This is a genomic window from Streptomyces sp. NPDC059695 (assembly GCF_042733785.1).
In the GTDB taxonomy this organism is placed as follows: Bacteria; Actinomycetota; Actinomycetes; order Streptomycetales; family Streptomycetaceae; genus Streptomyces.
This window is the reverse complement of record NZ_JBHWFF010000001.1, coordinates 276,331-386,859: the sequence shown is the minus strand read 5'-3', so window position 1 is coordinate 386,859 and position 110,529 is coordinate 276,331. Positions and strand designations below refer to the sequence as shown.

At 73.8% G+C, this 110,529-nt stretch carries 89 protein-coding genes; 42 read left to right on the top strand and 47 right to left on the bottom strand.

Annotated elements, in window-relative coordinates; genetic code table 11:
• Positions 1-145: 145 nt before the first annotated feature.
• Positions 146-727: a dienelactone hydrolase family protein gene (locus ACFV2S_RS01665; protein ID WP_385553214.1), complete on the bottom strand. Its 582-nt coding sequence runs from the start codon at positions 725-727 to the stop codon at positions 146-148.
• A 123-nt stretch (positions 728-850) separates the two neighbouring features.
• The gene (locus tag ACFV2S_RS01660; RefSeq protein ID WP_385553212.1) at positions 851-1,123 is read right to left on the bottom strand and encodes a hypothetical protein; all 273 of its coding nucleotides are present in this window, start codon (positions 1,121-1,123) and stop codon (positions 851-853) included.
• A 191-nt stretch (positions 1,124-1,314) separates the two neighbouring features.
• Between ACFV2S_RS01660 and ACFV2S_RS01655 the strand changes: the two genes are divergently transcribed.
• The 6 genes from ACFV2S_RS01655 to ACFV2S_RS01630 all read left to right on the top strand — a co-directional run bounded on the left by ACFV2S_RS01655 (position 1,315) and on the right by ACFV2S_RS01630 (position 7,483).
• Positions 1,315-2,523, top strand: coding sequence for an RNA ligase (locus ACFV2S_RS01655; RefSeq protein ID WP_385553210.1), 1,209 nt, complete (start codon positions 1,315-1,317; stop codon positions 2,521-2,523).
• A 2-nt stretch (positions 2,524-2,525) separates the two neighbouring features.
• Positions 2,526-3,443, top strand: a complete 918-nt coding sequence (locus tag ACFV2S_RS01650) for an AAA family ATPase (protein ID WP_385553208.1) — start codon at positions 2,526-2,528, stop codon at positions 3,441-3,443.
• A gap of 67 nt (positions 3,444-3,510) precedes the next feature.
• Positions 3,511-4,212, top strand: a complete 702-nt coding sequence (locus ACFV2S_RS01645; protein WP_383794289.1) for a ribonuclease H — start codon at positions 3,511-3,513, stop codon at positions 4,210-4,212.
• Positions 4,213-4,499: 287 nt separating this feature from the next.
• The gene (locus ACFV2S_RS01640; RefSeq protein ID WP_385553205.1) at positions 4,500-5,183 is read left to right on the top strand and encodes a GNAT family N-acetyltransferase; all 684 of its coding nucleotides are present in this window, start codon (positions 4,500-4,502) and stop codon (positions 5,181-5,183) included.
• Between the two features lie 276 nt (positions 5,184-5,459).
• Positions 5,460-6,563, top strand: coding sequence for an enoyl-CoA hydratase/isomerase family protein (locus ACFV2S_RS01635; RefSeq protein ID WP_385553203.1), 1,104 nt, complete (start codon positions 5,460-5,462; stop codon positions 6,561-6,563).
• A complete protein-coding gene (locus ACFV2S_RS01630; protein WP_385553201.1) occupies positions 6,560-7,483 on the top strand; it encodes a glutaminase in 924 nt (307 codons plus the stop codon). Before ACFV2S_RS01635 ends, ACFV2S_RS01630 begins: the two co-directional genes overlap by 4 nt.
• 49 nt (positions 7,484-7,532) lie before the next feature.
• Here ACFV2S_RS01630 and ACFV2S_RS01625 read toward each other — a convergent pair whose 3' ends face one another.
• On the bottom strand, positions 7,533-8,141 hold the full coding sequence (locus ACFV2S_RS01625; protein ID WP_385553199.1) for a TetR/AcrR family transcriptional regulator: 609 nt from the start codon (positions 8,139-8,141) through the stop codon (positions 7,533-7,535).
• Positions 8,142-8,234: 93 nt separating this feature from the next.
• On the opposite strand from ACFV2S_RS01625, the gene ACFV2S_RS01620 reads away from it, so the two are divergent.
• Positions 8,235-8,660, top strand: coding sequence for a DUF4345 domain-containing protein (locus tag ACFV2S_RS01620; RefSeq protein WP_385553197.1), 426 nt, complete (start codon positions 8,235-8,237; stop codon positions 8,658-8,660).
• Between the two features lie 20 nt (positions 8,661-8,680).
• Here the strand turns inward: ACFV2S_RS01620 and ACFV2S_RS01615 are convergent, their stop codons facing one another.
• Complete coding sequence (locus ACFV2S_RS01615; RefSeq protein WP_385553195.1) at positions 8,681-9,373, bottom strand: lysophospholipid acyltransferase family protein; 693 nt, start codon at positions 9,371-9,373, stop codon at positions 8,681-8,683.
• A gap of 173 nt (positions 9,374-9,546) precedes the next feature.
• Between ACFV2S_RS01615 and ACFV2S_RS01610 the strand changes: the two genes are divergently transcribed.
• Together ACFV2S_RS01610 and secD are read left to right on the top strand one after the other, a co-directional pair.
• Positions 9,547-10,068, top strand: a complete 522-nt coding sequence (locus ACFV2S_RS01610; protein WP_385553193.1) for a hypothetical protein — start codon at positions 9,547-9,549, stop codon at positions 10,066-10,068.
• A gap of 145 nt (positions 10,069-10,213) precedes the next feature.
• Positions 10,214-12,502, top strand: a complete 2,289-nt coding sequence (secD, locus tag ACFV2S_RS01605; protein WP_385553191.1) for a protein translocase subunit SecD — start codon at positions 10,214-10,216, stop codon at positions 12,500-12,502.
• A 56-nt stretch (positions 12,503-12,558) separates the two neighbouring features.
• Here the strand turns inward: secD and ACFV2S_RS01600 are convergent, their stop codons facing one another.
• Together ACFV2S_RS01600 and mgt are read right to left on the bottom strand one after the other, a co-directional pair.
• A complete protein-coding gene (locus ACFV2S_RS01600; RefSeq protein WP_385553189.1) occupies positions 12,559-12,957 on the bottom strand; it encodes a DUF4440 domain-containing protein in 399 nt (132 codons plus the stop codon).
• A gap of 33 nt (positions 12,958-12,990) precedes the next feature.
• Positions 12,991-14,190 carry a macrolide-inactivating glycosyltransferase gene (gene mgt, locus ACFV2S_RS01595; protein WP_385553187.1) on the bottom strand — a complete coding sequence of 400 codons (1,200 nt, stop codon included), beginning with the start codon at positions 14,188-14,190 and terminating at the stop codon, positions 12,991-12,993.
• 123 nt (positions 14,191-14,313) lie between these two features.
• Here mgt and ACFV2S_RS01590 point away from each other — a divergent pair, with 123 nt between their 5' ends.
• The 3 genes from ACFV2S_RS01590 to ACFV2S_RS01580 all read left to right on the top strand — a co-directional run bounded on the left by ACFV2S_RS01590 (position 14,314) and on the right by ACFV2S_RS01580 (position 17,725).
• Positions 14,314-15,081, top strand: coding sequence for an NPP1 family protein (locus tag ACFV2S_RS01590; protein WP_385553185.1), 768 nt, complete (start codon positions 14,314-14,316; stop codon positions 15,079-15,081).
• Positions 15,082-15,146: 65 nt separating this feature from the next.
• A complete protein-coding gene (locus ACFV2S_RS01585) occupies positions 15,147-17,192 on the top strand; it encodes an NAD-binding lipoprotein (protein WP_385553183.1) in 2,046 nt (681 codons plus the stop codon).
• A complete protein-coding gene (locus tag ACFV2S_RS01580) occupies positions 17,189-17,725 on the top strand; it encodes a GNAT family N-acetyltransferase (RefSeq protein WP_385553181.1) in 537 nt (178 codons plus the stop codon). Before ACFV2S_RS01585 ends, ACFV2S_RS01580 begins: the two co-directional genes overlap by 4 nt.
• Positions 17,726-17,740: 15 nt before the next feature.
• On the opposite strand, the gene ACFV2S_RS01575 is transcribed toward ACFV2S_RS01580, so the two are convergent.
• Positions 17,741-18,499, bottom strand: coding sequence for a methyltransferase domain-containing protein (locus tag ACFV2S_RS01575; protein WP_385553179.1), 759 nt, complete (start codon positions 18,497-18,499; stop codon positions 17,741-17,743).
• Between the two features lie 119 nt (positions 18,500-18,618).
• Between ACFV2S_RS01575 and ACFV2S_RS01570 the strand changes: the two genes are divergently transcribed.
• A complete protein-coding gene (locus ACFV2S_RS01570) occupies positions 18,619-19,308 on the top strand; it encodes a phosphatase PAP2 family protein (RefSeq protein ID WP_385553576.1) in 690 nt (229 codons plus the stop codon).
• 29 nt (positions 19,309-19,337) lie between these two features.
• Here ACFV2S_RS01570 and ACFV2S_RS01565 read toward each other — a convergent pair whose 3' ends face one another.
• From ACFV2S_RS01565 to ACFV2S_RS01465, 21 genes are all read right to left on the bottom strand, one after another.
• Positions 19,338-20,663: a glutamate-1-semialdehyde 2,1-aminomutase gene (locus ACFV2S_RS01565; RefSeq protein ID WP_385553177.1), complete on the bottom strand. Its 1,326-nt coding sequence runs from the start codon at positions 20,661-20,663 to the stop codon at positions 19,338-19,340.
• Between the two features lie 7 nt (positions 20,664-20,670).
• The gene (gene rfbC, locus ACFV2S_RS01560; RefSeq protein WP_383791842.1) at positions 20,671-21,222 is read right to left on the bottom strand and encodes a dTDP-4-dehydrorhamnose 3,5-epimerase; all 552 of its coding nucleotides are present in this window, start codon (positions 21,220-21,222) and stop codon (positions 20,671-20,673) included.
• On the bottom strand, positions 21,219-22,442 hold the full coding sequence (locus ACFV2S_RS01555) for a polysaccharide pyruvyl transferase family protein (protein ID WP_385553175.1): 1,224 nt from the start codon (positions 22,440-22,442) through the stop codon (positions 21,219-21,221). Before ACFV2S_RS01555 ends, rfbC begins: the two co-directional genes overlap by 4 nt.
• Entirely contained in the window at positions 22,439-23,386 is a 948-nt protein-coding gene (locus ACFV2S_RS01550; RefSeq protein ID WP_383791847.1) for a glycosyltransferase family 2 protein, read from the bottom strand. The genes ACFV2S_RS01555 and ACFV2S_RS01550 overlap by 4 nt, the downstream gene beginning before the upstream one ends.
• Positions 23,383-24,684 carry a hypothetical protein gene (locus tag ACFV2S_RS01545; RefSeq protein ID WP_385553173.1) on the bottom strand — a complete coding sequence of 434 codons (1,302 nt, stop codon included), beginning with the start codon at positions 24,682-24,684 and terminating at the stop codon, positions 23,383-23,385. The genes ACFV2S_RS01550 and ACFV2S_RS01545 overlap by 4 nt, the downstream gene beginning before the upstream one ends.
• Positions 24,681-25,964 (bottom strand): DUF4910 domain-containing protein, encoded by a 1,284-nt coding sequence (locus tag ACFV2S_RS01540; protein WP_385553171.1) that lies wholly within the window; start codon positions 25,962-25,964, stop codon positions 24,681-24,683. Before ACFV2S_RS01540 ends, ACFV2S_RS01545 begins: the two co-directional genes overlap by 4 nt.
• Positions 25,952-26,977 (bottom strand): NAD-dependent epimerase/dehydratase family protein, encoded by a 1,026-nt coding sequence (locus tag ACFV2S_RS01535; protein WP_385553168.1) that lies wholly within the window; start codon positions 26,975-26,977, stop codon positions 25,952-25,954. The genes ACFV2S_RS01540 and ACFV2S_RS01535 overlap by 13 nt, the downstream gene beginning before the upstream one ends.
• 3 nt (positions 26,978-26,980) lie before the next feature.
• On the bottom strand, positions 26,981-27,628 hold the full coding sequence (locus tag ACFV2S_RS01530; RefSeq protein ID WP_383800980.1) for a PIG-L deacetylase family protein: 648 nt from the start codon (positions 27,626-27,628) through the stop codon (positions 26,981-26,983).
• A complete protein-coding gene (locus tag ACFV2S_RS01525; RefSeq protein ID WP_385553165.1) occupies positions 27,625-28,431 on the bottom strand; it encodes a glucose-1-phosphate cytidylyltransferase in 807 nt (268 codons plus the stop codon). Before ACFV2S_RS01525 ends, ACFV2S_RS01530 begins: the two co-directional genes overlap by 4 nt.
• Positions 28,428-29,663 carry a class I SAM-dependent methyltransferase gene (locus ACFV2S_RS01520; RefSeq protein WP_385553163.1) on the bottom strand — a complete coding sequence of 412 codons (1,236 nt, stop codon included), beginning with the start codon at positions 29,661-29,663 and terminating at the stop codon, positions 28,428-28,430. The genes ACFV2S_RS01525 and ACFV2S_RS01520 overlap by 4 nt, the downstream gene beginning before the upstream one ends.
• Entirely contained in the window at positions 29,660-30,940 is a 1,281-nt protein-coding gene (locus tag ACFV2S_RS01515) for a glycosyltransferase (RefSeq protein ID WP_385553161.1), read from the bottom strand. Before ACFV2S_RS01515 ends, ACFV2S_RS01520 begins: the two co-directional genes overlap by 4 nt.
• A 7-nt stretch (positions 30,941-30,947) precedes the next feature.
• Positions 30,948-32,213, bottom strand: a complete 1,266-nt coding sequence (locus ACFV2S_RS01510) for an O-antigen ligase domain-containing protein (protein WP_385553159.1) — start codon at positions 32,211-32,213, stop codon at positions 30,948-30,950.
• 1 nt (position 32,214) lies between these two features.
• Positions 32,215-33,780, bottom strand: coding sequence for a right-handed parallel beta-helix repeat-containing protein (locus ACFV2S_RS01505; RefSeq protein WP_385553157.1), 1,566 nt, complete (start codon positions 33,778-33,780; stop codon positions 32,215-32,217).
• A gap of 9 nt (positions 33,781-33,789) precedes the next feature.
• Positions 33,790-35,751: an alginate lyase family protein gene (locus tag ACFV2S_RS01500; protein WP_385553155.1), complete on the bottom strand. Its 1,962-nt coding sequence runs from the start codon at positions 35,749-35,751 to the stop codon at positions 33,790-33,792.
• Complete coding sequence (locus ACFV2S_RS01495) at positions 35,748-37,931, bottom strand: bi-domain-containing oxidoreductase (protein ID WP_385553153.1); 2,184 nt, start codon at positions 37,929-37,931, stop codon at positions 35,748-35,750. The genes ACFV2S_RS01500 and ACFV2S_RS01495 overlap by 4 nt, the downstream gene beginning before the upstream one ends.
• 28 nt (positions 37,932-37,959) lie before the next feature.
• Positions 37,960-39,894: an asparagine synthase (glutamine-hydrolyzing) gene (asnB, locus tag ACFV2S_RS01490; protein WP_383786704.1), complete on the bottom strand. Its 1,935-nt coding sequence runs from the start codon at positions 39,892-39,894 to the stop codon at positions 37,960-37,962.
• A gap of 3 nt (positions 39,895-39,897) precedes the next feature.
• Positions 39,898-41,418, bottom strand: a complete 1,521-nt coding sequence (locus ACFV2S_RS01485; RefSeq protein WP_385553151.1) for a Wzz/FepE/Etk N-terminal domain-containing protein — start codon at positions 41,416-41,418, stop codon at positions 39,898-39,900.
• Complete coding sequence (locus tag ACFV2S_RS01480) at positions 41,415-42,812, bottom strand: Wzz/FepE/Etk N-terminal domain-containing protein (RefSeq protein WP_385553149.1); 1,398 nt, start codon at positions 42,810-42,812, stop codon at positions 41,415-41,417. Before ACFV2S_RS01480 ends, ACFV2S_RS01485 begins: the two co-directional genes overlap by 4 nt.
• On the bottom strand, positions 42,809-44,086 hold the full coding sequence (locus ACFV2S_RS01475) for a glycosyltransferase family 4 protein (RefSeq protein ID WP_385553147.1): 1,278 nt from the start codon (positions 44,084-44,086) through the stop codon (positions 42,809-42,811). Before ACFV2S_RS01475 ends, ACFV2S_RS01480 begins: the two co-directional genes overlap by 4 nt.
• On the bottom strand, positions 44,076-45,392 hold the full coding sequence (locus tag ACFV2S_RS01470) for a nucleotide sugar dehydrogenase (protein ID WP_385553145.1): 1,317 nt from the start codon (positions 45,390-45,392) through the stop codon (positions 44,076-44,078). Before ACFV2S_RS01470 ends, ACFV2S_RS01475 begins: the two co-directional genes overlap by 11 nt.
• Positions 45,393-45,465: 73 nt before the next feature.
• A complete protein-coding gene (locus ACFV2S_RS01465; protein ID WP_385553143.1) occupies positions 45,466-46,944 on the bottom strand; it encodes a sugar transferase in 1,479 nt (492 codons plus the stop codon).
• 561 nt (positions 46,945-47,505) lie between these two features.
• Here ACFV2S_RS01465 and ACFV2S_RS01460 point away from each other — a divergent pair.
• Positions 47,506-48,639 (top strand): FAD-dependent monooxygenase, encoded by a 1,134-nt coding sequence (locus tag ACFV2S_RS01460; protein ID WP_385553141.1) that lies wholly within the window; start codon positions 47,506-47,508, stop codon positions 48,637-48,639.
• Positions 48,640-48,667: 28 nt separating this feature from the next.
• Here ACFV2S_RS01460 and ACFV2S_RS01455 read toward each other — a convergent pair whose 3' ends face one another.
• Positions 48,668-49,225 (bottom strand): DinB family protein, encoded by a 558-nt coding sequence (locus ACFV2S_RS01455; protein ID WP_385553139.1) that lies wholly within the window; start codon positions 49,223-49,225, stop codon positions 48,668-48,670.
• Between the two features lie 182 nt (positions 49,226-49,407).
• On the opposite strand from ACFV2S_RS01455, the gene ACFV2S_RS01450 reads away from it, so the two are divergent.
• A complete protein-coding gene (locus ACFV2S_RS01450) occupies positions 49,408-49,917 on the top strand; it encodes a hypothetical protein (RefSeq protein WP_385553137.1) in 510 nt (169 codons plus the stop codon).
• Positions 49,918-50,060: 143 nt separating this feature from the next.
• Complete coding sequence (locus tag ACFV2S_RS01445; RefSeq protein ID WP_385553134.1) at positions 50,061-50,981, top strand: GNAT family N-acetyltransferase; 921 nt, start codon at positions 50,061-50,063, stop codon at positions 50,979-50,981.
• Here the strand turns inward: ACFV2S_RS01445 and thpR are convergent.
• The 5 genes from thpR to ACFV2S_RS01420 form a co-directional block, all read right to left on the bottom strand.
• The gene (gene thpR, locus ACFV2S_RS01440; protein WP_385553131.1) at positions 50,942-51,559 is read right to left on the bottom strand and encodes an RNA 2',3'-cyclic phosphodiesterase; all 618 of its coding nucleotides are present in this window, start codon (positions 51,557-51,559) and stop codon (positions 50,942-50,944) included. The two genes, ACFV2S_RS01445 and thpR, sit on opposite strands and share 40 nt — an antisense overlap.
• A gap of 97 nt (positions 51,560-51,656) precedes the next feature.
• A complete protein-coding gene (locus ACFV2S_RS01435) occupies positions 51,657-52,304 on the bottom strand; it encodes a response regulator (RefSeq protein WP_385553128.1) in 648 nt (215 codons plus the stop codon).
• A 1-nt stretch (position 52,305) separates the two neighbouring features.
• Entirely contained in the window at positions 52,306-53,430 is a 1,125-nt protein-coding gene (locus ACFV2S_RS01430; protein ID WP_385553125.1) for a sensor histidine kinase, read from the bottom strand.
• Positions 53,431-53,434: 4 nt separating this feature from the next.
• Positions 53,435-55,633 carry an MMPL family transporter gene (locus tag ACFV2S_RS01425; protein WP_385553122.1) on the bottom strand — a complete coding sequence of 733 codons (2,199 nt, stop codon included), beginning with the start codon at positions 55,631-55,633 and terminating at the stop codon, positions 53,435-53,437.
• A gap of 120 nt (positions 55,634-55,753) precedes the next feature.
• Positions 55,754-56,434: a TetR/AcrR family transcriptional regulator gene (locus ACFV2S_RS01420; RefSeq protein WP_383786665.1), complete on the bottom strand. Its 681-nt coding sequence runs from the start codon at positions 56,432-56,434 to the stop codon at positions 55,754-55,756.
• Between the two features lie 162 nt (positions 56,435-56,596).
• On the opposite strand from ACFV2S_RS01420, the gene ACFV2S_RS01415 reads away from it, so the two are divergent.
• The 3 genes from ACFV2S_RS01415 to ACFV2S_RS01405 are packed head-to-tail and all read left to right on the top strand — an operon-like array spanning position 56,597 to position 60,791.
• Positions 56,597-58,108 (top strand): flavin-containing monooxygenase, encoded by a 1,512-nt coding sequence (locus ACFV2S_RS01415; protein ID WP_385553118.1) that lies wholly within the window; start codon positions 56,597-56,599, stop codon positions 58,106-58,108.
• Positions 58,109-58,168: 60 nt separating this feature from the next.
• On the top strand, positions 58,169-59,119 hold the full coding sequence (locus tag ACFV2S_RS01410; RefSeq protein ID WP_385553113.1) for a diiron oxygenase: 951 nt from the start codon (positions 58,169-58,171) through the stop codon (positions 59,117-59,119).
• A gap of 40 nt (positions 59,120-59,159) precedes the next feature.
• A complete protein-coding gene (locus ACFV2S_RS01405) occupies positions 59,160-60,791 on the top strand; it encodes an FAD-dependent oxidoreductase (protein WP_385553110.1) in 1,632 nt (543 codons plus the stop codon).
• Here ACFV2S_RS01405 and ACFV2S_RS01400 read toward each other — a convergent pair.
• Positions 60,788-61,825, bottom strand: a complete 1,038-nt coding sequence (locus tag ACFV2S_RS01400) for a LacI family DNA-binding transcriptional regulator (protein WP_385553107.1) — start codon at positions 61,823-61,825, stop codon at positions 60,788-60,790. The two genes, ACFV2S_RS01405 and ACFV2S_RS01400, sit on opposite strands and share 4 nt — an antisense overlap.
• A gap of 106 nt (positions 61,826-61,931) precedes the next feature.
• Between ACFV2S_RS01400 and ACFV2S_RS01395 the strand changes: the two genes are divergently transcribed.
• Entirely contained in the window at positions 61,932-62,993 is a 1,062-nt protein-coding gene (locus ACFV2S_RS01395) for a C45 family autoproteolytic acyltransferase/hydolase (RefSeq protein WP_385553104.1), read from the top strand.
• Between the two features lie 48 nt (positions 62,994-63,041).
• Positions 63,042-64,367, top strand: coding sequence for an MFS transporter (locus tag ACFV2S_RS01390; protein WP_385553101.1), 1,326 nt, complete (start codon positions 63,042-63,044; stop codon positions 64,365-64,367).
• On the opposite strand, the gene ACFV2S_RS01385 is transcribed toward ACFV2S_RS01390, so the two are convergent.
• On the bottom strand, positions 64,364-65,062 hold the full coding sequence (locus tag ACFV2S_RS01385) for an esterase/lipase family protein (RefSeq protein WP_385553098.1): 699 nt from the start codon (positions 65,060-65,062) through the stop codon (positions 64,364-64,366). The genes ACFV2S_RS01390 and ACFV2S_RS01385 overlap by 4 nt on opposite strands.
• Before the next feature lie 130 nt (positions 65,063-65,192).
• On the opposite strand from ACFV2S_RS01385, the gene ACFV2S_RS01380 reads away from it, so the two are divergent.
• From ACFV2S_RS01380 to ACFV2S_RS01365, 4 genes are all read left to right on the top strand, one after another.
• Positions 65,193-66,050, top strand: coding sequence for a tetratricopeptide repeat protein (locus ACFV2S_RS01380; RefSeq protein WP_385553095.1), 858 nt, complete (start codon positions 65,193-65,195; stop codon positions 66,048-66,050).
• Between the two features lie 203 nt (positions 66,051-66,253).
• On the top strand, positions 66,254-68,614 hold the full coding sequence (locus ACFV2S_RS01375) for a collagenase (RefSeq protein ID WP_385553092.1): 2,361 nt from the start codon (positions 66,254-66,256) through the stop codon (positions 68,612-68,614).
• Positions 68,615-68,699: 85 nt separating this feature from the next.
• Entirely contained in the window at positions 68,700-69,659 is a 960-nt protein-coding gene (locus ACFV2S_RS01370) for a proline racemase family protein (RefSeq protein ID WP_385553089.1), read from the top strand.
• Positions 69,660-69,697: 38 nt separating this feature from the next.
• Positions 69,698-70,594 carry an ornithine cyclodeaminase family protein gene (locus tag ACFV2S_RS01365; RefSeq protein ID WP_385553574.1) on the top strand — a complete coding sequence of 299 codons (897 nt, stop codon included), beginning with the start codon at positions 69,698-69,700 and terminating at the stop codon, positions 70,592-70,594.
• 121 nt (positions 70,595-70,715) lie between these two features.
• Here ACFV2S_RS01365 and ACFV2S_RS01360 read toward each other — a convergent pair whose 3' ends face one another.
• Genes ACFV2S_RS01360 through ACFV2S_RS01340 form a run of 5 tightly spaced genes read right to left on the bottom strand, consistent with a single transcriptional unit; the run spans position 70,716 to position 76,396 of the window.
• A complete protein-coding gene (locus tag ACFV2S_RS01360) occupies positions 70,716-71,720 on the bottom strand; it encodes an ABC transporter ATP-binding protein (protein WP_385553086.1) in 1,005 nt (334 codons plus the stop codon).
• The gene (locus ACFV2S_RS01355) at positions 71,717-72,721 is read right to left on the bottom strand and encodes an ABC transporter ATP-binding protein (RefSeq protein WP_385553083.1); all 1,005 of its coding nucleotides are present in this window, start codon (positions 72,719-72,721) and stop codon (positions 71,717-71,719) included. Before ACFV2S_RS01355 ends, ACFV2S_RS01360 begins: the two co-directional genes overlap by 4 nt.
• Entirely contained in the window at positions 72,721-73,707 is a 987-nt protein-coding gene (locus ACFV2S_RS01350) for an ABC transporter permease (protein ID WP_383790247.1), read from the bottom strand. The genes ACFV2S_RS01355 and ACFV2S_RS01350 overlap by 1 nt, the downstream gene beginning before the upstream one ends.
• Positions 73,704-74,636, bottom strand: coding sequence for an ABC transporter permease (locus ACFV2S_RS01345; protein WP_385553079.1), 933 nt, complete (start codon positions 74,634-74,636; stop codon positions 73,704-73,706). Before ACFV2S_RS01345 ends, ACFV2S_RS01350 begins: the two co-directional genes overlap by 4 nt.
• 14 nt (positions 74,637-74,650) lie before the next feature.
• Positions 74,651-76,396 (bottom strand): ABC transporter substrate-binding protein, encoded by a 1,746-nt coding sequence (locus tag ACFV2S_RS01340; protein WP_385553076.1) that lies wholly within the window; start codon positions 76,394-76,396, stop codon positions 74,651-74,653.
• Between the two features lie 217 nt (positions 76,397-76,613).
• Between ACFV2S_RS01340 and ACFV2S_RS01335 the strand changes: the two genes are divergently transcribed.
• From ACFV2S_RS01335 to ACFV2S_RS01305, 7 genes are all read left to right on the top strand, one after another.
• On the top strand, positions 76,614-77,771 hold the full coding sequence (locus ACFV2S_RS01335; RefSeq protein WP_385553073.1) for an NAD(P)/FAD-dependent oxidoreductase: 1,158 nt from the start codon (positions 76,614-76,616) through the stop codon (positions 77,769-77,771).
• A 34-nt stretch (positions 77,772-77,805) separates the two neighbouring features.
• The gene (locus ACFV2S_RS01330) at positions 77,806-78,120 is read left to right on the top strand and encodes a (2Fe-2S)-binding protein (RefSeq protein WP_184930662.1); all 315 of its coding nucleotides are present in this window, start codon (positions 77,806-77,808) and stop codon (positions 78,118-78,120) included.
• Complete coding sequence (locus tag ACFV2S_RS01325; protein WP_385553069.1) at positions 78,101-79,579, top strand: FAD-dependent oxidoreductase; 1,479 nt, start codon at positions 78,101-78,103, stop codon at positions 79,577-79,579. The genes ACFV2S_RS01330 and ACFV2S_RS01325 overlap by 20 nt, the downstream gene beginning before the upstream one ends.
• A 78-nt stretch (positions 79,580-79,657) precedes the next feature.
• The gene (locus ACFV2S_RS01320) at positions 79,658-80,566 is read left to right on the top strand and encodes a dihydrodipicolinate synthase family protein (protein ID WP_385553065.1); all 909 of its coding nucleotides are present in this window, start codon (positions 79,658-79,660) and stop codon (positions 80,564-80,566) included.
• Positions 80,567-80,879: 313 nt separating this feature from the next.
• Positions 80,880-82,265: an aldehyde dehydrogenase family protein gene (locus ACFV2S_RS01315; protein ID WP_385553062.1), complete on the top strand. Its 1,386-nt coding sequence runs from the start codon at positions 80,880-80,882 to the stop codon at positions 82,263-82,265.
• A gap of 103 nt (positions 82,266-82,368) precedes the next feature.
• Positions 82,369-83,634 carry an alpha/beta fold hydrolase gene (locus ACFV2S_RS01310; RefSeq protein WP_385553059.1) on the top strand — a complete coding sequence of 422 codons (1,266 nt, stop codon included), beginning with the start codon at positions 82,369-82,371 and terminating at the stop codon, positions 83,632-83,634.
• Between the two features lie 235 nt (positions 83,635-83,869).
• Positions 83,870-85,075: a serine hydrolase domain-containing protein gene (locus ACFV2S_RS01305; RefSeq protein ID WP_385553056.1), complete on the top strand. Its 1,206-nt coding sequence runs from the start codon at positions 83,870-83,872 to the stop codon at positions 85,073-85,075.
• A 39-nt stretch (positions 85,076-85,114) separates the two neighbouring features.
• Here the strand turns inward: ACFV2S_RS01305 and ACFV2S_RS01300 are convergent, their stop codons facing one another.
• From ACFV2S_RS01300 to ACFV2S_RS01285, 4 genes are all read right to left on the bottom strand, one after another.
• Positions 85,115-86,206: an NUDIX domain-containing protein gene (locus ACFV2S_RS01300; RefSeq protein WP_385553053.1), complete on the bottom strand. Its 1,092-nt coding sequence runs from the start codon at positions 86,204-86,206 to the stop codon at positions 85,115-85,117.
• Positions 86,207-86,432: 226 nt separating this feature from the next.
• A complete protein-coding gene (locus ACFV2S_RS01295) occupies positions 86,433-86,894 on the bottom strand; it encodes a MarR family winged helix-turn-helix transcriptional regulator (protein WP_385553050.1) in 462 nt (153 codons plus the stop codon).
• Positions 86,891-87,373 (bottom strand): MarR family winged helix-turn-helix transcriptional regulator, encoded by a 483-nt coding sequence (locus ACFV2S_RS01290; RefSeq protein WP_385553047.1) that lies wholly within the window; start codon positions 87,371-87,373, stop codon positions 86,891-86,893. Before ACFV2S_RS01290 ends, ACFV2S_RS01295 begins: the two co-directional genes overlap by 4 nt.
• Positions 87,374-88,020: 647 nt before the next feature.
• The gene (locus ACFV2S_RS01285) at positions 88,021-88,677 is read right to left on the bottom strand and encodes a hypothetical protein (protein ID WP_385553044.1); all 657 of its coding nucleotides are present in this window, start codon (positions 88,675-88,677) and stop codon (positions 88,021-88,023) included.
• A 514-nt stretch (positions 88,678-89,191) separates the two neighbouring features.
• Between ACFV2S_RS01285 and ACFV2S_RS01280 the strand changes: the two genes are divergently transcribed.
• The 3 genes from ACFV2S_RS01280 (at position 89,192) to ACFV2S_RS01270 (ending at position 92,897) form a co-directional block, all read left to right on the top strand.
• Positions 89,192-90,589, top strand: a complete 1,398-nt coding sequence (locus ACFV2S_RS01280) for an APC family permease (protein ID WP_383790286.1) — start codon at positions 89,192-89,194, stop codon at positions 90,587-90,589.
• Positions 90,590-90,813: 224 nt separating this feature from the next.
• Positions 90,814-91,197, top strand: a complete 384-nt coding sequence (locus ACFV2S_RS01275) for a hypothetical protein (protein WP_385553041.1) — start codon at positions 90,814-90,816, stop codon at positions 91,195-91,197.
• A 224-nt stretch (positions 91,198-91,421) separates the two neighbouring features.
• A complete protein-coding gene (locus tag ACFV2S_RS01270) occupies positions 91,422-92,897 on the top strand; it encodes a right-handed parallel beta-helix repeat-containing protein (RefSeq protein WP_385553572.1) in 1,476 nt (491 codons plus the stop codon).
• A gap of 53 nt (positions 92,898-92,950) precedes the next feature.
• On the opposite strand, the gene ACFV2S_RS01265 is transcribed toward ACFV2S_RS01270, so the two are convergent.
• Positions 92,951-93,349: a nuclear transport factor 2 family protein gene (locus ACFV2S_RS01265; RefSeq protein ID WP_385553038.1), complete on the bottom strand. Its 399-nt coding sequence runs from the start codon at positions 93,347-93,349 to the stop codon at positions 92,951-92,953.
• Positions 93,350-93,564: 215 nt separating this feature from the next.
• Here ACFV2S_RS01265 and ACFV2S_RS01260 point away from each other — a divergent pair, with 215 nt between their 5' ends.
• Positions 93,565-96,588: a BTAD domain-containing putative transcriptional regulator gene (locus ACFV2S_RS01260; protein WP_385553570.1), complete on the top strand. Its 3,024-nt coding sequence runs from the start codon at positions 93,565-93,567 to the stop codon at positions 96,586-96,588.
• Positions 96,589-96,610: 22 nt separating this feature from the next.
• Here the strand turns inward: ACFV2S_RS01260 and ACFV2S_RS01255 are convergent, their stop codons facing one another.
• Positions 96,611-96,859 (bottom strand): hypothetical protein, encoded by a 249-nt coding sequence (locus ACFV2S_RS01255; protein WP_383790298.1) that lies wholly within the window; start codon positions 96,857-96,859, stop codon positions 96,611-96,613.
• Between the two features lie 326 nt (positions 96,860-97,185).
• Between ACFV2S_RS01255 and ACFV2S_RS01250 the strand changes: the two genes are divergently transcribed.
• From ACFV2S_RS01250 to ACFV2S_RS01225, 6 genes are all read left to right on the top strand, one after another.
• Positions 97,186-98,529 carry a helix-turn-helix domain-containing protein gene (locus tag ACFV2S_RS01250; protein WP_385553034.1) on the top strand — a complete coding sequence of 448 codons (1,344 nt, stop codon included), beginning with the start codon at positions 97,186-97,188 and terminating at the stop codon, positions 98,527-98,529.
• A 305-nt stretch (positions 98,530-98,834) separates the two neighbouring features.
• On the top strand, positions 98,835-105,248 hold the full coding sequence (locus ACFV2S_RS01245; RefSeq protein WP_385553031.1) for an amino acid adenylation domain-containing protein: 6,414 nt from the start codon (positions 98,835-98,837) through the stop codon (positions 105,246-105,248).
• Entirely contained in the window at positions 105,245-106,030 is a 786-nt protein-coding gene (locus tag ACFV2S_RS01240) for a thioesterase II family protein (protein WP_385553028.1), read from the top strand. Before ACFV2S_RS01245 ends, ACFV2S_RS01240 begins: the two co-directional genes overlap by 4 nt.
• Positions 106,031-106,077: 47 nt before the next feature.
• Entirely contained in the window at positions 106,078-107,112 is a 1,035-nt protein-coding gene (locus ACFV2S_RS01235) for a TauD/TfdA family dioxygenase (protein ID WP_385553025.1), read from the top strand.
• Positions 107,113-107,120: 8 nt separating this feature from the next.
• Positions 107,121-109,040 (top strand): amino acid adenylation domain-containing protein, encoded by a 1,920-nt coding sequence (locus ACFV2S_RS01230; RefSeq protein WP_385553022.1) that lies wholly within the window; start codon positions 107,121-107,123, stop codon positions 109,038-109,040.
• A gap of 59 nt (positions 109,041-109,099) precedes the next feature.
• The coding region (locus ACFV2S_RS01225; protein ID WP_385553019.1) for a condensation domain-containing protein at positions 109,100-110,529 on the top strand (1,430 nt) is incomplete at its 3' end.

Below are 110,529 nucleotides of genomic sequence, written 5' to 3'. Positions count from 1 at the left end.
GGGGGCCCGCGCCGCCCCCCGCCCCCCCGCCCCCCCCCCGCCCCCCCCGCCCCGCCGCCCCCCCCCGGGGCGGGGGCGGACCGCCCGACCCCGGGGTCCACCGATCGGCCGACCCGGCCGCACCGCGCGGACCGGCCGGCGAGGCTCAGCGGTCGAGGGCGTCCAGGAAGCACAGGACCCGCTCGGCGCACAGCGCGGTCGCCTCCGGCACGTGATCGGCCGTACCGGCCTCGGCGAACAGGTGGGCCGTCCCCGGGTACAGGAACAGCTCCCGGTCCCGGGCGCCCGCCACCAGCGCGCGCGCCGCCTCCAGGTCCCCGTCGCCGACGAAGAACGGATCGGCGTCCATGCCGTGCACCTGCGCGGGAACCCCCTCAGGCCAGGCCGCGCCGAACTCGGCCACCGGTACGCAGGCGCTGAACAGCAGCGCGCCGAGGGCCCCGGGCCGGGTCTGCGCCAGCTTCTGGGCGGGCAGCACGCCGAGCGAGAACCCGGCGTACACGACCGCCCCGGGCAGGCCCTCGGCCGCCTTCTCGCCGCGCGCGAGGATCGTGTCGAAACCGACCTCCCCCGCGTACCCGACGCCGGCCTCGACGTCCTGGAAGGTACGGCCCTCGTACAGATCGGGCAGGTGCACCGTGTGCCCGGCCCGCCGCAGCCCCTCGGCGAACGCGGTGACGCCCTCCGTCAGCCCCAGCGCGTGGTGGAAGAGCAGTACCTCGGCCATGTCGTCATCCCCTGTGTCACCGTACGAGACCGGGCCACCGCGCGGCCCGGGCCACTTCGGGAGGCAGCATGCCGCACGCCACCGACAACGGCCCGGAAGCGGGTCCGGAATCCCGGGTCGGGGTCAGAGCATCGGCCGGTGCGGGACGACGGCGCCCGCCTGGCCCACCATGCCGGCCGGACCGCCGACGCCCATCGGACCGCCGACACCGGGGTGCGGCGCGCCGGCGTGCGCGACGGCGCCCTGAGGCCCGGGGATCCCCTGCGGAGGCATCTGGATCACACGGCTCAGATCCCGCAGGACCTCCTCGGCGACCTGACGGACGTCACCGGGAACGTCCCCCCGCTCCCGTATGAGCTCGGCGTAGATCGGTGCCGTGCCGTCCGCGTGGTTCATGGGGCTCGCTTCCTCTGTCTGCGCCGGATCCGTCACCGACGGGCAGACGGCGAGTCTACGGGGCACCACCGACACACCCCGGTCCGGGAGCCGCATCGGCGCCCCGCCCCCGTCCCCTCCCGCGATATTCGCTGTCCACCGGATCCCCTCCCGTCCGAGAATGGATCAACGAACCACACGGGAGGGACCCCATGAGCCAGGAGACCCTGACTCTGCACGACCTGATGCCGCCCGACGAGCTCGCCGCGGCACTCGCCGACGGGCACGTCACGCGCAAGCACCACCCCGAGCTGCCGCTGTCGATCTACACCTACACGCGCGCGTGCCAGTACGCCCAGATCTGGAACCGGGCCACCACACGCTGCCGCGGGCTCGTCGCCGACGACACCACCGGGCGGATCGTGGCGCTCCCCCTCCCCAAGTTCTTCAACCTCTCCGAACACGCCGGCGGCCGCCCCTACGCGCCGCCGCTCCCCGACGAGCCCTTCGAGGTCTACGACAAGGTCGACGGCAGCCTCGCCGTGGTCTTCCACTACGCCGACCGCTGGCACGTCGCCTCCAAGGGCTCCTTCACCAGCGGCCAGGCCGCCTGGGCCCAGCGCAGGCTCGACGCCGCCGACACCACGGGCCTGACCCCCGGCGTCACCTACCTCGCCGAGATGCTCTACCCGGGCAACCGCATCGTCGTGAACTACGGCGAGCGCCGCGACCTCGTGCTGCTCGCCGCCTTCCGCGCGGACGGCACCGAACTGTCCCTCGCCGAGGCGGCCGAGGGCTGGCACCCCCTCGGCTCCGTCGTCCGCACCTGGCCCGCCATGGGCGTCGACGAGCTCGTCGCCCTGACCGAGTCCAACACGCTCCCCGGCGGCGAGCGGGCCACCGGCACCGACGCCGAGGGCTTCGTCCTGCGCTTCGCCTCCGGCGTGCGTGCCAAGGCCAAGCTCAGCGAGTACGTGCGCCTGCACAAGGTCCTCACCGGCGTCACCGAGCGGGACATCTGGCGCGGCCACGGCATCCAGCGCTTCGCCGGCCTCCCCGCCGGCGAGCTGGCCAAGGGCCTCGGCTGCGCCGTCACCGACGTCGAGGCCTCCGGAGGCAAGCCCCTGGACGCCCTCCTCGAACAGGTCCCGGACGAGTTCGACGCCTGGGTGCGCGAGGTGATCGCGCGGCTGGAGTCGGCCGCGGCCGGCCGCGAGCGCGCCGTCGACGAGGCGTACGACCGCCTCGCCCACCTCGCCGGCGACCGGGCGGCCTTCGCCCGCGCCGCCGCGGACCTCGGCGACCGGGCCCTGCGCGCCCTCCTCTTCCTGCGCCTCGACGGCCGCCCGACCGACCTCCTCGTGTGGCGGCAGCTGCGCCCCGAGGCCACCGACCCCTTCGCCCACGACCAGGAGAACTGACCGTGCCTGTCGTCCACCTCATGACCGGCCTCCCGGCCTCCGGCAAGACGACGGCCGCCCGCGCCCTCCAGGCAGCCGCCGAGGGCCGGATGCGCCGCGTCAACCTCGACGACCTCCGGACCATGCTCGACGTCCCCTCGCCGGAGCGCGGCCGCTCCCACCGGCACGAGCAGACCGTGCTCGGCATCCAGGACGCGGCCGTGCGCGCCGCCGTCGACGACGGCTTCGACGTCGTCGTCGACAACACCCACCTGACCCCGCACATCCCCAAGCGGCTGAAGGCCGCCGTGGGCGGTCTCGCCACCTTCGCCGTCCACGACTTCACCGACGTCCCCGCCGACGAGTGCGTCCGCCGCGACGCCGCCCGCGACCGGCCCGTCGGCGAGGAGATCATCCGCATCCTCGCCGAGAAGCACGCCAAGGCCACCCGGGGCGGCTGGCGGCTCACCGAGGACTGGCTCAACGACCGCCCCACCGTCGGCGCGCCCTACGTCCCCGACCCGGCGCTCCCCACCGCCGTCATGTGCGACATTGACGGCACCCTCGCGCTGCGCGTCGACCGCGGCCCGTACGACTTCAGGCACTGCGACCGCGATCTGCTCAACGCCTCCGTACGCGACGCCCTGCGGGCCTTCCGGCACACCGAGCGGGACCGGATCGTCCTCCTCTCCGGGCGCAGCGAGGACCACCGGGCCCTCACCGAGAGCTGGCTCGCCCACCACGAGGTGCCCTACGACGAGCTGTGGATGCGCGCCTCCGGCGACGGCCGCGGCGACGACCTCGTGAAGGCGGAGCTCTTCGACGCCCATGTGCGCCACCGGTACGCGGTGCGGGTCTCCCTGGACGACCGCGACCGCGTCGTCGCCCTGTGGCGCCGGATGGGCCTGCCCACCTGGCAGGTCAACTACGGCGCCTTCTGACCCGGCCCCGGCCGGGAGCCGACGGGGGGGGGGCCGCCCACCCCCGCCGGCGTGTCAGGATCGTGGGATGGTGGAGAAGATCATCGCGGCGTGCGACGGCGCGTCGAAGGGAAACCCCGGCCCCGCGGCCTGGGCATGGGTCATCGGCCGGGCCGACGGAGCGATCGACCGCTGGGAGGCGGGCCCCCTCGGCCGGGCGACCAACAACGTGGCCGAACTCACGGCCCTGGAGCGCCTCCTGGAGGCCCTCGACCCCGGCGTGCCCGCCGAGGTCCGCATGGACTCGCAGTACGCCATGAAGGCGGTCACGACCTGGCTCCCCGGCTGGCGCCGCAAGGGCTGGAAGACCGCCGCGGGCACCCCGGTCGCCAACAAGGACCTGGTCGTGCGGATCGACGCCCTGCTCACCGGCCGGGACGTCGACTTCGTGTACGTCCCCGCGCACCAGGTCGACGGCGACCCCCTCAACGACGCCGCCGACCGCGCCGCCAGCCACTCCGCCCGGACCCAGGAGCCCCTGGCCTCCGCGGGTGGTTCCGAACTGCCCCCGGCGGAGCCCGCCGCACGCCCCTCCACGCCCCGGGCGCGCTCCTCTGCGCCCCGATCGGGCTCCGCGGGCGCCGGTGGGGGGCAGGCCCGCAGGAATCGCCCGTCCGGCGGCACCCTGAACGCGAAATTCCCGGGCCGCTGCCGCTGTGGTCGTGCCTACGACAAGGGCGAGACCATCGCCAAGAACTCCGACGGCTGGGGCCATCCCACCTGCGTCTGAGCCCTCGGGCCGTCCGACTGGCGGGCGGCCCCGTCCGGCCCGTGAGACCGTCCGGGCCGGGCGTACGGCAGGCTTCACCCGCGCGTGGACGCGGGTTCTCCCGGGGTTCTGTTCTCGGAGCGGTTGTGGCTGCATACTGATCCTCCTCGCACCCGGTGGCGAACCGTTTTACCTGCTCATTTGTCGTTCTCACGACACTGTCGGCACCGGACGAGAACCCCCTCCTGCCGCCGCCGCGGCCTCTCCGCGGTGGTGGTCGTCCCTGCCCGTGAAAGACCCGAGGACCCGTGCCAGTACCTGTTCTCCTGACCGGGCGCTCCGTGCGCCTGGAGCCGCTGGCGATGCGGCACGCCGAAGCCCTCGCCCGGGCCGGCGGGGCGGACCGATCGGCCTACGCCTTCACCCCCGTACCCGACGGCTTCGAATCAGCCCTCGACTACATCGCCCGTGCCCTCACGGATCAGGCGGCAGGCCGGTGCCTGCCCTTCGCCCTGGTCAGTACGGCCGACGAGCGAGTCATCGGCTCGACCCGCTTCCTCGAACTCGACTACTGGCGGGGCCCGCTGGTCTGGCCGCCGGTCCCCGGCATGCCGCACGGCGATCCGCTGACCGCCGTCCCGGACGCGGCCGAGATCGGCAACACCTGGATCGCCGGCGACGCCCGGGGCACCGGGATCAACACCGAGGCCAAGTACCTCATGCTCCGGCACGCCTTCGAGGCCTGGGGCGTCCGGCGCATCACCATGCGCGCCGACGCCCGGAACACACGGTCCAGAATCGCCATCGAACGCCTCGGAGCGACCTGCGAGGGCATCCGCAGGGCCCACTCCCGCGGCCTCGACGGCGCCGTCCGCGACACGGCCTTCTACTCGATCCTCGACGAGGAATGGCCCACCGTCCGGGACATCATCGAGCTGCGCCTCTCCACCCCCCGGCAGGTCCGGATCCCGCAGGACCTGCTGCCCGCCTGAACCCGGGCGACGGGACGTGGCCACGCGGGGCCACATCCCGCGCACACCGGTGGGACAGCGGCGTTCGCGCCCCTGTCCCACCGGTGGTTCCATGGAGGTGACGGGAAGGACTCGGCGTGAGGACGCGGAGTAGCGGCCCTCACCGGACCGCGCACCGCGCAATCAGGATCCGCGAGAAGCGGATGGGTCCTTCCCGCCCCGCACCCCGCCCCGGGGGACGCGGCACGCCCCGGTACGGTGGCCGGGACACAGAGCCGTGCCACCCGAAGGGAACGAGTGATCGTGCCGACCGGAACTCCCGACGTGCTCCTCCGGACGGAGGGCCGCGCCGGGTTCATCACCCTGAACCGGCCCCGCGCCATCAACGCGCTCACCCACGCCATGGTCCGCGCCGTCGACGGCGCGCTCACGGACTGGGAGCACGATCCGGCCGTCACCACCGTCGTCATCGAGGGCGCCGGGGAGCGCGGCCTCTGCGCCGGCGGCGACATCCGTGCCATCCACGACGACGCCCGCGCCGGAGGCTCCGCCTCCGCGGCCTTCTGGCGGGACGAGTACCGCCTCAACGCCCGTATCTCCCGCTACCCCAAGCCCTACGTCGCCCTCATGGACGGCATCGTGATGGGCGGCGGGGTCGGCGTCTCCGCGCACGGCTCCGTCCGCGTCGTCACCGAGCGCTCCCGGGTCGCCATGCCCGAGACCGGCATCGGCTTCGTCCCCGACGTCGGCGGCACCCACCTCCTCGGGCGCGCCCCCGGTGAGCTCGGCACGCACCTGGCCCTCACCGGCGCCCCCGTCGGCGCCGCCGACGCGATCCTCACCGGTCTCGCCGACGCCTTCGTGCCCTCCGCCGAACTGCCCGCCCTCGTCCGCGACCTGGCGGACCTGCCCGCCGCGGAGGCCCTCGCCCGCCGTGCCGTCGCCCCGCCGGCCGGTGTCCTCGCCGAGCAGCGGGAGTGGATCGACGCCTGCTGTGCCGCCGCGACCGTCGAGGAGATCGTCGAGCGCCTCTTCGAGACCGGAGTGCCCGCCGCGAAGGAGACGGCCGAGACCCTTCTCGGACGGTCCCCGGCCGCCCTCAAGGCGACCCTGGCCACCCTCCGCCGCTCGCGCGCCCTCCCCTCCCTGGAAGCGGTCCTCGACCTGGAGTACCGGGTCTCGTGCGCGGCCCTCACCACCCCCGACCTCGTCGAGGGCATCCGGGCCCAGGTCGTCGACAAGGACCGCGACCCCCACTGGACCCCGGCGACCCTCGCCGAGGTGACCGAGGCCGACGTCGCCCGCTACTTCGCCGCACCGGCCGGCGGGGACCTCGGCCTGGCCGCGGCGCTCTCCGCACCCGCCGGGTCCGCCGGCCGGGGAGCCCGGGGCGGCGCGTGACCGCGAACACCTCCTTCCAGCCCGTCCTCGACCGCATCGCCGAGGAGCTCACGGAGCTCACCGACCAGGGCACGCCGGCCGACTACATCCCCGCGCTCGCGGCGGGCGACCCGCGCGACTTCGGCATGGCCGTGGCGGAGCTCGACGGCACGGTCTACGGCGTGGGGGACTGGCGCCGACCCTTCTCCACGCAGTCCGTCACCAAGGTCTTCACCCTGGCGCTCGCCCTCGCCGGGGAGGGCGACGCGCTGTGGGCGCACGTCGGCAGGGAGCCGTCCGGCGACCCGTTCAACTCCCTCGTCCAGCTGGAGTACGAACACGGCATCCCCCGCAACCCGTTCATCAACGCCGGTGCCCTCGTCGTCACCGACCGGCTGCACCGCCTGACCGGCGACGCCTCCGGAACCCTGCTCTCCTTCCTGCGCGCCGAGAGCGGCAATCCGGAGCTCGCCTTCGATCTCGGGGTCGCCGCCTCAGAGGAGGCCCACGGTGACCGCAACGCGGCCCTCGCCCACTTCATGGCCTCCTACGGCAACATCACGGGCCCCGTGCCCGCCCTCCTGACCGAGTACTTCCGCCAGTGCTCCCTGGAGGCCTCCTGCGCCGACCTCGCCCTGGCCACCGGCTTCCTGGCCCGGCACGGGCTGCGCGCCGACGGCAGCCGTCTGCTGACCCGCAGTCAGGCCAAGCAGGTCAACGCCGTGATGCTCACCTGCGGGACGTACGACGCGGCCGGTGACTTCGCCTACCGGGTCGGGCTCCCCGGCAAGAGCGGCGTCGGCGGAGCGGTCGTCGCCGTCGTGCCGGGCCGCTGCACGCTCTGCGTGTGGAGCCCGGGCCTGGACAGCCGGGGCAACTCGGTGGCGGGCGTGACCGCCCTCGACCGCTTCACGACCATCACGGGGCTCTCGGTCTTCTGAGCGGCGCGGCGGGCCCCTCGGCCGGTCAGCCGGCCGGTCCGCGGGCCGGTCAGCGGGGCCAGTCGGGCGCCGGGTCCTCGGGGAGGAGGGGCCGGAGGGCGCCCACGACCGCGCCGACGCACACGTCGCGCAGTTCGGTGCGGGTGCAGGTCTCGTGGGTGAGCCAGTCCACGCACAGCACCTGCACGAAGACGAGCCAGCTCTTCAGCGTGCCCGACACGGCGTCCCGTGTCCGGTCGTCGACGGGCGGCAGGACGCCCAGCAACCGCTCGCGCAGGGCGTCGAGTTCACCGGTGATGATCGTCTGGACGAGACGGTCGCCCGCCAGCACGCGGTTCGCGGCGAGAACCGTGTGGCGGTTCTCGGCGAAGTACGCGATGTGCGTGTCCAGGCCCTGCGTCAGCTGTTCGACCAGGGTGGCGGCGGGGTCGAGGCGGGTCCGCGCCAGGAGCTGGTCGGCGGCCTCCTGGTAGAGCGCGGCGAACAGCTCGCGCTTGCCGGGGAAGTGCTGGTACAGGAGGGCGCGGGAGACCCCGGCCCGCTCCGCGACCTCCTCCATCAGCACCTCGTCGTACGGCAGGGCCGCGAAGAGCCGGGCGGCGACCTCCAGGAGCTGGGCGCGGCGTCGGTCGGGGCTGAGGCGTCGTCGGGCAGACACGCCGCCATGCTACTTGACATGTGTCCAGTAAGCGGCCGTACGCTGCTCGGACGCCAGGACGGCACGGGTGTCTCCTCGATGGGGGTCGCGAGCATGACCAGAGCCAAGGCACTCCGGGGGCTCGCCCTCGCCATGGGGTACGCGTGCGTGGCGATCGGACTCCTCCACGTCCTGCTCGGCAACGCCGCGATCCCGGGCGCCGAGTCGGCCGGTCCGACGGTCGACAGCCTCGGCCGGTTCCTCGGCGCGACCTTCGCCGGGTACGGGCTCGCCTGGCTCTGGGCGGCGCGCCAGTCGCCCGTACCCGCCGGGGTGGTGCGCGCCCTCACCGCCGTCTTCCTGCTGGGAGCACTCGGGAGGCTCCTCTCCCTCGCCGTGGAGGGACGGCCGCACGGGTTCCAGCTGGCCCTGGCCGCCCTCGAACTCGTGCTCTCCCCGCTGCTGTTCCTCCTGGCCGACGCGGACACGCGGGAAGGGACCGGAGTCCCGCCGGCGCGCGCCCAGGACGGCCCCGCCTGACGGAGGCCCGCCCCGCGGGCTCAGCCCCGCGGACCGGCCGCGCGGCCCCCGCCGCCGCGGGCCGCCGGCTCGCCCAGGGCCCCGGCCGCCGTCCGCCACGCCGCGGTCACGGCGCCGTGCGCCAGCTCCGTGGCGGCGGTCACGTCGTCGGGGAGGCGCAGCGGCGTCCCGATGTGCACGTGCAGGCCCGGCCTGCGGACCGGGGCGGTGAGGACGCCCGCGAGCTGCTTCGCCCGCCCGCCCGAGGTGATCCGCCGGGCACCGGCCTGGCCGATCGGCACCACCGGCGCCCCCGTCGCCCGGGCCAGCCGCGCGAGGCCGGTACGGAACATCTCCGGCGGGTTCTCCGCGGCGTCCCGGCGCGGCGGGATGCGCCCCTCCGCGTACAGCATCACGTGCCGTCCGGAGGCGAGCGCGACCGCCGCGTGGTCCAGCGCCGCCGCGGCGCGCAACGAGTTGCGGTGCACGGGCACATGGCCCTCGCGGGTCAGCGCCCGGCCGAGCACCGGGATCCGCCACAGCCCGGACGTGGCCAGCAGGACGGGCTCGACGGCCAGTCGCCCGCGGAGCGCGGCCAGGACGAGCGCCGGGTCGGCGAGCGACGTGTGGTTCACGACGAGGATGCTGCCCGGCTCGACCCGGGCACCGGGATCCGAAGTGACGGTCAGCCGCCCGAAGAACGGGACGACGTGGGCGGCGATGCGGCTGAGCACGGGGGACCCCCAGGAGCCGAGGCGGAACGGTGACGGGACCATCGTCCGGCCGTCCCGCGGCCCGGGCATGAGCATCCGTACTCAACCGTCGTGTGTACCCGGTGCCGGGCCCGTCCTGGCCCGGCATAGGCTGGGGCCGCACGGAAGATCACGAGGCGACGGGGAGGGGCGCGGTGGGGAGTTCGGCCCGGCGTCTCGCGACCCTCGTTCCCGCGCTCCTGTGCGCCCTCTGGTCCCTGCTGGCCGTCCCGCCTGCGGCGGCACCGCCGCAGGACGTCCGTGCGGCGGCCACCGTGGGGCAGACCGACGTCCGGGACGCCGTCCGGGGGGCGGACCCCGTACCCCGCGCTCCCACCCCGGCGGGGGTCGGGCACCCGGCCCTCCCGTCCGCGAGCGACTCGCGCCAGGGCTCCGGGCCCGGGGGCGTTCCCCCGCAGGCCGGGCCGCACGCCGTCCCGCGTGCGACCTCGCAGGAGCCGCACCTCGCGGCCGCCGCCGTCGTGAGTCTCCCGGCCGCCGTCGAGAACCCCGTGCGGTTCCCGGCCGCGCCCGCCGCCCCGGCCGCCGCGCCCGCCGACCTCTCCGTACCCGCGCGCGGCCTCCTCGCGGGCGACCCGCGCCGCGAGCGCGCGCCGCCCGGCGTCGCCCACGGCCCCCGCGTCCCGCGCGGCCCACCCTCCACCCGGCACAGCTGACGTCCCACGCGTCGCCGTCCGGGTCCTCGGCATGTCCACGGACCGGTCCCCGACGCGCATCCGACCGCACCTCCCGCACGGACAGCGGGCGCACGCCTCCCGGAGGCCGCGCCCGCCGGGCCGTGCGCCCGCCCGTGGAGAACCCATGTCCTCTCGTGCCTCGCTCACGCGCGCGCTCCTCGCGCTCGCCGTCGTCGCGCTCTCCCTCTGGATCACCCTGACCACCCCGCCCCGCCTCGGACTCGACCTGCGCGGCGGCACCCGCATCGTCCTGCAGACCGAGGACGGACCCACCACCCGTGCCGACGCCGCGGCCACCGACCGCGCCCTGGAGGTCCTCCGCAAGCGCGTCGACGGCCTCGGCGTCGCGGAACCGTCCCTCGCCCGCTCCGGCGAGCGCCGCATCGTCGTCGAACTGCCCGGCCTGCGCGACCCCCGCCAGGCCGCCGAGACGATCGGCCGCACCGCCCAGCTCACCTTCCACGCCGTCACCGGCGCCTCCCCGGGACCCGCCGGACCGGCCGCCGCCGACGGGACCCGCGTCCTGGCGGACCCCGACGCCCCCGGCGGCTTCCTCGCCCTCGCCGCACCCGCCCTCACCGGAGACGGCGTCAAGGGGGCCGAGGCCACCCTCGACACCGCCACCGTCCGCGGCTGGACCGTCGACCTCGCCTTCCGCGACCGCGCCGCGGACGGCTGGGCGAAGCTCACCGGCGACGCCGCCTGCGCGGCACCGGGGGACCCGGCGCGCCGCGTCGCGATCGTCCTCGACGACCGGATCGTCTCCGCACCCGGCATGGAGGCCGGTGTCCCCTGCGGGGCCGGCATCGGCGGCGGCTCCGCTCAGATCACCGGCGGGTTCTCCGGGCAGGAGGCACGCGACCTCGCGGCGCTCGTCGAGGGCGGCGCGCTGCCCGTGCCGGTGACGACGGTCGAGCAGAGCACCGTGGGACCGACGCTCGGTGCCGAGGCGATCCGGGCCAGCGCCCTGGCCGCCGTCATCGGCCTGGCGTGCACGGGCCTGTTCGTGATGGTGGTCTACCGGCTCCTCGGCGTCCTCGCGACCGTCGCGCTCCTGCTGTACGGACTGATCTCGTACGCCGCCGTCGTCGCCCTCGGCGCCACCCTCACCCTGCCCGGCCTGGCCGGTTTCGTCCTCGCCGTCGGCATCGCCGTCGACGCCAACGTCCTCGTCTTCGAACGGGCCAGGGAGGAGCACGCCCTGCTGGGCCGGGCCGCCGGGCGGGATCTGCGCAGGCCGCTCACGACGGCGTTCGGCAAGGTGTGGAGCGCGGTCGCGGACTCCCACGTCACCACCCTGCTCGCGGCCGGCCTGCTGTTCGTGTTCGGCACGGGGCCCGTCAAGGGCTTCGGCGTGACGCTCGCGATCGGCGTCCTCACCTCACTGATCACCGCCATGGTGATCACCCGGCTCCTCGCCGACCTGACCCTCCGTCTGCCCGCCGTCCGCAGGCGCCCGGCGATCACCGGCATGGCCGGGCTCGGCCGGCTGCGGACCCGGCTCAACCGGCGGGTGCCCCGCCTCATGGCCCACCGGCGCCGCTGGCTGACGGGCTGCGCCGGACTCCTCCTCGTGGCCCTCGCCGGAATCGGTGTGCGGGGCGTGGAGTTCGGCGTCGAGTTCACCGGCGGCCGGGTCGTCCAGTACACGGCCGAGCGCCCGGTGGACGCCGACGCGGCCCGGACGGCCGTCGCGGCGGCCGGCTTCCCCGACGCCGTCGTGCAGACGACCGGCGACGGCGACGTCTCGGTGCGCGTCCGGGAGACCGGCGACGGCGAACAGCGGGAGATCCGCGAGGCGCTCACCCGGATCGCGGGCCCCGTGACGGTCGAGCGCGACGACCTGATCGGCCCGAGCCTCGGCGGGGAGCTGCGCACCCACGCCCTCCTCGCGCTCGGCCTGGCCGTGGCGGCGCAGCTCCTGTACCTGACCGTGCGGTTCCGCTGGACGTACGCGACGGCCGCCGTGGCCGCGATGGCGCAGGACGTGCTGCTGGTGGTCGGCCTCTTCGCGTGGCTGGGCAAGCCGGTGGACAGCGTCTTCCTCGCCGCGCTGCTCACCGTCGTCGGCTACTCGGTGAACGACTCCGTGGTCGTCCTCGACCGGCTGCGCGAGCTGCGGCGCCGGGGCGGGGGCGTGCCGCTCGCCGACCTCGCCGACCGGGCCGTCGCCCAGACCCTGCCCCGCACGGTCAACACCGGCATGGGCGCGCTCTTCGTCCTGGTGGCGCTCGCCGTCCTGGGCGGGGACTCGCTCACGGACTTCTCGGTGGCGCTCCTCGCCGGCGTCGTGCTCGGCATGGCGTCGACGGTGTTCACGGCGATGCCGCTGGCCGTCGCCCTGGAGACCCGCCACCCGGCCCCGGCCGTCACCGCGCCGCGCCGGCGCGCGGGGGCCGGAGCGGTGGTCTGACCGGGGCCGGTCCGTCGCCCGCCCCGAGCGGGGAGGGCGACGGACCGGCGTCCGGGTCAGGTGTGGTCGAACCAGGAGAACGCTGCGATGCGCCAGCCGTCCGGCGTCCGGACGAACTGGATCGTCTTGGTGCCCTCGCCCTCGTACGGCTTCCCGTCGAAGACCCCCGACTTGCGGTAGGTGCCGAACCGCGAGGCGACGTCCCTCTCGACCCGGGTCTCCTCGGAGGTCTCCCACTCGGAGAACCCGACGAGCCGCCCGCTGGAGAGCAGTTGCGCGCGCGGCTCCACGAACTCCTCCACGGAGTACGCGGTGAAGGTGGGCGCGGTGCAGACGATGACGCCCTGGGGCAGGACGAGCCGTCGGAGCCGGTCCACGTCGGCGGCCTTGCCGCCCCTGTTGTCGAACGCGCCGTAGAACTCGGCGGTCACCCGGTCGATCTCGTTCTTGGACATGACACGACCCTACGCCTCGCTCCGGCCCCGCACTCAGGGCTTCCCGAGCTCCGCCTCGATCAGGTCGGCGGCGCGGAGGGTGCCGCCCTCGCGGGCCATCGACTCCTGGATCTCCCGTGCGCGGCGCGCCACTTCGGGGTCGCCCAGGAGTCCGAGCGCGGCCTCCCGCAGGCGTTCGGGGGTGGCCTCGTCCATGGGCAGGTGGCGCGCCACGCCCAGCGACCGGAGCATGTCGGCGTTGCCGAACTGGTCGACGGCCTGCGGCACGGCGACCATCGGGGTGGCGGTGGCGAGCCCCTCCTGGCTGCCTCCCGCGCCCGCGTGGGTCACGAAGACGTCGGCCTGCCGCAGCATCGCCAACTGGGGCACCCAGGTGTGCGCTTCGACGTTCGGCGGCAGTTCGCCGAGCTCGGCCGGATCGACGAACCGGCCGATCTGCAGGACGACGTGCCAGCCCGGCAGCCCGGCGAAGGCCGCCACGCAGTCCCGGTAGAAGCCGGGCTGCTTGGTGAAGGAGGAGCCGAGCGAGACCAGGACCACCTTCTCCGCATCCTCCGGCCGCCGCCACTCGCCCTGTTCGGCGCGGGCTCCCTGGCAGGCGCCGACGAAGGTGTACACGGACGCGTCGACCCGGTCGGCGTGCGGCTGGAGGGCCCGGGGGATGAGGACGACCGCGCGGCGCGGCCGGGCGACGAACCGGTCGGGGTCGGTGTCGATCCCGTGCGCGGCGAGCCACGCTCCGAAGCGCGCGTAGTACGCCCGGCCGCGCGGCGAGGCCTTGAGCTCGGCGTACATCGGTTCGGCGACCTCCTCCTCGTACCCCTCCCACGGCACCAGGTTCGGCCAGAGCGAGACGGCGGGCACGCCCCACGTGTGGGCGAGGACGGGGGCGGGGTACGAGGTGATGTCGTGGAGGACGAGGTCCGGCCGGTCCTCCTCGAAGGCCTTCGCGAGCTGCGGCAGCGCCTGCGTCGCGTCGGCGAGGAACGGTTCGACGTTGTCGATCAGCTCGGTTCCCCAGGCGTCGGGGTCGTCGTCGGTCGGCAGCGTGGAGGTGTAGACGACGGGCCTCGCCCCCGTCTCCGCGACCTTCTCGGCGAAGGACGCGGGGACGGCGTAACTGACCCGGTGGCCCCGGGCGACGAGCTCGCGGATCACCTCGAGGCTCGGGTTCACGTGGCCGTGGGCGGCGATGGAGAACATGGCGATGTGCGCGGGGGATGCGGTGGTCATGACGGCCACAGTAGACGAGACGATACGTATCGTCTATTCGATTAGGGTTCGCGCTCTCTCGCGTGCGTGGGGTGTACATGCCAAGATGCGGGTCGGTCCACGCCCATCGACCCAGGGGACGCAGTGAAGACACCCGCGTACGCCACCAGGGGCGCCCTCGCCCTCGCCGGCGCCCTCGCGCTGATCATCGCCCTGCCGAGCAGCGCGCTCGCCGCACCGCCCACCGCCCTGCCCGCCCACGCCGACGGCCTGGAACAGACCTTCCAGCCGGCGTTCGACTACGACACGGACGGCTGCTACCCCACGCCCGCCATCGGCCCCGACGGCACGCTCAACGGCGGCCTCAAGCCCTCCGGCGCCCTCAACGGCCAGTGCCGTGACGCCCCGGACCTCACGAACACCAACGGGTACGCGCGCGCGAAGTGCAACAACGGCTGGTGCGCCGTCATCTACGGCCTCTACTTCGAGAAGGACCAGGCGGTGGCCGGCAGCGGCCTCGGCGGACACCGGCACGACTGGGAACACGTCGTGGTCTGGGTGCAGAACGACCAGGCCCAGTACGTCTCCACCTCCGCCCACGGGAACTTCGACACCTACGGCCGCGACCGGATCCGCTGGGACGGCACCCACCCCAAGGTCGTCTACCACAAGGACGGCATCGGCACCCACTGCTTCCGCCCGGCGAACGCGAACGACGAACCGCCCGAGAACCACCAGCACGCCTGGCAGTTCCCCAGCCTGGTCGGCTGGGAGGGCTACCCCGCCGGCATCCGCGAGAAGCTCACGCAGGCCGACTTCGGCAGTGCGGTCTTCGGTCTCAAGGACGGCAACTTCGCGGCGCACCTGGCCAAGGCGAAGCCGGCCGGCATCCCCTTCGATCCGTACGCGTGATCACGAAGGGATGAACATGCCCGGATGCCGCCCCGCCGGTCACGGCGGGGCGGCACCCTGCTGACGTGCGAAAAGAAGACAAAAAGGTCGTTCCCGGGCAGCGTGCGGGCGTACCGGGCCCCGTCCCCGGCCGGACCGGGCACACCCGGGCTCACCGGACCGCACCGCGGGACCGGACTCCCCACCGGCGTCACCGGAGCCACTCCACCGAGGAACGCCTCCGCTACTGGTTCGACACCACCCTCACCCGCGGCACCGCCGCACTCTGCGGCTGGCTGGCCCTCGTCTGTCTGGCGCTCGTCGTCCCCGTCAGCACGCTCCTCGCCTGGACCGACCAGCGCACCCCCGCCTCCCTCGGCTCCAGGATCGCGGCGGTGTGGCGGAACACCGGACAGACCATGCGCCTGGGCGGCGAGGTCGGCCCCCCGCTGCGCGTCGCCCTGTCCGTACTCCTCGCCCTCATCGCGCTCTTCTACGTCTCCACCCTGGTCAGTCTCATCACCACCGGCCTCACCGACCACCTCATCGCCCTCAACCGGGGCCGCGCCCGGATCCTGGAACACGGGCACACCGTCGTGCTCGGCTGGTCCGAGCAGATCCCCACCGTCGTCTCCGAACTCGTCGCCGCCCGCACCGACCGGCGCCGCCGGGTCGTCGCACTCCTCGCCGACCGCGACAAACCCGCCATGGAGGAGGACCTCCGCGCCACCGTCGGCGCCACGGGCCGCACCAGGATCGTCTGCCGCACCGGCCGGCCCACCGACCCCGACGCGCTCGGCCGCGTCAGCCCGGCGACGGCCGACTCCGTCCTCGTCCTGCCCCGCGACGACCCCCGCGCCGACGTCGAGGTCGTCAAGACCCTGCTGTCCCTCTCGGCGGCGGTGGGGGAGAAGGGCCCCGTCCGGGTCGTCGCCGCCGTGCGCGACGACCGCCACCTCACCGCGGCCCGGCTCGCCGGCGGACCCCGGGCCACCGTCCTCGACATGGACGACATCGCCGCGCGGCTCCTCGTCGACTGCGCGCGGCAGCCCGGACTCTCCCACGTCCACCAGGAACTCCTCGACTTCGCCGGGCACGAGTTCCACACCGTCGGGGACGCCGCGTTACCCGGCCGTACCTTCGCCGAGGCCGCCCGCGCCTGTCCGGTGTCGACCGCCGTCGGCATCGTCCACGGCGACGGCACGGTCACGCTCAACCCGCCCCGCGCCGTACCGCTCGGCGCCGGCGACGCCCTCCTCGTGATCGCCGAGGACGAACGGTCGACCCGGCTCTCGACCGTCCCCGCCCCCCACGACCCGACGGCGTTCCCCCACGAACCACCCGAACTCCCGGTACGGCCCGAACGCTTCCTCCTCCTGGGTTGGAACCGCCGCGCCCCCCGCATCGCCGCCCACCTGGCACGCCGTACACCGCCCGGGTCGGCCCTCGACGTCGTGGCCGAGCCGGGCACCGCCACCCTCGCCGGCATCCTGGCCGTCGCCGCGGCCGCCGCCCCGGACCTCACGGTGCTCCACCGGCCCGGCGACCCCACGCTGGCCGAGACCACGGACGCGCTGGAACCGGCCGACTACGACGCCGTGATCGTGCTCGGCCCCGACCACCGGCCGGACCACGCCGACCCGGACGACCGGACCCTCGTCACGCTCCTCCACCTCAGGGCCCGGGAGCGGGCGAGCGGCCGCCGGACCCCCGTCGTCACCGAGATGACCGACGACCGCAGCAGACTGATCGCACCGCGTGCCCCCGGCGACGACTTCGTCGTCAGCGGCCGCCTCATCGGCCTGCTGATGACGCAGATCTCCCAGAACCCGCACCTGGCCGCCGTGTTCGAGGAACTCCTCGCCCCCGGCGGCAACTCCCTCCACCTCCGTCCGGCGGCCCACTACGTCAGGACCGGGCGCGCCGCCTCCTTCGCCTCCGTCGCCGCGTCGGCCGCCCGCCGGGGCGCCTGCGCCATCGGCTACCGCGCCCACGCCCCGGCCGCCCCCGACCACGGCGTACGTCTCAACCCGCCGAAGGCGCACGTCCGTCACTGGCATCCGGAGGACCGGATCGTGGTGATCGACCGGACCGACCGACCGCTCGGTCCTGCGGTAGGTTCGCCGCCATGACCGAACCCGTGACCGAGACCTGGCCGCCCGCCCCGATACGGACCGAACGCCTCGTGCTCCGCGAGTCCGCGGCCGAGGACCGCGCCGCGTTCCTCGACCTCTTCTCCTCGCCGGAGGTCGGCACCCACATCGGTGGCGCCCGGCCGCGCGAGGAACTCGAACGAGGAATGCCCCAGGTGCCCGGGCGGCGCCCCGGACTCTTCGTGATCGAGCGCGACGGGGCGATGATCGGCGTGATCACCCTGGACCGCCGCGGCGCGGAACGGCGCGGCCACGTCCGCCCGGAGGGCGTCGAGACCGAGCTCGGCTACCTGCTCCTGCCGCAGGCGTGGGGACAGGGGTACGCCGCGGAGGCGAGCGCGGCGGCCCTCGACTGGTGCGCCGGGGCGCGCCCCGGCGAGCCCGTGGTCCTCACCACGCGGACGGCCAACGACCGCGCCGTGCGCCTGGCGCTGAAGCTCGGCTTCACCGAGGTGGAACGGTTCGAGGAGTACGGCGCCGAGCAGTGGTTCGGCGCCCGCCACCCGGCCTGACCGGCACGGCACCCGCTAGGCGGGCTTCCGCGCCTCGATCAGGGTCCGGGCGGAGTGGGCCACGAACGGCCCCTCCGCCCGGATCCGCGCGTCCAGGTCGCGCAGCCGGGGCAGTTGCCCCTCGACCGTGAACCCCGGCACGATCCAGATCACCTTGCGCAGGAACCACACGACGGCGCCGACGTCGTGGAACTCCATGCGGAGCCGCTCGGCGCGCACGTCCACGACGTCGAGGCCCGCCGCCCGGGCCGCCGAGGTCTCGTCGTCGGGATGGCGGTGCAGGGCCGCCTCCGGCTGCGGCCCGAGGAACCACTCGACCAGCTCCCAGACGCTGGCGGGCCCGACGTGTTGGGCGAGGTAGGTGCCGCCCGGCCGCAGGACGCGGGCGATCTCCGTCCACCAGACGGTCGCCGGGTGCCGACTGCTCACGAGGTCGAAGGCGGCGTCGCCGAAGGGCAGCGGCGGCTCGTCGGGATCGGCGACGACGACCACCCCCCGGGGATGGAGCCTCGCCGTGGCCCGTGCGACGTTCGGCGGCCACGACTCGGTGGCCGCCATGGTCGCCGGGAGCACCGGGACCCCGCCCAGGACCTCCCCGCCGCCCGTCTGGATGTCGAGTCCGGCCGAGACGGCCGCCAGCCGCTCACCGAGGAGCCGCTGATAGCCCCAGGAGGGCCGCTCCTCGCTCGCCCGGCCGTCGAGCCAGGAGAAGTCCCAGCCGTCGACCGAGGCCCCGGCGGCTTCGGCGACGAGCTCTTCGAAGGTGCGTGTCATCCCCTCATGATCGCGGAGAACGGGCGCGCGACGCGACTTCGGCGTGCCGCGACCCGAGGTTGGCTAGGGTGACGGGACGAGGGGGAGTCGTACACGACGGGGGGCTCGCGTTGGATCGCCTGGCCGAAGCGGACGTGGAACCGGGCCCGGCCCGGCAAGTGACCGGCGAACCGGGGCGTCCGGTGCTGCCGGCGGTGCTGCGCGCCTGGTGGGGGGCGCTCGCGGCGCTCGCCGCACTCGCGCTCGGCCTGCTCGGGATCCGGTACGCCGGCCATGGCGAGCCCGGCGCGGTGGACACGCGGCTCCAGGCCGCGGCGGACGGGGCGGGGCCCTGGCGCTACGACCTCGCCCACGCCGTGGACTTCCTCGGCGAACCGGCCGGAGCGGCGCTGCTGGTCGCGGCCACCGTCCTGGTCTGCCTGCTGCTGCGACACCCCCGCGCGGCGGTGTTCGCCGTCGCCGCCGTCGGCCTGAGCGTGGTGACGGCGACCCTGCTGAAGCGCGTGGTGGGGCGCACCATCCACGGCGGGTACCTGTCCTTCCCGAGCGGACACACCGCCTTCCTCACCGCCTTCGCCGTCGCGGTGGCGCTGCTCGCGGCCGGGAGGCTCGGCCTCGGCAGGGCGGCCGGCACGTCGCTCGTGCTCGCCGCGGCGCTCGCCGGGGGCGCCGTGATGGGCTGGGCGCAGGTCGTCCTGGGCGCCCACTACCCGACGGACACCGTGGGCGGCTGGTGCACGGCCCTCGCGGTGGTACCGGCGACCGCGTGGCTCGTCGACCGCACCGCCGCCCGGGCGGCCCGCCCCTGACGTCACGTCGGGGACGGGCCCGCCTCACCTCAGGCCAGGCGGCGGAACACGGGCTTCACCGGCCGCCCGCCCAGCCAGGGGGCCGGGTCCCCGGCGTCCAGCGCCTTCCGGTACACCGCGCACGCCTCGGCCACCACCTCGACGGTCCGGTCGATGTCGGCGTCGTCGAGCGCGCTGCTCACCACGAACGACGGGGCGAGGATCCCGCCCGCCAGGAGCTGCCGGAGGAAGAGGGTGCGGTACTCCTGCGAAGGCCGCCCGTGCTCGTCGAGGGTCGCGAAGACCAGGTTGCTGGCCCGGCCCCGTACGAGGACGTGGTCGCCGACGCCCGTACCGGCCGCGACCTCGCGGACACCGGCGGCCAACCGCTCGCCCAGGGCGTGCAGTCGGGCGGTGACGCCCTCCTCGGCATAGGTGGTCTGCACGGCCGTCGCGGCGGCCAGCGCATGGGTCTCCGCACCGTGCGTGGTGGACAGCAGGAACACCCGGTCGCCGGTGTGGCGCAGCCCGCCCCGTTCCATCAGCTCGCGGCGCCCGGCCAGCGCGGAGACGGCGAACCCGTTCCCCAGCGCCTTGCCGAAGGTCGAGAGGTCGGGGACGACCCCGTACAGGCCCTGGGCGCCCGCCTCCGACCAGCGGAAGCCGGAGATCATCTCGTCGAAGACCAGGACGCAGCCGTGCCGGTCGGCCAGCTCCCGCAGCCCGGCGAGGTACCCGGGCGGCGGGTCGGTGTGTCCGGCCGGTTCGAGGATCAGGCAGGCGACCTCGCCCTCGTACCGGTCGAGCAGCCGCTCCGTGGCGGCCAGGTCCCCGTAGGGGAAGGACACGGTGAGCTCGGTGGTCGAGGCCGGGATGCCGGCGGACATCGGCGTGGTGCCGATGAACCAGTCGTCGACCGAGAAGAACGGGTGGTCACCGCAGACCGCCACGCGCGACCGCCCGGTGACCGCCCGGGCGAGGCGCACCGCGGCGGTGGTGGCGTCGGAGCCGTTCTTCGTGAACTTCACCATCTCGGCCGTCGGCACCGTGGCCAGGAAGCGCTCCGCGGCCTCGACCTCCACGACGGACGGCCGGACGAAGTTGCCGCCCCGGTCGATCTCGCGCCGCACCGCCTCGACCACCCGCGGGTGGGCGTGCCCGAGGCTGACCGACCGCAGGCCGGAGCCGTACTCGATGTACTCGTTGCCGTCGACGTCCCACACGTGGGCGCCCCGGCCGTGGCTGATGACCGGGGCCAGGTGCTCGGGGTACTGGTCGTCGCCCTTGGCGTAGGTGTGCGCGCCCCCGGGGATCAGGGCGTGCAGCCGCTCGTTCGCCTCGCGCGACCGGGGCAGGTGGAGGTCTTGGGTGTTCACGCTGATCTCACTTCTCCGCTTGCTTCAGGGCCTCGGCGAGGCGCGGCGCCTCCCGGTCCCGCTGGGACATCGAGGTGGCCGGCAGCGGCCAGGGAATGGCGAGTTCCGGGTCGTCGAACGCGATCGTCACGTCCTCGGCCGGATCGTGCTCGCGGTCGATCCGGTACGAGGTGTCGGCGGTCTCGGTCAGCGCCTGGAAGCCGTGAGCGCACCCCGCAGGGATGTACAGGGTCACCTGCGTCTCGCCGGACAGCTCGAACGTGGCCGTGTTGCGGTAGGTCGGCGAGTCGGGCCGGAGGTCGACGACGACGTCGAAGATCCTCCCGTACGAGCAGCGCACGAGCTTGGCCTCTCCCGCGCCCGAGCGCAGGTGCATGCCGCGCAGCACGCCCCTGACCGAGCGGGACACGCTGTCCTGGACGAAGGAGTCCGGGTCGAGGCCCACCGAGCGGACGACGTCGGCGTCGAAGGTGCGGCAGAAGAAGCCGCGCTCGTCGGCGTACGGCGTCGGTTCGAAGAGGTACGCGCCGGAGATCTCCGGGACTTCGGTCGCTTTCATGGAGTCTCCCGCAGGGTGGGGGCGTGGACGGGGTCGGTCTTCGGGAACAGCGCCGCGGTCAGGGCGCCGAGGTGGTGTTCCAGGAGCCGGGCGGTGGCCGCGTTCCGCTCGGCGAGGGTCTGCCGCAGTTCCGCCGCGTTCTTCTCCAGCTCCCGGAACTGCTCCATCAGGCGGCCGGGGTCGACCTCCCGGGCCGGGTGGCAGTACGCGGCGAGACCCATCCCGGCCATGAGAGCGTCGCTCTTCGCCGCGTAGCTGAGCGCGAGCGTCGGGGTGCCGGACTTCAGGGCGCAGACCAGGTTGTGGTAGCGGGTCGCCACCACCGTCCCGGCGGCCGCCGTCTCCTCCATGAGGTCGGCGAGGGAGGTGGCCTCGGCGGCGGTGACCAGCGGCGAGTCCACCGCGTCGAGGATCGCGGCGACCACCGGCGCGTCGCACGCGTCACCGGTGAGCAGCCGGACCGGCCTGCCCTCCTCGACGAGCGCGCGGACGAACCGGGTCGTCCCGTCGAGGTACCGCCGGTGGATCTCCTCGGCCCGGGCACGGTCGTCGTTGCCCCCGTGGAAGTCCATCACGCCGACGCACACGAGACCCGCCGGGGCCGGGGTCCCGCCGGAGGCCGGAGCGGGCAGGGCGAAGGCGAGGTCCGGGTGGACCTCGTCGCGCGCCGTGTCCACCCCCATGGCCCGCATCGCGTCACGGGACTGGGCGTCCCGGTACGACCGGTACGCGGCCAGCCGCGCCGACCAGCGCACCAGGGCCCGGGTCGCCCGGTCCCCGACGGGTCCCGCGCCGACGCCCGCCAGCGCGACCCGGGTGCCGAACAGCCGGCCGGACGCGCACAGCAGGAACAGCGCGTACGGGAAGCCCCACGGCCGCAGCGGCAGCGTGGCCTCCAGGACGCCCATGCCCGGCACGATGACGACCTCGTGCCGGCGCACCCAGGCGGCGGTGCGGAAGGCGTCGACGACCTTGCCGAGGCCCTTCCCGGCGATCGCGCCCGCCCGGGACGCGGTCCGGTACTCCCCGCGGAACCAGTGCAGGCGGGTCGCGGGGATCCCGTACCGCGCCGTCACGACCTCGGGTCCGCCGCACAGCGCGTCGACCACCGCCTCGGGGTGCGCGGCGCGCAGGTGACCGAGGACGGCCTCCAGGGACCCGTCGTTGCCGAGGTTCCCGGAGCCGAGCAGCCCGAACACCCCGACCCGTACCGGAGTCACGCCTTCCTCCCCTCGCGCCCCGCCACCAGGTCGTCGACGGACACGCCGCGCCGGGCCGGGTCGACCGGCGTGCGGTCCTCGACCCGCTCGCCCGCGCCGGGCCGGGCCCGGCTGGTCGCCCACGCGGCGAGGTGGCCGTAGCAGGCGCGCCGGTCGGCGGCGGAGAGCGGGGCCCGCCGGATCGCCGAGACGAAGCCCCAGACGTACTCGGCGAGCAGCCGGGGCGTCGGGTGCAGCGCGCCCGCCCGGCGCGGGTCCAGGTTGACGCACCGGGACCGCTTGGACGGGTTGGCCCGCTCGGCGCGGGTCGGGTGGTCGCGGCGGAAGTACAGCAGCTCCGGCACCTGGTGGAACGGCCCGTGCAGACCGATCTCCGAGACGAACGTGCGGTCCGCGTGGTGGTAGCTGTCGTGCGGCTTCACCCGGCGCAGCACCTCCGCCCGCATCACCCCGTAGAAGTCGTCGCCGCCGGGCTCGAACAGCATGCTGCGGAACCGCTCGGGCGCCGACGGGGAGGCCGTCGCCAGCGTGTACTCGTACGGCACCTTCACCTGGCCGTCCTCGTCGATGACCGCCTGGTCGGCGTGGGCGAGGATCACCTCCGGCCGCTCGTCCAGCGCCTCCACGCAGCGCCGCAGCAGGTCCCGCGCGTACAGGTCGTCGTGCGAGGCCCACTTGAACAGCTCGCCGCGGCACTCGGTGAACACGTAGTTGTGGTTGGGGGCGGCGCCGATGTTCCGGGGCAGCCGGATGTACCGGATGCGGGAGTCCTTCTCCGCGTACCGGTGGCAGATGTCCCGCGTCCCGTCGGTCGAGGCGTTGTCCGAGATGACCAGCTCGAAGTCCTCGTACGTCTGGCCCAGCAGGGCGTCGAGGGATTCGGCGAGGTACTCCTCGCCGTTGTAGACGGGCAGGCCGATGCTCAGCCGGGGTCGGGCGGTCATGAGGTCCTCACTTCGGGAATGGAGTTCTGGTGGTGCTCCCGCAGGGCGGAGCGCAGCTGCAGCCACCACACGGCCGAGCTGCAGAGGGTCGCGGCGGCGACGCCCCAGGCCGAGCCGGCCGTGCCGGCCGCGACCGCACCGCCGAGTCCGCCCGTGACGTAGCAGGCGGAGGCGATCAGCTGGCTGCGCAGACTGCGGCGGGCCGCGCCGAGCGCGCGCAGCCCGGCCGCCGCGCCGGTGCCCAGACCGGCGCCCGCGACACCGAGCGTCACCGGCACGATCAGCGCCGAGGCGGCGCTCCAGACGTCGCCGAGCACGAGCGCGCCGGCCCGGTCCGGGACGAGCAGCAGCGCCCCGCCCCAGAGCAGCGCGGCGACGGCCTGCCCGCCGCCCAGGAGCAGGCAGAAGGCGCCGAGGCGGTGCGGGGCCCGCCGCAGCACCCGCGCCGCCTCCGCGACGGTGACCAGGGACAGGCCCATCAGCACGGCGAGGAACGGGCCGAGCAGCAGCTCGGCGCCCCGGACCACGCCCACCGCGCCGACCCCGACGATCGCGCCGAGCCCGTACGCCCGCAGCTGGCTCGCGCCGCTGTTGGTGACGTTCTCGACGAGGTACCGGGAGCCGAGGTCGCGGTGCGCGCGCAGCCACGCGCCCGCTCCGGCCGGCCGGGGCCGGATGCCGGACTGGAACCAGCCGTACGCCGCGGCCGCCGCGGCGGAGACGCCCCAGGCGAGCACGAAGGCGGCCACGCTGCCCACCCGGGCCGCCACGACCATGGCGGGGACGAGCGCGACGGCCCACACCATGTCGTTGACGAACGCCTTCCGCCCCGCGCCGGCGGCGAAGAAGGCGAACCGCCACGCGTCCTGGAGCAGCAGCCCCGGCAGGACGACGCCGAGACAGGCGAACGCCGTCCCCACGGGACCGCCGAGGGCGAGGCCGAACAGCAGGGACGCCGCGCCGAGGGCGGTGCCGACGCCGAGCGCCGTACCCGACGACCGGGCCACCGCCCCGCGCCAGTCCGCGGCCGGCACCCCGCTGAAGCGCACCACGAGCGGATCGGTGGCCAGGCCCCGGGAGACGTTCAGCACCACGCCGTACGTCACCCAGGCCAGGCTGAAGACACCGAACGCGGTCAGTCCGAGCGAGCGCGCCACGTAGATCCCCACCGCGAAGTTGGAGATGCTGGAGGCCGCCTGGTCGGCCAGGCCCCAGGACAGCCTCCCCGCGACGGCCCGCTTGGCGGACCGCGGGCCCGCAGGTGTCGTCGTCTCCTCCTCGGTGGTCACCCGCGTCATGCCTTGATCAGCCCGGCGGCACCCAGGGCGTCCGCCGCGGCGGCGACCGTGTCGAACGGCAGCCCGGACCGCTCGGCGACGTCCAGCAGACCGTGCTCGCCGTCGGAGAGGCTGAGCACCCAGAGCATGGCCATCTGGGCCTCCTTGGTGTCGCTGCGGCCGCCGAGCGCCTCGTACAGCCCCCGCCTGCCCAGCTGGGGTTCGCCGTACGGACTGAGGTTGACGTACCTCCGGTTGCGGTCGAGCACGGCGAAGGCCTCACGGACGACGGAGAGCGTGTCCTCCAGCGCCTCCGGGGAGACGAAGTCCGGGTTGTCCGCCGAGGTGTGGTACTCCGGGTACCCCGCGTACGGGGTCCGGCTCAGCGAGCCCACGCCGAGGTCGAACCCCGGCGAGCAGTACTGCCGCTCGTCGTAGCCGTACGGTGTGAACTCGTTGATCGTGTGCGGGCGTTCGGACGCGCGCAGGACGTGCCCCATCACCCGGTCGATCTCCGCGTCGCCGCGCCTGCTCCGCTTGTACGTCAGCTGCCCGCGGTCGCCCGCGCAGGCCAGCACCAGGCCGTGCTTCACCCGGTCCACGCGCTCCGCGTTGCGCGCCAGCCAGGTGATCGCCCCGATGGTGCCGGGCGCGTAGATGAACCGGTAGGTGTAGTAGGGCGTCCGCTCCGCCAGCTCCCGCGCCAGGAACGTCGCCACCGCGACGCCCGCCATGTTGTCGTTGGCCAGCGACGGGTGGCAGACGTGGCAGGAGACGATCACCTCGTCGGCGACCTGCCCCGGGACGACGTGCTCGGCGTAGGTGAGGTGGCCGTCGGCGAGCGTCGAGTCGATCCGCACCTCGTACTCGCCGTCCGGCATCCGGTCCAGGGTCTCCTGGGCCAGACAGAACCCCCACTCCGGCTTGTAGTAGCTGGTGCGGTACGGCACCCAACTCGGCTGCTCAGGAAGGGTGTACAGGTGGTCGCGCAGCTCGGACAGCGGCAGGGTCGCCGCCACCGGCACGCTGTAGCCGAGCACGTGCAGGCTGGACTCCTTGAAGTCGACGACCCGCCGACCCGAGGCGTCCGCGACGTACGCGTCCCGGATGTTCCACTCCTGCGGCACCGTCCAGTCGAGCACCTGCGTCCCGGTCGGCACCTCGTGCACCCGCAGCGGGACGTACTCGCCGACGATGTCCAGGGTGGCGCGCACCCCGTCCCCGGTGATGCTCCGGCAGAGCGGGTACAACCGCTCCACCAGCGCGTGCATCTCCTCGCCGAGCTCGGTCACCGGCGCCACCGCAGCGTGTCGTCGACGGAGCCGGCCTCGGACGCCGCGCGCAGCACGGCGAGGCGGGTGAAGCGCCGCTCGAAGTCCTCCCGGGTCAGCACGTGCTCCCGGTAGGCGTCGGCGAGTTCGAGCGCGCCCCGCTTCACCGTCCACTCGATGTCGAAGCCGGGTATCGCGGCACGGAACCGGGAGAAGTCCACCCGGTACGACCGGGGGTCGGCGCCCGTCTCGCCGGTGATGACCACCTTCGCGCCGGACACCGCCTCGGCGACCTGCCCGGCGATCTCGGCGACCGTGACGTTGTTGACCTCGCTGCCGATGTTGAACGCCCGGTCGTGCACGGCCTCCCGCGGCGCGGCCAGCGCGGCCGTGAAGGCCCGCGCGATGTCCGCCGCGTGCACCAGGGGGCGCCACGGGGTGCCGTCGGAGAGCACCAGGACCTCGCCGGACAGCAGGGCGTGGCCCACCAGGTTGTTCAGCACGATGTCGGCGCGCAGCCGCGGCGAGTAGCCGAAGGCGGTGGCGTTGCGCATGTACACCGGGGTGAAGTCGTCGTCGGCGAGGGCGTGCAGATCGTCCTCCACCCGCACCTTGGACTCCGCGTACGGCGTGACCGGCCGCAGCGGGGCGTCCTCGCCCACCAGGTCGTCGCCGCCGGCGGCGCCGTACACCGAGCAGGTCGAGGCGTACAGGAAGCGCTTCACCCCGGCCTCGCGGGCCAGCCGGGCGAGGCGCACGGACGCGTGGTGGTTGATGTCGTACGTGAGCTCCGGCGCCAGCGAGCCCAGCGGGTCGTTGGAGAGCGCCGCCAGGTGGATCACGGCGTCCACCCCGGCCACGTGCTCGGCCGTGATGTCGCGCAGGTCCACCCGGTGCCCCGGAGGGTCGGCGGGCTGCGGGCCGAGGACGCAGTCGGCGAACAGGCCGGCGTCGAGACCGACGACCTCGTGCCCGGCGGCCGCGAGGACGGGAGCCATGACGGTGCCCAGGTAGCCCTGGTGTCCGGTCAGCAGTACGCGCAAGGTTCATTCCCCCAGATCGAGAGTGAGTTTGGTGACGGTGAACGCCTCGGCGTAGCGCGCGTGGCATTCGATACCGCGGATCCGCGCGAGGCCGAGGAAGGCCTCGCGGTCGTACCAGGGCCGGTGCCGCTGCGAGGGGTAGTGCTCCTGCAGCAGCCGTACCTTGTCCTCGGCGGTCTCGGGCGACAGCGGCTGGTACGCCGTGGGACGGCCCAGGTCGCCGTCCCATTTGACGATCTCGTACCGGAGCACGAGGTGGTCGCGGAAGGCCGTGGTCACGAGCTTCGCCAGGCCGCGGTGGTCCTGGTGCGCGTCGTCCGTGCGCGGGGCCAGGATCAGCTCCGGCTCGGTCCGCGCGCGAAGCTCCTCCACCGCGGCCTTGGCCTCGTCCCAGTGCACGGGCAGCCGGCCGTCCGGCAGCTTGAGGACGGTCACCCGCAGGTCGGCGTCCGGGCAGAAGGCCGCGAGCGCGGCCCGCTCCTCCTCCTCGCGCTCGGTCCCGCCGCCGGAGAGCACCAGCGCGTCGACCCGCACCCCCGGCCGCGCCCGGCACAGCGTCAGGAGCGTGCCGCCCGCGCCGATCGCGATGTCGTCGCAGTGCGCGCCGACCGCGACGACCCGGTCCGGACGCCCCGCGCCGAGCCGGATCACGCGCGCGCTCCGGCCGTCGCCCCGGCGCCGTCCCGCTCCCACACGGCCCACGGGCGGTCGCCCGCGGCGTAGGAGGCGTCGAGCGCGGCCCGCTCCTTCACGGTGTCCGTCGGCTTCCAGAAGCCGCGGTGCTGGTGCGCCACGAGCCGGCCCTGCTTGGCCAGTCCGGCACAGCCGTCGGCCACCAGGTCACCGTTCTCCGGTATGTGGTCGAAGACCTCCTGGCGGAGCACGAAGTAGCCGCCGTTCTCCCAGAGCGGCATGTCGCTCACCGCGGTGATGCCCCCGACCAGGCCGTCCTCGCCCAGGTCCACGCAGTGGAACGACTGCTGGGGCGGCACCACCATCATCGACGCGCCCGCGTCACGACCGGCGAAGCGGTCGATCATCTCGTCCAGCGGGGCGTCGGTGAGCACGTCGGCGTAGTTGGCGAGGAACATCTCGTCGCCGTCCAGGTGGTGGCGCACCCGGCGCAGCCGCTCCCCGATCGGCGACTCGATGCCGGTCTGCGCGAAGGTGATCGTCCAGTCCGATATGTCCGTGGACAGCAGCTCGGTCCGCCCGCCCCGCAGCACGAAGTCGTTGGACGTCGTCTCCTCGTAGTTGAGGAAGAAGTTCTTGATGTGGTGCGCCCCGTACCCCAGGCACAGGATGAACTCCCTGTGCCCGAAGTGCGCGTAGTAGCGCATGACGTGCCAGATCAGCGGCCGGGGACCGACCATCGCCATCGGCTTCGGCACGTCGTCGGAGGCCCCGCTGCGCATCCGCATCCCGTAGCCGCCGCAGAACAGTACGACCTTCATGCCTTCACCTCGACGATGCTCAGTTCCGGGATGGGGAAGACGAGCCGGCCGCCCCACTCGTGCACGAAGGACAGCTGCTCGACGAGCTCGGCCCGCAGGTTCCACGGCAGCACGAGGACGTAGTCCGGCCTGTCGGCCGCGATCTGCTCCGGCGGCAGGATCGGGATGCGGGTGCCCGGGGTGAACCGGCCGTGCTTGTACGGGTTGCGGTCCACCGTGTACGCGAGCAGGTCGGGCCGGATGCCGCAGTGGTTGAGCAGCGTGTTGCCCTTGCCCGGGGCGCCGTACCCGACCACGGTCTCGCCGCGCTCGGCCGCGTCGATGAGGAACCGCAGCAGGTCCCGGCGCACCTTCGCCACCCGGGCGGAGAACTCCGCGTACCCGGACAGCTCCTGGAGCCCGGCGGCCTTCTCCCGGTCCAGCACCTCGGCCACCCGCTCGCCCGGCTCACCGGCGACCTCGGCCGGCCGCGCCCACAGCCGGATGGAACCGCCGTGCGTGGGCAGCAGCTCGACGTCCACCAGCGTCAGCCCGCCGCTCGCGAGCGCCCGGGCCGCGGACGCGACCGTGTAGTACTGGAAGTGCTCGTGGTAGATCGTGTCGTACTGGTTCTCCTCGATCAGGGTCAGCAGGTGCTGCACCTCGATGGAGACCCAGCCGTCGTCGGCGACCAGGGCCCGCAGCCCCTGGGTGAAGCCGACCACGTCGGGGATGTGCGCGTACACGTTGTTCGCCACGACCAGGTCCGCCGGGCCGTGCTCGGCGCGGACGGCCGCGCCCGTCTCCGGCGACAGGAACGCCGTGAGCGTGGGCACGCCCGCGTCCCGCGCCGCGGCGCCGACGTTCACCGACGGCTCCACGCCCAGGCAGCGGATCCCCCGGTCCACCATGTGCTTGAGCAGGTAGCCGTCGTTGCTGGCGACCTCGACCACGAACGCGTCCGCTCCGAGCTCCAGACGCTCCACCGCACCGGCGACGAAGGTGCGCGCGTGCTCCACCCAGGACGTCGAGAACGAGGAGAAGTACGCGTACTCCTCGAAGGTCTCCTCCGGCGTGATCAGCGGCGGGATCTGCGCCAGCCAGCAGTCGGTGCAGACCCGCAGGTGCAGCGGGTACGCCGGTTCCGGCAGGTCCAGTCGGTCCGCGGCGAGAAAGCTCTCGCACGGCGGAGTCGCCCCCAGGTCGACGACGCTGGCCAGCGCCGCCGAGCCGCACAGTCGGCATCGTGTCATTTCTCGTGCCCCCCATCTCCGCTCGCGCGGGTGTCCCGCGACGAGCCGGCTTCTTCGTTCCGTACCGGCGGCGCACCGTTCGCGCCGCCCGACCGGACCGCGATCGCGGTCCGGTACTCCTCCAGCAGGCGTTCCAGCCCGACGGCCGGGCCGAACCGCTGCTCGTACCGGCGCCGGGCCGCCTCGCCCATCTCCCGGTTGCGGACCGGATCGGCCGCGACCAGCCGGATCCGGGACGCGAGCGAGGCGGGATCGCCCGGCGCGTGCAGCAGCCCGGTCACCCCCTCCTCGACGAGTTCGACGAAGGCGCCGTGCCCGGCGGCGACGGCCGGGACCCCGGCCGCCATCGCCTCCGCGACCACCAGGCCGAACGTCTCCAGGGACATCGAGGGCGCCACCACGGTGACCGACCGGGCGACGGCCTTCCGGCACTCCGCCGGATCCAGCAGGCCGACGTACCGCACGTCGTCGCGGCCCGCCGCCCAGTCGGTCACCTCGCGCTCCAGCGGCCCGGCACCGGCGATCACCAGCGGCACGCCCACACCGCCGCCCGCGGCGATCTCGTCCCACGCGGCCATCAGCGGCCGCACCCCCTTGGCCTCCGCCAGGCGGCCCAGGAAGAGCACGTGCTCACCGTCGCCCTCGCGGCGATCTCCCGGCTCGGGCACGAAGTTGTACTTCACCACGAGCCGTTCGGCCGGCATGCCGGACCGCACCAGGATGTCGCGCTGCGCCCCGGAGATGCAGAAGAACCGGTCCACGCCCGACCACCACCGCCGCCGGTTGACCGACATGCTCACCGCGAGCGGGACCGTCGCGAGCCGCGAGCTCCGGTAGCAGCCGTGCCGGACCGCGGGCAGCGCCGTCGACGAGCCGACGCACTCGGTGCACTGCCGGCCGTCCCGGTGCAGCGTGCCCGGCGGGCAGATCTGGGTGTAGTTGTGCAGGGTGGCGACGACGGGCACGCCGGCGTCGGCGCAGGCGGCCAGCACCGCGGGCGACAGCAGCGGGAAGACGTTGTGCACGTGCACCACGTCCGGCCGATCGGCCCGGAGCCGGGCGGCCAGCTCCGTACGGACCCCCGGGTTCCACGGCACCAGCAGCGGCACCGCGGCCTTGCCGAGCAGCGAGCGGCCGGCGATGTCGTCGCTGCGCCGTTCGAACAGCTCGACCCGGTGGCCGGCCGCGCGCAGCAGCCCCACCTCTTCGTCGACGACGCGGTTCTCCCCGCTCGGCTGCGCCGAGGAATAGCGGTTGTGCACGACGAGGACATGCATGCTCAGGTCACCTCCGGGCCCAGCGCGGAATACGGCGTCGAGGGGCCTCGACGGTCGGCGGCGGCGTCGCCTCGGCGGGTGCCACGAGCAGCGAGGCCGCCAGGGTCAGATGCAGCAGATAGGCCGAGGCGTCACCGAGACCGACCTCGGTGTACGAGGAGAGCCCGCAGTAGCTGATCAGGAAGATCGCGCAGGCCCTCGGCAGCGAGGGCGGCCGCAGCAGCGCGACGCCCCCGAGGACGACGACCATCGCCGCCACGATGGTGACGCCGATCAGCCCCTGCTCGTCGTAGACGGCCAGCCAGCTGTTGTCGATCGGCAGCCCGTCGAACGACTTGTCGCCCAGACCCGTGCCGAACACCGTCTCCCCGACCGTCCGGGGCGCCGACAGGAGCGCGTCCCAGACCTTGGCCCGGCCGGTGAGGTTGGAGAGGTCCCCCTGGCTCTGTCCCCGCAGGAACCACGTCCGCAGCGCGGAGCTGAACACCACCGCCGCCACCGTGGCGCACAGCACCGCCCAGGCGAAGAACCGGCGGGCGGCGGCACTGGTCAGGATGAGCGAGCCGATCGCCAGGACGAGCCCGATGAGCAGGCCGAGCGTCGCCGTCCTGGTGTGGGTCATGGCGAGCAGGACCAGCGACGGGACGATGATCAGCGCCGCGCCGGCCCCGGTGGTCCGGCGCCCGAGGAGCAGCAGCACCGTGAGCCCGATGATCACCGCGGCGTACTGCCCGATCTGCGGCGGGGTGAGCGGCCACAGCGCGCCGACCAGCCGCTGGCCGTAGTACTCGGGCATGGCCGTGCCCGGCGCGACCACCAGACCGGCGGCCACCAGCACGAGCACCGCGAAGTACATCCGGATGTGGTAGCGGACGAACGTCAGGCTGCCGTCCCACCAGCGGCTCAGCAGCCACAGCGTGCCGACGAAGAGCGCCAGCCGGGTACAGCGGAACAGCGCGCCGTACCCCAGCTGCACGCTGGAGACCAGGCTCGGCACCAGCACCAGGGTGAGCAGGAACAGGAAGGCGCTGGGCCGGAAGCGCAGCCGGGGGTTGAGCGCGAGCGCCAGCACGAACGCCGCGACCAGCGCGCCCATGGTGACCATCTGGATGAGGGAACGCGGCAGCGGGATCACGGTCTTGGCCCCGGCGGAGCCGAGCGTGTTCAGGGCGAGGCACGCCCAGACCACCCCGACGGCCTTCGGCGTGCCCGTGGCCGGGAGCGCGGCGGGCCGGGTGACCGGCATCCCGCCGGACCTCGGCTTCCCGTCCATCTCAACCACCGGCCCGTGGCGCGAAGGTGCTGCCCGCGTCCTGCCGGAACGGCGCGCCCCGCCACTGCCCGGAGTCCAGCCTCCGGCTCCCGTCCTGGGCGGTGAAGGTCCACGGTCCCCGGTAGGCGTTGTCGTGCCAGCGGTTGCGCTGCTCCAGGGTGATCGCCCGGGCCACCCGGTCGCCCCGGTAGGGCGACCAGTCGGGGGAGCCGCCCGGGTGGGAGAGCACCGCCATGCGGCCGCACTCCCGCGCGCACCCGACGACGGACGGGTCCAGGACGAAGCGGTTGTCGTGGATGTCCACCCGCTGGGTCTTCCAGCGGCAGTCGGCGTACAGCGGTGCGCGCGCGATCGCCGGCGGCGCGCAGCGCCCGGTCTCCTTCACCAGCAACGTGCAGTAGTCGGAGGAGGTGTTGGCCGGGCTGTTGCAGAACCGGTCGGCGTTCTCCCACAGGGTGATGCCGTTCCAGTTGTCCTCCAGCAGGTTCCGGTAGATCTCGATGCCGTCCGTGCGGGCGGGGACCCGGGGTTCACCGCCCGACTCGGACACGTAGACGGTCGCGTACGGGAAGTCGTCGCCGTCCTCGGCGGAGGCACGGCCCTCGACCCAGTTGTTCCGCCGGATCGTGTTGTTCCGGACGACCGCGTTGTAGCTGGTCTCGTACATCAGCGCGGCACCGTCGTTGCCCTCCAGGACGTTGTCCTCGAAGAGGAAGTCGTTGTTGTTCGTGTCCGCCCACAGCCCGGCCCCGCGGTTGTCGTGCACCCAGTTGCCGCGGATGTCGGCGCCGTCGACGGCCCAGAACTTGATGCCCGCGGTGCAGCCGCAGCCCGGCTGCCGCCGCTCCCAGTCGTCGGTGTTGTTGCCCGTGATCTCGTTGCCCTCGACGACGAGGCCGCGGATCGAGTCACCGGTCTTGTAGGCGTTCATGCCGTACTGCCCGTTGGCCCGCAGGCAGCTGGCGGCGAGCCGCTGGCGGGCACCGGCCATCAGCCCCGCGCCCGCGTTGTGCTGGATCGTGGTGTGCTCGACGACCCACCCGTCGGCCATGTCGTGGTTCACCACGCCCTCGTCCCGCGGTGCGACGAAACCCTGCACGGTCAGGTAGCGGATGCTGACGCCGGTGGCGGTCCCGCCGAACGCGTACTGGTTGGTCCTCCGGCCGTCGAGCACCGCGCCCGGCGCGCCGAGGTAGCGGTTGCCCTCCTTGGCCTCCACCTGGGCGTACGGGTCCGACGCGAACCGGTGCGTGCCCGGCCGCAGCCAGAACGTGGTGTGCGGGGGGCTGTTCTCGGTCTTCGTCACCAGGTCGCCGACCACCGCCGGGTCGACCGTCACCGCGCCCGCCGGCGCCTTCGACGGCCCGGCCGCGGGCTTGTCGCACACCCGGGCCGGGGCCCCGGCGGGCGCCCCGGCGGAGACCCCGGGCGCGCCGGACGCCCCGGACGCCGAGGGCGTACGGCCCGCCTTCGCCGGGGCGTCCGGCGCACTCGTACAGCCGGCCGCCACCAGGGCCAGCGCGAGCGCCGCCACCGGCAACGCCCAGCGCCGCCTCTCGAACACCACGCCTCCTCCCTAGTCGCCGAACCTGAGCACGGTGGTGAACCCCCGCGAGCCGTCGGCGGATCCGCTGCCGACCAGCGTGGTGCTGGGCTCCTTGCGTCCGAAGCCCGCCGAGTACCAGCCCAGCGGCGGCTCGCTCTCGCCGCGGTGCGCCCGCCAGGCCAGCTCCCCGGGCAGGTCGAGGACCGCGGAACGGTCCTCGCCGTCCCGGTTCCAGGTGAGCACCGCCCGGTTCCCCGACAGTTCGGCGGTGACCGTCGGCCCGAGGTGGAACGCCAGCTCCACGGACCGGCCGCGCGGGTCGCTGACCTCGTCGACGACCGTCACCTCCCGGCTCGCGGCCGTCAGTTCCACCCGGCGGCGGTGCACCGCGTCCTCGTACCCGTCGTGCTCGGCGGACCAGCGGGCGACCTTCCCGTCGGACGTGTCCGCGACCAGGACACGGCTGCGGGCGTGCCGGGTCCACAGGAAGGGGCCGCCGGAGACGGACTGGTCGGCCCCGTCGAGCCGCAGGGTGTTGTGGCCGAGGGTCGACCGGAAGTACTGCCGCCACTCGGGCTGCCCGTGGTAGCAGTACGTCCCCGGATCGGCGAGCACGTCGACCCCGTCGTGCCGGACCTCCACGGACAGCGCGTCCGCGTGCGCGTGCGCGGCGATGGACAGGAACCCGTGCGGACCGCCGTCGCAGCGGACCCAGATCTCCTCCGGACCGCGCAGGACGGTCATCCCCGCGTCGGCGAAGTGGGCCGGCCGGGTCGCCGGACGGGACGGCACCCGCCCCGTCCCGCCCTTGCCGTACGGCCGGACCAGCGAGGCCAGGAGCGGGGTGCGCACATCGGTTCCGGTCACCTCCGGCCACCAGTCCAGCCGGCCGAACACGGCGTCCCCGGTGGCGAGCAGCGAGCCCCAGCGGTCCGTCCCCGCGCCGTCCAGGACCAGCCCGTGGCCGTCGTCGGAGTCCCCCTGGCGCGGCGGCCGCAGCCGCCCGTCCACGACGGCCGCGAGCGCGTCCGTCATCCGCAGCAGCACCGGCCGGATCGCCCCCGGGACCGGCACGCCGGCGGCGTCCGCCTCGGCCACCGCGGCCAGCCCGAGCTCCAGCACGAGACCGTGGTACTCGGAGGCCAGCTCGCGGTTGAGGCCGGAGAGGAAGGTGTTGCTCCGCAGCTGCCGCTCCAGCGACCGCAGAGCGTCGTCGCGCCAGCGCGCCGAGGAGGGGAACCAGCCGAACGCGCAGGCCGCGGCGAACTGGCCGGCGGTCTCGGCGATGACGTGGTTGTTCGCCGACGACCCCCGGCTGGGGAACGCGGCCAGCCACCGCTGGTGGTGCCAGATCTGCCGCAGCGCCACCGGGTTGTCCTCGAACAGACCGGCCGCGCCCGGCCAGCCGTCGAGCAGCCGCCGGACCCACACCCAGGAGAGGAGACGGATCCCCAGCTCGATGCCGCTCGTCCAGTGCACCCCGCGCAGCGGAGCGTTCGCCGCCCACCACGACCGCAGGTGCTCGGCCACGCGCTCGGCGTACCGCTCGTCCCCGGTGACCGCGTACGCGGCGGCCAGCACGGTGAGGTACTGGTGCCGGGACAGCTCCCAGATCTGCTTGATGTCCCCGACCGCCTCCTCGCTCCGGTACGGCACGTCGAAGGCGTAGCCCCACGGCGCCCGGCGCCCGGTCTTCGGGTCGTGGCACCAGTCCGGGGCGACCAGGTCGTCGCGCTCCACCCCGAAGAACTCGGCGTGCCCGGCCATCAGCCGGTCCGCCTCGGCGACCAGGCGCTTCGCGGCGTCCGGCGGCACCGAGGCGAGTGCTCCGGCGGGCAGGACGGCGGTGAACCGGGCCCCCGTCACGCTCGGGCAGACCGGCCGTGCCGACCGCCACCGCCGCCTGCGCACCGCGTCGCCCACCCGGCCGCCGACCTCCGTCGGACCCATCCGGGACAGGCGCCGCAGGTACCAGCCCGCGCTCATGGTCATCGCGCGCCCGCCAGCGTCACCGGCACGCCGGAGGCCAGGCCGGCCCCCACGGCGAGGGTGGCCGCGGTGGTGGCGACGAGCGACTCCAGCGGCACCGGCATCGGCCCGCCGGTCCGCACGGCCCGCACGAACGCGGCCAGCTCGGCGTTCTGGCCCTTGTCCCGGGCCTTGGGCAGCCGGGAACTGACCCACTTCTCCGGGCCGTACACCTGGGCGCGGACGAAGTCGTCGAGGCGCAGCACCTTGCCGTCCGCGACGAGGTCCAGCGTCTCCTTCGGGAAGGCGGCCGGGCCGGTCGTCACGTAGCTGATGGTGGCGGTGGACCCGTCCGGGTAGCGCAGCACGACCTGGAGGTCCTCGTTGCCGGCCGGGGCGACCGCGTACACCGAGACCGGATCGGCCCCGAGCAGCCAGCTCGCCGTGTCGACGAAGTGCCCGCCCTCGCCGGCGAACCGCGAACCCTCGCTGCCCTGCTGGAGGTACCAGCTGCCGTGCTGGAGCCGGCCCGCGTTGACCAGGTAGCGCAGGCTCGCCGGACCGGTGCGGACGCCGAACCGCTTCTTCGCCTCCTGGAGCAGCGGCGCGAACCGGCGGTTGAAGCCGACCTGGAGCCGGTCGTTGCCGGACTTCTCGACGGCCGCGAGCACCCCGGCGAGCTCGTCCTCCGTGAGCGCCAGCGGCTTCTCCACGAACACGGCCTTGCCGGCCAGGAGCGCCTTCTGGGTCAGGTCGGCGTGCGAGCTGTGGCGGGTGACCACGAACACCGCGTCGATCGACGGGTCGCCGAGCACGGCGTCGAGATCGGTGGTCGCCCCGGTGAAGCCGAACTTGCGCTGCGCGTTGGCCGCGGACAGCGCGGTCGTGGTGACGACCGTGGACAGCTCGACGCCGTCGCGTCCCGCCAGGTGCGGCAGCAGCATCGACGTCGCGTAGTTCCCCGCGCCGACGAACGCCACCCGCACCGGCCCCTTCACGGGACGGGCCGGGGCGGCCGAGGCGGCCCGGCGCACCGCGGGCACGGCCACCTCCGGGGCCTCCGTCACGGCCTCCGCCTCCTGCTCCGCGTACCGGAACAGCACGGCCACGGCCTTCAGTTCGCCCTCCTTCAGACTCCGGTACGTCTCCACGGCGTCGTCGAAGTCGGCGATGTGGGAGACGAGGGGGTCCACGTCCACGCGGTCGCGGGCGAGGAGGTCGAGGAAGCACGCCAGGTTGCGGCGCTCGGTCCAGCGCACGTACCCGATCGGGTAGTCCCGGCCCTCCAGCTCGTACTCCGGGTCGTAGCGCCCCGGGCCGTAGCTGCGGGAGAACCGGACGTCGAGCTCCTTCTCGTAGTACGCGTTCCAGGGCAGGTCCAGCCGGCACTTGCCGATGTCGACGACCCGGCCCCGGTCCCGGCTCAGCCGGGCGGCCAGCTCGACGGGCTGGTTGCTCGCGCCGCCGGCCGCCAGATACACCTGGTCGACACCGTGACCGCCGGTCAGCTCGGCGACCGCCGCCTCGACGGCCGGGGACGCGGGGTCGCCGGAGGCCGCGGCGCCCAGACGCTCGGCGAGCTCGCAGCGCGCCGGGTCGGGGTCGACCCCGACGACGACGGCACCCGACGCGGAGAGCAGCTGCACCACCAGCTGCCCGATCAGACCGAGGCCGATGACCAGCGCCACGTCGCCGAGCTGCGGTTCGCCCTGGCGGACCCCCTGCAGCGCGATCGACCCGACCGTGCCGAAGGCCGCGTGACGCGGCGCGACGCCGTCCGGCACCGGGGTGTAGAGGTTCTTCGGCACCCAGTTCAGCTCTGCGTGCAGCGCGTGCTCGTTGCCGGCGCAGGCCACCAGGTCGCCGACCTTCACGTCGTCGACCCCCGCGCCGACCTGCTCGGCGACCCCGCACAGCGAGTAGCCGAGCGGCGTGTACGAGTCCAGCTTGCCCATCACCTTGCGGTAGGTGGCGGGCACCCCGTTGGTGGCCACGCTCTGCATGACCTTCGCCACCTGGTCCGGCCTGGAGCGGGCCTTGCCCAGCATCGACATGCCGGCCTCGGACACCTTCATGAGCTCCGTGCCGGTGGATATCAGCGAGTACGCGGTGCGGACCAGCACACCGCCCGGCTTGCACCCCGGCACCGGCACGTCGAGCACCGCCAGTTCGCCGCTCTTGTAGTTCTGCACAACCTGTTTCACCGATGTCCCCTTGTTTCTGAGCCGTCTTCTACGCCGCCGGGCGCGCGCTCCGGCCGGCCCCGGAGGTCGCGTCGCGATACCAGTACTCGAGGGTCAGCACGTGCCAGAGGTGCTTGGAGAAGTCCCGCTGTCCGGCCGCGTCCTCGGCGACCATCCGCGCCAGCGCGTCCCGCCGCAGGAGCCCCGAGTTGACGAGCACGCCGTCGTTCACCACCTCGCGCACCAGCGGTGCCAGGTCCCTGCTCATCCAGGCCCGCAGCGGGGCGCTGAACAGGCCCTTGGGCCGGTACACGATCTCCCGGGGCAGGACCGAGGTGGCCGCCTCCTTGAGGACGGCCTTCCCCTGCCGGCCGACGATCTTGCGGTCCCCGGGCACGGTGAACGCCGCCTTGACCACCTCGACGTCCACGTACGGCACCCGCACCTCGGTCGACGCGGCCATGCTCGACCGGTCCGTGTAGGCGAGGTTCAGGCCCGGCAGGAACATGCGGGCGTCGCCCAGGCACATGCGGTTGACGAAGTCGTCGAGGTCGTTGTCCCCGTAGACGTCGGCGTGCTCGGTCAGCACGTCGTCGACCGTCCCCGCCAGGTCCGGATCGACCAGGGCGAGCAGCTCCTCCTGGTCGTACATGGTGTAGCTGCGCCGGAACGCGGTCTCCTCCGGCAGGTCGGCGAAGGAGAGGAACCGCTTCGCGAACCGCACCGACCGGTACCCCCGGCGGGCCGTGGCGACCGGAAGCCGGTCGACGGCCGCGGACAGACCGCTCCGCAGCGGCCGGGGGACACGCTGGTAGCGCAGCGCGATCAGGTTGGCCAGGTGCTTGCGGTAGCCGGCGAACAGCTCGTCGGCCCCCATCCCCGACAGCATCACCTTGACCCCGGCCTCCCGGGCGGCCGAGCAGATCAGGTACGTGTTGATCGCGGCCGGGTCGCCGATCGGCTCGTCCAGGTGGTACGTCATCTCCGGCAGCAGGTCGAGCACGTTCGGAGCGATCTCGATCTCGTGCAGGTCCACCCCGAACCGCTCGGCGACCTGCCGGGCGTACCGCAGGTCGTCGGGCATCGCCTCGAACCGGGCGTCCTCCGCCCGGAATCCGATCGTGTACGCGGAGATCCCCGGCCGGTCGCGGGCCGCCAGCGCGGTCAGGTAGCTGGAGTCGAGGCCGCCGGAGAGGAAGGTCGCCACGGGCACGTCGGAGAGCAGGTGGCGCCGGGTCGACTCCTCGACGATGGCGGCGATGTCCGGGCGCTCGCCCGCCAGGGCCCTCTCCCGGCCCTCGGCCGCGACGTCCCGCAGGTGCCAGAACCGGCCGCGCTCCGTCCGGCCGTCGGGCCGGCACCGCAGCCAGCTGCCCGGCGGCAGCTTCTCCGCCTCGCGGAAGGCGCACCGGGAGTCCGGCACCCAGTAGTAGAGGAGCGAGGCCACCAGCGCCGCGTGGTCCACCTCCAGCCTGCCGCCGGTGGCGGCGGCGAGCGCCTTCAGCTCGGAGGCGAACACCAGCCCCTCGCCGCGCCGGAGCAGGAACAGCGGCTTGATGCCGAGCTGGTCGCGGGCGAGCACCAGCTCACCGGTCCGCTCGTCGAAGATCCCGAAGGCGAACATGCCGCGCAGCCGGGGCAGGCAGTCCGTGCCCCAGCGCCGCCACGCCTCCAGGAGCACCTCGGTGTCGGAGGTGCCCCGGAAGCGCACCCCGGCGGCCTTCAGCTCGGCCCGCAGCTCGGGCGCGTTGTACAGCTCCCCGTTGTACGTCAGGACGAGACCGTCCGAGACCATCGGCTGGGCGCCCGTCTCCGACAGGTCGACGATCGCCAGCCGCCGGTGTCCGAGGTGCACCTCCCCGTCGGCGACGGGGTGGCTGTAGCGGCCGGCCCCGTCGGGACCGCGGTGGGCGAGGGTATCGGTGAGCCGGTCGGTCACGACCTTCCCGTCCGGCCATCGGTACGTACCTGCGATGCCACACATGCCTTACCGAGCCTCCTGGTCGCTGTCCGGAACGCTCGCCGCCCACTGCGGCACCCGCTCCGTCCGATGCCGGCCCGGCCCGTTCTGCCGGGGCGGCCGTTCGTTCCGTCCGCGCGGCGCGGTCTCCGTCCCGTCCCACAGCGTGCCGTCGGTCCGGTCACGCGGGTCCGGGTCGACCAGCACCACACCGATCACCGGGATGTGCTGGTCCGCGAGCTGCCGCGCCACCGTGTGCAGCCACGCGGCACTGCCGTGCCCGGCCCGCACCACGAGCACCGCGCGCGTGCCGAGGTACTGGAGGTCGGTCCACGCGGTACCGGGCGCCACCGAGCCGACGCCGATCCTGCGTTCCTGGTACCGCCCGGCCGTGGCACGGTCACCGCTGACCACGGTGGGGTCGCCCGGCTTCGACCTCCGCTCGGCGAGCGGCAGGCCGGGCAGTCCGTCGACGACGACCACCGGCCCGTCCTCCCCCAGCGCCGCCGCCAGGTCCAGGGCGATGGCGCCCGTGGCGCGCACGGCGCCCAGTTCGAGCAGCGACACCGGCTCCGCGGAGGCGCGCGCCGTGCGGGCCAGGGACGCGGTCAGCCGGGTCCGCTCCGCCCGGGCCCCGCGGCGCCGCCACGGCGCGGCCGAGCGAGGAGGCAGCTCCGCGATCACGGAGGCGCCCAGGTTCGCCGCGATGTCCCGGCGCAGCACCGGGCGGTCCGCCACCACCGCGCCGACCGCGGCCACCGCGAGGCCCAGGGCGAGGCCGAGGGCGAGCCCGATCGCGGCGTCCGTTCCCGCCGTCTTCGCCAGGGAGTTCCGCACCGGGCGGGGGGCGTCCACGATCTGCGTGCCGGCGACGAGATGGGGCGTGCCGATCTTCGCCTGCGCGGCACGCTGGCCGTAGTCGGCGATCTGCGAGGTCAGTTCGGCCCGCCGGGAGAACAGCGACTCCATGTCCGCCGACGCCTTCGACCCGTTCACCGACGAGGCGTCCCCGATGGCCTTGTTGACCTGGGCGAGGTCCTCCCGCAGCCGGTCGCGCTGGTCGAGGAGGGCCTTGGACTCCGCGTTCGCCGCCTCCTGTATGCGCCGCACGTGGTCCGCGACGAACGCGTCGGCCAGCGCCTGGGCACGGGCCACCGCCTCGGCGTCGCTGTCGGCCGACACGGTGATCTCCAGCACGTTGTTGGTCAGCCCGGCGCCCGTGTAGTCCTCCATGAAGTCCTCGGGCTTCTCCGGGGACTTCATGGACTCCAGGGCCTTGGCGGCGATCCGGGTGGTCTGCAGCAGCGCGACGTCGGTGCGGATCAGCGTCCCGGGGTCGTTCGGCTGGTCCTCCTGGTGCGCGACCAGGAGCTTGGTCACCGCGGTGGGCGGGGGTGGCAGCAGGAACGCCAGCGCCACACCGGCGAGCATCCCGAGCAGCGCCAGGGAGGCCCAGAGGCGCCGCCGCCTCCGTACCGCGGCCACCAGCGGCTGGAGGTCGAGCAGCGGAGCCGCGGCCGAGGGTTCCGGGGACGTACGCGTCGTCACTCCGCACCTCCCGTCGCGTGTCCGCCGACGGCGGCCGCGGGCGCGGCCGCCTTCCGGGACCGGCCGGAGGACCGGGCCGGACGGGCCGAGACCGTTCCGGCGAGGACGACGCCGACGACGTCGTGCCGGGCGTCGGCACACGCCTCGGCGATCCCGGCGAGCTCGTTCGCCGTCCAGCTTCCGGCGCTCAGCACGACGACGGCACCCGACTCGTCCTGACGGTCCGGCACCATCGGCTGCGACGCCGACACCGCCACCGTCCGCAGCACCGGCTCCCCGCCGCCCGCGGCGTTCGGGGACGGCTCGGCCCCGGCCTCGGCGGCGAGCTGCCCGGCGGCCCGCAGGGCGATCTCGTCACCGTCCGGGACGACGACCAGCACCCGTCGTGGCGCCGGTACCTGGTCCTGGAGACGGGCGTACACCCGCCGGTAGCGGATCTGCCGGCTCTCCTCGTCGCCCGAGGTCCGCGGGAGCGGTACGTCCCACCGGATGTCGAGGCCGAGGAGCCGGCGCACCAGGGCGCGCGGCCCACGGCTCCCCGGCTGCCGCCCGGACTTCTCGGCGGGCACGTCGACGGTGCCGAGCAGCGCCGAGCCGAGCGCCGCGGCGATCTCCGGCTCGGTGCGCAGCCGGCGGCTCACCCGCGCGGCGGAGAGATGGCCGACGACCGCGATCAGGAAGGCCAGCAGCGCCCCCGCGACGACGAGCTGCGTCCTCGTCGGAGGCGCCTCGCCGGTGGGCCGTGCCGCCGGGCCCATGACGACCAGCTTGGCCTTCTCGGTCGACGGGTCGGCCTTGTCGAGCTTGTCCATGGACTCCTGCAGCGTGGTCCGCAGCTTCGCGAGCTCGGTGCGCGTCTGCACGCTCTCCACCGAGCTCCCCGAACCGGCCGAGTCGGCCAGGTCGTTGATGCGGCGACTGGTCTGCTCGACCAGCTTCCGCAGCGCCTCGGGGCTGCCCACCGCACCCGGGTCGGTCTTGTCGCCCAGGATCTCGGCGGCGAACGTGACGAACTGCCGCGCCACCTCGTCCGAGAGCCGCTGCGCGCGCTCCGGGGTGTCGGCCGTGCCCGAGATCTTGATGATGTTCCCGTCGGCGATCTCGGCGGTCACCTGCTCGCGCAGCTGGACGCCGCCCACCCCGGACCAGCCGAGCGAGGCGGCCGTGCGGTCGACCACCACCGAACTGGTCGCGATCTGGGCCTGGGTCAGCAGCTCGCGCTCCGCCCACGCCCCCGGCAGCAGCACCGAGGCCGAGGTCGTGTAGCGGGGCGGAAGCAGCAAGGAGGTGCCGTAGCCGACGAGCGCGCCCACCACCACGAGGAGGGTGAGCAGCCGTCGGCGCCGACGGACGATCCGCCCGATCGTGACCAGGCGTATGGTGTCATCGCTCAACGACGCGGCCTTCTCCCCGTTCGTCCTCGGCCGCCCACCGACAGGGGAGCGTGGTCACGGGTGGCGGCTGCGTACGCCGCCAGCAGCGAGCGCTGCGAGTGCCGCCAGGAGAGCTCCCCGCCGATCCGCTCCTGGCCGATCTTGCCCATCCGGGCCCGCTCCTCCGGATCGTCGAGGAGCTGCGCGATGAGCCCGGCGAACGCGGCCTCGTCGTTCGCGGGCGCGTAGACGGCGGCGTCACCGGCGGAGACGCGCGCCTCCCTCAGCTCGAAGGACACGATCGGCCGGCCCATCACCATGTACTCGAGGACCTTGTTCATGGTCGACACGTCGTTGAGCGGGTTGCGCGGGTCGGGGGAGAGGCACACGTCGGCGGTGGACAGGTAGCGCGCCAGATCGGCGTCCGGGATGCGCCCGGTGAACTGCACCTGGTCCGCGAGTCCGAGCTGCCGGGACAGCTCGACCATCGCGTCGAAGGCGTCGCCGGAGCCGACGAACACCGCGTGCCAGTCGGTCCGGCCCAGCTCGTCGCGGAGCTTCGCGAGGGACCGCAGGGCGTAGTCGACGCCGTCCTGCGGGCCCATGACGCCGAGGTAGCACAGCAGATGGGGCTTGCCGCGCTTCAGCTCCGGCTCGGCCGGCACCGGGTGGAAGCGGTCGACGTCGGGGGCGCTGCGCACGACGAAGACGTCCTCGGGCCGCCGGCCGCCGCGGCGCACCGCGACGTCGCGGTAGCTCTCGTTGGTGGCGAGCACGACGTCGGAGGCCCGGTAGGTCATCCGCTCCAGCGCGCACACGGCGCGGTACAGCGCGTCCTGGCCGCGGTCGAACCGGGAGAGGTACAGCTCGGGCACCAGGTCGTGCTGGTCGAAGACGAACCGCGCCCCCTGCCGCTTCATCCAGAGCGCGGGCAGGAAGAGCAGGTCCGGCGGGTTGCAGGCGTGGACCACGTCGACCGGACCGACCTTGCGGGCCAGCCGGACCGTGTGCCACAGCGCCGATCCGTACTCCCGCAGATAGCCGGCCGGGCCTCCGGTGGCCGCGCGCAGCGGGTAGCGGTGGATCCGCACCCCGTCGATCACCGCCTCTGCCTCGGTGTCCCGCTTCTGGCCCCGGGGGCAGATGACGTGCACCTCGTAGCCCGCGTCGCGCAGCGTCGTGCACTCCTGCCACACGCGCCGGTCGAAGGGGACCGAGAGGTTCTCGACCAGGATCAGCGCACGCCGGCCGGCCCCTTGGCCGTCCGTTCCGGCGCCGGTCTCATTACCAAGCAAGGCCCACGTACCCCGGTTCGGCCCGCCGCTCGTCGGCGTCGGGAAGGTGGATGAGATCGACGATCACCGGGCTCTCGCCGTGGGGGAGCGCCGCGAGGACGTCCGGGTCCCTGGTGCCGACCAGGCAGACCTCGGCGTGGTCGAGGACCTCGTCGACGGACTCCGCGAGCAGCTGCGCGAGGTGCGGGAGGCGGGTCTCGATGTACTCGCGGTTCGCCCCGAGCAGCCGGGACAGGTTCACGTTGGGGTCGTAGATCCGCAGGTCGTACCCCTTGCCGAAGAGCCGCTCCGCCAGCTCGACGAGCGGGCTCTCGCGCAGGTCGTCGGTGCCGGGCTTGAACGAGAGGCCGAACAGACCCACCCGCCGCCTGCCGGTCCGCTCGACCAGCTCCACGGCCCGCTGAAGATGGTCCGCGTTGGAGGGCAGCACGTGCGACAGGATCGGCACGGAGACGTCGGCGCGCTGCGCCGCGTGGACCAGGCTGCGCAGGTCCTTGGGCAGGCAGGAGCCGCCGAAGGCGAAGCCGGGCCGCAGATACGCGGGGCTGATGTTCAGCTTGCGGTCGGCCAGGAACACGTCGATGACCTGGTGCGAGTCCACCCCGAGCGCCTGGCACACCGCGCCCAGCTCGTTCGCGAAGCCGATCTTGAGGCCGTGGAAGGCGTTGTCCGCGTACTTGATCGCCTCGGCGACCGGCACCGGCACCCGGAACACCTCGCCGGGCAGCCCCTCGTAGAGCGCCGCGACCACGTCGCCGCTCGCCGCGTCGAGCTCGCCGATGACGGTCTTCGGCGGGTCGAAGAAGTCCCGCACGCTCGTGCCCTCGCGCAGGAACTCCGGGTTGACCGCCACCCCGATGTCCACGCCGGCCGTTCCGCCCGCGTACTTCTCCAGGACGGGCACCAGCAGGTTCAGGCAGGTGCCCGGGAGCATGGTGCTGCGGAAGACGACGGTGTGCCGCCCGCCGCGCTCGGCCACCGCGGCACCGATCTCCTCGGTGACGCGCTCCAGGTACGTCGTGCACAGACTGCCGTTGGGCTCCGACGGCGTGCCCACGCAGACCAGCGACACGTCGCTGCCCATGATCGCCTCGCGGACGTCACGGGTGGCGCGCAGCGCTCCCTTCTCCACCACGTCGGCGATGAGTTCGCCGATCCGCTCCTCCACCACCGGCGCCTTGCCGTCGTTGACCAGGTCCACCTTCACCTGGTTGACGTCCACCCCGATGACCTCGTGGCCCATGCCGGCCAGGCACGCGGCCGACACGCAGCCCACGTAGCCGAGTCCGAAAACGCTGATCCTCATGACTCGTTCCTCCCCCCAGTCGGGCCCTCCCGGCCGGCGCTCCCCGCGCCGCCCGGACGATGAACTTCCTGCATCAGTAGGCCCCCTGCCCGTACAGCACCGCGCGCAGCGTCTTCCACAGGATCACGGTGTCCAGGGCGAGGGACCAGTCCTCCACGTACCGCAGGTCGAGGCGGACCGCCTCCTCCCAGGACAGGTCGCTGCGTCCGCTGATCTGCCACAGACCGGTGAGTCCCGGCTTGACCAGCAGACGGCGGCGGACGTCCGGGGCGTACGCCGCGGACTCCTCCGGCAGCGGAGGCCGCGGGCCCACGAGCGACATCGAGCCGGTGAGCACGTTGAACAGCTGCGGGAGTTCGTCGAGCGAGTACCGGCGCAGCACCGCGCCCACCCGGGTCACCCGGGGATCCCGGCGGACCTTGAAGAGCAGGCCCGCGCCCTCGTCGCGATCGGCCAGCTCGGCCCGCGCGCTGTGCGCCCCGGTGACCATGGTGCGGAACTTGAGGATGGTGAACTCGCGTCCGTCCTTGCCGACCCTGCGCTGGCTGTAGAGCGCCCCGCCCCGGCTATCCGCGAGGACGAGCAGCCCGACGACCAGCATCAGGGGAGCGAACAGCAGCAGCAGGAACGCGGCGCCCACCCGGTCGACGACTCCCTTGACCGCGCGGCGGCCGCCGGTGAACGTCGGCATGCTGACCCGGAGCAGCGGGATCCCCAGCACCGCGTCGACGTGCAGCCGGGGGCCGGCCACCTCCATCAGCACGGGCGCCACGACCATCTCGGCGTCGCTGCCCTCCAGGTTCCACGCCAGGCGCTGCAGCCGGGCCGGCGACCAGTGCGGGTCCGGCGTGATGGCGACGACGCGGTAGCCGTCGCGGCGGACGTGGTTGGCGACGTCCGCCAGCGGTCCGACGACCGGCACGCCGTCCAGCTCGCCCGATTCGGGCCCGTGGCCCTCCGTGGTGCACACCGCGTCCACGCGCCAGCCGAGGTGCGGGAACTTGCGGGTCCGGGTGATGAAGTCGCGCACGGTGGCCGGGCTTCCGGCGGCGAGGACCGGGCGCAGACAGCGCCCTTCCTTCCGCTGCTTGTGCAGCCACAGGCGCAGCAGGTACCGCGCGGGGATCGTGACGAGCGCGATCGTGGGGACCGCGACGAAGATCCAGAGCTTGATGTTGTTCGAGGTGAGGGCGATCCCGCCGAGCGCGAGGACGACGGTCGCCGCGAACAGGGAGCGTCCCAGCCGGCGGAACTCCTCGGCGCCCTGGCCGAGCACGGCGGGGGCCCAGGCGCGGCCCACGGCGAGCGCCGCCAGCACCAGAAGCTCGGTGCCGAATGCCAGAATGCCCCACTTCTCATGCCAGTTGGCGGCGTCCCTGGCTCCGAAGAAGCCGCCGATCGCCATCACGACGAAGGCGGTGGCCATGGTGTCACTGGTGATGACGGCGGCGCGGTACCGCTGTTCCCAGTCGGTCGCGGGCCGGGATATCGCCCCGCTCTCCAGCTGGTCGTGCGCCGATGCGAACGGGCTGACCAGTTCCCCCTGCTGCACGGACCCCCCCAGGGTGCCAGTGGGCTCGACGTGTTGGCTCCACACGGTTCCTCTCCCCCCGGGAGGCCCCCGCCTCCCGCGCTGTTCCTCCCCTCGGGAGGCCCCCGCCCCCCGCGCCGCGCCGTTCCTCTCCCCAGGAGGCACCCGCCCGCCCGGCGAATGACACACCACGTACCGCAGCGCGCCGAACACCCCATCCAGGCGTTTCCTCACGCTTTGTCGCCTGGTGTCCGGGCTTGTGAAGCAAGGTCAATCTAGAGCATCCGGGACCCTCCGGAAGAGGGATGTGCGCAACTTGTGCTGAAGCTTTGGAGGTTGATCTCCATTGGTTGGACCACTCGGAGGTGCCCCCGATGCGGCGAAGTGCCTTGTGACCTGTGGTGACGGGTGTTCACCGGGCTGTAGGCGCGGGTCGGCCGAGCGTGTTCCGACGCAAACGGCCGATTGCAGCTTGGCTTGTTTTTTAACCTGGTCGGAGGCGGTCGGGGGGACAAGTCGGGCTCTGGACACGAGGGTTACACTCCTGCGCCTTGTACTGATCACCCACGGGAGACATCCGAGATGGCAGCATCCCTGCGCGTCCTGATCCACGGCGGCGGCATCGGGGGCCTCGCGCTCGCCACCGCACTCGCCCGGCGCGGCCACACCGTCGAGGTCGCCGAGCTCCGGGACCACCTCGACGCCCTAGGCGTCGGCATCATCCAGCCCTCCAACGCCCTGCACGTCATGCGCGCGTTGGGCGTCCTCGACGCCTGCCTCGCCGAGGGCTTCGCCTGGGACGTGCTGACCATCGCCGACCCCGCGGGGAACCCGCTCGCGCGGATACCCCAGCCCCGCATGGGCGACGTGCCTGCGAGCAACGGCATTCCGCGGCCCGCCCTCGCGCGCGTGCTCGGCGACGCCGCCGTCGCCGCGGGCGCGAAGGTCCGCCTCGGCGTGACCCTCACCGCACTCGACGACGACGGCACGGGAGTCACCGTCACCCTCTCGGACGGGTCCACCGACCGCTGGGACCTCGTCGTCGGCTTCGACGGCATCGGCTCCCCGCTCCGCACCCGCCTCTACGGCGACCGGTACGCGCCCGCGTACACCGGATTCGCCAACTGGCGCGTCACCGTGCCCCGTCCGCCGGAGGTGCGGGGTGTGGTCATGGCCACGGCCGGGCCCGAGGCCAAGGCCCTGCTCACCCCGATCACCGACGAACTGATGTACCTGGGAGCCGTGTTCGCCGAGGACGAGGACTTCCGCCCGGACCCGGAGCGTGCCCACGAGGAGCTCGCCGAGCGCCTCGCGGCCTTCTCGGGACCCGTCGCCGAGGCGCTCGCCGCCGTCACCGGCCCCTCGGCCGTCGTGTACTCCCGGATCTCCCAGGTGACCGTCGAGGAGCCGTGGCACGTCGGCCGGGTGGTGCTGGCCGGAGACGCCGCCCACGCCTCCACCCCGCACCTCGCGCAGGGCGCGGCGATGGCCGTCGAGGACGCCCTCGTCCTCGCCGAGTCCCTGGACGCCGCGCCCTCCGTCCCCGAGGCCCTCGACGCCTGGGAGGCACGCCGCCGGCCCCGCGCCCTGTGGGTGCAGGCCCTTTCCAGGGCGGTCCTCAAGCAGGAGACGGGCACACCGACGACCCCCGAGGAGGACGTGCTCCTGGAGACCGGCATCCCCGGAGCCGCCCACGTCCTGGTGCGGCCGTACTAGGAGGCCGGACCTCCCGGAGCCGGGGCGGCTACTGGCCGACCCTCCCGTCGACGCACTCGCGCAGCAGGTCGGCGTGACCGCAGTGGCGGGCGTACTCCTCGATCCGGTGCACCATCAGCTCCCGCACCGCTGTCCCGTCCTTCGGGATCCGCTCGCCCAGGTCGGGGCGGGCGGCGAGGGCGGCGTCGGCCGCGGCCTGCTCGCGCTCCAGATCGGCGTACGCGGCGTCGACCACCGCCTGGTCGGCGACGGCCTCGTCGAAGTCGGCGTCACGCCTCCCGTACACCTTCGGCAGCGGCTCGCCCGTGATCCAGGTGATCCAGTCCCGCTCCACCTCGGCGAGGTGCCGGATCAGTCCGAGCAGCGACATCGTCGACGGCGGGACCGAACGACGGGCCAGCTGCTCCGGGGTGAGGCCCTCGCACTTCATCCGCAGGGTCAGCCGGTAGCCGGCGAGGAACTCCTCCAGGGTCGCGCGCTCCCCCTCGGGAGCCTCACCCCCGGTGTCACGGGGGTCGTCGCCGGGGTCCGCCCACATGTCGGGGTAGACGGTGGCGCCGCTCCAGCGTTCGGGTCGATCGTTCATGCGCCCATCCTGAGGCGCGCGGGCCCGGCCCCGCCAGGCATTTGTCCGGCCGCGCCGCCGCGCCGCTCCTCCCAGGACGGCGGTCGGCCGCTCCGTCCACGCGCGGGCGGGGTTCACTCGTCACGGTGGACTCGGGCCGCGCCGTCGCACCCGCGCGGAGCTCCTCGGGCACCGTGACACCCATGCATGCCCGCCGCACGACGTTCCTCCTGCTCCTCACGCTCCTCACCTCCGCCTGCGTGGCCGTCCCGCACGACCCCGCCCCGGCTCCACCGTCCCGCCCCGGTGGCCTCGCCCCGGCGGCGGACCGGCCCCCGGCCCCGCTGTCGGCTCGGCCCGCGCCGGTGGAGCCCGCGCCGCGTGAGGCCCTCACCGCCACCGAGCCGCGTCCGGAGCCCCGGCCGCCCCGCACCCCCGAGGGGCGCAGGCCCCGCGCGGCCGTCGCGGCACCGGCCCCCGCCCCACGTCCACCGCTCCACCGGCCGGCCGCGAACCGCCCGCACCGCACGCCGCACAAGCCGGCGACGACGCGGGCCGTCCCCCGCCCGCCGCGGAGCAGCGGGGCCGCGGCGGCCCGTCCGCACCGGCCGGCGGGCACTCCGGCGCCCGAGATGCGCCGTCTGTGCCGTCAGGCCGAGTCCCTGCGCGCGCCCATGGGAGCGGCCGACCTCTGCCGGGGGCTGTACGGCTGACCTCGCCCGGCCTCCGAGGAGCCGGTACGGCTGACCTCGCCCGGCCGCTCCCGGGAGGGCACCACGGCCGCGTCGCCCGGCCCCCTCTCCGCCCGGAGGAAACTCGCTTGAACCGCTCCGAACGGCCCCGATATAAGACGATCATGTTCACACCCCGGCCGTTCGTCCCCTCCGACATGCCCCGCCTCCAGACGACCGTGGCGGAGTGGATCGCCACCGCGGGCCGCGACGCCTACGACCACGTCGGCGAGCTCCCGCACCGCGTCTACGACAACCTCCGCGGCGGCCCGCCCGTCGGGGACCTGGTGCACGTCTGGGAGGACGAGCGCGGCCGGACGGGTGGCATCACGATCTGCCTCCGCTTCGGCACGGCGTTCGACGCGTTCTGCGCGCCGGACCTGCGCGGCACGGACACCGAGCGCGCGATGCTCACGTTCGCCGCCGACACCACCGCGCGGCACATGGCGGCGGACGGGACGCACGTCCTCACCGACCTCTTCGAGACCGACACGACCCGGGGCCGCCTCCTCCGCGAACTCGGCTTCGTCCACTTCCGGGACTGGGACGACGTGAACACCCGCGGTCTCACCGATCTCCCGCCCGTCGTGGTGCCCGCCGGGTTCACCGTGCGCGCGGCCACCCTCGACGACGCCGACGCCCTCGCCGAGGCGCGCAGGGCCTCGTTCGGCTCCGACTGGACGGGAGAGACGTACCGGGACGGCATGATGACCCGGCCCGGGTACGACCCGGCCCGCGAGATCGTGGCCGAGGCGCCGGACGGCCGCATCGGCGCGTACACCGTCCACTGGACCGACGAGCGCAACGGAATCGGGCACTTCGAGCCCGTCGGCACGCATGAGGCGTTCCGCCGCCTGGGCCTGGCCCGCGCGGTCATGGCCGAGTCCATGCGACGGATGGCCGGGCTCGGCCTCCGTCGGGTCACCGTCAACCACGACGCCGAGAACCTCCCGGCCGCGAAGCTGTACGGCGCGCTCGGCTTCACCGTCGAGTGCCGCACCCACGGCTACCGCCGGGCGAAGGACCAGGCCTCGATGTCCCGGTAGCGGATCGGGCCGGGACCGCGGCCGTAGTCGCTGCCGACGAGGTGGAGGCGCTCAGCGGGCCACCGGCGGCCGGTGAAACCGGCGAGCCCGGCGGCCGCCGCCGGCACGGAGGCCGGATCGTCGCGGCGGGCCCGGGCGAGCGTCAGATGGGGCCGCAGCGGCCGGTCCTCGAAGGGGATCCCGCACTCCTTGACGACCGCCCGCACCTCGCCGGCGAGCGCGTGCAGCCCGTCGAGGTCGCCGTCGATCCCGCTCCACAGCACCCGGTCGTCGAAGTGCCCGCCCCCGCGCAGCGCCAGCTCCACGGGCCGCCGCGCCGCCGCGACGTCCGCCAGCGGAGGACGCAGGAGGGGCACGGTCGCCACGGGGAGCTCCCCGAGGAACGCCAGCGTGATGTGCCAGTCCTCGATCCTGTTCCACCGCATGCGCGGATAGGCCTCGTAGGCGGGCGCCAGCGCGTGTGCCAGCTCGTCCTTCGCCTCGTCGGGCGGGGCGAGCGCGACGAACACGCGCACGGTCGCGGCGCGCGCCCTGTCGCCGTCACCGGACTCCGTACCCTGCCCGGGCGCCTCAGCCATCTTCCGTTCCCTGCCCACCGTCCGACCCGCCACCTTCGGAGGCGAGGGTACGCGGTGTCCCCGCCCGCCCCCGTCGTCAGGGTCGTCCCGGCCGCCGTCACCCCCGGCGGGTGAGGAGCCCCTTCTCCAGGGCCACCACCACGGCGTGGGTGCGGTCGCTGACGTCCAGCTTCGCGAAGACGCGCAGGAGATGGGTCTTGACCGTGGCTTCCGCGATGACGAGACGACGGCCGATCTCGGCGTTGGAGAGGCCGTCGGCGACCGCGCCGAGGACGTCCTGTTCGCGCGCGGTCAGGACGACCGGGGCGGGCCTGCGCATCAGGGCGACCAGGCGTTCCGCGACGCGGGGCGCGAGGACGGTCTGGCCGCGGGCGGCGGACCGGACGGCCTCGGCGAGCTGCTCGGCGGTGGTGTCCTTGAGGAGGTAGCCGACGGCGCCGGCCTCGACCGCCCGCTCGATCTCCACGTCGGTGTCGTACGTGGTGAGGATGAGCACCCGCGTCGGGGCGGGGCCCGCGACGATCGCGGCGGTGGCCTCGACGCCGTCCATGACCGGCATCCGCAGGTCGACGAGGGCGACGTCGGGTGCGAGGCGCTCGACGAGACCGACGGCCTCGCGGCCGTCGCCCGCCTCGCCGACGACGGTGACGTCCGGGACCGGCGCCAGGAGGGACACCACTCCGGCGCGCATCACGGCGTGGTCGTCGACGACCACGACGCGGAGGGGCTCGTGGGCTTCGGGCATGTCAGGGCCGTCCGTTCGTGTGGAAGTTGGCGAGGACGCGGGTGCCGTCCCCGATCGAGCTGGTCACCGTCAGTTCCCCGTCTAGCTCGTGGAGCCGTCTGCGCATGCCGTCCAGGCCGAAGCCGTGGGAGTCCTCGACGACGAAGCCCCGTCCGTCGTCGGTGATCTCCAGCTCTATGGCGTACGGACCCTGGGAGAGGACCACGCCGACCGTGCTCGCGTCGGCGTGCTTGCGCACGTTGGCCAGCGACTCCTGGGTGCAGCGCAGCAGGGCGATGCGGGTCTGCTGGTCGCAGTGGACGTCCTCGGCGAGCTCCGCGCCGACCGTGATGCCCGTGTCCTGGGAGAACCGTTCCAGGGTGCGGCGCAGGGTCGGCACCACCGAGCCGGGCCGCAGTCCGCTGTGCGGGGCGGCGCCGACCAGGACCCGGGCCTCGGCGAAGTTCTCGCGGGCCGTCCGCTCGATCGAGGCGAGCTGCCGGGCCGTGTGCTCCGCGTCCCCGTCGAGTCCGGCCCGGGCGGCCTCGGCGAGGACGATGATGGAGGCGAAGCCCTGGGCGAGGGTGTCGTGGATCTCGCGGGCCATCCGCTCCCGTTCGTCGGCCGCGCCCTCGCGACGATGGGCTTCGGCCAACTGCTCCTGGGTCGCGGAGAGTTCGGCGGTCAGGGCGACGGCCCGGGCCTCGCCCTCCGCGGCCAGGCGGTGGACCAGGAGCCCGACCAGGACCGAGACGCCGTATCCGGTCAGGGCGACGGCCGCGTTCCCCGGCGAGTCGTACAGCAGGCTTCCGGCCGCGGTGGCCGCGGCGGCGCAGCCGCTGGCCAGGACGGCGAACCTCCGGCCGCGGGAGTGGAACCAGAACTGCGGGAGGGCCGCGACGAGCAGGGCCGCGCCGCCACCGGGCAGCGCGGCCATCACCCCGAGGCCGGCGGCCAGGGCCGCGAGGTAGGCCGGTCCGTGGTCGCGGGTGCGGTGGACGGCCGTGTAGGCGAGGGCCGCCCCGAGCAGGGCGAGGACGGCCCATCGTGGGGGTCCCGCGTCGTCGCCGACCGCGATCAGGGGTGGGGCGAGACCCAACAGCAGCCAGGCGGCGGTGTACCAGCGTCGGTGGGTCGTGTCGGTCATGCGGTCAGCCTACGGAGAGCGGCTGACGCTCCGTCGGCTCGGTCCGGCCGGCCGGGCGGGGGCCGCGTGCGGGCCACCAGTTGGCCTCGCCGAGCAGCAGCATCAGGGAGGGCAGCACGAGGACCCGGATGACGAAGGCGTCGAGGAGGACCGCGGCCGCCAGGCTGAACCCGATCTGCTTCATCTCGATCAGGTGCAGCGCGGCGAAGCTCGCGAACACCGTCACCATCACCACGGCCGCGCTGGTGACGACCCCGGCGGACGAGGACAGGCCCTGGAGGACCGCCTGCCGGGTCGGGACGCCGGAGAGGCGGGCCTCGCGGATCCGGCTGATCACGAACACCTGGTAGTCCATGGAGAGCCCGAAGAGGATCACGAAGAGGAAGAGCGGGACGCGGGATCCGATCGAGCCCGTGGAGGTGAAGTCGAGGATCCCTTCCGCCCATTCGTGCTGGAAGACCAGGACGAGAAGACCGAGCGAGGCGAACGCGGAGAGCAGGTTGAGGACGACGCCGACGAGTCCGAGGACCACGGACCGGAACGCCCACACCGTCATGCCGAAGGTGACGAGGAGCAGGGCTCCGACGATGATCGGCAGCTTCCGCTTCTGGTGCGCGGGATAGTCGGCGTAGCGCGCGACCTCGCCGGTGACGGCGACCTCGGTCCCGGCGAGCGCGCCGACGGTCCCGGGGACGAGGCGGGCGCGGAGCAGGTCCAACGAGGCGCGGGCCTCGCGACTGTTCACGGAGCGCGGGACGGCCAGTTCCAGGAGCGTCGTCCGGTGGTCCGCCGAGGTCCGCAGGACGGGAGCGCCGCCGATCGCCGGGTCCTCGGCCCGTGCCCGGTCCGCCAGCGCGCGCAGGGCGCCGGCCACGTCGTCGGACCGCTCCGCGTCCGCGCGTACGACCACCTGGTGCATGGCCTTCAGCTCGGGGTAGGCGGCCGTCAGGCGGTCGTACGTCCGCATGGCGGGGATGGCGCGGGAGTGCGTCTCGCGGCTCATCTCCGTGATGTTGATGTTCAGGACGGGCAGGGCGAGCGCCAGGAGCGCGAGGGTGGACACGGCGAGCGTGACGGCCGGGTGCGCGGCGACGGGCCGGAGGACGGCGGCGGTGATCCGGCCGCCGGTGCGGCTCGTCCGGGAGGCGCGGTCCCGTGCGGGCTTCCTGCGGGCCCTGCGGCGTTCGGCGCGGGCGCCCAGGAGGGCGAGGACGGCGGGCAGGACGGTCAGCGAGCTGAGGACGGCCACCAGGGTGACGACGACCGCCCCGGTGGCGATGGAGGAGAAGATGACGTCGTCCGCGAGGTACAGCGTGGCGCTGGAGACGGCCACGGCGAGTCCGGAGACGACCACGGCGCGGCCCGAGGTCGCGGCGGCGAGCTCCACGACGGCCTGGGTGCCGAGGCGTCCGCCGGCGGCCCGGGCCCGCTCCTCGCGCTCCCGCTTCAGGTAGAAGAGGGTGTAGTCGACGCCGACGGCGAGGCCGATGAGCAGGATGACGTTGGTGCCGACACCGGCGTCGGGGAAGACGTGCGAGGCGATCATCGAGAGGCCGACGGCGGCCACGATCGAGGAGAGCGCGAGCAGCAGCGGCACCACGGCCATCATGACGGAGCCGAAGACGATCAGCAGGGTGATCAGGGTGACGGGCAGTGCGATGACCTCCGTACGGGAGAGGTCGTCGCCGCGGAGCTTGTCGACGCCCTTGCCGATGGAGGGGCTGCCGACCTCCTCGACGAGCAGCCGGGGGTGCGCGGCCCCGACCTCGGCGGTCTGCGCGAGCAGCGCGTCGACGTGCTTCTTGCCGTCGAACTCGGCTCCCTTCAGGGTGACGTCGACGCGCAGGGCGGTGCGGTGCGCGTCGGCGACCGGCGCGGCCACGGACAGCACCTCGGGCAACTGCCGCATCCGGGCGCCGATCTCGCGTGCGGCGGCCTCGGCCTCGGCCCGGTCGAGCGGGCCGGTGCCGGGCGCGGCCGTGATGAGGACGCGTTCGAGGGGCTTCTGCTGGAGTCCGCCCTCGGCGGCGAGGGCCTCGGCCCGGCCCGCCTCACCGATGCGGAAGTCCTCGGTGGTCGCGGGGTTGGTGCCGAGTGCGATGCCCGCGCCCAGGCAGAGGGCCACGAAGAGGAGCCAGCCGATCAGCGCGTGCCAGGGGTGGCGGGCGCTGTGGCGGGCCATGCGTACGGTCGGGTTCGTCATGCGTCCAGACTCGTCCGCGGAGGCCTCCCGCCGACAGGATCGGCCGGTGGAACCCGGTGTCCACCGGTCGGTGGACACCGGAACGTCGACGCAGGTCAGGACGCGTCAGTTCACTTCAGGTCAGGTCAGGTCGACCGGCTGGTCCGGGTCGAGCTTGACGCCCAGGCGCGAGGTCGCGGTCGAGAGCACGCCCCAGACGGCGTCGCTCAGGAACTCGGTCAGGTCGTCGAGGGAGCTCCGTGACTCGGGCTGGGCCGCCCACTGGTTCACCACGCCGTCCACGAGGCCCACCATGCCGAACGCCAGGTTGAGGTGGAAGCCGGCGGGTGCCCGCCCGCCGTCGAGGAAGCGCTCGGCGTAGGCGTCCAGGAGCAGGGCCAGCCGGAGGGCGATGGCGGTGCGGGTGCCGGCTGCGGCGGGGGAGCCGGTGCCGACGAAGCGGTGGAGGTGGGGGTGGAGCGCCACCCAGCCCACGTAGGTGGCGGTGGCGCGCTCGATCGACTCCCGGATCGTGCCCCTGGGGTCCAGGGCCGGGGAGAGCGCGGCCAGCAGGTCGTCGGCGATGCGCGCGCGGATCTGCTCGTCGAGGTCCTCACGGCTGCGGAAGATCCGGTAGACGACGGACCGGGGCATCCCGGCCTCGGCGCCGATCGCCGCCACGCTGACCGCCGTTCCCTCGCGGCCGATGACGGCGAGGGCCGCGGTGAGCACCTGGTCCCTGCGCTCGGCGCGGTGGCCGGTCCAGCGGGTGTCGCGGCCGTCGGGGCGCCCGTCGTCGTGTGCGTCTCTGTCCTCGGCCACGGCGTGGATCGTACCCGGAGGCCGGCGGGGAGCGACGGACAAGGGGTGGCGCACGTCACGTTACCGCCAGTACCCTGGACGCGGTGACACAGGTAAATTCCGGCTCGGGGGGGATCTCCGGGGGAGAATGCACCGCCACCACCGGCCGCAGAGGGGACCGACATGGAGAACCAGCACGTCGACGTGCTGATCATCGGCGCGGGACTGTCCGGGATCAGCGCCGCCTGCCACCTGAGCGCGGGCAACCCCGGGGTCACGTACGCCCTCGTCGAGCGACGCTCCGGCATCGGCGGCACCTGGGACCTGTTCCGCTACCCCGGCATCCGCTCCGACTCCGACATGTACACCTTCGGATACGGCTTCCGCGCCTGGCACGGCACCAAGGTCCTCGCCGGCGGGGCCGACATCCGCCGCTACATCCGCGCCACCGCCGAGGAGCACGGCGTCACCGACCACATCCGCTTCGGCCGCCGGGCCGTGCGGGCGGACTGGTCGAGCGACGAGGCCCGCTGGACCGTCGAGACCGTCGACGAGGCCACCGGCGAGACGCTCGTCCTCACCGCCCGCTTCCTCGTCGGAGCCACCGGCTACTACGACTACGACGCCGGCCACCGCCCGGAGTTCCCCGGCGAGGAGCGCTTCCGGGGCACCCTCGTGCACCCGCAGCACTGGCCGGCGGACCTCGACCACACGGGCAAGCGCGTGGTCGTCATCGGCAGCGGCGCCACCGCCGTCACCCTGGTCCCCGCGATGGCCCCCGAAGCAGCGCACGTCACCATGGTCCAGCGCTCACCCACGTACGTCCTGGCCCTCCCCGCCGACGACCCCCTCTCGGTGCTCCTGCGCCGGCTGCGCGTCCCGGCCGCCCTCGTCCACCGGGTGGGCCGCACCCGCAACATCGCGATGCAGCGCGGCCTCTACGCCCTGTGCCGCAAGGCGCCCCGCCTCATGCGAAGGGTCCTCCTCGGCGCGGTCCGGGCCCGGCTCGGCAAGAGCGTCGACATGCGCCACTTCACCCCGTCCTACAAGCCCTGGGACCAGCGGCTGTGCGTCGTGCCCGGCGGCGACCTGTTCACGACGCTCAGGAGCGGCAGGGCGTCCGTGGTCACCGACCACATCGACACGTTCACCGAGACCGGCGTCAGGGTCGGGTCCGGCGAGGAGATCCCCGCCGACATCGTCGTCACGGCCACCGGTCTGCGCATGCAGCTCGCCGGCGGCATGGAGATCGCGGTCGACGGCAAGCCCCTCGTCACCCGCGACCACCTGCTCTACAAGGGCGTCATGCTCGACGGCGTCCCCAACCTGGCGATGATCATCGGCTACACGAACGCCTCCTGGACGCTCAAGGCCGACCTCGCCGCCTCCTACGTCAGCCGGCTCCTCGCCCACATGGACCGGCACGGCCTCACCGCCGTCACCCCGGTCGCCGCCGAGGGCGACCGGTCCTCCGTCTCCGTCATGGGCGAGTCGCTCACCTCCGGCTACATCGCGCGGGGCGACGCGATCATGCCCCGCCAGGGGACCCGGGACCCGTGGCGCATCTGGAACAACTACTACCGCGACCGTCGCGCGCTGCGGCGGTCCCCGATCGAGGACCCCGCGCTCCGCTTCGACCGCGCGGTCCCCCGGGGGCGGCCCGCCGGCCGGCACGACAGGACCCCGACGGCCTGACCCCGCCCCCCGCACCTCCGGACAGTCGACCGCGAGAGACCGAGGACGATGATGACCAGCGTGCAGAGCTATCACGAGAGGCTCCGGACCCTGTCCGAAGCCTCGGTGCACATCCACTTCGACGCGTTCACCGACATCGACTGGGACCACCCCGACTTCGCCGTCGACCCGGCGGACCCCCGCTGGGTGCTCCCCGCGGCCGACCCCCTGGGCGGCCACCCCTGGTACCGCGCGCAGCCGCTGGAGGTCCGGACCCGCATCGGACTGTGGCGGTACGCCAACATCGTCAAGGTGGGCATGCAGTTCGAGAACGTCCTCATCCGCGGGGTGATGGACTACCTCTTCTCCCTGCGCAACCAGGACCCGGAGTTCCGCTACCTCACCCACGAGGTCACGGAGGAGTGCCACCACACCCAGATGTTCCAGGAGTTCGTGAACCGCGCGGGCGCCGACGTGCCCGGCGGGCGGCGCTCCTTCCGCGTCCTCAGCCGCTTCCTGCCGCTGGCCGGATCCCTGGTCCCCGAATCGTTCTTCACCGGGGTCCTCGCGGGGGAGGAGCCCATCGACCACCTCCAGAAGGCGATCCTGCGCGGCGGCGAGGACATGCACCCGCTGATGCGCCGCCTCATGCAGATCCACGTCGCCGAGGAGGCCCGGCACATCTCCTTCGCCCACGAGTTCCTGCGCGTCAAGGTCCCCGGCCTCGGCCGGGCGCGCCGGGGCGCCCTGTCGGTGGCCTTCCCGGTGATCATGCGGGTCCTCGGCGACGTCATCGTGGTCCCCGACCGGAGGACCGCCGAGGCGATCGGCGTGCCCCACTGGGTGATCAAGGACATCTTCTGGAAGTCGCCCGACGGCGAGAGGATGCTCCGCGACCTCTTCTCCGACGTACGGATGCTCGCCGAGGACATCGGCCTCATGAACAGGGCCTCACGGCGCGTCTGGAAGGCGCTCCGCATCGACGGCCGCCCCTCCCGCCACCGCGGCGAACCCGCCCCGTACGCAGCCTGACGCCCGAGCGAGGCAACGGCGCACCCGTGAACGGAGAACCATGCCCTACGTCGTCACCCGGTCGTGCTGCGCCGACGCCTCCTGCGTACTGGCCTGCCCGGTCAACTGCATCCACCCCGCCCCCGGCGAACCCGGCTTCGGACAGACCGAGATGCTGTACGTCGACCCCCGCACCTGCGTCGACTGCGGCGCCTGCACCTCGGCCTGTCCGGTGGACGCGCTCAAGCCGCACACCGGGCTCACCGAGGCCGAGCTGCCGTTCCTCGCGCTCAACCGCGCCTACTACGAGGCCCATCCGCACGAGGACCGGACACCGATGGCCGTCCTCCCTCCCCAACGCCGCATCCCCGCCGTTGAGTTGAGGGTCGCCGTCGTCGGTGCCGGACCGGCCGGGCTGTTCGCCGCCGACGAGCTGCTCCGGCACCCGGGCGTGACCGTCACGGTCCACGACCGGCTCCCCACCCCGTACGGGCTCGCCCGTGCCGGAGTGGCGCCCGACCACCAGGACACCAAGCGGGTCGCCCGGCTCTTCCGGGACGTCGAGAGCCAGCCCGGCTTCTCGTACCGGCTCAACACGGAGATCGGCCGCGACCTGCGCCACGAGGACCTGGTCCGCGACTTCCACGCCGTGGTCTACGCCGTGGGCGCGGCGACCGACCGGCGGCTCGGCATCGCCGGCGAGGATCTGCCCGGCAGCGCCTCCGCCACCGACTTCGTGGCCTGGTACAACGGCCACCCCGACCACGGCACCGACCGCTACCCCCTGGACGGCGAAAGGGCCGTCGTCATCGGCAACGGCAACGTGGCCCTGGACGTCGCCCGCATCCTGACCGCCGACCCCGACGCCCTGGCCCGCACCGACATCTCCGACCGCGCCCTCGCCGCGCTGCGCGCCGGCCGTGTCCGCGAGGTCGTCGTCCTCGGACGCCGCGGGCCCGCCGAGGCCGCCTTCACCCTGCCGGAACTGCTCGCCCTGGCGGCCCTCGACGGCGTCGACGTCCTCGTCGAGGGCCGTGCGGAGGACCTGTCCGCGGAGGCCACCGACAGGACCGCCGTCCTCGCCGAACTCGCCGCCCGGACCCCCGTCCCGGGGCGGCGCCGCATCGTCCTGCGCTTCCACACCCGCCCGACGGAGATCCTCGGCGGCGACCGGGTGACCGGACTGGCCGTGGAGGGGACGGGACCGCGCGCCGGCGAGGGCGCCGGGACCATCGAGGCCTCGCTCGTCCTGCGCGCGATCGGCTACCGCGCCCGGCCCGTCCCGGGCCTGCCGTTCGACGCGGCGACCGGCACCGTCCCCCACGAGCGGGGCCGCGTCGCGCCGGGCGTGTACGTGGCCGGCTGGATCAAGCGCGGCCCCAGCGGGTTCATCGGCACCAACAGGTCCTGCGCCCGGGAGACCGTCTCGACGCTCCTCGACGACCTCGACGCCGGTCTGCTCACCGCCCCCGCCGGCGGCGGCCCGGCGGGCGCCGGGCACCCGGACGCCGTCGGCCTCGCCGGCTGGCGGGCGATCGACGAGCGGGAGCGCGCCGAGGGGGAGCGCCAGGGACGGCCCCGCGTCAAGCTCGCCGACCGGGAGGCCCTGATCGAGGCGGCCCGCACCGGCGAGCGGCGCCGCCGCACCGGCGGGCTCTTCTCCCGTCGGCCCGGGCCGGAAGAGACGGCCTAGCGCCGGGTCGACGCCCGGGGACGGAACCGCGCCCGCGTGAGGCGGGGCGCGTCGGTCGGGCGGCCGGCGATCAGGTCCTGGAGGATGTCGAGGAGGGCCGCCGAGCTGTCCACCGGGTTCAACTCCAGGGCGGAGACGGCCGGACGGCTGTTGCGGGCGTGCTCGGAGTCGGATCCCGCGACCACCATGGTCTGCGCCGGGACCCGCACGCCCCGCGCCTTCAGGCCCCGCTGCACACCGGCCGCGTGCCGTCCGGTGAGGCAGAAGACCGCGTCCGGGAGTCCGTCGTCGAGGAGCCGGCCGGCCAGGGCGGCGCCGCCCTCGACGCCCGCGCGCTCGGGGAGCTCGTACAGCCGGGGCGTGCCGCCGCGCTCGGCGCACCAGCCGAGGTAGAGCTCCTGGTGTTCGAGGTTCCAGGCGTTCGGGTCGGTGCCCCGCACGAGTGCGACGGACCGGGCGCCCCGGGCCTCCAGGTGGTCCAGGACCAGGCGGGCGGAGACCTCGTCGTCCTCGGAGGCCCAGTGCGTGAAGTCCGGCCGCCCCGGCGGCCGTCCGTACGTCACGTACGGGATGCCGCGCTCCTCCAGGCGGGCGATCACCGGGTCGTCGACGTGCGGATTGGTGACGATGTAGCCGTCCAGGGAGAAGGCGAGCGGTGGCACCGGAGCCCGTGTCAGGTCCGGCACCAGCATGAGGCTGAGGCCGCGCGCCAGGGCCTGTGAGGCGGCCGCGCCCACGAACCGCTCGAACACGTCCACGCCCGCCGGGGCGTAGTCGCCGAGGGCGTCGAGGGAGCGCAGCACCAGGCCCACGGCCCCCATCGTGGAGCGGCGCAGTCCGCGCGCCAGGGCGTCGGCCTCGTACCCCATCTCGTCGGCGACGGTCCGGATGTGCGCGCGCGTGGCCTCGCTGAGGGTCCCCTTGCCGTTCAGGGCGTGCGAGACGGCGGTGATGGAGACCCCCGCCCTCCGTGCCACGTCCTTGATCGTGATGCCCCGTGTCCCCGCCACCGCGCCGCCCCTCCTGGAACGCATGCTCCGAATCCTCGGCCCAAGCATTGCATAAAACGTTTTACGTTCCTAGCTTGATGCCCGCCGCCCTCTCAGGGCACACGGCCTCACCCGCTCCGAAGGAACACCCGTGGAACTGCACACCCTCACGACCGACACCACCGACCCCCGCGAGCGCGGGACCCTGGTCGGCACCCGATTCGCCCCGCAGGTGCGACGCGTCGCGGAGCTCTACCGGGATCACTTCGCCGTCCTCGGCCTTCCCGAGGACGGCGTCCGGGCCCTTGCGAACCGCAGCCACGAGGCGCTCCGGGCCTGGGCGCCCGCCCTGGCCGAGGAGTCGGACGCCTGCGCCGACGCGGCCGGCGTCGAGCGCTGGACGGTGGCCGCCGTCGGCGCCCGCACCGAGATCCTCGCCGGCTGCCCGCAGTCCGGGAAGGGCGAGTGCTCCACGGCGGTGTTCGCCCCCGCGGGCGCCGCGCCGCAGACCGTGCAGACCTGGGACTGGCACGACCTGCTCGTCCCGGACGCGCTGCTGCACGAGCTGACACCGGCCGCGGGCCGCAGGGTGAAGCTCTTCACCGAGTTCGGCGCCCCCGGCAAGATCGGTGTGAACAGCGCCGGCCTCGGCGTGCACTTCAACATCCTCTTCCACGCCTCCGACTCCGCGAGCGGCGGTGTGCCCGTGCACGCGGTCGCCCGCCGCATCCTCGACGAGGCCGACACCCTCGACGAGGCCGTCGAGATCGCCTCGACGGCCTCCGTCAGCGCCTCCACCTCGCTGACGGTCGTCACCGCCGACGGCTCCGCGAGCCTGGAACTCTCCCCCGCGGGCCTCGCGGTGGTCCCGGCCGGGGAGGACGGCTGGCTGCTGCACACCAACCACTTCCTCGACCCCGGACTCGCGGCGGCGGACACCGGCCCGGCCGACTCGATGACGGCCGAGCGGCTGGCCCACCTGCGCGCGGTGCGCGCCGCGATGCCGGGACTCCCGCCCGCCGAGCGCGCGAAGGCGTTCTGCGGCGACGCCGGGGCCGACGCCGTCGTCTGCATGCGGCCCGACGCGCACAAGCCGCCGCACGAGCAGTGGGGGACCCTGCTCACCATCGGTCTCGACGTGACCCGCTGCGCGATCGACCACCTGGCCGGCGCTCCGCACGAGGCCCCGGCGACCGGCCTCGCGCGCTTCTGACCCTCCCCCCGACTCCGCTCCCTCCCTCCCCACCCCGAAGGAACCGTCATGACGGAGACCGTCCGGCCCGGCCTCAAGGCCCGAGCGGCCGGAGGCACACGCACCTTCCTCGTCTCCGGATTCGGAACGGCCCTGGAGTTCTACGACTTCATCATCTACGGCCTCGCCGCCGCGATCGTCTTCCCGGGGGTGTTCTTCCCCTCCTTCGACCCCGCGGTCGGCACCCTGGTGGCCTTCGCCGCGTTCGGCAGCGGCTTCGTGGCCCGCCCGCTCGGCGGCATCGTCATCGGGCACTTCGGCGACCGGATCGGCCGCAGGTCCATGCTGATCCTGACGCTGCTCGTCATGGGCGGCAGCACCTTCCTCATCGGCTGCCTCCCCTCGTACGGGACCCTGGGCATCGCCGCACCGGTCCTGCTCGTCGCCCTGCGCCTCGTCCAGGGCTTCGCGGCGGGCGGGGAGTGGGGCGGCGCCTCCCTCTTCGGCATCGAGAACGCCCCCGAGGGCCGGCGCGGTCTGTGGGGCAGCTTCACCAGTGCCGGCATCGGCATCGGCAGCCTCCTCGGCACGGGCGTCTTCACCCTGATCACCCTGCTGCCGGCGGACCGGCTCACGGCCTGGGCCTGGCGCGTGCCGTTCTGGCTGGGCGGCCTCCTGGTCCTCGTCGGCGTCCTCGCCCGCAGCCGCATGCCCCAGGAGGAGCGGCGCACCGAGAGCGCGCCCCGGGTCCCCGTCCTGGACGCCATCAGGCGGCACCCGCGCCAGATGCTGCTGGCCATCGGCGTCGCCTTCGGCTACAACACCCTCGCGTACATCGGGACGATCTTCACGGTGACGTACGCCGAGGAGCGCGGCTACAGCTACACCGAGTCGCTGCTGCTCCAGGTCGCGGGCTCCGTCGCCTTCACCATCGCCGTGCCGGCCATGGCCCTCCTCTCCGACCGGAAGGGCCGCAAACCGGTCGTCATCCTGGGCACGCTCGCCTACGCGGCCTTCTTCTTCCTGTACTTCCCGCTGGTGGACGGTCACGTGCTCGTCCTGGCCACGCTCGCCTACGTCCTGGTGAACGTGCTGATGGCCGCCCCGCAGGGCTGCATCCCGGCCTTCCTCGGCGAGCAGTTCTCGGCGGCCACCCGTTACTCCTCCCTCTCCGCCACCTACCAGACGGGCGCCGCGCTGGGCGGCGGCACGGCGGCGAGCGCCGCGACCGCCCTGCTCATCGCGTACGACGGCGACCCGATCGGCGTGGGCCTCTACTCGGGTGCCGCGGCCCTGGTCCTGGTGCTGTGCGCCTGGGGCCTGCGGGAGACGTTCCGGGTGCCGACGGCCCGGCTGGGCGAGGACGCCGGGGAGCCCGCCGCCGCAGCGGCCTAGGAGCGGAGGAACGCCCGGACCCCTTCGGAGACCGCGTCGTCGCCGAGGAGCGCGTTGTGGTCCAGGCAGCCGGCGCCGTTGTTGACGGCGCCGGCCAGCGGCACGCTGCTGTCGGGGTTGACGACCTCGTCGCAGGCCGACCACCAGGTCGCGTACCGCACGGCCCCCGGCGTCTCGTCCCCCTCCGCGAGCTTCCTCTGCACGTACGAGTCCGGGGTCATGTCGCGGCAGGCCTGGTCCCACAGCGCACACGCCCAGGCCGTGGCGGTGCCGTGGTTGGGGCCGGCGAGGGAGACCCAGTGGGCGACGGAGGACGGTCCGGCGGCGTCGAACTTCACGTACCAGCGGGTGACGAGGCTGCCGAAGGAGTGGGCGACGAGGTCGACCCGGCTCGCCCCCGTCCGCCGCTTGACGCCCTCGACGTACGCGGCGAGTTCGCCGGACAGGACCTCGTTGACGGAGCGGTGGGTGTCGTAGCCGAAGGAGAACAGATCGGCGTCGGTGTACCCGTCGGCCCGGAGGTCCGCGCGCAGCCCGCCCCAGACCCCGGGGTCGGCGTTGTAGCCGTGCACGAACACGACGGGGACGCGCGCGGACGCGGCGGGAGCCTCGGCCCGGACGGGAGCGGCGGACAGGAGCAGGGACGCGACGACGGCGAGCAGCGGACCGGCGGTCCGGCCACGGAATCTCAACACGCTTTCCCCTAGGATGAGTTACGCACGAGTAGTCACGAGCATGGTGGGGGTCCGGAGGGCGGATGACCAGCCCTCCGCGCGGCTTCGTCGGCCCCCGGGTTCCGTCGGGTGATCGCGAAGGGGGACGCGCGTGCGGGGGAGTCGGGAAAGCCGGCGGAGCGGCGGGGACGGAGAGCGGGCCCGGGACGCGGAGCGCCTTCGCGAGGCCGCCGGGACCGGTGACGTCACGGCGATGTTCCGCTACGGCCTCCACCTCGGGACCCACGGGGACCGTGAGGACGCCGAGCGCTGGCTGCGCCGGGCCGCGGCGGCGGGGCACCCCGAGGCCGGCGTGACCCTCGGGGTCCTGCTCCACCGGTGGCAGCGGCCCGCCGAGGCCGAGCCGTTGCTGCGGGCGGCGGCCGGGGCCGGGCACGTGCGGGCGATGGAGATCGTCGGGTATCTGATGCGGCAGCGGGGCGAACACGCCGAAGGCGTCCTCTGGTACCGGCGGTCGGCCGACGGGGGCAACCCGCACGCGATGGCCGTCCTCGGGGACCTGGACCGGGAGCGGGGCGCCCTGCCCGAGGCCGAGGGCTGGTACCGGCGGGCCGCCGAGGCGGGTCTCGCCGACGCCGCGTACATGTTCGGGAAGCTGCTCCACGAGCGGGGCGAGAGCGCCGAGGCCGATCGCTGGACCCGGCGGGCGGCGGCCGGCGGCAGCACGGCCGCGATGAACACCCTGGGGATCCTCGCGCGGGAGCAGGGGGACCGCGAGGCGGCGAAGGCCTGGTACCGGAAGTCACTCGCGGCCGGTGACGGCGAGGGCGGACGGCTGCTCGCCGGTCTGCTCACCGACGCCGAGATGCTCGCCGAGCTCGACGCCCGGCTGACCGAGCGGGCCCGGAGGGGAGACGTCGCCGCGTACGTCTCGCTCGGGCGGGCCAGGGAGCGGAGCGGCGATCTGTACGCGGCCCAGGGGTGGTACGAGAAGGCCGCCGAATCCTGAGCCCTCTGTGACGAATTGAGGTGCTTCGGGGGAGGTCCACGGAGGCTGCCGGGGAACTGATGCCGTCCCAGGGGTTGTCAGTGCAATTTCACATTACTATGTTACAGCGCACACGGCCTGATGAACGCCCGTCATACGCCGTGCGAACCCGGCCGGTTCACGAACCCATCCCCGCGCCACCCCCCTCATCAGCTGGAGTTCCGTTGTCCCTCCACCGACGTGTGCGCTCGTCCCTCCTCGCCTCCGCCATCGCGGTCACCGTCCTCGCCTCCGCCGGCCAGGCCGGCGCCTTCGCCACCGTGACGGACGACCGGCCCGCCGCCCCCGCCGCCCTGCCCGGCGCACCGGCCCCGCAGGCGCAGCCGGGATCCCACCCCTTCGACGAGGTCGAGCACCTCGCCACCGCCCCGCGCACCACCTTCGGACCGGCCCCCGCCCCCGGCGGCCTCGCCACCGGCCGCGTCCCCGGCCGGGCGCCGGCCGCCACCACCACCGCGCGGTCCCTCGCCGCGGCCGCCCCCGGCACCACCGCCGCCGGCGTCCCCTGCACGCTCGACGGCATCACCGGCCTCGCCCCCGAGCAGTTCGCCGACTTCCTCGCCGACCCGGCGGTCACCGCCGACGGCTGTCTTCGCACCCTCATCTGGACCTGGGACGCCCGGCTCGCGCCCGTGATGTCCGACGCCCACGTCCAGGCCGTCGCCCGCCGCATATCGAGCCTGTCCGCCGCCCACGACGGACGGAACTCCTCCCACCTGGAGGAGATGTTCACCTACCTGCACGCCGTCGCCTACCACGACTTCTCCCGCGGCGAGATCGACACCACCGACGCCCCCACCGTCGACGCCGTCCGCCGGGCCGTCGCCGACTTCGGCGCCGCCGCGCACACCTTCGACGTCACCGGCACCAACGCGAACACCCTCCGCGAAGCCCTCAACGCGGCGAGCGCGCCCGGCCTGCGCCAGCACCAGCTCGGCCTCATCAAGCGGGTCCTCGCCACCATGGACCCCTCGCACACCGCCACCAACCTCGACCCGGCCTGGGCCGGTGCCGCGCTCGCCGGCCTCTCCGTGAACTACCTCGGCGTCTACCCGGGCAACCAGGACAGCGCCTTCCACGCGGCCGTCGCCGCCGACCCCGCCTACCGCGCGGCCTTCAAGGCCTTCGCCGGCTACGGCCACCTCAAGGGCACCGCCAACGCCTGGGTCGTCCGTGACGCCCTCAGCGAGTACGGCCGCTTCGGCCAGGTCGCGGCCCTCAAGGACGGGATCGTCGCCGACCTCGGCCCGCTGCTCACCACCGCCGTCGACACCTTCGGCCGCGGCAGCCAGCCGTGGGCGAAGATCGTCTCGTGGCTCAACTTCTACGAGGCCTGCAAGCCGTACGGCGTGTGCAAGGAGGACATCGAGAAGCAGCTCTTCCCGTACACGTACACCTACGACAACGGGGGCATCAAGGTCCGCACCGCGCTCGACCGGGCCACCGTCGACCAGCTCTACTACGCGAGCAAGCAGGTCAAGTCCCAGTTCCACCGGGTCATCGGCACCGACCAGCCGCTCGCCGGCGACACCAACGCCACCCTGAACATCGTCCTGTACGCCTCCCGCGCCGACTACGAGAACTACCACCCCATCCTCACCGGGATGGACACCAACAACGGCGGCATCTACATCGAGCGCGGCGCCACCTTCTACACGTACCAGCGGCGCGTCCCGCAGGACTCCTCCCTCACCCTCGAGGAGCTCTTCCGCCACGAGTACACCCACTACCTGAACGGCCGCTGGGCCGTCCCCGGCTCCTTCGGCGAGGGCCCCTGGTACCAGGGCGACCGGACCACCGCCATGGACGAGGGCACCGCCGAGTTCTTCGACGGAGCCACCCGCGACAACGGCATCGCCGTCCGCAAGTCCCTCGTCCGCGGCATCATCAACGACACCGCCGGCGGCGGCCCCCGGATGAACATCCGCCAGATCCTCAACGCCACCTACGCCGGCGACGGCTTCCGCTTCTACAACTACGCCGGCACCTTCTTCGAGTTCCTCTGGACCGAGCGGCCCTCGCTGCTCCGCGAGATGTACACGAACCTGCGGGCGAACGACGTGGCCGCCTACGACGCCTGGCGGAGCCGGCTGGGCTCCGACTCCGGCCTCCAGCGCGACTACGACCGCTTCCTCGACACGCAGATCGCCAAGGTCGACCAGCTGTACGTCCCCAACACCACGTACACGCCCAACGACCAGCTGCGCGACGCGGCCCTCGCGTCCGTGAAGTCCGCCTTCGCCACCGCCACCTACAACACCCCGGACTGCGTCGAGAACGGCGACCCCGGCAAGCGCCGCTTCGTCTGCACCGGGCGGATCACCGCCAACCTCTCCGACGCCAACAACCCCGACAAGATCTTCAAGGACATGTCCGAGACCGTCGACTACTTCATCCTCGACCGGGCCGGCGCCGCGTCGAACAACCTGGCCGACATGAACTGCAGCTTCGGACCGGTCGACATCTGGTCCAGCAGGGTCGCGGGCACGTCGAGCTACAGCTGCGAGGGCCCCCTCCGCGGCTGACCCCACCCACACCGTCCGGGCCGGTCCCTCCACGGGGGAGGGGCCGGCCCGGCACCGCACCTCTCCCCTCCGGAGGACGTACCACGTGAGCACCACCCCGTACTCGGTCCGCACCACCGACTACCACACCGCGGGCGAGCCGTTCAGGATCGTCGCCGAGGACCTGCCGCCCGTCCCCGGCGACACCGTCGCCGAGCGCCGCGCCCTGGCCCTCCGGCTCGGCCCGCTCGACGACCTGCGCCGCCTCCTGGTCCGGGAACCGCGCGGCCACTCCGGCATGTACGGCGGCTTCATCGTCCCGCCCGACGACGACGGCGCCCACTTCGGCGTGCTGTTCTGGCACAAGGACGGCTACTCCACCGCCTGCGGACACGGCACCATGGCGCTCGGCGCCTGGGCCGTCGACACCGGACGGGTCCCGGCACCCGACGACGGCGACGTCCCCGTCCGCGTCGACGTGCCCTCCGGGCGCGTCACCGCCACCGTGCACCGCGCGGGCGGCCGCACCACCGGCGTCACCTTCCGCAACGTCCCGACCCGCGTCCTCGCCCGCAAGGTCCCGGTCACCCTCTCCACCGGCACCGTCGAGGCCGACCTCGCCGACTCCGGCGCCGTCTACGTCTCGGTGCCCGCGGGCGCCCTCGGGCTCGACACCACCCGGGCCTCGCTGCCCGCGCTCGTCCGGGCCGGGCGGGAGATCCGCGCCGCCTTCCCCGAACACGACGTGTACGGCGTCATCCTCCACGAGGACCTCCCCGACACCGCCACCGGGCCGCACCAGCGCAACGTCACCGTCTTCGCCGACGGACAGATCGACCGCTCGCCGTGCGGCTCCGGGACCTCCGCCCGGCTCGCCCTGCTCGGCGACGAGGGCCGCCTCGGCCCCGGCGACGTCCTGACGCACGAGTCCGTGGCCGACACGCTGTTCACCGGCCGCCTGCTGCCCGGCGGGATCACCGAGGTCACCGGGGCCACCCACCGCACCGGCACCCACACCTTCGTCCTCGACCCCCACGACGACCTGGGGACGGGATTCCTCCTGTGACCGCCACGACCGACCTGCTCCTCATCGACGCCCCGGCCATGACCCGCCTGCTGACCCCGGCGGCCACGGCCGACGTCCTCGCCGAGGTCCTGCGCGCCGGACTCGACCCCGAGACCGCACCGCCCCGCACCGCCGTCCCCGTCCCGGCCGGCGAACTCCTCCTCATGCCCGCCGCCGACCACGCCTACGCCGGCGTGAAGATCGCGGGCGTGGCCCCCGGCAACCCCGCCCTCGGCCTGCCCCGCATCACCGGCTCCTACCTGCTCCTCGACGGAACGGACCTCCGGCCCCTCGCCCTCCTCGACGGCGCGGCCCTCACCGAGCTGCGCACCCCGGCGGTCTCCGCCCTCGCCGTCCGCCATCTGACGCCGGACGACCGGCCGCTGCGCCTCGTGCTCTTCGGCAACGGGCCCCAGGCGTACGGTCACCTGGAGGCCGTACGCGCCGTGCGCGAGCTCGCCGACGTCGTCGTCGTCGGACGCAACCCGGTCGCCGCGCGCGCCCTCGCCGGATACGCGCGGACGCTCGACGTGCCCGCGCGCGCCGGCACGCCCGAGGACGTGGCCGGGGCCGACCTCGTCGTCTGCTGCACCACGGCCCGCGAACCCCTCTTCGACGGAACCCTGGTGGCCGCCGGCGCCACCGTCGTCGCCGTCGGCTCGCACGAGCCGAAGGCCCGGGAGACCGACACCGCGCTCGTGACCCGCGCCGAGGTCTACGTCGAGGCACGCTCCGCGGCGCTCCGCGAGGCGGGGGACCTCCTCGTCCCCCTGGCCGAGGGCGTGATCGGCGAGGACCACATCACGGGCACCCTCGCCGACCTGGTGCGCGGCCGCACCCCCTCGGAGCGCCCGCGCCTCTTCAAGAGCGTGGGCATGGCCTGGGAGGACCTCGCCGTGGCGAGCGCCCTGTACCGCGCGGTCCGCGCGGCCTGAACACGCCGATGCCGGCACCGCTCTCCACGAGCGGTGCCGGCATCGGCGTGTGCGGGGACGCCGGTCACTGCGCCGCACGCGTGTGCGCCGCCCTGGGGAGGGCGACGCACACGAGCGGTCGTCAGGAGCGCGGGGGCAGGCCCCCCTCCGGTCCCTCGGGGAAGTGACAGGCCACCTGCCGGGCCTCGCCCGGCACGGCGACCCGCAGCGCGGGCGCCTCGGTGCGGCAGATGTCCCGGGCCTTGGGACAGCGCGGATGGAAGGTGCAGCCCGGCGGGGGAGCGGCCGGGCTCGGCGGGTCCCCGAGCAGCGTGATCCGCTCCCGGGCCCGCTCCGCCGCCGGGTCGGGCAGGGGCACGGCGGAGAGCAGCGCCCGCGTGTAGGGGTGGGCGGGCGCCGCGTACACCCGCTCCTTCGTGCCGGTCTCCACGATCCGGCCGAGGTACATCACGGCGACCCGGTCGCAGACCCGCTTCACGACCGAGAGGTCGTGCGCGATGAAGAGGTAGGCGAGGCCGAGTTCCCGCTGGAGCCGTTCCATGAGGTTGACGATCTGCGCCTGGACGGAGACGTCGAGAGCGGAGACCGGCTCGTCGGCGACGACCAGGCGGGGGCCGGTGGCCAGCGCCCGGGCGATGCCGATGCGCTGGGCCTGGCCGCCGGAGAACTCGTGCGGACGGCGGTCGATGTGCTCCGGTATGAGCCCGACCAGCTCCATCAGCTCGGCGGCCCGCTTGCGCGCCTCGGCGGCCGAACTCCCCTGGACCAGCAGCGGGTCGGAGATGATCCGGGCGACGGTCTGACGCGGGTTGAGCGAGGAGTGCGGATCCTGGAAGACCATCTGGAGGTCGCGCCGGAGCGGCTTCAGCTCCCGCTGGGACAGATGGCTGATGTCGTGCCCGTCGAACGCGACGGAGCCGGCCGTCGGCTCCAGGAGCCGCACGATCATGCGGCCCGTGGTCGACTTGCCGCAGCCGGACTCGCCGACGAGGCCGAGGGTCTCGCCCGGTGCCACGTCGAAGGAGACCCCGTCGACGGCCCGGACGGGCGCCGAGCGGGCCCGTCGCCCGGGGAACGTCATGGTCAGGTCCCGTACCCGCAGCAGCGGCGGGGGTGTGGTGGTCATGAGGGAACGCCTTCGTACGCGGGGAAGTGGCAGGCCGCCGGGTGCCCGTCCGGGCCGCCGAGCAGCGGGCGTTCGCCCGTGCAGCGGGCCCGTTCCTCCGTGGAGCCGGCGGCGGCGCGGGAGCAGCGGGGTGCGAACGCGCAGCCCGGTGCCGGGTCGAGGAGGGACGGCGGGCTGCCGGGGATCGCCCGGAGCGGAGCGTCGTCCTCGTCGTCGAGCCGGGGCAGCGAGTCGAGCAGGCCCCGGGTGTACGGATGGGCCGGGGCGGCGAACAGGTCGTCCACCGGGGCGTGTTCGGCGGCCCGGCCGCCGTACATCACGAGGACGTCGTGGGCCACCCGGGCGACCACGCCCAGGTCGTGCGTGATCATGACGACGGAGAGTCCCCGGTCCTGCTGGAGCCGGGCGATCAGGTCCAGGATCTGGGCCTGGACGGTGACGTCGAGCGCTGTCGTGGGCTCGTCGGCGATCAGCAGGTCGGGCTCGCAGGCGAGCGCCATCGCGATCATCACGCGCTGGCGCATGCCGCCGGAGAACTGGTGCGGGTACTCGCCGGCCCGGCGGCGGGGCTCGGGGATGCCGACCTCGCCGAGCGCCTCGACGGCCCGCTCGCGGGCGGCCGCGCGACGGGATCCGAAGTGGACCCGGTGGTGCTCGGCGATCTGTTCGCCGACGGTGTAGTACGGGTGCAGGCTGGACAGCGGGTCCTGGAAGATCATCGCCATCCTCCGGCCGCGCAGCCGGTTGAGCTCGCGCTCCGCCAGGCCGACGAGTTCGCGGCCGGCCAGGGCGACGGAGCCGGTCACCTCGGCGCCGGTGTGCAGGCCCATCACGGCGAGCGACGTGACGGACTTGCCGGAGCCGGACTCGCCGACGATGCCGAGGGTGCGGCCGGGCGCGACGTCGAAGGAGAGGGAGTCGACCGCCCGGACGGACCCGTGCCGGGTCGGGAAGGTGACCGTGAGGTCCCGTACCGACAGCAGGGGGGTGGAGTCGCCCATCAGTACCTCACTCGCGGGTCCACGACGGCGTACAGCAGGTCGACGGCCAGGTTGGCGACGACGATGAAGGTGGCGGCGAGCAGGGTGACGCCGAGGATGACGGGCTGGTCGCCGGTGGTGAGGGCACCGTAGAAGAGGCGCCCGATGCCGGGGAGCCCGAACAGCGACTCGGTGATGACGGCGCCGGCGAGGAGCCCGCCGAGGTCCATCCCGAAGAGGGTCAGGATCGGTGTCATGCCCGCGCGCAGGCCGTGCTTGACGACGACGGTGCGGCGCGGCAGGCCCTTGGCGCGGGCGGTGCGGATGTACGGCTCGGCCATGGACTCGATCATCGATCCGCGGCTCTGGCGGGCGTACATGGCCGCGTAGAGCACGGCGAGGGCCAGCCAGGGCAGCAGCAGGTTGGAGGCCCAGGACAGCGGGTCGGAGGTGAGGGGGACGTACTGCGGGTAGGGCAGCAGCCCGGTCACCCGGATCAGCCCGTAGATGAGCAGCACCGAGGTGAAGTAGACCGGCAGGGAGGCGGCGGCGACCGCACCGACCATGAGGACCCGGTCGGTGAGGGTGTCCTTGCGGAGCGCCGCGGTCACGCCCGCGGAGAGGCCGAGGGCCAGCCACAGGACGGCCGCGCCGACGGCGAGCGAGGCGGAGACGGGGAGCCGGTCGACGAGCAGGCTCCAGACGTCCTCGCTGTTCTCGTACGAGTACCCCAGGCAGGGGAAGTCGCAGCGCAGGGCGTACGGTCCGGTCCCCATGGTGCGGCCGGTGAAGATCCCGGTGACGAAGTCGGCGAACTGGCGCCACAGCGGCGCGTCCAGGCCCATGTGGGCACGGATCGCCTCCAGGCGTTCGTCGCTGCACGCCTTGCCGCAGGCCGCGGCGGCCGGGTCGGAGGGCAGCACGTAGAAGATGGTGAAGGTGACGGCGGCGATCGCGAGGAGGACGCCGGCCACTCCGAGGAGCCGGCGGCCGAGGTAGAGGATCACGTACGGCCCCCGCGCGGGTCGAGGAGGTCGCGCAGGGCGTCGCCGAGGAGGGTGAACGCCAGCACGGTGAGGAAGAGGCAGAGGCTGGGCACGAGGAAGTACATGGGGTCCGTGTCGTAGTAGGCGACGCTCTCCGCGATCATCTGGCCCCAGGACGGGGTCGGCGGACGGACGCCGACGCCGAGGTAGCTGAGGGCGGCCTCGGTGGCGATCATGCCGGGGACCATGAGCGTGGTGTACGCGATGACGGGTCCCGCGACGCCCGGGAGGACGTCGCGGGCGAGGATCCGCCAGGGTCCCGAGCCGCCGACGCGGGCCGCGTCGACGTACTCGCGGTGCTTGAGCGAGAGGGTCTGGCCGCGGACGACCCGGGCCACGCCCGGCCAGCCGAAGAGGCCGATGACGAGGATCATCAGCAGCGTCCGGTTGACGTCCCGGGCCACCGACATCATCGCGATCATGAAGATGAGGGAGGGGAAGGACATCGTCAGGTCCATCAGCCGGGACAGGACGCTGTCGGTGCGGCCGCCGAAGTAGCCCGCGGCGATGCCCGCGGCCACCCCCGCCACCACGACGATCGCGGTGGCGGCGAAGGCGATCAGCAGGGACACCTGGGCGCCGTGCACGACGCGGGCGAACAGGTCGCGTCCGGTGATGGGCTCGACGCCGAGCCAGTGCTCGGCGGAGACCCCGCCGAGCGGCCCGATCGGCAGTCCGCCGAGGTAGGGGTCGACGGCCGACTTGTCGAACTCCTCCGGGCTCCAGCCGCCCAGCGAGCCGATCAGCGGGGCTGCCACGGTCATCAGGGCGAAGAGGACGACGACGGCGAGGGAGGCCTTGAGGGAGGTGCGGCGGCGCAGTTCCGCGCGGACCAGCTGCCAGGCCCCGCCGTCCACGGGCACCGGAGGTGAGGTGGTGGTCGTGGTCATGGGAGCAACGTCCTTCAGTTCGCGCTCTTCGACGGGTCCTTGAGGCCGACCGTCGCGTAGTCGATCTGACCGCTCCAGGAGGTGTGGCCGTAGGCGCCGGCGACGTTGGTGCCGACGAGGAGCGAGCGGCGCTTCATGGCGCCGGGGGCGACGGGGGCCTTGGCGAGGATCTGTCCGTCGAGCTCCTGCCAGGCCTTGTTGGCCCGGGCGCCGTCGGTCATGGCGGCGATCTCGTCCATCCGCCTCATGGTGGCGTCGTCCCGGAAGAGGGAATGGTTGCCGGAGTTGCCCTTCTCCTTGATGTAGCGGCCGTCGAAGACGAAGGGGAGGAAGGTGGTGCCGGAGGGGAAGTCGGGGCACCACCCGGTGTAGACGAGGTCCGTGCGGTTCACGGTGTCGCCGATGGTGTCGTAGAAGGCGGACGGGTCGACGGTCTCGATGGTCACCTTGATGCCGGCCCGGCCCAGGGACTGCTGGACGGCCTCGCCGATGGCCTTGTCGTTGATGTTGACGGTGAGGCGGGTGGAGAGCCCGTCGGGCCTCCCGGCCTCCTTGAGCAGCTGCTTGGCCTTCTCGGGGTCGCCGGAGAGCGGGATCTTCAGGGTGTCGGGCTGCTTCCCGCCGGCGAAGAGCGAGCCCGGCATGGCGGCGCTGGACGCGTCGGTGACGGCCGGGCCGCCGGCGGCGGTGACGATCGCCTCCCGGTCGAGGGCCCACTGCACGGCCTGGCGGACCTTCAGGTCGTCGAAGGGAGCGCGGCCGGTGTGCATCTGGAGCATCTCGGTGCAGCTGCTGGACTCGGCGAGCAGCCGGGCCCTGACGTCGGTCTTCGTGAGCACCTTGGGGATGGACTCGGGGCGCAGCTGGGCCCAGGGGACGGCGGAGGCGTCGGTGCCGGAGGAGGCGATGAGCCGGTCGTCGATCTGGTTGCCCTTGAGGCCCATGGTGACGACGATCCGGTCCGGGTAGGCCTTGCGGACCGCGTCGCTCTTCGGGTCCCAGTGGGGGTTGCGGACCAGGACGAGCTGCTTGTCGCGGGCGTACGTCTCGATCTTGTACGGCCCCGAGGAGAACGGCCGGCTGTCGTACTGGGGTCCCCTGTCCCGCTTCTGCGGGACCGGGGCGAAGGTCGGCAGGGTGGCGGCGAACGGGAACTCGGCGAAGGGCTTGTGGAGTTCGAAGACGATCGTGCGGGCGTCCGGGGTCTTCACCGAGGCGAGGTGCCTGCCCCGGGCCGGGCCCTGGTAGCCCTCGGCGCCGGCGAGGTAGCGGGCCGCGTAGTCGGGGCCGCCGGGCAGGTCCGGGGAGAAGGACCGCTCCACGTTGTACTTGATGTCCTGGGCGGTGACCGGGGTGCCGTCCTCGTACTTCAGGCCCGGCTTGAGGCGGAAGGTCCAGGTCTTGGCGCCGTCGGACGGGGTGCCGAGGTCCTCGGCGAGGTCGGGGACGAGCTCGCTGCCCTTGGCGCCGGGCGCCGCCTTGTACGTGACGAGGGTGCGGTAGAGCAGCCGGGTGCCGAAGTCCATGTCGGGCATGACCCAGTTGCGGGCCGGGTCGAGGTGGGTGAAGTCCTGGTTGGACAGGACGGTCAGCGTGCCGCCCTTCTGCGGAGTCCCTCCGATGACCGCGCCGCTGGTGGAGGCCGCGGGGTTCCTGCGGTCCGGGGAGCCGGCGGACTTCCCGCCGCCGGAACAGGCGGTCGCGCCGAGGGCGAGGGTGGTCACCAGGGCGGTGGCCAGGGTGCGGGTGCGCGTGTTCATGAGAGGTCACTCCGGGAGGGAAGCGGGCGGACAGCCGGTGGCGGTGAACGGTCGGCTGGAATGTGACCGGTAACATAGTAATGTGAAATTGTACTGACAAGGTATCGGGAGCTCCGTTACCCATCCGTGTCCGGACGGTGCGCCCGGGGGTGCCGGAGCAACTGAGAGGCTCCTCGCAGGTCTTGGCAACTTCAGTGCCATGTGAAATATTACTGCCGTGCCCACGAGAAACACCTCGGATGTCATCGTCGTCGGCGCCGGCGTCGTCGGCGCGGCCTGCGCCCACTACGCCGCCCGGACCGGCCTCTCCGTCACCGTCGTCGACCGCGGTCCCGTCGCCGGCGGAACCACGGGAGCCGGCGAGGGGAACCTCCTGGTCTCCGACAAGGAACCAGGGCCCGAGCTCGAACTCGCCCTGATCGCCACCGCGTTGTGGCGGGAGCTGTCCGAAACGCTCCCGCCCCAGGTCGAGTACGAGGCCAAGGGCGGCCTTGTCGTCGCCTCGGACGAGCCCGGGATGTGCGCCCTGCGCGCGTTCGCGGCCCGCCAGGAGAAGGCGGGCGTCACCAGCCGGGAGGTCCCCGCGGACCGGCTCCACGACCTGGAGCCCCACCTCGCACCCACCCTGGCGGGCGGCTTCCACTACCCTCAGGACGCCCAGGTGATGCCCGCCCACGCGGCCGCCCAGCTGCTGCGCTCGGGAGGCGGACGCATCCGGCTGCGGCTGGGGGAGGAGGTCACCGGCCTCCTCACCGGCTCCGCCGGAGAGATCCGCGGCGTACGGACCACGGCGGGCGAGATCCACGCCCCGTACGTCGTCAACGCCGCAGGGACCTGGGGCGGCGCCCTCGCCGCCCTCGCCGGCGTCCACCTGCCCGTCCTGCCCCGCAGGGGCTTCGTCCTCGTCACCGAACCGCTGCCGCGCGTGGTGCGCCACAAGGTGTACGCCGCGGACTACGTCGCCGACGTCGCCAGCGGCTCCGCCGCGCTCCAGACCTCGGCGGTCGTCGAGGGCACCCCGGCGGGACCCGTCCTGATCGGCGCCAGCCGCGAGAGGGTCGGCTTCGACCGGACCCTCTCCACCGAGGTCCTGAGCCGGCTCGCCGCGGGGGCCACCGCGCTGTTCCCGGTCCTCGGCACCGTACGCGCCATCCGCACCTACCTCGGCTTCCGCCCCTACCTGCCCGACCACCTGCCCGCGATCGGCCCGGACCCGCGCGTCCCCGGCCTGCTCCACGCCTGCGGCCACGAAGGGGCGGGCATCGGGCTCGCCCCCGTGACCGGGCAGATCGTCACCGCCTGCCTGACGGGCGCCGCACCGCCCCTCGACATCCACCCGTTCCGGCCGGACCGGTTCGCCGAAGACGCGGCCTGAGGCGCGCGCACCCATCGTCACGAGAGGAGGGCCCGTGGCCCGCACCCCCGCCGACCTCGTCGGCGCACAGCCCGATCCGCCGTTCGAGATCACCTTCGACGGCCGTCGCGTCACCGCCCTGCCGGGCCAGACCGTCGCCGCAGCCCTCTGGGGCGCCGGCATCCTGGCCTGGCGCACCACCCGGGACGGCGGCCGGCCGCGCGGTGCCTTCTGCGGCATCGGCCAGTGCTACGACTGCCTCGCCACCGTCAACGGCGAACCCAACCGGCGCGCCTGCCTGGTCCCCGCCCGCCCCGGCGACGCGATCACCACCCAGGAGGGACACGGCCATGACCGCCTCACCGTCTGAGCCCGGGACGCGGCGCACCCCGTACGACCTCGCCGTCGTCGGCGCCGGTTCCGCGGGACTCTCCGGCGCCGTCACGGCCGCCGGACTCGGCCTCTCCGTCGCCCTCCTCGACACCTCCGCCCAGACCGGCGGACAGTTCTACCGGCACCCTGCCCCCGCCCTCGGCGCCGTCCGGCCCGAAGCCCTGCACCACGACTGGTCCGCCTACACCGACCTGCGGCGCCGTCTCGCCGGCAGCTCCGTCGCCCACCTGGCGGGACACCACGTGTGGTCCACCGTGCGGGAGGACGACGGGACCTGGACCGTGCACGCGGTCACCGGGGCCGACGGCGACGGGGAGCGGCCCGTCCGGATCCGGGCGCGGGCCCTGCTCCTCGCCACCGGGGCGTACGAGCGGCAACTCCCCTTCCCCGGCTGGACCCTGCCCGGCGTCGTGGGCGCCGGAGGAGCCCAGGCCATGCTCAAGTCCGGGCTCGTGCTGCCCGGCCGCCGCATCGTCGTCGCGGGGAGCGGCCCCCTGCTGCTCGCCGTCGCCTCCTCCCTCGCCGCCGCCGGCGCGCGGGTGCCGGCCGTGGTCGAGGCCGCCGGCTATCTGCGGTACGCCCGCAGCCCCCGCGCGCTCGCCGCCAACCCGGGGAAGGCGGTCGAGGCCCTGCTGCACGGAGCCGGACTGCTCCGGCACCGGGTGCCCGTCCGGCTCCGCAGCGCGGTCACCGAGGTGCACGGCACCGACCGGGTGGAGGCCGTGACCGTCACCCGCCTGGACGCCGACTGGCGCCCCGTGGCGGGAACGGGCCGGCGGATCACCTGTGACGCCCTGGCCGTCGGTCACGGCCTGGTCCCCCAGATCGAGCTGGCCACGACGGCCGGATGCGCCACCCGGTCCCTGCCCGACGGGACCCTGGGCCTCGCTCTGGACGACCTCCAGGAGACCTCGCGGCCCGGGCTGTGGGCGGCGGGCGAGACCGGCGGCGTCGGCGGCGCCGAACTGGCCCGCACGGAAGGGGAGCTGGCGGCTCGCGCGCTCGCCGAGCGGCTCCTCGGCAGCGCCGCCGGCGGGGGGCGGATCGCCGAACTCCGGCGCCGCCGCGACCGGATGCGCGCCTTCGCCGACGTCATGTCCGCGGCGCACGCCCCGGGTCCCGGCTGGCAGGAGTGGCTCTCCGACGACACGGACGTGTGCCGCTGCGAGGAGGTCACCGCCGGCCGCGTCCGTGAGGCGGTCGCCGACCTCGGGGCGCGGGACGCGCGTACGGTCAAGCTCCTCACCCGCGCCGGCATGGGCTGGTGCCAGGGGCGGATGTGCGGCGCGGCCGTCGCCTGTCTCGCCGCGCGCGGCGGCGCCCCCGAACCACCAGCGGAACGCCGCCCGTTCGCCGTACCGGTGCGGCTCTCGACGCTCGCCGCACTCGACGGCGATGCCGCCGGGCCGGCCGGTTCACCCCCCGAAGCTCCCTAGATCCGTGCGAGAGGCCCCGTCGGGCCTCTCCCCTTTCCTCCTCTGTAAAATGTCACACACCATAGAAAGGTCCTCGACATGACCACCACCACCTGGAACACGGACCGCCCCTGGCGCGGCATCATGGTCGCCACCACCCTCCCGTTCCGCGAGGACCTCTCCGTCGACCAAGACGCCTACGCCGAGCACGTCGCCTGGCTGATCGCCAACGGCTGCGACGGCGTCGTCCCGAACGGCTCCCTCGGCGAGTACCAGACCCTCACCGACCAGGAGCGCGCCCAGGTCGTCCGTACCGCCGTCGAAGCGGCCGGGGACGGGGCCAGGGTCATGCCCGGCGTCGCCGCCTACGGCAGCGCCGAGTCGCGCCGCTGGGCCGAGCAGGCCGCCGAGGCGGGCGCCGGCTCCGTCCTCCTCCTGCCGCCCAACACCTACCGCGCCGACGCGACGGCCGTCCGCGCCCACTACACCGACGTCGCCAAGGTCGGGATCCCGGTCGTCGCGTACAACAACCCCTTCGACACCAAGGTCGACCTCGCCCCCGAGCTGCTGGCCCGGCTGCACGGCGACGGCAGCATCGTCGCGGTGAAGGAGTTCAGCGGGGACGTCCGCCGCGCCTACGAGATCGCCGAACTCGCCCCGGAGCTCGACCTCCTGATCGGCGCGGACGACGTCCTCCTGGAGCTGGCCGTCGCGGGCGCCGTCGGATGGATCGCCGGGTACCCGAACGCGTTCCCGGCGAGCTGCGCCGAGCTGTACCACGCGGCCGTGGCGGGCGACCTGGCGACCGCGCTGCCGCTGTACAAGTCGCTGCACTCGCTGCTGCGATGGGACTCGAAGACGGAGTTCGTCCAGTCGATCAAGCTCTCCATGGACATCGCCGGCCGCCCCGGCGGCCCCACCCGTCCGCCGCGCCACCCGCTCACCGGCACGATCGAGGCCGCGGTGCGCACGGCCACGGAGAAGGCCGTCGCGAACGGCCACCACTGACGCGCCGCCGGCCGCGACGGACGCCGGTGCCGAAGCTCGGCGCCGACGCCCGGTGCCGAAGGCGACGGCGGGCACCCGGCGTCCGGTGCCCGCCGGCGACGCGCGCGCCCGGCATCCTCCGACGTCCCGCGCCGACGGTCCCGGCCCCGCCCACCGTCGGCGCCGCACGGTCCTTCCCGCACTGCCCTTCCCCGCACCGTCCTGTCCCGCGCCGCCCTTCCCGGCCTCGTGCTTCCTCGCGCTGTTCCTCCCGCACCGTCCTTCCCCGCACCGTCCCGAACCCGGGCACCCCCTTCCCCGGAGGCCTCCTCCCGTGAACGACGTCGTCCCCACCCTCACCTCCAGCAACCCGGCCGACCCCACCGACGTACTCCTCCAGATCCCCGCGCCCGGCGCCTTCGCGGCCGTCGACGCCGTCGAGCGGGCCCGTGCCGCCCAGCCCGGCTGGCTGCTGGCCGGAGCCGCCGCACGCTCGGCCGCCCTCGGCGCGGTCGCCGACGCCGTCGAGGCCGCAGCAGGCGAACTCGCCGCGCTCGCCGTCCGCGAGGTCGGCAAACCGCTCTCCGAGGCCAGGGCCGAGGTGGCCCGCACCGTCGCGATCTGGCGCTACTACGCCCAGGCCCCGTACGAGCCCACCGGCGCCGTCCACGAGACCGCCGCGGGGGCCGGGCTCCTGCTGACCCGGCGCCGCCCGCACGGTGTGGCCGGACTCATCACGCCCTGGAACTTCCCCTTCGCCATCCCGACCTGGAAGGCGGCCCCGGCGCTCGCCGCCGGGAACACGGTCGTCCTCAAGCCCGCTCCCGAGGCCACCGCCTGCGCCCTGCGCCTGGGCGAGATCGTGCGACGGGCCGTGCCGGAAGCGGTGTTCACCGTCCTGCCCGGCGGGGCCACCGAAGGCAACGCGCTGGTCTCGGCCGCCGACGTCGTCTCGTTCACGGGCTCCACCCCGGTCGGACAGGCCGTGGCCAGGGCCGCGACCTCCCGCGGCATCCCGGCGCAGGCCGAGATGGGCGGCCTCAACGCGGCGATCGTCCTGCCCGACGCGGACATCGAGCAGGCGGCCGGCCACATCGCCGCCTCCATCGCGGGGTACGCGGGCCAGAAGTGCACCGCCACCAGCCGCGTCATCGCCGTCGGTGCCGCCCTCGACCCGCTGCGCGAGGCGCTCTCCGAGGCCTTGCGGGCCCTCGCGGTCGGCGACCCGGCCGACCCGGCCACCGTGTGCGGGCCGCTCATCCACGAGGGCGCCCGCGACCGCATGGCCGAGGCCTGCCGGGGCCTGGCCACGCTCGCCGGCGGCACCGCCCTCGACAGGCCCGGCTGGTACGCGGCCCCGACCCTCGTCGAGAAGGTGTCCCCGGGGCACCGGCTCCTGCGCGAGGAGGTCTTCGGCCCGGTCGCCGCCCTGCTCGCCGCCGACGACGTCGCCCACGCGATCCGGATCACCAACTCCGTCCCGTACGGTCTGGTCACCTCGGTCCACACGGCCGACCTGAACACGGCCCTGCACGGCCTCGACCTGCTCGACACCGGCATGATCCGGATCAACGCCCCGTCCACCGGCGTCGACTTCCACCTGCCCTTCGGCGGATCCAAGGCCTCCAGCCACGGGCCGCGCGAACAGGGCAGGGCGGGCCTGGAGTTCTACACGTCGGGCCGTACGTACACCCTGGCGCCCGCCGGACCGGCGGCCTGACCCCCTGCGGCGGCGGGCCCGGCCGCGAAGGGCCACCACCGCACACGCGCACCACGGGCCGACGGGCGCCCGAACGCCCTCCCACACCGCATCGAGAGAACCCATGAACCCCGCCTACGCGACCGTCGACCACACCTTCACCGTCCCCCTGGACCACCGGGCCCCCGACGGCCGCACCCTCCAGGTCTTCGCCCGGGAGGTCGCCGACCCGGCCCGCGCCGGCGAGGACCTCCCCTGGCTGCTCTACCTCCAGGGCGGACCCGGCGGGAAGTCCCCGCGCCCGTCCGCCGGTTCGCCCGGCTGGCTGCCGCACGCCCTGAAGACCCACCGGGTGCTGCTCCTCGACCAGCGGGGCACCGGCCGCTCCAGCCCCGTCACCGCCCGCTCCGCCGCCGCCTTCGACACGCCGGAGCGCCTCGCCGACCACCTCGCCCACTTCCGGGCGGACGCGATCGTCGCCGACGCGGAGCTCATCCGGCGCGAACTCTGCGGCGACACCCCCTGGGAGACCCTCGGGCAGAGCTACGGCGGATTCCTGACCCTCACCTACCTCTCCCAGGCGCCGGAGGGACTGCGCGCCTGCTACGTCACCGGTGGTCTGCCCGGCCTCGCCGCCACCGCCGACGACGTGTACGCGCGCACGTACCCCCGGGTCCGCGACCGGGTCCGCGAGTACTACGCCCGCTACCCCCGGGACGCCTCCCGTCTGCGCGTCATCGCCGGCCTCCTCGCGGCCGGTGACGTCCGCCTGCCGGACGGCGACCGGCTCACCCCGCGCCGCCTGCGCACACTGGGGCTCGTCCTCGGCATGGGCGACGGCTTCGAGCGCCTCCACGCGCTGCTCGACGAATCCCTCGACGCAGCGGGCGAGTTGACCGACACCTTCCTGCACCAGGTGATGTCCCTGACCGGCTTCACCGACAACCCGCTCTTCGCCGTCCTCCAGGAGTCCCTCTACGGGCAGGGGGACGGGCCGACCGGCTGGGCGGCCGCCCGCGCCCTGGCGGACCTCCCCGAGTTCAGGGAGGACGCCGACCCGTTCCTGCTCACCGGGGAGATGATGTACCCCTGGATGTTCCGCGAGATCAGAGGCCTGCGCCCCTTCGCGGAGGCGGCCGACCTGCTGGCCGCGCGCACCGACTGGCCGCCCCTGTACGACCGGGGTCGTCTCGCGGCGAACGAGGTGCCGGTCGCCGCGGTCGTCTACCACGACGACATGTACGTCGACGCGGAGCTCTCGCTCCGCACGGCCCGGGAGGTCGGCGCCCTGCGCGTCTGGGTCACGAACGAGTGGGAGCACGACGGCCTGGCGGCCTCGGGCGGCCGCGTCCTCGCCCGTCTGACGGAGATGGCGGCGGGCCGGGCCTGACGCCGGTCACGGCGCCCGCCTCGCCCCTCACCACATGGCGCCTGCTCGACGAGGCGACGACCCGCGGGGAGTAGGCGCGCGGGGGCCGTCTCGGGGGTGATCCTCAGGGACCCGGTCCGGGGGATTCGGGGGCGGTTCGGGGTGATCACCGATGGTCAGCGAAGCTGGTGGGCACCAGAGTTGAAGGTGTCAGGGGGCCCGTGGGGTCCGAAGCGCCAGCAGAGCGGAGCACCCCGTGCGCGCCCGTCCGACCACCCTTCGCCGCCTCCCCGTGGCGGGCCTCGCGGCCTGCGTCCTCGCGATCGGAGCCGGTGTCCCCGCCGCCACGGCCCTCGCCCCGACGCGGCCGCACGCGGCGAGCACGGCGTCCGTGTTCGACCCCGAGCCCCTGCGGAAACTGGTCACGCCGCTGCCGAGCCACCACGCGGGCGTACTCGTCAGAGTCGACGGACCGGGCCGCGGCCCCTTGTGGACCGGCACCGCCGGCCCCGTCACCGCCGACGACCACGTCCGCATCGGCAGTGTGACGAAGGTCTTCACCCACACGATCGCCCTGCAACTGGTCGCCGAGCACCGCGTCGGGATCGACGACCCGGTGCGGCGACACCTCCCGGACCTGATTCCGGCCGACTACGGCACGGTGACGGTACGGCAGTTGCTCGACCACACCAGTGGTCTGCCCGTACCGGCCCCCACCCCTGCACCCGGCGACGGGCCGGGCTGGTGGCTGCGGGGCGTGACGCCCCGGGACGCGGTCCGGGACACGTTCGCGCTCGCCGCGGGCGACCAGCGGTGGAACGAGCACCGCCCCGCTCCCGGCACGGTGCAGCAGTACAACGGGATCAACACCGTCATCATCGGCCTGCTCGTGGAGAAGGTCACCGGCCACCCCTTCCGGCACGAGCTCGACCGGCGGATCCTCCGCCCCCTCCAGCTGCGGGACACCAGCCTCCCCGCCGCCGACGACGTCACCCTCCCCAGACCGCACACCCGTGTGTCGGTCGACGGGCACGACGTCACCGGGCAGAGCCCGTACCCCTGGGCGGAGGGCGGGATGATCTCCACCGCAGCCGACCTGGACCGGTTCATGACGGCGCTCTTCCGGGGCCGTCTGCTTCCACCGGCCCAGCAGAAGCTGGCCTTCTCGGTCCCCGACGTGCCCAACGCCCCGGGCAACAAGAACTGCCTCGGCGCCGGCGGCGCCTGCTACGGCCCCGGCGGCCTGATGCGACTCACGGTGAACGGCGTCACCGTCTGGGGCAAGACGGGCTCCCGCCCCGGCTGGGGGAACGGGATGTTCGCCACCCGTGACCTCCAGCGCCGCCTGGTCTACTCCTTCAACCCCAACGGCACCGGGAGCGGGAAGGACCACGGCGACTGCATCACGAACGTCGCCGACGCCGCCTTCGCGGGGGTGACCGTCGTGGACGACGCCCGCTGACCGCCCCGGACCGGCGGCCCCATCCGGGAAGCGGGACCGTCAGGCGGCCGGGGCGGCGAGTTCGGTGACCGGTCGGCGGGCGGCCCGGGGGATGCCGAGAAGCTCGCGGGCCCGGTGGACGGCGGCGAGCTGCGCCCCGGCCGGCGGGCCCCAGTCGAAGAGCTCCACGGCCTGCTCCGGCGTGGCCAGCACGCGGGTCCAGGTGCGGCCGGTGGCCGGATCGGCGCCCGCCGGACCGACGCCGGTGAGGGCGGCGGCGTACCGGACTCGGGCGCACGGCTCGTCCGGGTCGGAGAGGTGCCCGAGGAACACCGGCTCTCCGAAGGCGCAAGAGGCCTCCTCCTGGACCTCGCGGCGCAGCGTGGCCACGAAGTCCCCGCCGTCCCGGGGTTCGGGGGTGCCACCGGGGAGGCAGGCGGCGCCCGTGTCCGGATCCAGGAGGACGAGCACCCGGCCGTCGGGCGCCAGGAGCCAGCCCCAGGCCTGGCACACGCGCAGCCCCTGCGGGGCCGGACCCGTGTGGAACGGGAAGTGGTGACGCGGGCGGGCGGTGCGCAGGACGGCGGCCCTGTCGAGGGCGGTGGGGGAGAGGGGGAGGCCGTTCTCCAGGAACACGGGACCGGAGCCGTCGATCCGGGCGCGGAGCGCGGACAGCGTGCGCCGGGCGTCGCGGGGGGACATCAGGTCGTGCAGCCTCGAGGGCTCGGCGAACTCGACGGACTCGACCTCGTGCCCGGGCAGACGGATCGCGGCGATCCGCTCCGCGTCCCAGGCGCCGCCGTCGTACACGTGCAGGATCTCGCCGTTGAACCGCATCACGGGCGGTGCGTCGAAGCTGTCGGCCGAGACCCAGTCGACCGCGAGTCCGCGCTCGACGGTCAGGGCGACCCCGAGCTCCTCCTTCATCTCGCGCGAGGCGGCGTGGGAGGGCGACTCCCCCTTGTCGACGGCACCGCCCGGCAGCAGGCAGGTGTCGCGGTAGTCGACGTGCTGGACCAGGACCCGGCCCCGCACGTCGGTGATCAGCACGGAGGCCCCGACCCACAGGGCGGCCCCGGCGCGCAGGACCCCGTACTCCTCGTCGCTCATCGAGGAGCCGGGTACGTCGTCAGAGGTAGGAGGTGTGGCCATGTGTCTCCGATCGCGAGCCGCCCCGAGGGGTGTCGAGGGACCGACCCGTGGCCGGTCCGGCCTCCGGGCCGTGTGGTGGGGGGAAGTAAGGGATTTCCAGCGGCCCGGTGGGTTATGCCATCTTTTCCTCCCTCTTGCTCCTCGATACGGAGTGTCCGGCCCGACCGGGGGCGGCGGGGGCCGGGATCCGGCGTGCCGAACCGGCCTCCCCGCGCCCCGCGGACCCTCAGGCCCCCGCCAGTTCGGCGTTCGCGCGGGTGGTCAGAAGGGTCAGGACGCGGCCCGCGACCGCGAGGTCCTCGGCCGGAATGCCGGCGTACAGCCGGGCGGAGATCTCGGCGGTCTCGGTGGTGGTGGTCGCGTACAGCTCCCGGCCGGCGTCCGTGAGCCGCAGCCGCGAGGCGTCCGCCGGGAGCCGCTCCAGCAGCTCCACGGCCGTGAGCCCGTCGATCACGCCGTGCACGGCGGACTCGTCCGTCTTGAGCGAGCCGATCACGTCGGCGACGAGCGCGTCCCGGCCGATGGGGTCGCCCGCGGTGGCGGCGGCCCGGAGCGTCACGCTCTGCTCGAAGGTGAGGCCGTGACGGGTGAGCACGCCCTCCAGGAGGGCGCGCGCGGAGTAGTGCGCCAGGGCGATGACGCGGCCGTTGGTCGTCGGTGCGGTCGTGGGTGCGTCGGCGGTGGTCATGACTGCTCCTCGAAGTTCTCGGTGTGCGGATCAAGAGGTGCGTCGAGCAGGGTCGCGAGGTCGCGGGTGAACTGCCGTGCGCGTGGGCTGTCCTGGCCCCCGAGCGGCTCCAGCATCTGGTCCAGGAGGTCCTGGACCACCCCGATCGCGCGACGGGTGACGTCGCGCCCCTGGTCGGTGAGCGCCAGTTGCATGGCGCGGGGGTCGGCCGGATCCCGGGTGCGGGCGACGAGTCCGGACGCCTCCAGTGCGCGGGCGAGCTTGGAGACGTACAGCGCCTCGAGCCCGGTGTGGTCGGCCAGCTGCCGCTGGCTCGGCCGCAGTCCGGAGCGCGCCATGCCGTACAGGGACCCCATCAGGGCGTACTGGGCGTGGGTCAGGCCCAGCGGTGCGACCGCCCGGTCGACGGCCACGCGCCATCTCATCGACAGGCGCCAGACGAGGAATCCCGCGGTGGCGCTCTCGTGTGCTGAACTCACACGAATACCGTACATGGCTACTATGTACATGGCTACTATTTTCGGGACGGGCGGAGATCCACGTCGTCGGGCGGTGTTCGTCAGGACTTCGCGGGCAGGGCCACCAGGCCGCCCCTGCCCTCACGTACACCTGGCCGCCGCCCGCGGTCGGTTTCGCGTCGGCGACGCTGTCGGGCGAGGGCAGGGACGCGACGGGCCGGGCATGCCGCCGGAGGCGCCGGTGCTCCCGCCGTCGCCGGCTCGGGAGCCGCCGCGGTTCACGGCCCACGGCGTTCCGGCTCCGGCGACGCCGGCGACCGTGCCGCCGGTCGGGCCCAGGAGCGGCGCCCGCCGGGCCGGACGGGGGCGGTCGCCGCGACCTCCGGCGGGAAGCGGTCCCGGAAGGCGCCGTCGACGGCCAGGTCGGGGCGCACCCTCTTCACGGCCACCGTCCGCCCTCCGGAGGAGCGCCCCAGGTGCACCGCGCCCATGCCGCCCCCGCCCAGCCGCGCCACGAGCGCGTACGGCCCGGCCTCCCGGGGGTCGTCCGCGTGGAGTCCCTCCGTCGTGGCCCCCCTTCCTCGACGGCCCCGCAGGCTACCGGCGCGGAGGGTGCCGGGGTCGGGGGTCCGCGATCTCTACGGGGCGCGGTGCCCCGAGGGCGCCCGTCAGGCCTTCCCCGGCCTGGCCGCGGGAGCGTCGGCACCGCAGGACATGCGGGCCGCTTCCAGGAGCGGTTCCCGCGCGTCCACCTTCGCCACGGCCGTGGAGCACTCCAGGATCCCCGAGCCGTCCGTGTCCCACCCGACCGCGCGGCCCGCCGTCGGCGCGCCGCTGCCGCAGCTGTACCGGAAGTCGCCGGTGATCTCCCGTACCCAGGTGTACTCCACCATCTCTCCGGCGCCCTCGACGACGGTGGAGTTCGGCTCGTTCCTCGGTACGGCCCTGTGGACGTCGGCGAAGTCGTAGGCGTCGCCCAGGGCGGCGTCCGAGTCTCCGCTGCGGGCGCCCAGGGACCGGAGCGTGGCCTTCACGTCGGCCCGTGCCCCCTTCTCGAAGGTGACGGCGGTCAGCGGCGTGTGGAGCGGCACGATCCTGTTCGTCAGCGTGCCGCCCCCCTTGCCCAGCTTCTGCTTGGCGGCGACGCCGGTCAGCACGTCCCGCCTCTCGACGTTGAACCAGGTGTACGTGCCGTTCACGCAGGGCGCCTCGGTCGCCCTCGGGGCGGGCGATGCCGCCGCGCCGCCCTCGTCCGTACAGGCGACCGCGCCGGTGAGCAGCGCGGCGACGCCGCACACGGTCAGTCCGATCCTCGTGATCTTCATGTTCTTCTCCCCCTGAGACCTGTGCCATTGGTCGATGGCTCAGGCCTCGACCCTCGCCGTCGAGAGGCCTTCCGGGCAAGGGACTTGAGCCACTTCTGAGCTCGCGCGGAAGGACCTGGTCAGGGCGGCGGGGCGCCGAGGAGCCGTACGGCGTCGTAGCGGCCGGGAAGGTGTCACGGCCGCATCGACGTCAGGGGCCTTTTGCCAGGGCTCATGCGCATGTGCCCGGTATTCCAGAATGTGGAGCGGCGGTAAAGCGCGGGAAAAGTCCTCCCGCCCGAGCTGCGGTTCCCGCACAGAGCGTTTCGGCGGTCTTGACGCGTCCTTGACGCCCCTCCACCCCTCCCGGGCGTGTCGGAGCAACGGATTCCGCAGCAGGAGGGCCATTGACCTGCGGTTCTGCTCAGGCTTCCATTCAGCCCGGGAGCTCCACGGAACCACCTGATCACCAGCCGCCTCGGAGGCGATACCGCTCCCGCTCAGAACTACCGCTCGCATCGATCGGAACCGCCTGATGACCGACACCCTCAGCGCACCGCACGCGGTGGCCCCCCAGACCGGCCCCGTGCCGCAGAAGCTCAAGCGTTCGATCGGTGTCGTGGGCGGCACCCTGCTCACGCTCTCGTGCGTGACGCCCGCCTCCACCCTCTTCGTGGTCGTACCGGACCTCTTCGACGGCGTCGGCACGTACGCCGCCCTGACCATCGCCATCGGCTCGCTGCTCTGTATCGGCGTGGCGTTCTGCTACTCCGAGCTGGGCACCCTGATCCCGAGCGCGGGCGGCGAGTACGCCATCGTCTCCACCCTCTCGGGCCGCCTGGCCGGGTGGCTGGTGTTCGTGCTGTCCCTGCTGGTGGTGATGATCGTGCCGCCGGTGATCGCCATGGGGACCGCCGACTACCTCGCGCCCCTGGTGCACGTCCCGGCCCCGCTCGCGGGGGCGGGCGTCATGCTCCTCGCCACCCTCGCGGGCCTCCTCGACCTGCGTGCCAACGCCTGGATCACGGGCATCTTCCTCGTCCTCGAAGTGATCGCCGCGGGCATCGTCGCGATCCTCGGCTTCGCCCACTCCGAGCGGGGCGTCGGCTCCCTCGTCCACGGCCAGGTCGCCGCCGGGGGCGGCACGCACTCGCTGGTCACCGGCGCCATGGTCGTCTCCGGCCTCGCCATCGCCCTCTTCATCACCCAGGGCTTCTCGACGGCCGTCTACCTCTCCGAGGAGCTGGAGAACCCCCGCCGCAACGTGGCCCGCACCGTCCTCGCCACCCTCGCCATCTCGACCGCCGTGATCCTGGTGCCCGTCGTCGCGATCACCCTCGGCGCCGGCGACCTGGAGACCCTGACCGGCGGCGACATCAGCGGCATGATCGCGGCCTGGTCCAACTCGGCCGTCGGCACCTTCATCAGCCTCTGCGTCGCGCTGGCCATCATCAACGCCGGCATCGTCATGGTCATCCAGAACTCCCGCGTCCTCTTCGCCTCCGCCCGCGACAAGGCCTGGCCCGAGCCCGTCAACAACGCCCTGTCCCGCCTGGGCCGCTTCGGCTCCCCGTGGGTGGCGACGCTGGTCGTGGGCGTTCCGGGCGCGGCGCTGTGCTTCGTCAACCTCGACACCCTCTACGGCGTCACCGGCGTCTCCGTCACCGGCATGTACATCCTGGTGGCCGTGGCGGCCCTGTTCAGCCGCCGCGGCGCGCACCGCGACGTCCCGGCGTGGCGCATGCCGCTGTGGCCGGCGGTTCCGGTGGTGCTCATCGGCGTGCTCGCGTACGTCCTGTACATGCAGGACGTCGAGTACCTGCTGTGGACCGGCGGCATCACGGCGGTGGCGACCCTGTACTGGGCTCTGTACCTGCGGCCGCGCAAGGACACCCGCTGGCTGGTCAGCATCCCCGAGGACGACCAGGCCTGATCCCGCCTGCACCATCCCGCGCGAGGGCCGGGGCGCCGAGCGCGCCCCGGCCCTCGTGCGTGCCGCGGCGTCCGGCCTGGGCCGTTCGTGTCGCTCGCGCCGTGCGGGGTGCGGGGACCAGCACTCCGTACGGGGGGCGGAGGCCGCCTCCCGCGTGTCGTGACGGGCCCCATGGGCAGCGGAAACGTATCTGTGCATGCATGACCACTGACATGGAACACCTGTTGAACGTACGTCTGTGCGAGCGCTTCGGTGACGCGGCCGACTGGTCCGAGGCCACGTCCCTGACCGCCTCCCATCTCCGGGTCGTCGTCTCGGCCCTCGGTCCCGAGGACGCCCTGACCTTCCTGACGGCCGCGCGTCGAGCCCTCGACGAGGAGGAATCCCGGGCAGGAACGATTCACTTGGGCTTCGGCGCCCACCTCTGGACCCACCTGGAGGAGGTCTCCTGGGGTGCGTCCCCCCTGGCCAGGACCTCGGCCTGGGACGCGATGCTGACCATGCACCGCCTCTCCGTCATGGCCCCCGACCCGGGGCTCGGCGCCCATGTCGACAGCGCCCTGGATGCCTGCCGGCTCCGCCTCGTACCCACCGCGTCCGGCTTCTGACCGGGGCGGCACGCACCCGGGACGGAGGGGACGGCCCCCGCCGCCCCTCCCGAGGTCCTCGCCGCGCGCCGTGATCGACCAATCGCCCATATTGCGATCGAAAATCGATCAATCGACGCGATCGCATTGACTCGATCATCCGCCGCACCTAGCTTCTGGCCGCACCCGATCGCCAGAAAGGTTGTTGCGCCATGACCGACAGACTTCTTCCCGTACGGCAGGTGATGGGCCGTGGGCTCGTCGCCGTCGTCCTCGCGTGCGGCGGAACCGCCGCCCTTCCCGGCGCCCCCGCCACCGCGGCGGGGAGCGTCACCCACGTGGACTGCTCGCGGCCGACCGCCGGGGACGGCAGCCGGACCGCGCCGTTCAACAGCATCGCGCAGGCCAACGGGAGGACGTACGGACCCGGAGACACGCTCGCCTTCGCCTCCGGCACGACCTGCACCGGCGCCCTGGCCCCCCGGGGCAGCGGCACCGCCGCCGCCCCCATCGTCCTGACCGCGTACGGCACCGGCGCCCTGCCCGTCATCGACGGCGGCGGCGCTCCGAACGCGGTCTCCCTGACCGACCAGGACCACTGGCGGATCAGCGGCCTCAAGCTCACCAACCCCGCCACCACCCTCGCCCGCCGCACCGGCCTGCGGATCTCCGCCACCGACGGAACGGCGCACCGCGGCTTCGACATAGGCGACCTCGTCATCGACCGGGTGGCGGGACAGACGAACAAGAACAGCCCGACCACCGAGGACTTCGTCCAGTCCGCCGGCATCGTCACGGGCGCGAGCGGCACCGGCTCGACCCTCGACGACGTCCACGTCCACGACAACCGGATCAGCAACACGGGCGGCGGCGGCCTCAAGATCCGCGTCGGCGCCATGGCCCTCAAGGGCACGGGGGTCCTGATCGAGAACAACACGGTCGAGGACGTCGGCGGCGACGGCATCATCGCCAGCTACGCCGACGCCCCCATGATCCAGTACAACAGGGCCTCCGGCGTCGGGAACGGCGTCTATCCGTTCTCGGGCGGCAACTTCGCGGGCATCTGGGTGCTCGGCGACCACAACCCCACCATCCAGAAGAACTCCGTCACCGACACCACGCGCATGTCGGTGGCCGACAGCCAGGCCTTCGACTGCGACTGGGGCAACACCGGGACCTGCACGATCCAGTACAACTTCAGCCGCGACAACATCGGCGGGTTCTTCCTCGACTGCGACGGGTGCGGCACCATCGGCGGCGCCCGGCAGGTCGTGCGCTACAACATCTCCGAGAACGACTGCCGCATGAGCAGCGTCAGCGCCGGACGCTCCGCCCTGCAACTGTACAACAACGTCCTCTACTGCACGGACAAGAAGTTCAGCATCACGCTCCCCGACGAGAGCGTCGTCGAGAACAACATCTGGGTCGGGACCACCGACTCCCGACTGCCCACCGCGGCGGGGATCTCCTGGCTGTGGAACGTCTTCCAGGGCGTGCCCCGTCCCACCGCCAACGGCATCACCGGCGACCCGGGGTTCGTGAGCCCCGGCACCGGAGGCGACACGATCCACTCCGCCGACGGCTACAAGCTGCGCGCCACGTCCCCCGCCCTGAACAACGGCTCCGTGATCAGCGGCAACGGAGGCCGTGACTTCTGGGCGAACCCGGTGAGCGCCACCACGAAGCCGCACCGCGGCGCGTACAACGGCCCGGGTCTGTAACCGCCTCCGGAGCCGGGGGCCGAGGACGGGTGGGGGCCGTCCTCGGCCGTCGCTCACGGCACCACGTGGTAGTACCGGGTGCACGCGAGGACCATGCCGTCGTCGGCGATCGTGAAGACGTCGACGAAACGAAGGTCCTGCCCGTCCGTGCCCGGGACCACGCGGCGCCCCGTGGCGACCACACTCCGGTCCTGGCCCACCACCCGGTCGACCTCGAAACGCGCCGTCGGCGCCGAGCGCCCGAAGTGGGTGTGCAGGACCGCCGCCCGGCCGCGGAACGGAGGAAACCCCGGCAGTTCGAGGACCACACCGTCGTGCAGCAGGGAGGCGCACGAGTCCAGATCGCCGGCGTCGAGGTAGTCGTAGACCAGGCGGACGTGGTCGACCCCCACGGCGGTGACCAGGTCGGCCGGCCCCGGAAAATCGGTACTCGTGTCTTCTTGGCGGTTCAACGGCTGAGCCCCTTTCACTCTCGGCCAGGAGTCTGGGGGGAGTCGCCAACTCCGCGTTATCCCCCCTCTATCTCCGACCGGGATCTTCACGGCATGGACAGGGCGGGGGTGGTTGTGGAGACTGTCCTCACTCGGATCTGACGTGTCAACTCGTTTCTTTGGTGGGGGAATCGGTGACGGACGACATCGGGGACAGATCCCCGGAACTCCCGGACATGTCGCCCCTCGCCTTCCGGGTGCTGGGACCGCTGCAGGTCCACGGCCCCGACGGGCCGCTCCGGCTGCCCCCAGGGCGCCAGGAGGTGATCCTCGCGGCCCTGCTCCTGGAGACGAACCGGGTGGTGAGCACCAACCACCTGGTCGACCTCATCTGGGAGGACAACCCGCCGGAGACCGCCCGCACCCAGGTGCAGATCTGCGTGTCCCGGCTGCGGAAGCTGCTCGCCGGCGCGGACGGCGAGGTGTCGATCACGACCCGGCCCCCGGGATACGTGCTGCACACCGATCCGGGGAACGTGGACGCCGCGCTCTTCACCGACCTCGTCTTACGGGCCCGCCGGCTCCGCGACAGCGGCGAACCCGACCGCGCCGTCGGACTGCTGCGGGACGCCGTGACACTGTGGCAGGGCGACTGCCTCTCCGGGCTCGACAGCGGCCCGCTCGCCAACAAGGCGCGCCAGCTCAACGAGGAACGCCTGACGGCCGTCGAACTGCGCATCCAGCTCGAACTCGAACTCGGGCGCTACGACGCCCTCGTCGGCGAGCTCCAGCGGCTCACCCATGAACACCCCCTGCGGGAGAAGCTGCGCGGCCAGCTGATCCAGGCGCTGTACTGGTCGGGTCGGCAGGCCGAGGCCCTGGAGGCCTTCCGCACCGCACGGCGGTTCCTCGCCGACGAGCTCGGCCTGGAGCCGAGCCGGGAGCTCAGGGAGCTGGAGTCGGCGATCCTCACCGGCCGCCTCCCGGCACCCGCCGCCGCGCCCGTCCGCGTACCGGCGGAGAAGAAGGCGGAGGAGCCGCCGGCACGGACGTCGGGAGCGGCGACCGACGAGGAGGCCGACTCGGCCGCCCCGGCGGGCGCTCCGCCTGCAGAATCGGTTCGGCAGGATGCCGTGCCGCACCAGCTCCCCGCCGCCGTCGCCGACTTCGTGTCCGACGCCGGGCAGATCGCCGCACTGGAGCAGGCCCTGACCGGCCGGCCGGGCCGCACCACCGTCGGGCTCGCCGCCATCACCGGAAAGCCCGGCACGGGCAAGTCGACCCTCGCCGTGCACGTGGCCCACCTGCTCTCCGAGACCGGCTTCCCCGACGGCCAGCTCTACTGCGACCTGCGCGGGACGACCGGCACCCCGGCCACTCCCGAAGAGGTCCTGGGACGGTTCCTGCGCGCCCTCGGCATCCCCGGCCAGCTCATCCCCGAATCCCTCGACGAGCGCGCCGAGATGTACCGCACCCGGCTCGCCTCCCGGCGCGTCCTGGTGGTCCTCGACGACGCCGCCGCCGAAGGCCAGGTCCTGCCGCTCCTGCCCGGCAGCCGCGGCTGCGCCGTCCTCGTCACCGGCCGGGCCCGCCTCACCGCCCTGCCCGGCGCGCACCGCGTCGAACTCGACGTGCTCGCCGAGGACCGGGCCCTCGAACTGCTCGCCCGGATCGTCGGACGCGAGCGGGTGGCCGGCGAGGCCGTCGCCGCGGAGGCCCTGGTCCGCACCGTCGGACGGCTCCCGCTGGCGCTGCGGATCGTCGCCGCCCGGCTCGCCGCGCGCCCGCACTGGACGCTCGCCTCGATGGTGCAGCGGCTCGCCAACGAGCGCCACCGGCTCGACGAGCTCACCCACGGCGAGATGACGATGCGCGCCAGCCTGTCGCTGACGTACGAGGGGCTGGCCCCCGAGGACCGCCGGCTGCTGCGCCTCCTGAGCATGGCGCAGGCACCGACCCTGCCGAGCTGGCTGGCGGGAGCGCTGCTCGACGACCACCGGCCCTTCCCCTCCGACCTCATGGAGCCGCTCGTCGACGTGCAGATGCTGGACGTCGCCGGCGTGGAGCGCACCGGCGGCTTCCGGTACCGCTTCCACGAGATCATCCGCGTGTACGCGCGGGAACAGCTCGCCGCCCACCACACGCCCGAGGTGCGGCAGGAGGCACTCGCCCGGATGGCGGGCGGCTGGATGCACCTGGCCCAACAGGCCCACCGGAAGCTGTACGGAGGGGACTTCACGGTCCTGCACGGCGACGCGCCCCGCTGGGAACCCCCGGACGCCTACACGGACGAGGTCCTCGCCGACCCGCTCGCCTGGCTCGACGCGGAGCAGGCCTCCCTCTGCGGGATGGTCGAGCACACCGCGGACGCGGGCCTCCACGACCTCAGCTGGGACCTCGCCACCTCGCTCGTCACCCTGTTCGAGGTGCGCGGCCACTACGACCTGTGGGAGCGGACCCACCTGAGCGCGCTCGCCGCCGTCCGCAAGGCGGGGAACCTGCGGGGCACGGCCGCCGTACGGGCGTCGCTCGGCTCGCTCTACATGAGCCGCAACCAGTTCGACACGGCCAAGCAGGCCCTCAACTCGGCCCTCGACGTCTTCCAGGCGCTCGACGAGCCGATGGGCGAGGCGCTGTGCCGGCGCGACATGGCGCTCATCGCCCGCACCGGCGGCGACGACCTCGCCGCCCTGGAGCTGTACCGGAGGTCCCTGGCCGACTTCGACCGGGCCGGTGACGTGGTGGGCCGCGCGATCGTCCTCACCCAGAGCGCGCACATCCGGATGCGGCAGGGGGAGATCGCGCAGGCGCAGGGGCAGTTGGACGAGGCGCTCGACATCTACGAGGGTGTCGGCTACACGGGCGGCCGGGCGAGGACACTGCGGCGCGTGGGACAGCTGCTGCTCGAACAGGGCCGGAGCGACCTGGCCGTCCTGACCTTCACGGAAGTACTGGAACTCTGCCGGGACTCCGGCGACGTGATCGGGGAAGGCCATCTGCTCCGCGATCTGGGGCACGCCTTCACCGTCATGGGCCGCCCCGACCGGGCGCGGGACTTCTTCGACCGCGCGGTGACCGCGCGGGAGGGCGTCATGGATTTTAGCGGCGGCGCGCTGGCACGCCTGGACCTCGCGCGTCTCCTCGACGCGGAGCCGGGGCGCTCGCGTGAGCTGCTCGTTCCGGCGGTCGAGGTCTTCCGCGAGCGGCGGATGGGGCGGGAGCTCGCGGAGGCGGAGCGGCTGCTCGCGACCGGCTGCTGAGCCCGTCGGCGAGCGGACCGGGTCAGTCCCAGGGGTTGTTGTCGTTGCTGCACGGGGTGGTCGTGGTGCCGCCCGTGGTCGTGGTGCCGCCGGTGGCCGGGGTGCCGGGGGTGGGGCAGCCCGCCGTCTGGCCGGCCGTGGTGCCCGTGGTGGAGCCGGTCGCGTCGTCGGCCCAGCTCGCCTGGACGCCGGCGCCGGTCGCGATGACGATGAGCGCGGTGGTGAAGGCGGCGCGGAGGGCCTTGCGGGCGGCGGCGGTGGTGTTCGACATGGGGTCCTGCCTCTCGGTGGTGTGCGGCGTTTCCTTCTGACCACCAACTTAGGAAGAGCCGGATTCACCGCACCGCTCGCTGCCTTATCACCCCGCTATCACGGGACGGCCCCGCGCCCGCGGCGCTATCACGGGGCCCGGAGCGCTATCACGGCACCCACCCCGCTATCACGGGCCACGCCGCCCGCCCTTAGTGACACGATGCCCCCCGAATAGGACGCGTCCCGACGATGGGTCCCAGCAGACGGCGAGGCGCAGCCCCCGGCCGGCGGCCCGACCGGGCCGTTCCCGGGAGCCCGCCCCAAATCGACGAGCGGGAGCTTCTCATGACGACCAGTCTCTCCCCGGAGGACACCGTGACGGCCACCGCCGCACTCGGCACCCTCATACGCGGCCACCGGCTCCGCATCGGCCTCACCCAGCAGGAGCTGGCGGACCTCTCCACCATCAGCGTCCGCGCCATCCGCGACCTGGAGAAGGGCAAGGCCCAGCGGCCGAGGGCCGACACGGTCCGGCTCATCGCCGACGGCCTCCGGCTGGGCCCCCGGGCCCGCACGGCCCTGGAGGACGCCGTGCGGCGCGGACACCGGGGCGGCGCCGGGACCCGGCACTTCGCCGCCGAACGCCCGGCCCCGCCCGTACCCCTCCACCCCCTGATCGAGAGGGACGCCGAGGCCACCGTCCTCACGGAGGAACTCCGCTCCGGAGCCGAACGTCTGATCACCGTCGTGGGGCTCAGCGGCGTCGGCAAGACGCGGCTGGCCCTGGAGGCGGCGGCCCGGCTGCACGACGCCGGCTTCCCCGTCCTCTGGCACACCGCCCCCGGCGCGGTCGCCGACGCCCTCCCGGCCTGCGACGACCGGTCCGCGGCCCTGACGGCGGACTGCGCCGCCCTCCTGCACGGCGACGGAGAGGCCGACGACCTGGCCTCCGACCTGTCCGGCGCGCTCGGGGACCGCCCCGTGCTCCTCGTCCTCGACGGCGTCGACCCCGCGCTGCTCGACTTCGCCCGTCTGACCCGGCTGCTGCGCGAGCTCCCCGGGCTCCGCCTCCTCGTCACCGCCGACACGCCCTGGAACGTCCCCGGCGAACGCCTCTTCCTCGTCTCCCCGCTGGAGGCACCGGACCCCTCCGGCGGCGTCCGTCCCGACGCGCCCGCCGCCCGGTTCCTCCTCGGCAGAATCCGCCACGTCCGCCCCGACATCGTCCCCGACGAGCGCGTCCTCACCGACGTCGCCTGGCTCAGCCACCGGCTCGACGGCCACCCGCTCGCCCTCTCCGCCGCGGCCTCCTGGCTCACCGTCTGCGACCTCACCACACTGCGCGGCATCGTCGAGTCCGACCCGGCGCCGCTCCTCGACCACCTGGCGGACGGCCCGTCCGGCTCCCGTCTCCGGGAGCGCGTCGCCCGTACCCTCGCCGGTCTGCCCGACGGGCACCAGCAGCTGATCGGCGTGCTCTGCTCCACGACCGACCAGGAGTTCGTCCTCGAGGACGTCGTCCGCCTCACCGGCATGCCCCTGCCCCACTGCGGCCGTGCCGTCCGCGACCTGCTGGTCAGCGGCGTCATCCGGTCGAGCACCGACGCCGGGCGGTCCGCGTTCCGCGTGCTGTGCGTGGTGCGGGCGGTCGCGGCGGACACGGCCGCGACCGCCGCCGCCTCCGGCTGAGCACCGGCACGGGAAGCCGCCGGCCGGAGCGACGCTCCGGACCGCAGGCACCGGAGACCCCGCCGCAGAGCGGCACCCCAGACCTCGCCGACGGAAGCCGACGCGCCGAGCGGCAACTCCCGCGACCTCGGCGGCGGTACGACTGCCGCAAGCGCCGCCGCTGCCGCCCCACTGCCGCCCGACCGCTGGCGTACCGCCGGTTCAACTGCCGCCCGGCGCCCCCGCCCACGGGTTGTATGGCGACTGCCCCGCCCGGGGCCGGCCCGCCTCCTCATCCTCCGACGTGACTTCCACAGGAGCCCCTCATGCCGTTCGACACGCCCGCCGCACCCGCTCCGGCCGCCGTCCGGCTGCCGCTCTCGGTGGCCCAGCGTGACATCTGGACGGCGCACTCGCTCGACCCCACCGGCAGGAAGTACAACGTCGCCGAGTGCCGCGAGATCAACGGCCCCGTCGACCCGGCGCTGATGGCGGCCGCCTGGCGCCGGCTCGTCGAGGAAGCGGACTTCCTGCGCACCCGCCGCTTCGAGGACGACGGCGAGCAGGTGTGGCAGCTGATCGACCCCGACGCCGGCTCACGGGCCCTGCCCTTCACCGACGTCAGCGCCACGGACGACCCCGAGGGGGAGGCCTGGCGGGTCATCGACGCACTGATCACGGCCCCCTTCGACCTCACGGACCAGGAACCGGTCCGCTGCGCCCTGATCAAGCTGGGCGAGGAGCGGTACTTCTACTTCCACGGGTTCCACCACCTGGTCGTCGACGGCGGCGGCGTGTCGATGACGCTGGCGCGGCTCGTCGAGCTGTACGAGCAGGCCGTCGCGGGCGAAGCCTGGAGCCCCTCCCCGTTCGGGAGCCTCGCCGACCTGCTCGCCGAGGACGCGGCCTACCGGCGGTCCGACGAGGCCGCCGCCGAACGCGCCTCCTGGCGCGACCACCTCGCCGGAGCCCCCGACGCCCCCGCCGGTCTCGTCCGGGGCACCGGACGGGCGCGGGCGGCACACGGCGGCCTGCCCTTCGCCCGCCGGAGCGTACGGATATCCCCGGCGGACGCCGACCGGCTCCGTACGATCGCCCGCGGCGAGCGCGTCTCCTGGTCCGTCCTGGTCGTGGCGCTGTTCACCGCCTACCTGCACCGCGTCACCGGACGCACCGAGCTGATCATCGCCCTCCCGGTCACCGGCCGCACCTCCCGGCTGGCGCGCCGCACTCCCGGCATGGCCTCCAACGTGGTCCCGCTGCGGCTCCGGGTCGGCCCCGAGGACGCGCTCAGCTCCCTGGTGGCCTCGGTCGGAGCCGAGGTCAAGCACGGCCTGCGTCACCAGATGACCCGGTACGAGGACCTGTGCCGCGACGCCGGGGTCATCGACGGCTCCCGCAGGCTGGCCACGCCCGTCCTCAACATCATGGGCTTCCAGGCGGAACTCACCGTCTGCGGCCGTCCGACGGTCAACCACAACGTGAGCAACGGCCCGGTCGACGACCTCAGCGTCGCCGTCTTCGACCTGGGCGCCGCGAACGGCCTGCGCATCGACTTCGACACCCCGGTCGAGGGGATCGACGTGACGGCCGTCGCCGACCACCAGGACCGGTTCGCCACCTTCCTCACCGCCGCCCTCGCCGGCGACCGCCCCGCCGACCGCCGGGTCGCCGACCTCGACGTGCTTTCGGAGGAGGAGCGGGAGCTGCTGACCGGCCGCTGGGCGGGACCGGTGGCGGACGCGGTCGAGACCACGCTCGTGGCACGGTTCGAGGAGCAGGCGGCCCGCCACCCCGACGGCGTCGCGCTCATCGACGAGACCGGCCGGGTCACGTACGCCGAGCTCAACGCCGCCGCCAACCGCTGGGCCCGGCACCTGCGCTCCCGCGGGCTCGGCCGCGGCGACATGGCCGGCGTCCTGCTCGAACGCGGCGCCCGCTTCGCCACCGCCCTGCTCGCCGTCCTGAAGACCGGCGCCGCCCTGGTGCTGCTCGACCCCGACTTCCCCGACGACCGGCTGCGCGCCGCGGCCACCGACGCCGGCATCCGCCACCTCGTCACCCACCCGGTCCTCGCCGCGCGCCTCGACGGCCCCTGGGAGACCCACACCGAGGCCCCGGGCGAGCTCCTCTCCCACCACCCCGGCAACCTGGGCCTGCCGCTGAGCCCCGACGACGCCGCCTGCCTGATGTTCACCTCCGGCTCGACGGGCCGGCCGAAGGCGATCCTCTCCTCGCACCGGAACCTGGCGGCGACTCTCGTGGGCCAGCCCTACTTCGTGACCGGTCCGGGTGAGGTGTTCCTGCAGTGTTCGCCGGTGTCGTGGGACGCGTTCAGCCTGGAGTTCTGGGGTGCGTTGTTGCACGGTGGTGCGACGGTGTTGCAGCGGGGGCAGCGGCCGGAGCCGGTGCTGATCGAGGAGTTGTCGCGTCGGTACGGGGTGACGATGCTCCAGTTGTCGGCGAGCTTGTTCAACTTCCTGGTGGACGAGCATCCCGGTGCGTTCGACACGGTGACTGTGGCCTTCACGGGTGGTGAGGCGGCGTCCGCGGCGCATGTGCACAAGCTTCAGGTGTTGCGGCCGGGGATCAGGGTCGTCAACGGGTACGGTCCGGCGGAGTCGATGGGGTTCACCACGACGTTTCCGGTCGAGCCGGGTGAGGAGCCGCACGGTCTCATTCCGATCGGTGCGCCGCTGGTGAACAAGGCGGCGTATGTTCTGGACGCCCATCTGAGGTTGTGTGCTCCGGGCGTGACGGGTGAGGTCTATCTGGCCGGTGACGGGCTGGCGCACGGGTATCTGGGCCGCTCCGATCTGACCGCCACCCGTTTCGTTCCGAATCCCTTCGGTCCCGCTGGTGGTCGTCTCTACCGGACCGGTGATCTGGCCCACTTCGACCGGCACGGTCATCTTCACTACGACGGGCGGGCGGACGACCAGATCAAGATCCGGGGTTTCCGGGTCGAGCCCGGTGAGACCGAGGCGGCGCTCCTGACCCACCCCGCCGTCACCCAGGCCGTCGTCACCGTCCACGAGAAGCGGCTGGCCGCGTACGTCGTCGCGGACACCGCCGCGGACCCCGAGGACATCCGGCGCCACGTCGCGGACCGGCTGCCCGAACACCTCGTCCCCACCTACCTGACCCCGCTCGACCGCCTGCCCGTCACACCGAACGGCAAGATCGACAAGCGCGCTCTCCCGGCACCGGCGCAGGTCCTCGGAACGCACCGCGCCCCGCGCACCGCGACCGAGGAGACCCTCGCCGCGCTGTTCGGCCAGACCCTGGAGACGGCCGGCCCGGTCGGCGTCGACGACAGCTTCTTCTCGCTCGGCGGGCACTCGCTGCTCGCCGCACGGCTCACGAACCACATCGCCGACGTCTTCGGCGTGCGACTGACCATCCGGGACGTCTTCGGACATCCCACGGTCGCGGGCCTCGCGGAACTGCTCGGCGCACGCGACGGCGTACAGGCCGTCCCGCCGCCGGTCCCGGGGGAGGGGGCCGGAGACCTGGCACCCGCGTCCTTCGCCCAGCGCCGGCTGTGGCTGCTGGCCCAGCTGGAGGGGGACAGCGCGGCCTACAACGTGCCGATGTCGATCCGCCTGGAGGGCGCGCCGGACCGGACCGCGCTGAACTCCGCGCTGAGCGACGTGGTGGAGCGCCACGCCCCGCTGCGGACGGTGTTCACGTCGGTGGAGGGCGAGCCGCGCCAGGTGGTCCTGCCGCCGGAGCGGGCCCGGGTGTCGGTGGACTGGCGCCGGACCGAAGCGGTCCGCCTGGAAGAGGAGCTGGCCGCCGAGGCGGGCCGGGTCTTCGACCTCGCGGTGGACCTCCCGCTGCGTGCGGTGGCCTTCGAGCTGGGCGACGGCGCGGTCGTGCTGTCGCTGGTGACGCACCACATCGCGACCGACGGTCTGTCGAACGCCGTGTTCTTCGCGGATCTGCGGCAGGCGTACGAAGCGCGGGTGTCCGGCGTCGAGGGACCCGTGCTGGAGCCCCTGACCGTGCAGTACGCGGACTACGCCGCGTGGCAGCGGCGGGTGCTGGGCCCTGCGGACGACCCGGACGGCCCGCTCGGCAGGGAACTCGCCTTCTGGCGGGACGCGCTGGACGGTGTGCCGGAGCAGCACGGGCTGAACCTGGACCGCCCGAGGCCGGCCAGGGCCTCGCACCGGGGCGGCCAGGTCGAGGTCGGTCTCGGCACGGACCTCTTCGCCCGGGTGGCCGCCTTCGCGCGGACCGAGGGATGCACGCCGTTCATGGTGGTGCACGCGGCCCTGGCGGCGGCGCTGACCAGGCTCGGCGCGGGCACCGACCTGGCGATCGGCACGCCGGTGGCGGGCCGGGGCGAGCGGGCGCTGCAGGATCTCGTCGGATTCTTCGTGAACACGCTGGTGCTGCGGACGAGCAGTGCGGGCGATCCGACCTTCCGTGACCTGCTGCGCCGGGTCCGCACGGCCGACCTGGACGCCTTCGCCCATCAGGAGGCCCCGTTCGACCTCGTCCTGGAGGCGGTCAACCCCACCCGGAGCCTGTCCCGGCACCCCCTCTTCCAGATCAGCCTCGGACTGGAGGCGGGCTCCGCACCGGGCCTCGCCCTGAGCGGACTCGGGACCGGACCGGTCGAGACGTTCTCCAACGGAGCCGCCAAGTTCGACCTGGAGTTCTTCCTCCGCTCCGACGACGAGAAGGAGCTGCGGGCGACCGTGCTCTTCGCGGCGGACCTGTTCGACGCGGACACGGTGCGGCGGATGGCCACCGTCGTCGGCGAGGTCCTCGACCAGGTCCTCGACGAGCCGGTCCTGCGCCTGTCGCGTCTTGAGGTCCTCTCGGAGGAGGAGCGGGAGCTGCTGACCGGCCGTTGGGCGGGACCGGTGGCGGACCCGGTCGAGACCACGCTCGTGGCGCGGTTCGAGGAGCAGGCACGGGACTTCCCCGACCGGGTGGCCCTGGTCGCCGACGGCACCGAGGTCACGTACGCCGACCTCAACGCCGCCGCCAACCGCTGGGCCCGGCACCTGCGCTCCCGGGGCCTCGGCCGCGGCGACATGGCCGGCGTCCTGCTCGAACGCGGCGTGGAGTTCGCGGCCGCCGTGATCGGTGTGGTCAAGGCCGGAGCGGGCTACACGCTCCTGGACCCGGACTTCCCCGACGAGCGGCTCCGTTCGGCGGCCGCCGACGCCGGCATCGGCGTCCTCGTCAGCGACCCTCGACTCGCCGCACGCCTCACCGGTCCCTGGGACACCGTCTCCTGCTCCTCCCGTGAGCTGGCGGAGCTCAGCGGAGAGAACCTCGGGCTCGATCCGACCGCGGACGACGTCGCGTGCCTGATGTTCACGTCGGGTTCGACGGGGCGGCCGAAGGCGATTCTGTCCTCGCACCGCAACCTGGTGTCGACGGTCAGCGGCCAGTCCTACGGTGGCTTCGGTCCGGGTGAGGTGTTCCTGCAGTGTTCGCCGGTGTCGTGGGACGCGTTCAGCCTGGAGTTCTGGGGTGCGTTGTTGCACGGTGGTGCGACGGTGTTGCAGCGGGGGCAGCGGCCGGAGCCGGTGCTGATCGAGGAGTTGTCGCGTCGGTACGGGGTGACGATGCTCCAGTTGTCGGCGAGCTTGTTCAACTTCCTGGTGGACGAGCACCCGGGTGCGTTCGACTCGGTGACGGTCGCGTTCACGGGTGGTGAGGCGGCGTCTGCGGCGCATGTGCACAAGCTTCAGGTGTTGCGGCCGGGGATCAGGGTCGTCAACGGGTACGGTCCGGCGGAGTCGATGGGGTTCACCACGACGTTTCGGGTCGTGCCGGGTGAGGAGCCGCACGGTCTCATTCCGATCGGTGCGCCGCTGGTGAACAAGGCGGCGTATGTTCTGGACGCCCATCTGGGGTTGTGTGCTCCGGGCGTGACGGGTGAGGTCTATCTGGCCGGTGACGGGCTGGCGCACGGGTATCTGGGCCGCTCCGATCTGACCGCCACCCGTTTCGTTCCGAACCCGTTCGGTCCCGCTGGTGGTCGTCTTTACCGGACCGGTGACCTGGCCCACTTCGACCGGCACGGTCATCTTCACTACGACGGGCGGGCGGACGACCAGATCAAGATCCGGGGTTTCCGGGTCGAGCCCGGTGAGACCGAGGCGGCGCTCCTGACCCACCCCGCCGTCACCCAGGCCGTCGTCACCGTCCACCACGAGCAGCTCGCCGCGTACGTCGTCGCCGACGGCGACACGCACCCCCAGGACATCCGGCGGCACGTGGCGGACCTGCTGCCCGAACACCTCGTCCCGACACACCTCCTGGTCCTGGAACGGATGCCGCTGACCCCCAACGGGAAGGTCGACCGGCGTGCCCTGCCCGAGCCGGGACCCGTCGCCTCCGCCGGCCGCGCCCCGCGCACCCCGCTGGAGGAGACCCTCCTCGACCTCTTCGCCCGCACGCTCGACACCTCCGCCGAGCTCACCATCGACGACGACTTCTTCCACCACGGCGGCCACTCCCTCCTGGGCGCCCGCCTCACCAACCACATCGCCGGTGCCCTCGACGTCCGGCTCACCATCCGCGACGTCTTCCAGCACCCCACCCCCGCCCGGCTCGCCGAGCACATCGCGTCCCTGAAGTCCGCGCCGGCGAAGAAGGCCCGACCCGCCCTCCGCCGCCGCACCGAAGCGACCGCGACCGACACCACGAACGACACCACCGGCACGACCCCGACCGCGACCGCCCTCACGACCGAACGGATCAGCTCATGACCACCTCCCCGACCCCCGCCCCCGAGGACGTCGTCTGGGACCTGCCCGGCGACCGCCCGCACCGTCTCTCGCTGCTCGTGCTCCCGCACGCCGGAGGCAACGCGCACGCCTACAGCGCCTGGCGCGAGCACCTCCCGGCCGACGTACGGCTGCTCATCGGCCAGTACCCGGGCCGGGGCGCCCGCTTCAGCGAGGACCTGCCCGAGTCCGTCGACGACCTGGCGCTGCCCGTGGTCGACGCGCTCCCCGCGGACACCGGAGCCCTGGTCGTGCTCGGCCACAGCATGGGCTCCCTGGTCGCCTTCGAGGTGACCCGCGCCCTGCAGGCCGTCGGCCGCACCCCGCAGGGCCTGATCGCCTCCGCCTGCCGGGCGCCGGTGCTGCCCAACCAGTGCCCCGTGCACCCGGAGCGGCTCGACGACGACGAGCTGGTCGCGGCCATCAAGGAGCGCGGCGGCACGGACGACGGCATCCTCGACGACGAGGAGCTCCGCGAGATCGTCCTGCCGTCCATCCGCGCCGACTTCGCCATCGACGACGCCTACCGCTGCACCGCCCCGGACGTACGGCTCGACTGCCCGGTCGCGGTGTTCGGCGGCGACGCCGACCCCATCGTCCCGGTCGACATGCTCGACGGCTGGTCCCTCGTGGCCGGACACCCGGTCGTGCCGCAGGTCCTGACCGGCGACCACTTCTACTTCCAGCAGGACCTGCCCGGCTTCTTCGCCCACCTGAACCCGGTCCTGGAGACCCTGCACACCGCCGCCCCCAGCAACGCCTGATCACCCGCCGCCCGAACCGCCACCCGAGGGATCACGAGGAACCCACCATGACCACGTACGCCCAGAACCCCGCCACCACCGGCATCGCCGTCGTCCGGGAGCCCGGCAAGCCGGCGATCGTCCACACCCCGGCGTTCGAGACGATGGCCGACGCCACCGCCTGGCTGTCCGCCGAGCTCCCCGCCATCCAGGACGAACTGCACCGCTCCGGCGCCGTCATGCTCCGCGGGCTCCCGGTCACGGACACCGAGACGTTCGCCGAGGCGCGGGACGCCCTCATCGCCCAGCGCGCGGGTTACAAGGAGAAGGCCACGCCCCGCAGCGACTTCGGCGAGGGGGTGTTCTCCTCCACGGACCTCCCGGCCGCCCAGGCGATCCGCCTGCACAACGAGAACAGCTACACCCTCGACTTCCCCGGCGTGCTCCTCTTCGGCTGCGTCACCGCCCCGGAGACCGGCGGCGCGACCACCGTCGGCGACATGCGCAAGGCCCTCGCGATGCTGCCGCGGGACCTGGTCGACCGGTTCGCCGAGGCCGGCTGGCTCCTGGTCCGCAACTACTCCGACCTGGCGGGCATGCCCTGGCGCAAGGCGTTCTCCTCCGACGCGCCGGCCGGCGCCGAGGAGTACTGCGACGCCAACGCCATCGGCTACGAGTGGCTCGACGAGGACACGCTGCGCACCCGCCAGCGCCGCTCCGCGATCATCACCCACCCGGTGACCGGTGAGCGCTCCTGGTTCAACCACTTCGCGTTCTGGAACGCCCGCAGCCTCGACGAGGACGTCCGCGAGGTCCTCACCGACACGTTCGGAGCGGACGGTCTCCCCTTCGACACCCGCCTGGGAGACGGCACCGCCCTCACCGACGCCGAGGTGGACGCGATCAACGACGTCTACCAGGCGGTCACGATGCGCGAGAGCTGGCAGACCGGCGACCTCATGCTCGTCGACAACATCCTCTGCGCGCACGGCCGGGAGTCGTACTCCGGCGACCGGAAGATCGTCGTCGCCATGGGAGAGCCCGTGCGGCTGTCCGACTGCTCCCCGACCACCGCCCCCTCCACCACCCTGTACGGAAGGTGAGCCCCGCCATGACCGCCGTCCTCCCCGAGCGCCCCACCGCCGCTCCCGCCTCCCCGGCCTCCTCCGTGGCCGAGACCTCCTCCGCCCCTTCCGTCTCGGAGGCCTGCGCCTGCGGTGCGTGCGCCGCCGCCGGCACCGGTGCGGCCGACCTGCTCGCCCGCTTCGCCACCGCCCCCGGCGGCCGTACCGCCGTCGTCGCCGGCGACGCCCGCCTCACCTTCGACGAACTGCGCGCCGGGGCCGCCGCCTTCGCCGCCCGGCTCACCGCCCTCGGCATCGGCCCCGAGAGCGTCGTCGCCCTCTGCCTGCCCCGGGGCGCGGCCCTGGTGACCGCCATCATCGGCACGCTCACCGCCGGCGCCGCCTACCTGCCGGTCGACCCGGCGCTGCCCGCCGACCGCCGCCGCTACCTCGTCGAGGACTCCGGCGCCGACCTGGTCGTCGTGGACGGCGGTGCCACGGACGGCTCCCCGGCGCCCGGCGCCCGCGCCGTGCCGGTCGCCGAGCTGACCGCCGCCCCGGGCGACGCCCCCGCCCCGTACACGCCCGCCCCGGTCACCGGCGACACGCTCGCCTACGTCATCTACACCTCCGGCTCCACCGGCCGCCCCAAGGGCGTGGAGATCGGCCGGGGCTCCGCCTCCCTGCTCCTGAAGGAGCTGGAGGACGCCGGCGCGGCCACCGGCGAGGGCCGCCGGGTCGGCTGGAACGCCTCCCCGTCCTTCGACGCCTCCGTCCAGCAGTGGACGCGGCTCTGCCGGGGCGACACCCTCGTCATGATCGACGAGGAGACCCGCCGCGACCCGTCCCTGCTCGCCGCCTTCGTCGACGAGCAGGCCCTCACCGACCTGGACATCACCCCCTCGCACGCCGACCCGCTCCTCGACCTGCTCTCGACGGACGGCGGACCGCGCCCGCTGACCCTCCTCGTCGGCGGCGAGGCGATCAGCCCCGCGCTGTGGGACCGGCTCGCCGCCGCCCACCGCACCGGCCTGCTCCGGGCGCTCAACGTGTACGGGCCGACCGAGTGCACCGTCGACGCGACCGCCGGCTGGATCGACGCGCCGGGCGAACCGCACATCGGCGCCGTCCTGCCGGGGCTGCGCATGCGGCTGCTCGACGAGAAGCTCGCACCCGTCGGGCCGGGGGAGTCCGGCGAGCTGTACCTCGCGGGCCCGCGCGTCGGCCGCGGCTACCGCCGCCGTCCCGGACTGACGGCGGAGCGCTTCGTCCCCGACGTCGCCGCCACCGCCGACGACGCCGACGGACCGGGCGGGCGCATGTACCGCACCGGCGACCGCTGCCGTCTGCTGCCCGACGGCCGGCTCGTCTACCTCGGCCGCGCCGACGGACAGGTCAAGCTGCGCGGACACCGCATCGAACTCCCGGAGATCGAGGCCGCCCTCACCCGGGTGGACGGTGTCGCCGAGGCGGCCGTGATCCTCGGCGAGGACGCCGGCGGCACCGCCTCCCTGATCGCCTACCACCGGGGCGGTGACGCCACCGCCCTGCGCGCCGCGCTCTCGGCCGACCTGCCCGCCTACATGGTGCCCAGCGCCTTCGTCGCGGTGGACCGCTTCGCCACGACCCCCAGCGGCAAGCTCGACCGCTCCGCGCTGCCCACCCGGGTCGCGAGCCCGGCGGAGACCGGGGCCCCCACGGCCGGGGCCGAGGACACCGGCGGCCTGGAAGGCCGCGCGGAGGAGCTGATCGCCCGCGTCTGGACCCAGGTCCTCGGCGCCGCCTCGATCGGCCCGGACGACAACTTCTTCAAGCTCGGCGGCCACTCCCTGCTCGCCATCAAGCTCGTCTCCCGCGTACGGGCCGAACTGTCCGTGGCCCTCCCGGTCAAGGCCGTGTACGCCCACCCGCGCCTGCGTGACCTCGCCGCCCACATCGAGGAGCTGCTGGCCGCACGGGATGCCTGACCGCCGTCCCCGTCGTCGCCCCAGCCGTCCGCCCCCGCCACTCCCGAGGAGCAGCAAACGTGATCCCCCTGTCCTACGCCCAGCGCCGACTGTGGTTCCTGAACCGGCTGGAGGGTTCCTCCTCGGCCTACAACGCCCCCGTGGTGCTCCGGCTGGGATCGATGCCCGACCCGGCGGCGCTCGAAGCGGCGGTACGGGACGTGGTGGAGCGTCATGAGGTGCTCCGGACCGTGTACCCGGCCCGCGACGAGGAGCCGTACCAGCACGTCCTGGACGGCGCCGGCGTGCGCTTCACGGTGGAGGAGTGCGCCCCCGGCGACGACGTGGCGGCCCGGGCGACGGCCTTCGCCCGGCTCCCCGTGGACATCACCCGCGAACTCCCCCTCCAGGTAAGACTGTTCGACGTCTCGGACGGAACGGCCGTCCTGGTGCTCCTCGTGCACCACGTCGCCACGGACGGCTGGTCGGTGGGCTGCCTGCTCGCCGACCTCGACACCGCCTACCGCGCCCGCACCGAAGGCCGCGCCCCCGGCTGGGAGCCGCTGCCCGTCCAGTACGCGGACTACGCGCTGTGGCAGCGCGACATGCTCGGGGACCCCGAGGACCCCGAGAGCACCGCGTACGAGCAGCTCACCCACTGGCGCAAGGCCCTGGACGGCATCCCGGCCGAGACGCGCCTGCCGGCCGACCGGCCCCGGCCCACCGAGCCCGGTCACCGCGGCGCGGTGGTCTCGGCGGACCTCGACGCCGGAACCCACCGGGCGCTCGCCGCCCTCGCACGCGCCCGGCGGGGAACGTTCTTCATGGTGGCCCGCGCCGCCCTGGCCGCCGCCCTGCGGGCGGCGGGCGCGGGCGAGGACATCGTCGTCGGCACGCCGGTGGCGGGCCGTCCGGAGGAGGACCTGCACGAGCTCGTCGGGTTCTTCGTGAACACCCTCGCCCTGCGCACGGACCTCTCCGGGGACCCCGGCCTCGGCGGCCTCGTGGACCGCGTCCGCGAAGCCGACCTCGTCGCCTTCGCCCACGAGGACCTGCCGTTCGACCTCCTCGTCGAGGACCTCAACCCCGAACGCTCCCTCGGCCGCCACCCGTTCTTCCAGGTCATGCTGAGTGCCCGGGCCGGCCAGGAGGACGACACCGTCCGGCTCGGCCCCCTCACCGGTGTCCTCGACGACGCGGACCTGGCCACCGCCAAGTTCGACCTGAGCTTCCACTGCCAGGAGACGCTCGACGCGGACGGCGAGCCCGGCGGGGTGCGCCTCGGACTGCAGTACGCGACGGACCTGTACGACGACGACACGGCCCGGATCCTCTTCACGCTGTTCCGGCGCGCGCTGACGGCCTTCGCCGAGCAGCCGGAGGGCACCCCCCTCAGCCGGGGGGGGGGGGGGGCCCCCCCCGGCCCGGGGGGGGGGGGCCCCCCGCCCCGCGGGGGGGGCGGGGGGGGCCGGGCCCCGCGCGCCCCCCCCGCGGGGGGGGCGCCGGCGCG

Coding starts and splice junctions, on each gene's coding strand:
- ACFV2S_RS01665 (WP_385553214.1), bottom strand. CDS start 727: ATGGCCGAGGTACTGCTCTTCCACCACGCGCTGGGGCTGACGGAGGGC.
- ACFV2S_RS01660 (WP_385553212.1), bottom strand. CDS start 1,123: ATGAACCACGCGGACGGCACGGCACCGATCTACGCCGAGCTCATACGG.
- ACFV2S_RS01655 (WP_385553210.1), top strand. CDS start 1,315: ATGAGCCAGGAGACCCTGACTCTGCACGACCTGATGCCGCCCGACGAG.
- ACFV2S_RS01645 (WP_383794289.1), top strand. CDS start 3,511: ATGGTGGAGAAGATCATCGCGGCGTGCGACGGCGCGTCGAAGGGAAAC.
- ACFV2S_RS01620 (WP_385553197.1), top strand. CDS start 8,235: ATGACCAGAGCCAAGGCACTCCGGGGGCTCGCCCTCGCCATGGGGTAC.
- secD (WP_385553191.1), top strand. CDS start 10,214: ATGTCCTCTCGTGCCTCGCTCACGCGCGCGCTCCTCGCGCTCGCCGTC.
- ACFV2S_RS01600 (WP_385553189.1), bottom strand. CDS start 12,957: ATGTCCAAGAACGAGATCGACCGGGTGACCGCCGAGTTCTACGGCGCG.
- mgt (WP_385553187.1), bottom strand. CDS start 14,190: ATGACCACCGCATCCCCCGCGCACATCGCCATGTTCTCCATCGCCGCC.
- ACFV2S_RS01580 (WP_385553181.1), top strand. CDS start 17,189: ATGACCGAACCCGTGACCGAGACCTGGCCGCCCGCCCCGATACGGACC.
- ACFV2S_RS01575 (WP_385553179.1), bottom strand. CDS start 18,499: ATGACACGCACCTTCGAAGAGCTCGTCGCCGAAGCCGCCGGGGCCTCG.
- rfbC (WP_383791842.1), bottom strand. CDS start 21,222: ATGAAAGCGACCGAAGTCCCGGAGATCTCCGGCGCGTACCTCTTCGAA.
- ACFV2S_RS01550 (WP_383791847.1), bottom strand. CDS start 23,386: ATGACCGCCCGACCCCGGCTGAGCATCGGCCTGCCCGTCTACAACGGC.
- ACFV2S_RS01545 (WP_385553173.1), bottom strand. CDS start 24,684: ATGACGCGGGTGACCACCGAGGAGGAGACGACGACACCTGCGGGCCCG.
- ACFV2S_RS01525 (WP_385553165.1), bottom strand. CDS start 28,431: ATGAAGGTCGTACTGTTCTGCGGCGGCTACGGGATGCGGATGCGCAGC.
- ACFV2S_RS01520 (WP_385553163.1), bottom strand. CDS start 29,663: ATGACACGATGCCGACTGTGCGGCTCGGCGGCGCTGGCCAGCGTCGTC.
- ACFV2S_RS01515 (WP_385553161.1), bottom strand. CDS start 30,940: ATGCATGTCCTCGTCGTGCACAACCGCTATTCCTCGGCGCAGCCGAGC.
- ACFV2S_RS01510 (WP_385553159.1), bottom strand. CDS start 32,213: ATGGACGGGAAGCCGAGGTCCGGCGGGATGCCGGTCACCCGGCCCGCC.
- ACFV2S_RS01500 (WP_385553155.1), bottom strand. CDS start 35,751: ATGACCATGAGCGCGGGCTGGTACCTGCGGCGCCTGTCCCGGATGGGT.
- asnB (WP_383786704.1), bottom strand. CDS start 39,894: ATGTGTGGCATCGCAGGTACGTACCGATGGCCGGACGGGAAGGTCGTG.
- ACFV2S_RS01470 (WP_385553145.1), bottom strand. CDS start 45,392: ATGAGGATCAGCGTTTTCGGACTCGGCTACGTGGGCTGCGTGTCGGCC.
- ACFV2S_RS01460 (WP_385553141.1), top strand. CDS start 47,506: ATGGCAGCATCCCTGCGCGTCCTGATCCACGGCGGCGGCATCGGGGGC.
- ACFV2S_RS01455 (WP_385553139.1), bottom strand. CDS start 49,225: ATGAACGATCGACCCGAACGCTGGAGCGGCGCCACCGTCTACCCCGAC.
- ACFV2S_RS01450 (WP_385553137.1), top strand. CDS start 49,408: ATGCATGCCCGCCGCACGACGTTCCTCCTGCTCCTCACGCTCCTCACC.
- ACFV2S_RS01445 (WP_385553134.1), top strand. CDS start 50,061: ATGTTCACACCCCGGCCGTTCGTCCCCTCCGACATGCCCCGCCTCCAG.
- thpR (WP_385553131.1), bottom strand. CDS start 51,559: ATGGCTGAGGCGCCCGGGCAGGGTACGGAGTCCGGTGACGGCGACAGG.
- ACFV2S_RS01435 (WP_385553128.1), bottom strand. CDS start 52,304: ATGCCCGAAGCCCACGAGCCCCTCCGCGTCGTGGTCGTCGACGACCAC.
- ACFV2S_RS01430 (WP_385553125.1), bottom strand. CDS start 53,430: ATGACCGACACGACCCACCGACGCTGGTACACCGCCGCCTGGCTGCTG.
- ACFV2S_RS01425 (WP_385553122.1), bottom strand. CDS start 55,633: ATGACGAACCCGACCGTACGCATGGCCCGCCACAGCGCCCGCCACCCC.
- ACFV2S_RS01415 (WP_385553118.1), top strand. CDS start 56,597: ATGGAGAACCAGCACGTCGACGTGCTGATCATCGGCGCGGGACTGTCC.
- ACFV2S_RS01405 (WP_385553110.1), top strand. CDS start 59,160: ATGCCCTACGTCGTCACCCGGTCGTGCTGCGCCGACGCCTCCTGCGTA.
- ACFV2S_RS01400 (WP_385553107.1), bottom strand. CDS start 61,825: ATGCGTTCCAGGAGGGGCGGCGCGGTGGCGGGGACACGGGGCATCACG.
- ACFV2S_RS01390 (WP_385553101.1), top strand. CDS start 63,042: ATGACGGAGACCGTCCGGCCCGGCCTCAAGGCCCGAGCGGCCGGAGGC.
- ACFV2S_RS01365 (WP_385553574.1), top strand. CDS start 69,698: ATGACCCGCCTGCTGACCCCGGCGGCCACGGCCGACGTCCTCGCCGAG.
- ACFV2S_RS01360 (WP_385553086.1), bottom strand. CDS start 71,720: ATGACCACCACACCCCCGCCGCTGCTGCGGGTACGGGACCTGACCATG.
- ACFV2S_RS01355 (WP_385553083.1), bottom strand. CDS start 72,721: ATGGGCGACTCCACCCCCCTGCTGTCGGTACGGGACCTCACGGTCACC.
- ACFV2S_RS01345 (WP_385553079.1), bottom strand. CDS start 74,636: ATGACCACGACCACCACCTCACCTCCGGTGCCCGTGGACGGCGGGGCC.
- ACFV2S_RS01340 (WP_385553076.1), bottom strand. CDS start 76,396: ATGAACACGCGCACCCGCACCCTGGCCACCGCCCTGGTGACCACCCTC.
- ACFV2S_RS01325 (WP_385553069.1), top strand. CDS start 78,101: ATGACCGCCTCACCGTCTGAGCCCGGGACGCGGCGCACCCCGTACGAC.
- ACFV2S_RS01320 (WP_385553065.1), top strand. CDS start 79,658: ATGACCACCACCACCTGGAACACGGACCGCCCCTGGCGCGGCATCATG.
- ACFV2S_RS01310 (WP_385553059.1), top strand. CDS start 82,369: ATGAACCCCGCCTACGCGACCGTCGACCACACCTTCACCGTCCCCCTG.
- ACFV2S_RS01300 (WP_385553053.1), bottom strand. CDS start 86,206: ATGGCCACACCTCCTACCTCTGACGACGTACCCGGCTCCTCGATGAGC.
- ACFV2S_RS01295 (WP_385553050.1), bottom strand. CDS start 86,894: ATGACCACCGCCGACGCACCCACGACCGCACCGACGACCAACGGCCGC.
- ACFV2S_RS01285 (WP_385553044.1), bottom strand. CDS start 88,677: ATGAAGATCACGAGGATCGGACTGACCGTGTGCGGCGTCGCCGCGCTG.
- ACFV2S_RS01280 (WP_383790286.1), top strand. CDS start 89,192: ATGACCGACACCCTCAGCGCACCGCACGCGGTGGCCCCCCAGACCGGC.
- ACFV2S_RS01270 (WP_385553572.1), top strand. CDS start 91,422: ATGGGCCGTGGGCTCGTCGCCGTCGTCCTCGCGTGCGGCGGAACCGCC.
- ACFV2S_RS01260 (WP_385553570.1), top strand. CDS start 93,565: ATGTCGCCCCTCGCCTTCCGGGTGCTGGGACCGCTGCAGGTCCACGGC.
- ACFV2S_RS01255 (WP_383790298.1), bottom strand. CDS start 96,859: ATGTCGAACACCACCGCCGCCGCCCGCAAGGCCCTCCGCGCCGCCTTC.
- ACFV2S_RS01250 (WP_385553034.1), top strand. CDS start 97,186: ATGACGACCAGTCTCTCCCCGGAGGACACCGTGACGGCCACCGCCGCA.
- ACFV2S_RS01245 (WP_385553031.1), top strand. CDS start 98,835: ATGCCGTTCGACACGCCCGCCGCACCCGCTCCGGCCGCCGTCCGGCTG.
- ACFV2S_RS01240 (WP_385553028.1), top strand. CDS start 105,245: ATGACCACCTCCCCGACCCCCGCCCCCGAGGACGTCGTCTGGGACCTG.
- ACFV2S_RS01235 (WP_385553025.1), top strand. CDS start 106,078: ATGACCACGTACGCCCAGAACCCCGCCACCACCGGCATCGCCGTCGTC.
- ACFV2S_RS01230 (WP_385553022.1), top strand. CDS start 107,121: ATGACCGCCGTCCTCCCCGAGCGCCCCACCGCCGCTCCCGCCTCCCCG.